Genomic DNA, 113,511 nt, shown 5'->3' with positions numbered 1-113,511 from the left:
CAACCTACTTCAACCCGACCACCGACAGGGCGGTGCTGACTTCAGAGACCATCGAGGCCGCCCTGAACGCCGGCAACAACGTCTACATCGCAACCTCCAACACGGACACCACGGGGAGCGGGCTCATCAAACTGAGCTCAGCCAACATCAACGTCGCCCCACCGGCACCCGTCTCGCTGGCCATCGTGGCGGTGGGGGTCGTGGAAGTGGACCGCTCCGTCATCGAAAGCACTGCGCAGCCGATGAACGTGTACCTGATGTCCAACAACGCGAACAGCAGTTCGATCAGCTTCGCCAATGGTTCGCGCATCGTCACCGCCGACAGCGCCTACGGGGGGCAGCGCGACGGTGTCATCGAATTGGTGGCATCGAACGTGGCCTTCGGTGCCGGTACCTCACTGACCAGCCGGGCAGCGGGCAATGCGATCACCTTGCGGGGTTTGGCCAGCCCCAATCTGAGCAGCTTCATCAACACAGCTGGCGCCGCTGCGCTGAGCGCGCCGAACGGCCGTTGGCTGCTCTACGCCACCAACCCCACAGACACGAAGGCCTTCGACGCCGGAGGCCTGAACCACGGTGCCACGGTCTACAACAGCACCTACGCCGCCACCACCGACCCCGGCCTGGCGGGCAGCCACCTGCTGCTGTTCAGCGTGGCCCCGCGCCTGTACGCCACCGGCAGCGGCACGGCGCTGGCCAAGACCTACGACGGCGGCAACCAAATCATCGTCACCGGCTCCGGCCAGATCAGGGGCGAGATCAACGGCGACCGCATCCTCGGCTTCTTCACCGATGCCAACGCCGGCAGCGGCAAGACCATCGAGCTCTTCCCCGGCAACAACACCGCGCAGGGCATCGACCTGGCCGGCAAGCCGGTCTATGGCTATGACGCGGGCGAAAACGTCAACATCACGGCGGCAGTGATCACGGCGCCGGCCTTCACGCTCAGCGGCAGCATCGACGCCCGCCCCGTCACGCTCAGCGGCCTGACCGTCACCAGCCGCCCCTACGACGGCACGACCGCTGCGGCCTTCACCGGCGCCAGCCTCAGCGGCCTGGTCGGCAGCCAGACGCTCAACGTCACCACCAGCGCCACCTACGCCAACGCCAACGCCGGCCTCGGCAAGGCCGTCACCGGCACGGCGGCGCTGGCCGATGGCGGCAACGGCGGCCTGGCGGCCAACTACCTGCTCACCAACCCGGGCATCGCCACCACCGGCGACATCACGCCGCGGCCGGTGAGCGTCGGCGGCTTCACCGCCGCCAACCGCAGCTACGACGGCAGCACCGCCGCCACGCTCAGCGGCGGCAGCCTCACCGGCCTGGTCGGCAGCGAGCAGCTGACGATCAACGCCAGCGGCGTCTTTGCCGACCGCAACGCCGGCAGCGCCAAGACCGTCACCATCACCACCACGCTGGCCGACGGGCCCACGCCCGTGGGCGCGGCCGCTCCTGCGGGGCTGGCCGCCAACTACCAGCTCAGCAACCCGTCCACCACCACCACGGCCACCATCACCCCGCGCGACCTGGCGGTGAGCGGCGCCACCGCCGCCAGCAAGACCTACGACGGCAGCAGCGCCGCCACGATCAGCGCCTGGCAGCTCGCCAACGTCATCGGCAGCGACCAGGTGCAGGTGGGCAGCGGCAGCGGCCTGTTCGACAGCCCGGGCGCCGGCAGCGCCCGCGGCGTCACCGCCACGGCCACGGCGCTGGTGGGGAACGACGCCGCCAACTACCGCCTGGCCAGCGCCAGCGTGCGCACCCAGGCCAACATCGACCCCGCCGCGCTGTTCTACACGGCCACCCCGGCGGTGCGCCGCATCGGCGAGCCGCTGAACAACCTGGCCGGCTCGGTGACCGGCTTCGTCGCCGGCGAATCGCTGGCCAGCGCCACCACCGGCACGCTGCGGTTCACCACGCCCGCCACCCCCACCTCACCGGCCGGCCACTACGCCATCAACGGCTCGGGCCTGAGTGCCGCCAACTACCGCTTCGTGCAGTCCAGCGGCAACGCCACCGCGCTCGCGCTGGTCACCCCGCAGCCGGCCGACCAGCCCGCGCTGATCCCTGCCACGATCCTCCCGCCGGCGCGCCCGTCCAGCCCCACCGACGGCCGCACGCTCGATGCCAGCGGCGCGCTGCGCTACGACGCCGACGGGCGCATCCGCTTCGGCCCCGTGGATGTGCAGAACCTGCCCGGCGACCGGCTGAGCGCCATCCTGGAGACGCGGCTGCGCTTCAAGCAGTCCGTGCTGGCCGCCGCACGCGGCCAGCTCGAGAACGACCCCACCCTGGCCGACGCCCCCGCCTGCCTGACGCTGGAGCAGGTGGACAGCGGCACCTGCCTGGTGACCGAGGAGCTCAAGGCCCGCGCCCGCGACCGCCAGCAACTCGCCACCGCGCCCGGCGGCCTCGTGCAGCCACCCGCGCCGGTGCAGGCACCGGCCCCGGCGACAGGGCCGTCTCCAGCGCCGTCTCCAACGCCGTCTCCAGCCCCGTCCCCAGCCCCGGCTGCAGCACCTGTCACCCCCGCACCCGGCAGCGCCACCGCCGCCCTGCCTCGCCCGCCGACCACCGGCCGGCCGGTGCTGCGCAACGCGGCGCTGCCGCAGATCCAGCGCAAGATCGCCGTGGTGATCGGCATCGACCAGTACGCCGACACCCGCATCCCCAGCCTGGATGGCGCCCGCCACGACGCCGACGCTGTGGCCAACCTCTTCAGCAGCCGGTTGGGCTACGAGACCGTGCTGATCCCCGACGCCAGCCGCGAGGCGATCCTGCGCGGCCTCAACCGCGTCGCCCTGCAGGCCGGCCCCAGCGACTCGGTGATCGTCTACTACGCCGGCCACGGCGAGCTGATCGAGAAGACCCGCCTGGGCTACTGGCTGCCCGCGAACGCCCGCGTGGACCAGCCGCAGACCTGGATCTCCAACAACGACATCGGCCGGCTGATGGCGCGCATCTCCGCCTCGCAGGTGGCGCTGATCTCCGACAGCTGCTTCTCCGGCAGCCTGGTCGGCAGCGAGGCGCTGCGCACCGCGGCGGATGCCGATGCCGCCGCGCTGCTGCAGCGCCGCAGCGCCGTGGTGATGTCCTCCGGCGGCAACGAGCCGGTGGCCGACTCGGGCAAGGACGGCCACTCGCCCTTCACCTGGAACCTGCTGCGCCACCTCGAACAAGTATCGACCTGGCGCCCCGGCGGCAACGTCTTCGAGCAGGTCCGCCAGGCCGTGATGCGCGAGGTACCTCAGCGCCCGCGCTACGGCCCGGCGCTGACCGGCCGGCACGAGGCGGGCGGCGACTACCTCTTCGAGACGAGGCTCTATGAGTGAGCAGGCCCTGGCCGAGGCGGTCCGCCTGCTGCGCAGCGAGCAGTTGCCGGCCGCAGAGGCCGCACTCACGGCGCTGCTCGCGGCCGAGCCCGCGCAGCCCGACGCGCTGCACTACCTCGGCGTCCTGCGCCACATCCAGGGCCGCAGCCTGGAAGGCATCCGGCTGATCCGGCAGGCGCTGGAGCAGGCGCCGGGGGCAGCAGGCATCTGGAACAACCTGGGCAACATCCTGCTGGAGTGCGGCGAGCTGGAGGAGGCTGCGCAGGCCTACCAGCGCAGCCTGGCACAGGACGCCGCCCAGCCGCAGGCCCACAACAACCTGGCCACGCTGCACCGCCGGCAGGGCCGCTGGGCCGAGGCGGAGGGGGCCTGCCTGCAGGCGCTGCAGGCCGATCCGGGCCTGCCGGACGCCTGGTACAACCTCTCGCTCATCCTGCTCGGGCAGGGCCGTGTGCGGGAAGGGCTGGAGGCCAACAGCCGCGCCATCCTGCTCTGGCCGCGGCAACTGCTGGCACGCGAGCAGGTGCTGCGTGCCCTGATCGTGCTCGGCCAGCTCGACGAGGCCGCCCGGCTGTACCGCGACTGGCTGGCCGAGGAGCCCGACAACCCCGTGGTGCAGCACCAGTACGCGGCCTGCCTGCAGGGCCTGGCGGCCCAGGGCGTTCCGCAACCCCAGGGCGATGCGAGCGGGCCGCCCGCGCCCAGCCGGGCCAGCGATGCCTACGTCGAGACGCTGTTCGACCACTTCGCCGCCAGCTTCGACGCCAAGCTGGGCCAGCTCCACTACCGCGCGCCGGAGCGGGTCGCCACGGCGGTGCGCGAGGCGCTTGGCGAGCCACCGGGCCAGGCCGCCGCCAAACTCAACGTGGCCGACCTGGGCTGCGGCACGGGCCTGTGCGGCCCGCTGATCCGCCCCTGGGCGGCCCGGCTGGCCGGCTGCGACCTCTCGGTGGGCATGCTGCGCCAGGCCAAGGCACGCGGCGTCTACGACCTGCTGCACAAGGCCGAGCTGGTGTACTACCTGGACACGCAGCCCGGCCAGTTCGACCTGCTGGTCTGTGCCGACACGCTCTGCTACTTCGGCGACCTCCAGCCCGTGCTGGCCGCCGCCCGGCGCGCGCTGCGGCCCGGCGGGTACTTCGTCTTCACCGTCGAGCGGCTGGGCTTCGACAACGCCACCGGCTGGCAGCTGCAGCCCAACGGGCGCTACGCCCACACCCTGGCCTACCTGGAGACCGGCGCGGCCCAGGCCGGCCTGAGGCTTCACGCAGCCCGGGCCGACACCCTGCGGCAGGAGGCGGGGCAGCCCGTGTCCGGCTGGGTCGTCACCCTCGCGCAGCCCGGAAAGTGACTTTCGTCGCTGCCCAGCGCGGCGGTGCCTGCCTATCGTCCACCTGAACGCTGTCAACGCCGCCCGCCCGCCTCATGCCCCCGCCCATCACGCTGAGCTCCCCGTTGCCCGACGACGTGCTGCGCTTCGAGTCGATGAGCGTCACGGCCGGGCTGAGCATGCTGGGCGAGATGCAATTGGGCCTGCTCAGCCCCAAGGCCGACCTCAAGCCCGAGGCCCTGCTGGGCAAGCCGGTGCTGGTGAAGGTGGCGCTGCCCGAAGGCGGCACGCGCCCGTTCCATGGCTACGTCACCCGCTTCGGACTGGGCTCCAGCCGCGGCCGGTATCACGGCTGGCAGGCCACGGTGCGCCCGTGGTTGTGGTTCCTCACCCGCACGTCGGACTGCCGCATCTTCCAGGAACAGACGGTGCCGGACATCGTCAAGAAGGTGTTCCAGGACCACGCCATCGCCGACTTCGAGTTCAAGCTCTTTCGCAGCTACAAGCCCTGGGTGTACTGCGTGCAGTACCGCGAGAGCGACTTCAACTTCGTCGCCCGGCTGCTGGAGCATGAGGGCATCTACTGGTACTTCGAGCACAGCGACGGCGCACACAAGCTCATCCTGGTGGATTCGGCCAGCGCCCACGACCCGGTGCCCGCGCCCGAGGCCCTGCCCTACTACGAGAACGGCGGCCAGCGCGCCAGCGGCCTGCCGATCATCAGCCAGTGGACCTTCAGCCGCGAGGTCCGCACCGGCAAGGTGGTGCTGACCAGCTACGACTTCGAGCGCCCCTCCACCAGCCTGCAGGTGGAAAACGCCAAGGCCCGCGGCCACGAACTGGCCGACTACGAGCTGTTCGACTTCCAGGGCGACTACGTCCAGAGCGCCGACGGCAGCCAGTGGGCCGAGGACCGTGTCGACGAGATGCAGGCGCGGTTCCAGCTGCTGCACGGCAGCAGTGACGCCCACAACCTGGCGGTGGGCCACACCGTCTCGATGCTCAACCACCCCCGCGACGACCAGAACGCCAAGTACCTCATCACCGGCCTGAGCGTGCACGCGCAGGTGGAAGGCGACCAGTCCGGATCCAGCGCGGGCGGCTTCCATTGCGACTTCTCCGCCATCCCGGCCGAGCAGCAGTTCCGCCCCAGCCGCCGCACCCCCAAGCCCTTCGTGCAGGGCCCGCAGACCGCCCTGGTGGTCGGCCCCGGCGGCGAGGAGATCTTCACCGACAAATACGGCCGCGTGAAGGTGCAGTTCCACTGGGACCGCTACGGCAAGAAGGACGAGAAGAGCTCCTGCTGGGTACGCGTCTCGCACCCCTGGGCAGGTAAGAACTACGGCGCCATCCACATCCCCCGCATCGGCCAGGAGGTGGTGGTCGACTTCCTCGAAGGCGACCCCGACCAGCCGCTCATCACCGGCCGCATCTACAACGCCGAGCAGATGCCGCCCTGGGACCTGCCCGCCAACGCCACGCAGAGCGGCATCCTCACGCGCAGCAGCAAGGGCGGCGCCTACGACAAGGCCAACGCCATCCGCTTCGAGGACAAGTCCGGCGCGGAGCAACTCTGGATCCACGCCGAGAAGAACCAGGACATCGAGGTCGAGAACGACGAAACCCACTGGGTCGGCCACGACCGCAGCAAGACCATCGACCACGACGAGACGACGCAGGTCAAGCACGACCGCACCGAGACGGTGGGCAACAACGAGACGATCACGATTGGCGTGGATCGCACCGAGTCGGTCGGTAGCAACGAGACCATCACCATCGGGGTGAACCGGACCGAGTCGGTGGGCGCCAACGAAACGATCAGCATCGGCGCCAACCGCAGCATCACGGTCGGCGCCAGCGAGACCGCCACCGTGGCGCTGCAACGCACCCACGCCGTGGGCGTCAACGAGTCGATCGCCATCGGCGCGGCGCAGGAAATCGCCATCGGCGCCGCGCAGGTGGTGGCGGTGGGCGCAGCGCAGACCATCACCGTGGGCGCCAACCAGTCCACCAGCGTCGGTGCGAACCAGAGCAACGACATCGGCGCCAATCAGAGCACCAACGTCGGCTCCAACCGCAGCATCCAGGTCGGCGGCGACCAGTCCACCAGCGTGGGCAAGGGCCGCAGCGCCTCGGTCACCAACGACGACGCCCTCAAGGTCGGCAAGAACCTCGTCATCGACGCCGGCGACTCCGTCACCATCAAGACCGGCAGCGCCAGCATCACGATGAAGAAGGACGGCACGATCACCATCAAGGGCAAGGACATCACGCTCGACGGCTCGGGAAAGATCAACGTGAAGGCGAGCGGGGATGTGGTGATCAAGGGCAGCAAGGTCGGGGTGAATTGAGGGCCGTGAGATGAAGCCGAACGAGGTTCCCGTCGAACTCCTGACGACAGATCCGTCGCCGGCAGCCAGCGCCTTCGAGCGGCTGCAGCAGCAGCCCACCACGCTCCAAGCCAAGGCCATGCTCGCACCCGCGATCGGCCGACTCCATGGCTTTGACCTCCTGGATCAGCCAGTCGTGGCAGCCCTCCCTGCCACGCCAGGCGGCTTGCTGCCAGCGCGCACCACGGTCCCCCTTCGTCGCACGATGCTCGGCCGTGAGGTGCTGGTCATCTTCGAGAACGCAGACGCGGGCAAGCCGGTGATCGTGGGAGTGATCGAGCCCAACGCGCTTCTCGATGAGCCCGCCGCCAAACCGATGCCAGCCTCGGTCCAGGCCGATGGTGAACGCCAGGTGATCGAGGCCGAGCGCGAAATCGTCCTGAAGTGCGGTGACGCCAGCATCACGCTCACCTGTGCAGGCAAGGTCATCATCCGCGGCAACTACATCTTGAGCCGGTCCACCGGCTACAACAAGATCAAGGGCGCGGCGATCGACATCAACTGACGAACCTGGCCCGGCCATGTGGATGCTCGACAACCGCACCCCCTTCGCCGCCGAACGCGGCTGGGTGCGTGACCGCGACGGCGCCGAAATCTGGCTGGTGGCGGTGAAGGCGACCTTCGACATCCTGGCGGATGGCTCGACCCAGGTCTCCAAGGTGCAGCCGCCCGTCCTGCGCCTGCCCGAGCACCACGGCGAACCCGGTCAGAGCAGCATCCGATATGACGCCGACCTCGTCCTGACCAAGAAGACCACCGACGTGATCGTCGTCGGCCATGCCTGTGCACCGCCCGGTCGCGCGGTGACCCAGACCGATGTCGGCTTCAAGGTGGGCCCGGTGCAGAAGGTGCTGCGTGTCTTCGGCAACCGGCGTTGGGGTCCCTTCGGCGCCACGGAACCCGAGCCCTTCGAGCGCATGCCGCTGGTCTACGAGCGCGCCTTCGGGGGCGTCGACACCAAGTCGAAGACGCCCGAGAAGGACTGGGAATGGCGCAATCCGGTCGGGACCGGCTACGCCATCGCCAGTGCCCATGCCGATGACGCGCCATTGCCGAATGTCGAGCACCCCAAGGAGCTGATCGGCTCGTGGCGTGATCAGCCCGAACCGGCCGGCTTCGGCGTCATCGCCAGCCACTGGCAGCCGCGTGTCGGCCTGGCCGGCACCTACGACGACCACTGGATGAAGACCCGCCAGCCTCTGCTGGCCGAGGATCTGGACGACCGCTACTTCCAGAGCGCCCCGGCCGATCAGCAGGCCCCCCAGTGGCTGCGCGGCGGCGAGCCGGTGGTGCTGCTGCGCTTGACACCCGGCCAGGACCTGCGATTCACGCTGCCCAAGCTGTACCTGGGCTTCGAGACCCGCTTCTATGACGGCAGCCGGGAGGTCCATCAACGCAAGAACCTGCACACGGTGATCCTGGAACCGGATTTCCCACGCGTGTCGCTGGTCTGGCACAGCGCGCTGCCGTGCCACTTCAAGGTACAGAAGCTCGAACGCACCGTGATCTCACTGAAGACCGACCTGAGCACCGGTGCGCCCGTGGTCGAAGACGACGAGTTCGAGCTCGCCTAGGCGGCCGATGGACGAAGCGGTCTACATCGTTGGCATCGGCGCCTGCACCCCGGTGGGCCGAACCGCTTGGTCCAGCGCCGCAGCCGTGCGAGCCGGCATCGGCGGCTTCACGCAGCACCCGTACATGATCGACACCGCGGGGGAGCCGATGCGCGCAGCGATCGCGCCCTGGATCGACATTGGCGTGACGGGTGCCGACCGTTTCGAAGCCCTGCTCTTCCCGGCCATCGACGAGGCGTTGGAGACGCTGGGCGAGCGGTCAACGGATCCCCGGCGCTGGGCGCTGGCGCTCGGTCTGCCAAGCGCCCGACCGGGACTGGCAGAGACGCTGACGAGCGATCTGCTCGCCCGAATCCGTGAGCGCTACGGCCGCGCGCTGCAGGGTGTCGCTGCGTTCGAGAACGGCCACGCCGCAGGCCTGCTGGGCCTGCGGGCCGCCACGGCCAAGCTGCGCAGCGGCGGCCTGGACGGTTGCATCGTCGCCGGTGTCGACAGCTGGATCGAGCCCGAAACGCTGGAATGGCTGGAGCAGTGCGACCAGTTGCACGGCGCCGGACCGCTGAACAATGCCTGGGGTTTCATCCCCGGTGAAGGGGCGGGCGCCCTGTTGCTGGTGAGCGAGGGCATGGCCTCCTCGCTCGACCTGCCACCGCTGGCCCGCGTGCTCGCAGTGGGTGCGTCGCATGAGCCCAAGCGCATCAAGACCGAAACGGTGTGCATCGGTGAAGGACTGACGGCGGCATTTCGAGAGGCACTCGCGGCGCTGCCACCTGGAGCCCAGGTCAGCGACATCTATTGCGACATGAACGGTGAGCCGTACCGTGCCGACGAATTCGGGTTCACGGCACTGCGGACCAAGGAGCACTTCGAGTCCGCGTCGGACTTCATCGCACCGGCAGACACTTGGGGCGACGTGTCCGCAGCCAGCGGCCCCCTTCACCTTGTGCTTGCCTGCGCGGCGGCACAGAAGCACTATGCGCGTGGCCCCTACGCATTCGCATGGGCCAGCGCCGAGATGGGCGAGCGCGCGGCAGCCGTGTTGGCCTGCGCCACGCCTGCGGCCAGGAGAGCCTGACCATGCCGGTCACCGTTAAGGTCAACGGAGTCGCAAACTCGCTGGTCCACAAGGGCAGCAACGGCATCTCTATCGCGACCATCCCCGACGTCTGCAAGACCCCCTCGCCGGGCGGGCCGGTGCCGATTCCCTATCCCAACATCAGCCAATCGGCCACCCTGGACAAGGGCACCACGACGGTCAAGGCCGACGGCGGCATGATGATCGCCACCAAGGGCAGCGAGTTCAGCCTGAGCAACGGCGACAACGCGGGCGTGGCAGGTGGCGTCAAGTCATCGACCTTCATGAAGGAGAGTACGTGGATCCTGTATTCCTTCGACGTGAAGATGGATGGAAGCAATGCTTGCCGGTTGACGGACAAGAAGTTTCAGAATCATGAGAATGCGGCAGATTTGTCGGGGAACATACAGAGCCCGATAGCGCCGATGCCTCCAGGGTGCGATGTAGCGACGAGTGCTGCAACTGCGGCGAACGAAAGACTCCCAGAGCATGTAAAGGAAGATAGCTACGTTGTGGCGGGCGCGAAGTACCACGCTGCCCCAAACGAAATGATCGCTCCGATTGCGATTGGAGTCAGCGGAGGTGCTTTACGTCCTTCTCAGATTGTGATTGGCGGGAAATACAGCGGCTTTTCAAGGGGAATCAAACGGGGCCAGCCTTCGAATGTAAAGTGCCCAGATCATCCCAATGGATTCGGGTATTCGAAACAAGGTAGACCGAAGGAGGGGCACGCCGAGTCGAGGATTATCGAAGATATTTTCAAGCAGACCGCTCCGGGAGCCCCGACAGGAACCTTGTATCTGAAAGTAGTAGGGGAACCAATATGTCCCGACTGCCGTGCACTGATAGATTGCGCGAAGGCAGCCGGTCTGAATGTGGTTGAATGCCCTTAACGGAGCACCGATAATGAGCTACGAATTTCCGCCGTATGTACACAGATTTGGGCGTGTACGGCCTTTGTCCAGCGACCGCTGGGACGACTGGGATCCGTACGCCAAGATCGCTCTGCCCGATCCGGAACTGAAGGCCAAGTTGACGCGCACTTCGAACTGCGCCATCACGGCATTTTCCCTAGGTTGTGCTGAGTGGGTGGTGGGCGCGTTGCCTCCCGGGGATCATCTGGCAGAAAGCGTTGAGTACCTCGAAGCGTTTTGGGTATACGTCTTCGGATTTCGAGACGCAGTGCCTACCGAGACGGAAGACAACGAATGGAAAGGTCCGATCCGAGGTCCGGTCAACCTGTGTTTGATGACGGTCCTCAACACCATCATCTTGGCCGAGTTTGGTTCTCCAGCACAGAACGGAGCGTTCGCTGCCAGCATCGCTATGCATGTACTCGGAAATACCACAACCTTCCTGACATGGCGGAACGTGGTTGTTGAGCGCCTGCTGCTGCACTGCGAGCGTGACGCGGACAACGAAGATGGTGGTCCAATACCGCGAGAGTTGCTCGATCCGTCACGTCCGTACGATCCAGGCGAAGCGTCATCGCTGGTTCAGTCAGCCATTGATAACGTCGACTTTCGCCGAAATCGATGGCTAAGGACACTGGCAATCTGAAAAGTCGGTCATCTTCACACCTCCTGATAACTAGTCGGCCCTGCGAAATTCATTTCCCGCCGACTGCGAGCGGTGCCGGCACGAGCGCGGCGCACAAGGCGATCGACGCCAGGCAGCGGCCAATGCGGGTCTCCAGGGCATCCAGTCCAGCCCGACGACCAATTGGTGTAGTCACCAGGTACGTATTCACCCCCTCCCCAGAACGTCCAGGGAAGAACGGGGTCAGGGAAGAACGGGGTCAGGTCTTGCTTTTTTGCTAAGACCCAGAACACACATCACCCTGCCGCCCCACATGACCTTCGTCCCTATCCCCCACCCCCGCGCGTCCCCACCATCGCGCCCCGGAGGTCCATCCCATGGCACTGCTGGCACCGACGCGGGACTTGCTGGTCTACCTGCGCACGCACCCTGACCTGCGCGCTCGCATCCGCGCGCGGCCGGGGGCGACGCTCCTGTACGCCGGGGCCTTCTTCCGGCCGATCTGGAAGGAGATCCTCATGCACAAGCAGAGCGATCCCCAACTGGCATCCAAGCAGATCCTGCCGGAGGTGCTGGCCACACTGACAGGGCCGGGCATGCCGCATCCGAACCTGCTGGCCTGGGTGCAGGCCATCGATGCGCTGCAACCCTGGGCGGAGAACGGCTTCATCGCCTGGCGGGCGCTGTCGGGGATCTTTGTGGCTAATGCGGTGGGTGCCGTGTCGTTCTCGATCGGCGCGCCCGTCTCGAAGGCCAACAAGGTGTTCGCGGCCACCGAGGTCGGCGTGCTGACGCGCAACCCGAACGTGGACGGCACGACACGGGACCTGGTGGCCTACTTTCAGCGCTGCCTGCAGTCGCGGCAGGCGGACCTCAACGTCGGTTTCCTGGCGAAGGAGCAAGCATGATCGAGCAGTACTTCAGGCCCGGCGTCCGCTTCCTGTGGACCAAGCCGAACGATGCGGTCGGGCCCACGGATGGATCGATCGTGCCCAGTGTCATGCTGGCCAACCCGATGTCCTACGACGGGCTGGACGGGCACGCGGCGGTGGTCGACCCGGCCCTCCTGGCCGCCCATGCGGCGGCGGTGCTCGGCCTGGCGATGGGGGCGCCGGTGCCCCATGTGTGGCTCGACTACGCGCCCGGGCGCACGGCCCAGCGGCCGGTGGGCGGCGGCGACATCCTGACCGGCTACATGAGCGGCTGCCTGATCGTGCGCGGCACGTTCGGTGGGGTGCCAAGCGCCCTGCATGTGGGCACCATCGACGGCCAGCCAGCCATCAATCAGGTCGTCAAGCGACAACTGGCCCAGCAACTGCCGGCGGATGCCACCGCGTTCAACCCGGCCGGGGCCTGGACGCCCGGTGAGATCGGCACGCTGCAGAACCGCCTCGGCGGCGCACCCGTGGCCGCAGCGAACGTGCTGGCACTGGTGACGGCGGCGGGGGTGTTCCACTCGATCCTGATGTTCAACGTCGCGGTCAACCAGGCCTGGAATAACCCGGCGGGCCGCCGGTACTGGTGTGTCGGCGGCCGCAAGCAGGTGGCGGCGATGAGCCGTGTCCAGCTGATGGCGAAGCTGCTGTCCTGACGAGGCGCCGCAGCACCGGAGGGGCCGACCATGACCTTCGGCCCTGTCCGACCGGCCCGGGCCGGTGGACAGTGAGGGCCGGTCCATCGGCATCCACCACCATGAGCGCTGCCCCCATCCCTTCATCCTCCCCCGTCATCGCCTGCGCCCGGCGGCATCTGCAGACTGCCGCGGCATCGGTGCTGCTCGGGTTTGCCGCACTGCTCGTCGGCTGCGCCTCGTCCAGCAGCCAGGGCAGCGGCGTGTTCGGCTCGAACCGGCCGGCCACCGCCTCGGGGCAAAACGCTGCCGCGCGGGCAGAAAGCTCCACTTACCGCCCCGCCGAGTACGTCAATGCGGCCAGGAAGGGGCCGCGCGTGATCGTGCTGCCGGGCGAGATCAAGAGTGCGCACACCAGCTTCCGCATCTCGCCCAACAACATCGCCGACTTCGGCGAATTGGAACTGGGCCGGGCCAACTTCACCGTGTTGGAGCGGGCGGCATTGGGTTCGATGGTGCGGGAGATGCAGACCGCCTATGCGCTGGGCAACGAGGCGCAGGCGCGCCGGCTGTTTGACCGGGGGCAACTGCAGTCGACGCGGTGGATCGTCAAGTTCGATGTGCTGAAGGCCGAGCCGGTGACCGAATCCAGTTCGGGCTTCGACGGCAGCACCGTTGGCAAGGTCATCGACATCGTGGCCGGTGGCAGCAAGGCTGGGCAGCTCGGCGGTGTGGCCGCCGATTCGACCCGTACGGCCGAGCAGGCCAAGGCCTGGCTGATCGGCATGCGCTACAAGATCCTCGATGCGGCCACCACGGAGCAGGTGGCGACCGGCTACTTCGAGGAGCGCATGAGCACGAGCCGGCAGTCGTCGAGTTTCCTGGGCATCAAGAGCGGTTCGGCCGATCTGGTGACCCTGGACACGATGGTGCAGTACCTGGTGCAGAAGTGCGTCACCGAGGTGGACGCCAGGCACAAGTAGCCGGGTTCAGCCCATGCACGCCGGTATCCGGACCTGCAGATGACATTCGGCTTCGATTCGCGGGTCGCGACAGGGGTTGCCGTCCAGCGTGCGTTGTTGCTCGCCCGCCGGCTGCTGCTGCCCTGGCTGTTCGGCCTGATGCTCGCAGGCCTGGCAGGGCAGGCGAGCGCTGCCGGGACGCAGGCACCGGCGCGCGTGGCACTGGTGATCGGCAATGCGGCGTACCGCAACGCCCCGCTCAGCAATCCAGGCAACGATGCCAAGGCCATGGCGCAGCAGCTGGAGCAGTTGGGCTTCCACGTGATCCGGGTCCAGGACGGCACGCAGCAGCAGATGTTCCAGGCCGTCCGTTCCTTCGGTGATGCCCTGCGCGGCGGTGTCGGGCTGTTCTACTTCGCCGGGCATGGCGTGCAGGTCAAGGGGCGCAATTTCCTGATCCCGGTCGATGCGCAGATCGAGCGCGAGGACGAGGTGCCCTACAAGGCGCTGGACGTGGGCCTGGTGCTGGAGAAGATGGAGGCGGCGCGCAACCCGCTGAACATCGTGATCCTGGATGCCTGCCGCAACAACCCCTTCGCCCGCGGCCTGCGCTCGGCCAGCAGCGGGGGTGGCCTGGCGCAGATGGACGCGCCGTCGGGCTCGCTGGTGGCCTTCGCGACCGCACCGGGTGCCACCGCGGAAGACGGCCGGGGCGCCAACGGCCTGTACACCAGCCACCTGCTGCGGCAGATGGCGGTACTGGGGCTGCCTATCGAGGAGGTGTTCAAGCGCACCCGCGTGGCGGTGAAGCAGGAATCTGGCGGGCGGCAGATCCCCTGGGAGAGCACCTCGCTGGAAGGGGCCTTCTTCTTCGCGGGCGCCGCCGGTGGCGCGGCGCCGACCGGTGCGGCCGGGCAGCGCGGGCTCAGTGAGAAGGAACTGTGGGACGTCATCGCCGGCGCGGGGACGGCGTCGGGCTATCGGGCCTACCTGGAGAAGTACCCGCAGGGCGCCTATGCCGATCAGGCCCAAGCCCGGCTGGCGGCTGCCACCGCCACGTCATCGACCCGCACGCCGGAGGCCGATCGGCCCGGCAGCAGGCCACCCCCACCTGGCACGCCGGCAGCACCGGGCGCAGGCTTCTCCTTCTCGGCCGCCGAGGCGCAGCTGGACCGCCAGAGCAGCGCCGGCCGCGTCAGCGCGGCGCGCCGGGCCCTGGCGGACATGCCCTGCCCACCTGAGCGGCGCCGCGCGCGGGTGCAGCTGCAGGTCGGCGAATCGGCCCGGGGAGCGATTCTGGGCCCAGCGCTCGCCGCGTTCCTGCGCGAGGCCGGGGTGCGGGTGGTGAGTCAGGGCACGTCGGAGTACAGAGTGCGCGGCAGCGCCAGCACGCAGGTCGGCCTGGACTGGTCCTCGGGTCTGAAGGAAGTGTCGGTCACTTCGGTGCTGGAGCTGGCTGGCCCGCGGGGTCCCGTGCTGCCCAGCCGGGTGGTGAGGAACGAAACCTATGCCGGCCGCGATGTGTCCGGCGCAGTGGGTGAACTGGTGCAGCGGCAGGCGGGTGAATGGGCCGTGCAGCTCTTCGAGGCCATCTGCACCCATTGAGTCGATGAAAGCGCTCAACCCAACCTGAGTTCGACAGACGTCCAATGAATGCAAACAACGACATCAACGTCGATCGAATGCGCTGCGCCACCGCAGACCCCAACCACGCGTACGGCTCGCTGGCCTCGTGTCTCATGGGGTCCGCCAGGAAGGCATTGCGCAACGCAGCCACCCTGCTGGCGGCATTCGCGGCCTGTTGGCTGGGCACGCTGGGGTTGACGGCCTGCGCCCAGCAATCCCATGGCACGCAGTTCAACGCTGATGGAGTCGCGCTGTCGCGTTGGTTTGCGAGCCACGAGGTGTGGCAGTTCTTTCGGCCTACAGGCAACTGGAGAGCGGTCCGCGGCGAACGGGCCGAACCACCCGGCGAAGAGCGATTCGTCTTTCAACTCGACAGCCCCGACCCCAAGTACCACTACCTTGTCGTCGTCGAGGCGGTCCCAGCCGGGCGATTCATTGATGCGCCAACATACGAACGGCAAAAACTTTCGGACTTGGCAGCCGACCCTGGCGCCGTAGCCGACTATCCGACGATTTGCCTGCGTGCCAAGCGCAGGACGTTTGGATTCGGCCCCGGCGGGGCGCTCTATGGAATGGACATGACCCTACCGAACGGGAAAAGCGATATCAGGATCACCGTCAGCAATCGAATGTCCGCATCCATCGAGCCACCTTCGTTTGACATGGACGGATTTGCGATGTGGATCTGCACCCATTCCGGGGCAGACTGAGCTGGTTTTTAGTTTGTAATGCCCACCGAGCCGGAGAATGTCCATGACCGACCATCTTGCAGGCCTTGCACCGGCTCGCGTCGCGAGCTGGTATCGAAGGCTAGCCGACCGAATTGCGCGAGAAACCGTGAATGGTCAAGAGCCTCTGGCATCGGTATTTCTAAGGCACTGGCTCGACAATCGTGATCCGCAATCGACCTATCGATTTTCTCCGCCACGCCATCTTCAGACCAGTCGATATGTACTTGAAGTCCTCAGATACCAACGTGCCGTATTCCTAACCAGTCAGCGAGCCAGAACACCCCGCGGCGAGCGGTGGGCAGGCGTCATACCACGACTGCAGGGTCTGAGCGGGTTTCAGCATTGGGATGGGAGTAGGCCGATCGTCATGGACTACGAGAGTCTCGTCGAGATTGGCAATGGCATCATGGATCTCGTTCGCATCCAGACACAGGGCACCGCCGAGGAACGCGACCTGCTGACCGCGCTGAGGGGGTTCCAGATGCACAGCCAAGTGACGGTGTCGTGTCAATCCATGGCGGCCAGTCGACGCAGGATTCTGTTTGCTTCTTGGCAGTCCCAGGCCATCGATCGGTACGACTGGGACTACAGTGAACATCTGACCGTCCCGAATCCTGATTTCCAGAGCAGCTCACCCGATGCGGTGTGCCCTCAGGATCGCACACTCACGGTGTACCACTCCAACGCCAGAAGGATTGAACTGGCGCAATTGGCTGCACCTTTCAACGTTGCCAGCGATTTCTGGGCTGTGACCGATCCGCAAGTGGCTGGCCCAGCTGAGGTGGATTTAAGCCGGTCGCTGTGAACGGATTCCATCGGAAGAAAGGTGATCCCCCCACGGCCGTCCGGATGGGCCTGCAGGACCATTGGCCTGGTTCAAATGGATGGTGATTGAGTCAGACTCCTCGTGCCTGCATACGACCGCCGAGGCCGGACGCTCAGAGCGTCAACCCTGGCGCACACAGCGCGATGCCCGGATAACCATGCCAGCCTTCAGCCGCCCCCCCATCCCGGCCATCGTCTCCCAGCACGTCGAGGAGGCCGCCCACCTGCGCCATGTGCGCTCGGTGCTGGTGCGTGCGCCGCATGTGAAGCTGCACCAGCTGGGCCGGCTCGATGAGCGCATTGCGGCGCACCTGGACGGGATCGCGGTCGCGGGGGACTTCGGCCTGCAGCTGTGCCGGCAGGCGCTGGAGTCACCGACTGCCGGGCCGGTGTTCGCGCTGGCGGTGCAGGCGCTGGAGTCGCGTGACGAGGCCGGGCTGCAGCGGCTGTTTGCCCTGGCTGCGGCCGAGCCGGCGGCCGAGCGCGGGCTGCTGAGTGCCTTCGGCTGGGTGCCGGCCGATGCGCTGCGGGGCACGATCCGAGACCTGCTGGCCAGTGGCGACGCGCTGCGGCAGGCCACCGGGTTGGCGGCCTGTGCGATGCACCGGGTCGACCCCGGGGCTGCGCTGGTGGCGGCGCTGGGCGCCAAGGATGAGCGGCTGCGCTTGCGAGCCCTGCGCGTGGCAGGCGAGGTGGGCCGGCAGGACGTGCTGCCGCAGGTGGAGGCGGCGCTGCAACTTGCGCTGCAGACCGGCTCGGCTGCAACATCCGCCAGCGACCCGGCCAGCGCGGCGGCGCTGTTCTGGTCGGCCCGCTCGGCGCTGCTGCTGGGCCAGCACGGTGTGGCGCTGGATGCCCTGGCCAACGTGGCCGAGGGCGTCGGCCCGCACAGTGACGCTGCGGCCACGTGGGCGCTGAAGGCGCTGGACCTGGAGCGCGCCCGCGCCCACCTGCGCTACTGGGCGGCGCGCTCACGTGAAACGACGCCCGCGGCGGCCATGGCACGGCGGCGGCTGATTCAGCGCTGCGGCGTCGTGGGCGATCCGCATGTCATCCCCTGGCTGATCCAGCAGATGGCCGACCTGAGCGTGAGCCGGCTGGCGGGCGAGGCGTTCACGGCGATCACCGGGGCCGATCTGGCCGGGCTGGACCTGGAGCGCAAGCCGCCGGAGGACGCGGGCGACGGCCGCTATGGCGGCCCGACCGAGGACCCGGCCGATGACCACGTGGCGCTGGATGAGGATGAAAGCCTGCCCTGGCCCGATGCCGCGCGGGTGCAGGGCTGGTGGGAACAGCACCAGGGCAATTTCCCGGCCGGGCAGCGCTTCTTCCTGGGGCAGCCACCCTCGCCCACACATGCACTGACCGTCCTGCGCGAGGGCATGCAGCGCCAGCGCACGGACGCGGCGCAGTGGCGTGCCCTGCTGGCACCGGGTGAGCAGGCGCTATTCCCGACCGCGGCGCCCACGCGGCGCCAGCAGCGCTGGCTGCAGGCAACGGCCCATTGAAGGGGTGACCATGGATGCAGGACGATGGATCGCGGCGGCCCTGTGCTCGCTGCTCTCGCTGCTGGGCAGCGCACCGGTGGCGGCGGGCGTGCCGGCGGCGGGCGACGTGGTGGAGGGCGCCATCGAGCTGGGCCTGCTGAAGAAGATCCCGTTGCCGCAGGGCCGCTGGCGGGTGGTGGAACGCCATGACGAGGAGACCCGCCTCACCGGGTCATGGAAGCCGAGCCAGACGATGCATCACCTCGTGCTGGTGAACACGCAGCAGCCATCGGACATCAGCGCACTGCTGCTGGAGTTCTCTGCCTTCGCCCAGGTCAACTGGAGCGGCCAGCCCTGCGACTCGGCCGCACAACGGTCCAACGTGCTGGTGGTGAACGCTTTCGAGACGGGTACCAACAGCGTGGTGGTGCGCTGCAACCAGCTGCACACCTTCCCGAACCTGCGCTCCACCGTGCATCGGGCCACGGGCAGCAAGAATGCGTGGGTGGCACAGCACCTGGGGCCCCTTGCCGGCCAGGCCGGCCTCTTCGCGGTGAACGGGCTGGTGCAGCAGGGCTACCTGTCCCGGCTCAATGGCGACCGCATCGGGTATGTCGCCTACCTGGACCCGACCCAGCAGGGGCTGGACGACGGCGCCGAGGCGATGCCGCAGTTCAAGCGCGCCGTCGGCGATCGCCAGGGAACGGCGGGCCGCTACCTGGCTGCACTGACGACCTGGGCCGAGGCTTACACCGCACAGCTGGAGCGCTACTTCCTGTCGGGTTCTGGTTTCGGCAAGCCCGAGGCGATGGCGCTGCTGCTGCCACGCTCCGAGGGGCGAACCGCCACCGCAGCCCCCACCAACGTGCCTGCGACGAGGCCAACCTCTGCACCTACGCCCGCGCCATCATCTTCAACGTGGCCTTCCCCACCCTCTTCGCCGCCACCGTCGACAACGCCGTCCCCCGCCCCCACGGCACCCACTGGCCCCACCGCTGCTGCGTCGACGGCCCGCCCTGCGCCCAAGGCCACGGCCACCGTCCCTGCTACGGCTGGGCTCAAGGCCCACGCGCTGGTGATCGGCAACTCGGCCTACCCGAGCGCTCCGCTGACGAACCCGCGCAATGACGCGGCGGCAATCAGCCAGCGGCTGCGGGCCTACGGGCTGCAGGTACAGCTGCTGCAGGACGCCTCACGGCGGCAGCTGGTGGCCGCGCTGGCGGCGTTCGCCACGCAGGCCCAGGATGCGGACGTGGTGGTGCTCTTCTACGCTGGCCACGGCATGCAGGTGAATGGCGTGAACTACCTGATCCCCATCGACCTGGACCTGGCCAGCGGCCGGTCGATCAACGTCGCGCTGGAGGCGGTATCGCTCAACACCCTGCTGGAGGACCACCTGCCGGGGCGCACCAAGATCGTCTTCCTCGATGCCTGCCGGGACAACCCGCTGGCACGTTCACTCGCGGGCAGCCGCGGCAGTTCGCGCGGGCTGGCGGCAGTGAACGCGGCCACCGGCACGCTGATCTCCTTCGCCACCCGCGACGGCAGCACCGCCGCCGATGGCGCCGGGCGCAACAGCCCCTACACCACCGCGCTGCTGGAGCACCTGGACGAGGCCGAGGACATCGCCCTGGTGCTGCGCCGGGTGCGCCAGAAGGTCATGGCCAGCACACGCGGCGTGCAGGAACCCTGGGAGTACGGCTCGCTGATCGGCGACAAGCTGGTGCTGTCGCAGCTGGCCCGGCGGCCATGAAAAAGGCCACCCGAAGGTGGCCTCGCACGACAGCGGAAGACCGGTCTGCCGAGGTCAGCCGCGGGCTGCCGCCAGTGCCGCGTTGAAGGTGGCGCTCGGGCGCATCACGGCCTTCACCTTGTCGCTGTCGGCCATGTAGTAGCCACCGATGTCCACCGCGTGGCCCTGCACCGCGGCGAGTTCCGCGATGATCGTGGCCTCGTTCTCGGCCAGGGTCTTCGCCAGGGGGGCGAAGTGGGCCGCCAGTGCGGCATCTTCAGTCTGAGCCGCCAGCTCCTGGGCCCAGTACATCGACAGATAGAACTGGCTGCCGCGGTTGTCCAGCTGGCCGGTCTTGGGCGACGGGCCCTTGTTGTTGTCCAGCAGCTTGCCGGTGGCCGCGTCCAGGGTCTTGGCGAGGATCTTGGCCTTGGCGTTGCTGGTCTTGATGCCCAGGTCTTCCAGCGACACGGCCAGCGCCAGGAACTCACCCAGGCTGTCCCAGCGCAGGTGGTTTTCTTCCACCAGCTGCTGCACGTGCTTGGGAGCCGAGCCGCCCGCGCCCGTCTCGTACATGCCACCACCGGCCATCAGCGGCACGATGGACAGCATCTTGGCGCTGGTGCCCAGCTCCATGATCGGGAACAGGTCGGTCAGGTAATCGCGCAGGATGTTGCCGGTGGCGCTGATGGTGTCCTGGCCGCGGATGACGCGCTCCAGCGTGTAGCGCATGGCGCGCACCTGGCTCATGATCTGGATGTCCAGCCCGGCGGTGTTGTGCTCGTGCAGGTACATCTTGACCTTGGTGATCAGCTGCGCCTCGTGCGGACGGTAGGAGTCCAGCCAGAACACCACCGGCATGCCGGAGTTGCGGGCGCGCGTGACGGCCAGCTTCACCCAGTCGCGGATCGCGGCGTCCTTGCACTGGCACATGCGCCAGATGTCGCCGGCTTCCACGTCCTGGCTCAGCAGCACCTCGCCGGTGTTGTTGTCGGTGATGTTGGCCACGCCGTCTTCGGTGATTTCGAAGGTCTTGTCGTGCGAGCCGTACTCTTCGGCCTGCTGCGCCATCAGGCCCACGTTCGGCACCGTGCCCATGGTCTTCGGGTCGAAGGCGCCATGCCACTTGCAGAAGTTGATCATCTCCTGGTAGATGCGGGCGAAGGTCGACTCCGGCATCACGGCCTTGACGTCCTTCAAGCGGCCGTCGGCGCCCCACATCTTGCCGCCGTTGCGGATCATCGCCGGCATGGAGGCGTCGACGATCACGTCGTTGGGCGAGTGGAAGTTGGTGATGCCCTTGGCCGAGTCCACCATCGCCAGTTCCGGGCGATGCTCGTGGCAGGCGTGCAGGTCACGCTTGATCTCGTCCTGCTTGCTCTGCGGCAGCGAGGCGATCTTGTTGTACAGATCGACCATGCCGTTGTTGACGTTGACGCCCAGCTCCTCGAACAGCTTGGCGTGCTTCTCGAACGCCTCCTTGTAGAAGATCTTGACGCAGTGGCCGAACACGATGGGGTGCGACACCTTCATCATGGTCGCCTTGACGTGCAGCGAGAACATCACGCCGGTCTTGCGGGCGTCCTCGATCTCGCGCTCGTAGAAGGCCAGCAACGCCTTCTTGCTCATGAACATGCTGTCGATGACCTCGCGGTCCAGCAGCTTGGTACTGGGCTTGAGGACGATGGTCTGGCCGCTCTTGGTGATGAGCTCCATGCGCACGTCGCGGGCGCGGTCCAGCGTCATGGACTTTTCGCCGTGGTAGAAGTCGCCGGCATGCATGTGCGAGACGTGCGAGCGCGAGGCCTGGCTCCACTCGGCCATGCTATGCGGGTTCTTGCGGGCGTATTCCTTGACGGCGCGGGGCGCGCGGCGGTCGGAGTTGCCCTCGCGCAGCACCGGGTTCACCGCCGAGCCGATGCACTTGCCGTAGCGGGCCCGGATGGCCTTCTCTTCATCGGTCTTGGGCGCTTCCGGATAGTCGGGAATCGCATAGCCCTTGCCCTGCAGCTCCTTGATCGCGGCCTTGAGCTGGGCCACCGAGGCGCTGATGTTGGGCAGCTTGATGATGTTGGCTTCCGGGCGCAGCGTCAGCTTGCCCAGTGCGGCCAGGTTGTCCGGCACGCGCTGTTCCTCGGTCAGGAAGTCCGGGAACTCGCCCAGGATGCGCCCGGCCACCGAGATGTCGCTGGTCTGGACGCTCACACCGGCCGGCGCGGTGAAGGCGCGGATGACGGGCAGGAAGGCGCAGGTCGCCAGCAGGGGCGCCTCATCGGTCAGCGTGTAGATGATGGTGGACTGCTGCTCGCTCATCAGGAATCTCCTCGGATCGGTATGTGGAAGCCACTTGCCGTGTGACAGTGCACGGCAACATCGAAAGATGCTCGATTCTGCTTTCGGCGGTCTGACCCGGGCACGGTTTTTTGAATCGCCATCCCATGATGCAAAATTTTCTGCGTGGCTGACACAAAAAAAAGGCCACCCTGCGGGGTGGCCTGTGCTGCATCTGTTTCGCGACGGGGCCTGATCAGCCCGGGGAGACCAGGTCCTTGATCTGCGACAGCGCGGCCGGGTCTTCCATCGTCGTCAGGTCGCCGGCGTCGCGGCCTTCGCAGACCGCCTGGATGGCGCGGCGCAGCACCTTGCCCGAGCGGGTCTTGGGCAGCACGTTGACGAACTTGACCATCGCCGGGCGCGCCACGGCGCCAAGCTGGCCGTCCACCACCTTCATGATCTCGGCTTCCAGCGCCTTGGCCTGCTCCGGCGAAGCGGCCTTGCTGACATCCTTCAGCACCGCGAAGGCCACCGCGACCTGGCCCTTGAGCTGGTCGGCCACGCCCACCACCGCCACTTCGGCGACGTTCGGGTGGCTGGAGATGCTCTCCTCGATCTCGCGGGTGCCCAGGCGGTGGCCGGCCACGTTGATCACGTCATCGGTGCGGCCCAGGATGTAGAAGTAGCCGTCCGCGTCCTTCACGCCCCAGTCGAAGGTGGAGTACATCACCTTGTTGTGGATGCTTGACCAGTAGGTGCTGACGTAGCGCTTGTCATCGCCCCAGACAGTCTGCAGGCAGCCCGGGGGCAGCGGGCCGTTGACGGCGATCACGCCCTTCTTGTTGGCCTCGGTGATTTCCTCGCCGGTGGTCTCGTCGATCAGCTTGACGTCGTAGCCGTAGACCGCCTTGCCCGGCGAGCCGAACTTGGTCGGTGCCGGCTCCACGCCGTTGCAGATGGCCATGATCGGCCAGCCGGTCTCGGTCTGCCAGTAGTTGTCGATGATGGGCTTGTTCAGCTCGCCACCGATCCAGGTGGCAGTCGGCTCGTCCAGCGGCTCGCCGGCCAGGAACAGCGCCTTCAGGCTGGAGAGGTCGTACTTCTTCAGGTAGGCCGGATCCTGCTTCTTCAGCACGCGCGCGGCGGTCGGCGCCGAGAACATCACCGTGACCTTGTACTTCTCGACCAGGCTCCACCAGATGCCGGCGTCCGGGCGGATCGGCAGGCCCTCGTACATGATCGTGGCCATGCCGTTGATCAGCGGGCCGTAGATGATGTAGCTGTGGCCTACCACCCAGCCGATGTCGGAGGTGCTGAAGTAGGTCTCGCCCGGGTTGCCCAGGTAGATGTGCTTCATCGACGCGGCCAGCGCGACGGTGTAGCCGGCGGTGTCGCGCTGCACGCCCTTGGGCTTGCCGGTGGTGCCCGAGGTGTAGAGGATGTAGCTGGGGTGGGTGGAATCAACCCACTCGCAGGGCACCACGGTGTCCATGTGCTGGGCGCGCAGCTCGGCGTAGTCGACGTCGCGGCCGTCGACCTTGGCGAACTCGGCCAGGCCGCGGTTGACCATCAGCACCTTGGCGGGCTTGTGGACCGAGAGGTTGATCGCCTCGTCCAGCAGGTGCTTGTACGGCACCGACTTGCCGCCGCGCATGCCGGCATCGGCACTGACGATGAGGGTCGGCTGGGCGTCGTCGATGCGGTTGGCCAGCGAGTGGCTGGCGAAGCCGCCGAACACCACCGAGTGGATCGCGCCGATGCGCACGCAGGCCAGCATCGCGAACGCCGCCTCGGCAATCATCGGCATGTAGATCAGGACGCGGTCGCCCTTCTTGACGCCCAGCGACTGGTAGATCGCCGCCATGCGCTGCACCTCGGCGTGCAGCTCGCGGAAGCTGTAGGCCTTCTCGGTGTTGGTCTCGGTGGAGACGAAGATCAGCGCGTTCTGGTCGGCCCGGTCCTTCAGGTGGCGGTCGACCGCGTTGTGGCAGAGGTTGGTCTCACCGCCCGCGAACCACTTGGCAAACGGCGGGTTGGAGTAGTCGCAGACCTGGTCGTAGGGCTTGTGCCAGTCGATCAACTGGGCCTGTTCGCCCCAGAAGCCGTCACGGTCTTCGATAGAGCGGCGATGGAATTCGGCGTAGGTCGTCACAGGCGGTCTCCTAGGGGACGGGATGGCTTGTTCGTGAATTCATAATTCAAAATCATGCGGCTGACGAGCGCCTGTCAGTCGCATGTTTTCGGCATGCGCCAAGTCAGGCTGGGGCCTGCCGAAGACAACCCCAGCCGGAGCGTCAGCCCAGCGCGGCAATCACTTCCGGCGGCGCCTGCACCAGCTCGATCAACACGCCTTCACCGCCGATGGGGAACTCGTCGTTCGACTTCGGGTGGATGAAGGTGATGTCGTAGCCCGCCGCACCCTTGCGGATGCCACCCGGAGCGAAGCGCACGCCGTTGGCGCTCATCCACTCCACCGCGCGGGGCAGGTCGTCGACCCACAGGCCGACGTGGTTGAGCGGCGTGGCGTGCACCGCCGGCTTCTTCTCGATGTCCAGCGGCTGCATCAGGTCGACCTCCACCGCGGTGGGGCCGGAGCCCAGCGCGCAGATGTCCTCGTCGACGTTCTCGCGCTCGCTGACGAAGGTGCTCTTGATCGACAGGCCGAAGATGTCAACCCAGAGCTTCTGCAGCCGGGTCTTGTCCGGCCCGCCGATGGCGATCTGCTGGATGCCGAGGATCTTGAAGGGTTTGGTCATTTCTGGGCTCCCGCCGGGCCGCCCCAAGGGAGCCCTGCGCCCCCATGGGGGGTAGTGAACAAGGTGAACGTGGGGGCTGTCACCCAGCCTCACTCGAACGCCAGGATGGCCTGATCGACGGCGAGGCTCTCGCCCTTGCCGGCGCGGACTTCCTTGACCACGCAGTCCTGCGTGGCGACGAGGATGTTCTCCATCTTCATCGCCTCGATGACGGCGAGCTTCTCGCCGGCCAGCACCTTCTGCCCCACTGTCACCGCCACGTCGACCAGCAGGCCCGGCATGGGCGACAGCAGGAACTTGGACAGGTCAGGCGGTGCCTTGTAGGGCATCAGCTTGAACAGCTCGGCCGCACGCGGCAGCAGCACCAGGGCCTCGATGGCGGTGCCGTTGTGCGCCACCCGCAACGCCAGCGGGCGCTTGGACGAGCCGTGCTCGACCTGGGCGCTGAACGGCCGGCCGTTGACGCTGCCGGTCATCAGCACCGCGCCCAGCTTGGTGAAGCTCTGGATCGCGAAGGTCTTGCCGCCCAGGCTCACGTCCATCGTCCCGGTCTTGGGGTCGAAGTCGCCCAGCGTCACGTCGTGGTAGACGTGCTCGCCCTCGGCGCCCAGCTGCACCACCACCATCTGATTCTTGTGCGCCACCCCGTGGCCCGGCAGCTGGCCGCTGATGCCGGCGGCGCGCTCACGGGCCTTGCGGCGCACGAAGGCGGCCAGCGCCACCAGGAACAGCGGGTCGTCGTGCGGCACGTCCTCGGCCCTGAAGCCACGGCTGTAGTGCTCGGCGATGAAGCCGGTGTTGAACTGGCCGGTGACGAACTTCGGGTGCGCCAGCAGGGCGGCCTGGAAGGGGATGTTGCTGCTGATGCCGCGGATCACGAAGCCGTTGAGCGCCTCGCGCATCTTGGCGATGGCCTCGTTGCGGTCCCGCCCGTGCACGATGAGCTTGGCGATCATCGAGTCGTAGAACATCGGGATCTCACCGCCCTCGTAGACGCCGGTGTCCACGCGCACGCCACCGAAGTGGCTGCCGGCGTAAGCATTACCTTGCAACGTCTCGCTGCCCTGCTCCAGGTCGGCGGCCGGTGGCGCGTAGCGCACCAGGCGGCCTGTGGACGGCAGGAAGTTGCGGAAGGGGTCTTCCGCGTTGATGCGGCACTCGATCGCCCAGCCTTCCTTCTTGACGTCGGCCTGGGTGAAGCTGAGCTTCTCGCCGGCGGCGACGCGGATCATCTGCTCGACCAGGTCCAGCCCGGTGATGCACTCGGTCACCGGGTGCTCCACCTGCAGGCGGGTGTTCATCTCCAGGAAGTAGAAATCCTGGTCCTTGCCGACCACGAACTCCACCGTGCCGGCGCTCTGGTACTTCACCGCCTTGGCCAGGGCCACGGCCTGTTCGCCCATCGCTTTGCGCGTGGCGTCGCTGATGAAGGGGCTCGGCGCCTCCTCGATGACCTTCTGGTGGCGGCGCTGGATCGAGCATTCACGCTCATTGAGGTACAGCACATTGCCGTGGCTGTCGCCGAGCACCTGGATCTCGATGTGGCGCGGCTCCAGCACGTACTTCTCGATGAAGACGCGGTCATCGCCGAAGCTGTTGCGCGCCTCGTTGCGGCACGACGAGAAGCCCTCGAAGGCCTCCTTGTCGTTGAAGGCCACGCGCAGGCCCTTGCCGCCGCCGCCGGCCGAGGCCTTGATCATCACCGGGTAGCCGATGCCCTTGGCGATCTCCACGGCCTGCTCGGGCGTGTCGATGGCGTCGTTATAGCCCGGGATGGTGTTGACCTTGGCCTCGTTGGCCAGCTTCTTGGAGGCGATCTTGTCGCCCATCGCCGCGATGGAGTAGTGCTTCGGGCCGATGAAGGCGATGCCCTCTTCCTCGCAGCGGCGCGCGAAGGCCTCGTTTTCCGACAGGAAGCCGTAGCCCGGGTGCACGGCCTGCGCACCGGTGGCCTTGCAGGCGGCGATGATCTTGTCGGCCACGAGGTAGGACTCGCGCGAGGGCGCCGGGCCCAGCAGCACGGCCTCGTCGGCCAGCTCGACGTGGCGGGCGTCCTTGTCGGCTTCGGAATACACCGCGACGGTGGCGATGCCCATCTTCTTCGCGGTCTTGATGACGCGGCAGGCAATCTCGCCGCGGTTCGCAATCAGGATCTTCTTGAACATGTTCGTGTGCTCCGCGGGGCTTACAGAGGGATATTGCCGTGCTTGCGCCAGGGGTTGTCCAGCTTCTTGTCACGCAGCATCACCAGCGAGCGGCAGATGCGCTTGCGCGTCTCGTGCGGCTGGATCACGTCGTCGATGAAGCCACGTGCGCCGGCCACGAAGGGGTTGGCGAAGCGGGCCTTGTATTCGGCTTCCTTGGCGGCCAGCTTGGCCGGGTCGCCCTTGTCCTCGCGGAAGATGATCTCCACCGCGCCCTTGGCACCCATCACCGCGATCTCGGCGTTCGGCCAGGCGAAGTTGACATCGCCGCGCAGGTGCTTGGACGACATCACGTCATACGCGCCGCCATAGGCCTTGCGGGTGATGACGGTGACCTTCGGCACGGTGCACTCGGCGTAGGCGTAGAGCAGCTTGGCGCCGTGCTTGATGATGCCGCCGTACTCCTGCGAGGTGCCGGGCATGAAGCCGGGCACATCCACGAAGGTGATCACCGGGATGTTGAAGGCATCGCAGAAGCGCACGAAGCGCGCGGCCTTGATGCTCGACTTGATGTCCAGGCAGCCCGCCAGCACCAGCGGGTTGTTGGCCACGATGCCGACCGTCTGGCCTTCCATGCGGGCCATGCCGATGACGATGTTGGCGGCGTAGTCGGGCTGCAGCTCGAAGAAGTCGCCGTCGTCCACCACCTTGACGATCAGTTCCTTGATGTCATAGGGCTTGTTGGCGTTGTCGGGCACCAGGGTGTCGAGCGAATGGTCCAGGCGCGCGGCCGGGTCACCACTCGGGCGCACCGGCGGCTTCTCGCGGTTGTTCAGCGGCAGGTAGTTGAAGAAGCGGCGCAGCATCAGCAGCGCCTCCACGTCGTTGTCGAAGGCCAGGTCGGCCACGCCGCTCTTGGTGGTGTGGGTGGTGGCGCCGCCCAGCTCCTCGGCCGTCACGTCCTCGTGGGTCACGGTCTTCACGACTTCCGGACCGGTGACGAACATGTACGAGCTGTCCTTCACCATGAAGATGAAGTCGGTCATCGAGGGCGAGTACACCGCGCCGCCAGCGCAGGGGCCCATGATCATGCTGATCTGCGGGATCACGCCCGAGGCCATCACGTTCTTCTGGAACACGTCGGCGTAGCCGCCCAGCGAGGCCACGCCTTCCTGGATGCGCGCGCCGCCCGAATCGTTCAGGCCGATCACCGGCGCGCCGACCTTCATCGCCTGGTCCATCACCTTGCAGATCTTCTCGGCGTGCGACTCGGAGAGGGCGCCGCCAAAGACAGTGAAGTCCTGGCTGAAGGCGAAGGCCAGCCGGCCGTTGATCATGCCGTAGCCGGTCACGACGCCGTCACCGGGGATCTTGGTGTCGGCCATGCCGAAGTCGACGCAGCGGTGCTCGACGAACATGTCCCATTCTTCGAAGGTGCCTTCGTCGAACAGCAGTTCGAGCCGCTCGCGCGCGGTCAGCTTGCCCTTCTTGTGCTGCGCGTCGATGCGCTTCTGGCCACCGCCCAGGCGGGCCTTGGCGCGCTTTTCTTCGAGCATCTGCTGGATGTCGTGCATGGAGTCCACTCCTCGGGGAAAAACTCGGGTGTCGAAAAGGATTCGTTGCTGCGTTCGTCGCGCGCTGGCCGTCTGGCGGGTTGCTCAGGCGGCCAGGTCGAGCAGCCGCCGCGCGGCCACGGAGGCCGCCAGGCTGCCGGCGCGCACCTGCTCGGTGATGTCGCCCAGCCGGGCGCGCACGTCCGGGTGGGCGCGGAAGCGCTCGCGCAGACCGGCCTCGATGCGTTCCCACATCCAGGCCAGGCTCTGCTGCTGCCGGCGTGCCGCCAGGCGGCCGTTGCCCTCCTGCAGGCGGCGGAAGGTGCTGACGGCCGCCCAGAAGTCGTCCAGCCCGCGCGACTTCAGCGCGCTGATCTGGATGACCTGGGGATGCCAGAAGGCCTGATCATGATGAGCATGGTCTGGGTTGCCGTGCATCCCGAGCAGCCGCAGGGCGGAGGTAATCTGTGCGCGCGCACGCATCGCCGCGTTCTCGTCGATGTCGGCCTTGTTGATCACCACCAGGTCGGCCAGCTCCATCACGCCCTTCTTGATGGCCTGCAGGTCGTCGCCGGCGTTGGGCAGCTGCAGCAGGCAGAACATGTCGGTCATCTGCTGCACCGCGGTCTCGCTCTGGCCCACGCCGACGGTCTCGACGATCACCACGTCGTAGCCTGCGGCCTCGGCCACGTACATCGACTCGCGCGTCTTCTCGGCCACACCGCCCAGCGTGCCCGACGAGGGGCTGGGGCGGATGTAGGCCTGCGGATGCACGGAGAGCTGCTCCATGCGGGTCTTGTCGCCGAGGATGGAGCCACCGGACACGTTGGACGACGGGTCCACCGCCAGCACCGCGACGCGGTGGCCCCGCCCGATCAGGTGCATGCCGAGCGCCTCGATGAAGGTGCTCTTGCCCACGCCGGGCACGCCGGAGATGCCCAGGCGGAAGGAGCGGCCGGCGTGCGGCAGCAGGGCGTTGAGCAGCGCATCGGCCCGGGCGCGGTGGTCGGCCCGGGTCGATTCGAGCAGCGTGATCGCCTTGGCCATCGAGCGGCGCTGCACCGCCGCGTTGCCACGGACGATGCCTTGCAGCAGACCGGCGTCTGCCGCGTCCAGGGTATTCAGACTCATGCTCTCGGCGCTCGCGACGCGTTCGGTTGCGCCGGCCTGCGGAAGTAGAGATCCCACTCGCCCTCGGCTTCGAGCACGAAGCCATGGCGCTGGTAGAAGCGGGTCGCGTCGCTGTGTTTGAGCGCGGTGACGCTCACCGCCACGCCGCGCCGGTCGGCCTCGGCCAGCACCTGGGCCATGACCCAGCTGCCGATACCCAGCCCCTGTGCGGTGGGATGGATGTAGAGGTGGTCGAGCAGCCAGTCGTGCTCGCGCGGGATCACCGCGACGAAACCCACCAGCCCGCCCTCGTAGACGATGTGGCGGGTGTGCGCCGGGTTGAAGCCTCGGCTCAGGCGCTCGCGTGCACGCTGCGGATCGAAGCGGCCGATGTACTCCAGGCTCTCGCGCATCGCCGCCATGCGCAGCGACAGCAGGGCCTCGAAGTCACCCTCGTCGGCTGGCGTCAGCACGATGCGGGGCGAGGTGTTGCCGCGTTCGAGCGAGGAGTTCACGCGCGGATCCTGCCAGCAGGTGATGTGGGCTCGATTCGGCTCAGCCCTGGGCGGGTGCCGCTGCGGTAGCCGCCTGGATCTGGTCCAGCACCACCTTGGCCGACGCCGGGATCGGCGTGCCCGGGCCGAAGATGCCCTTGACACCCGCGTCGTACAGGAAACCGTAGTCCTGCGCCGGAATCACGCCACCCGCGAAGACGATGATGTCGTCCGCGCCCTGCGCCCGCAGCGCGTTGATGATGGCCGGCACCAGCGTCTTGTGGCCGGCCGCCAGCGTGGAAATGCCCACGGCGTGCACGTCGTTCTCGATGGCTTGGCGGGCGCACTCCTCGGGCGTCTGGAACAGCGGTCCCATGTCGACGTCGAAGCCCAGGTCGGCGTAGGCCGTGGCCACCACCTTGGCGCCGCGGTCGTGGCCGTCCTGGCCGAGCTTGGCGATCATCACGCGCGGGCGACGGCCCTGCTGCTCGGCAAAGGCGGCAATCTCGCCTTTCAGTTTGTCCCAGCCTTCGGCCGAGTCATAGGCAGCTGCGTACACACCGGTCACCTTCTGGATGTCCGCACGGTGGCGGCCAAAGACCTTCTCCAGGGCATCGCTCACCTCGCCCACCGTGGCGCGCAGACGGATGGCCTGGATCGACAGGTCCAGCAGGTTACCCTGGCCGGACCGGGCCGCGGCGGTCAGCGCCTCCAGCGCGGCCTGCACCGCAGCGCTGTCTCGCCGGGCCTTGATCTGCTGCAGACGCGCGATCTGCGAGTCGCGCACCTTGACGTTGTCGACGTCCAGGATCTCGATCGGGTCTTCCTTGGCCAGCTTGTATTTGTTGACGCCGACGATGACGTCCTTGCCCGAGTCGATGCGGGCCTGCTTCTCGGCCGCGCTGGCCTCGATCTTCAGCTTGGCCCAGCCGGAGTCCACCGCCTTGGTCATGCCGCCCATGGCCTCGACTTCTTCGATGATCGACCAAGCCTTGTCGGCCATGTCCTGGGTGAGCGACTCCATCAGGTAGCTGCCGGCCCAGGGGTCCACCACGTTGGTGATGTGGGTCTCTTCCTGGATGATCAGCTGCGTGTTGCGGGCGATGCGCGAGGAGAACTCGGTGGGCAGCGCGATCGCTTCGTCCAGCGAGTTGGTGTGCAGGCTCTGCGTGCCGCCAAACACCGCGGCCATCGCCTCGATGGTGGTGCGCACCACGTTGTTGTACGGATCCTGCTCGGTCAGGCTCCAGCCCGAGGTCTGGCTGTGCGTGCGCAGCATCAGGCTCTTCGGGTTCTTGGCGTTGAAGCCCTTCATGATGCGCGCCCAGAGCAGGCGGGCCGCGCGCATCTTGGCGATCTCGAGATAGAAGTTCATCCCGACCGCCCAGAAGAAGCTCAGGCGCCCGGCGAAGTCATCCACGTCCATGCCCTTGGCGATGGCGGTCTTCACGTACTCCTTGCCGTCGGCCAGCGTGAAAGCCATCTCCAGCGCCTGGTTGGCGCCCGCTTCCTGCATGTGGTAGCCGGAGATGCTGATCGAGTTGAACTTCGGCATGTTCTTCGCCGTGTACTCGATGATGTCGCCGATGATCTTCATCGACGGCTCCGGCGGGTAGATGTACGTGTTGCGGACCATGAACTCCTTGAGGATGTCGTTCTGGATGGTCCCGGACAGCTTGTCCTGGCTCACGCCCTGCTCTTCGGCGGCCACCACGTAGCCGGCCAGCACGGGCAGCACCGCGCCGTTCATCGTCATCGACACGCTGACCTTGTCCAACGGGATGCCGTCAAAGAGGATCTTCATGTCCTCGACCGAGTCGATTGCCACGCCGGCCTTGCCGACGTCGCCAGTCACGCGCGGATGGTCACTGTCGTAGCCACGGTGCGTGGCCAGGTCGAAGGCCACCGACACGCCCTGTCCACCCGCAGCGAGCGCCTTGCGGTAAAAGGCGTTCGACTCTTCCGCGGTCGAGAAGCCGGCGTACTGGCGGATCGTCCACGGGCGCACTGCGTACATCGTGGCCTGCGGGCCGCGCAGGAAGGGCTCGAAGCCCGGCAGCGTGTTGGCGTAGGGCAGGTTGGCGGTGTCCGCCGCGGTATACAGCGGCTTGACGGTGATGCCCTCGGGCGTGACCCAGTCGAGCTTCGCCAGGTCACCCCCGGCCGACTTGGCGGCGGCCTTCGCCCATTGTTCAAGCGAGGCGGTCTGGAACTCGGGGGACGGGGCGGCGGGCTGCGACATGTTGATTTCCTGGGGAGGCACGGAGCGTGCGCCTGGCGCCGTCGTGGGGCGTTCAAGCGCACTGGACAACCGCCATGATACATGATGCATAATTATGAATTCAAGATGCCTGTGGCCGTGACGCACGTCGCGCCCCGCCCGCACCTCCTCCCACAGAAACGCCGCCGTGTTGCCGACCGCCGCTGATCGCTCTCTTTCGCCCCGCGCCCTCTACCAGGACGTGGCCGAGCGGCTGCGCGAGCGCATCTTCAACCGCCAGCTCGAACCCGGCAGCTGGATCGACGAGCAGAAACTCGCGGCCGACTTCGGCATCAGCCGCACGCCGCTGCGCGAGGCGCTGAAGGTGCTCGCCGTCGAGGGCCTGGTGACGATGAAGGTGCGCCGCGGCGCCTACGTCACCGAGATGTCGGTGCAGGACGTGCAGCAGGTCTATCACGTGATGGCGCTGCTGGAGAGCGACGCCGCCGGCGAAGTGGCCCGCCAGGCCACCCCGGCGGAGATCGCCCAGTTACGCGCCCTGCACGACCGGCTGGAGCGCGAAGTGCACCAGCGCGAGTTCTTCTTTGCCACCAACGAGGCCTTCCACATGCAGCTGCTGACCCTCGGCGGCAACCGCTGGAGCCAGCAGATCGTCGGCGACCTGCGCAAGGTCATGAAGCTCAACCGCCACCACTCGCTGTTCAAGCAGGGCCGGCTGGAGGAGTCGCTCGCCGAGCATCGCGCGCTGATGGACGCCATCGAGCAGCGCGATGCCGAAGCCGCCAGGCGCCTCATGCGCCTGCACCTCGACAACGGCCTGGAGGCTGCCTCCGCCTGAGCGGCTGCACGCCGCCGTTTTACCGACACCCCAGACCCTGATCACTCAGCCTGCGGTCAGCTTGAAGCGGCACATTGCCCGCGCCAGGCAGATCCGGCCCCGCCCGCCCATCCAGCCCCTTTTCCTTTTCCATTGAGGAGCCAACCCAGTGAAGATCCACGAGTACCAAGGCAAGGAAATCCTGCGCCAGTTCGACGTCCCGGTGCCCCGGGGCCATGCGGCATTCACCGTTGACGAGGCGGTGGAAGCGGCCCAGAAGCTGGGCGGCCCGGTGTGGGTGGTCAAGGCCCAGATCCACGCCGGTGGGCGCGGCAAGGGCGGCGGCGTCAAGGTCACCAAGACGCTCGAGGGCGTGCGCGAACTGGCCGGCCAGATCCTGGGCATGCAGCTCAAGACCCACCAGACCGGGCCTGAGGGCCAGAAGGTGCGCCGCCTGTACATCGAGGACGGCGCCGACATCGGCCGCGAGTTCTACGTCTCCCTGGTCACCGACCGCGCCTCGCAGAAGGTCGCCTTCATCGCCTCCAGCGAAGGCGGCATGGACATCGAAGAGGTCGCCCACTCGACCCCCGAGAAGATCGTCACCGAACTGATCGACCCGCTGACCGGCCTGGGCGACGAGCAGGCCGCCAAGATCGCGCGTGCCATCGGCATGGAAGGCCATACGGTCGACCAGGCGGTCACGCTGTTCAAGAACCTGTACCGCTGCTACATGGAGACGGATGCCTCGCTGGTCGAGATCAACCCGCTCAACCGCGACTCCAAGGGCAACCTGATCGCGCTGGACGCCAAGTTCAACTTCGACGCCAACGCCCTGTACCGTCACCCCGAAATCGTGGCCTACCGTGACCTGGACGAAGAAGATCCGGCCGAAGTCGAAGCCAGCAAGTTCGACCTGGCCTACATCAGCCTGGACGGCAACATCGGCTGCCTGGTCAACGGCGCCGGTCTGGCCATGGCCACGATGGACACCATCAAGCTGTTCGGCGGCGAGCCGGCCAACTTCCTGGACGTGGGCGGCGGTGCCACCACCGAGAAGGTCACCGAGGCCTTCAAGCTCATGCTGAAGAACCCGGACGTCAAGGGCATCCTGGTCAACATCTTCGGCGGCATCATGAAGTGCGACACCATCGCCGAGGGCGTGATCGCCGCCTCGCGCGCGGTGAACCTGAGCGTGCCGCTGGTGGTGCGCATGAAGGGCACCAACGAGGACCTGGGCAAGAAGATGCTGGCCGAGAGCGGTCTGCCGATCATCGCGGCCAACACCATGGCCGAAGCCGCGACGAAGATCGTCGAAGCCGTGAAATGACCCACCCCCGCAGCGCCTGACGGCGCTCCCCCTCAAGGGGGCGCCGCTGGCGGACCGGCAAAGCCGGATCCGCGGCGGCCGCTGGGTCACACCAACCATTCGGCCAACCGGCCACCTGAATCGAATCGAGGGCGCACATGTCCATTTACATCAACAAGGACAGCCGGGTCATCACCCAGGGCATCACGGGCAAGACGGGCCAGTTCCACACGCTGGGCTGCCAGGCCTATGCGAACGGGAAGAACTGCTTCGTCGCGGGCGTGAACCCGAAGAAGGCGGGCGAGAAGTTCAGCGACATCCCCATCTACGCCAGCGTCAAGGAAGCCGCGCAGCAGCAGGGCGCCAACGTGAGCGTGATCTACGTGCCGCCCGCGGGCGCGGCCGCGGCGATCTGGGAAGCCGTCGAGGCGGACCTGGACCTGGCGATCTGCATCACCGAAGGCATCCCGGTGCGGGACATGCTGGAAGTGCGCAACAAGATGAAGGCCAAGGAAGCGGCTGGCGGCAAGAAGACGCTGCTGCTGGGCCCGAACTGCCCGGGTCTGATCACGCCCGAGGAAATCAAGATCGGCATCATGCCGGGGCACATCCACCGCAAGGGCCGCATCGGCGTGGTCTCGCGCTCGGGCACGCTGACCTATGAAGCGGTGGCGCAGCTGACCGAGATCGGCCTGGGCCAGTCCAGCGCGGTCGGCATCGGCGGCGACCCGATCAACGGTCTGAAGCACATCGACGTGATGCGCGCCTTCAATGACGATCCGGACACCGATGCGGTGATCATGATCGGCGAGATCGGCGGCCCGGACGAGGCCGAAGCCGCGATGTGGTGCAAGGCGAACATGAAGAAGCCGGTGGTGGGCTTCATCGCCGGTGTGACCGCTCCGGCGGGCAAGCGCATGGGTCACGCCGGTGCGCTGATCAGCGGCGGTGCGGACACGGCCGACGCCAAGCTGGCGATCATGGAGGAGTGTGGCTTCAAGGTCACGCGCAACCCCTCCGAGATGGCTCGCATCCTCAAGAGCCTGATCTGAGGAGGGGGTGAGCGGCATCGGGCCACCGGTGCTGCCTCAGCCACAGACGCTCGCCGCTGAAGCACGGAAGGCCGCCCTCGGGCGGCCTTCTTGTTGTCAAAGCCGCATGCCTGCCGCCGATGCGCTCAGTGCGGCGCGCTCTGTGCGATTCGTTCAGTGCGACGCGCCCAGCGGGCCGACGTGCAGGCGGTAACCCTCGCCGCGGACGGTCGAGATGTGGACCGGCTCGTGGCGAAGCTTGCGCCGCAGACGGCAGACGTAGACCTGTACCGAGTTGAGGGATGCGCTCTCGCTGCGTTCGAGGAGGCGCTGCTGCAGGAACTCGGGGCTGGCCAGCCGGCCGGCGCGTCGGATCAGGGCTTCGAGCAGTTCCAGCTCCCGCATTGACAAGCGCAGCGGCTGCCCGTTCAACAGCACGGTGCGGTCGACCGGGTCGTAGGCCAGCGGGCCGCAGCAGAGGTACCGGGCCGAGGCACTGCCGGCGCGGCGCTGGCGAACCCGCAGCCGCGCCGCGAGTTCTGCGTCGTCGACGTCGTCGGACACGCAGTCGTCGGCGCCATGGTCGAGCGCCTGGATGCGCTGCGTGACCGAAGGAGCGTCCACCACGGCAAGGATGGGCAGCAGGGCGTGCCGCTCACGCCAGGCCTGCAGTCGGCTGAGCGCGTCACGCTCGGCGTTGCCCAGTGCAAGGACCAGCACGTCGACCTCGCCCACCGGCACCGCCGCCGCGGGCGGGCCCGCCCCGACCTCCCGGACGGTCGGGAAGCCCAGGCGCTCCAGGCGCTGCCTCAGCGCCCGGCTGCGCTGCGCCTCGCCTGCACACACCCACACCGGCATGGTGATCCGACCGTTCGCGCGTGGCCTCAGACGCCGGGCAGCACGTGGTCGCGGAAGCGCTCACGCAGCTTGTGCTTGAGCATCTTGCCGGTGGCGCCCAGCGGAATCTCCTCGACGAAGATCACGTCGTCGGGCGTCCACCACTTGGCGATCTTGCCCTCGTAGAAGGCCAGCAGCTCCTGCTTCGTCAGCGTGGCACCGGGCTTGAGCGACACCACCAGCAGCGGCCGCTCGTCCCACTTCGGGTGTTTGGCGGCGATGCAGGCGGCCATCGCCACCGCCGGGTGCGCCATCGCGACGTTCTCCAGGTCGATCGAGCCGATCCACTCGCCGCCGGACTTGATCACGTCCTTGCTGCGGTCGGTGATCTGCATGTAGCCATCGGCGTCGATGCGCGCCACGTCCCCAGTGGGGAACCAGCCGTCCATCAACGGACCCTTGCCCTCCTCGCGGAAGTAGCGCGACACCACCCAGTGGCCACGCACCAGCAGGTCGCCGCTGACCAGGCTGTCGGCGGGCAGCTCGCGGCCCTCGCCGTCGATCACCTTCATGTCCACGCCAAAGATCGCGCGGCCCTGCTTGGACTGCAGCGCCAGGCGCTGCTCCACCGGCCATTGCGCATGCTGGGCCTTGAAGCTGCACACCGTGCCCAGCGGGCTGAGTTCGGTCATGCCCCAGGCGTGGATGACGTGCACGCCGTGATCGAGCTCGAAGGCGCGGATCATCGCCGGCGGGCAGGCCGAGCCGCCGATGATGGTGCGGCGCATGGTGGAGAACTTCAGGCCCTTGTTGCCCACATGGCCCAGCAGCCCCTGCCAGACGGTGGGCACCCCGGCCGACAGCGTCACGCCTTCGGCCTCGAAGAGGTCGTAGAGCGAGGCGCCGTCCAGCCCCGGCCCGGGGAAGACCAGCTTGGCACCGACCATGCAGGCCACGTAGGGCAGGCCCCAGGCATTGACGTGGAACATCGGCACCACCGGCAGGATGGTGTCGGCCGCCGAGCAGTTCAGCGCGTCCGGCAGGGCCGCGGCAAAGGTGTGCAGCAGCGTGGAACGGTGGCTGTAGAGCACGCCCTTGGGGTGGCCGGTGGTGCCGGAGGTGTAGCACAGCGTCGCGGCGCTCTCCTCCGGGAAACTCGGCCAGTCGAAGTGGTCGGACTCGGCGTCCAGCAAATCCTCGTAGCAGAGCAGGCCGGGGATCTTCGAGGCGGGCAGGTGGGCCCGATCGGTCATCGCCACGAAGGCGCGCACCGTCTTCACCCGCGAGGCCACCGCCTCCACCAGCGGCAGGAAGGTCAGGTCGAAGAACAGCACCTGGTCTTCGGCATGGTCGGCGATGTAGACCACCTGGTCGGCGTGCAGGCGCGGGTTGATGGTGTGCAGCACCGCCCCCATGCCCGACACCGCGTAGTACAGCTCCATGTGGCGGTGGCCGTTCCAGGCCAGCGTGGCCACCCGGTCCGGGCTGTGCACCCCCAGCCGGCCCAGCGCCTTGGCCAGGCGGCGCGAGCGCGCCGCCAGATCGCGGTAGGTCATGCGGTGGAGGTCGCCCTCCACCCGGCGCGAGACGATCTCGCGGTCACCATGGTGGCGCTCGGCGTGCACGAGCAGCGAGGAGGTGAGCAGCGGCATGCTCATCATCTGGCCTTGCATCGGAAGGTCTCCTGAGGATGGGGGGTGAAGGGCACGGACCTCGGCCAGCGCCCAGCGCAGCAGCGCCATGGTTTGGGAACAAAGAGGGGGTTGGCGCAGGGGCGCGACGACGGCTGCGGCCTCACATCCCCGCGTAATTCGGCCCGCCGCCGCCCTCGGGGGTGACCCAGTTGATGTTCTGCGTCGGGTCCTTGATGTCGCAGGTCTTGCAGTGCACGCAGTTCTGCGCGTTGATCACGAGTTGATCGGCGCCGTCCTTGTTGACGAACTCGTACACCCCGGCCGGGCAGAAGCGCGCTTCCGGGCCGGCGTACTTGGCCAGGTTCACGCGCACCGGCACGCCCGCATCCTTCAAGGTCAGGTGCGCCGGCTGGTTCTCCTCGTGGTTCGTGTTGCTCACGAACACCGAGCTGAGGCGGTCGAAGGTGATCTTCCCGTCGGGCTTCGGATACTCGATCTTCGCGCACTGGTCGGCCGGCTTCAGGTACACGTGGTCCGGCTCGCTGCGGTGCAGCGTCCACGGCGGGCTGGCGACGCCGATCTTGGGCAGGAACCACTGCTCCACGCCCGTCATCAGCTCGCCCACCAGGCGGCCCTTCTTGAACCAGAGCTTGAAGTTGCGCGTCTGCTGCAGCTCCTCCATCAGCCAGCTGGCCTCGAAGGCGGCCGGGTAGGCGCTGAGCTCGTCCTTCTCGCGCCCGGCGGTGATGTCACTGAGGGCCTCGAACAGCGCCTCGGCGCAGAGCATGCCGCTCTTGAGCGCGGCGTGGCTGCCCTTGATGCGCGCGGCGTTCATGGTGCCCAGGTCGCAGCCCACCAGCGCGCCGCCGGGGAAAACCATCTTGGGCATCGCCTGCGGGCTGCCGTTGTTGATCGCCCGCGCGCCGTAGCTCACGCGCTTGCCGCCTTCGATGTGCGCGCGGATCGCCGGGTGGGTCTTCCAGCGCTGCATTTCCTCGAAGGGGCTCAGCCAGGGGTTGGTGTAGTCCAGCCCGATCACGAAGCCCAGCGTGACCTGGTTGCCTTCGAGGTGGTACAGGAAGCCGCCGCCGAAGGTCGCATCGTCCATCGGCCAGCCGGCGGTGTGCACCACGCGCCCGGGCTGGGCCTTCTCGGGCGGGATCTCCCAGAGTTCCTTGATGCCGATCGCAAAGCTCTGCGGATCCTTGCCGGCCGTCAGGTCGTACTTCGCCAGCAGCTGCTTGCCCAGATGGCCGCGCGCGCCCTCGGCAAAGATCGTGTATTTGCCCAGCAGCTCCATGCCGAGCTGGAAGGCATCGCCCGGCTCGCCGTCCTTGCCCACGCCCATGTTGCCGGTGGCCACGCCGCGCACGCAGCCGGCCTCGTCGTAGAGCACCTCGGCGGCGGCGAAGCCCGGGAAGATCTCCACGCCCAGCGCCTCGGCCTGCTCGGCCAGCCACTTGACCAGCGCGCCCAGGCTGATGACGTAGTTGCCCTCGTTGTGGAAGTTGCGCGGCACCAGGGCATCCGGGATGCGCTTGCAGTGCTCGTGGCCCAGCACCAGGATGTCGTCGCCGGTGACCGGCTGGTTCAGCGGCGCGCCGAGTTCTTTCCAGTTGGGGAAGAGCTCGTTCATCGCGCGCGGGTCCATCACGGCGCCCGAGAGGATGTGCGCGCCCGGCTCGGAGCCCTTCTCCAGCACCACGACGTTGACCTCGCTGCCCTTCTCGGCCGCCAGCTGCTTCAGGCGGATCGCCGTGGCCAGGCCCGCCGGGCCGGCACCAACGATCACGACGTCGTATTCCATCGACTCGCGTGGGCCGTGGGCATCAAGGATCTGTTGCGGGGTCATGGCGGTCTTCCTTGCGTTGTCCGGGCGGGCGGGCGAGCGCGTCAGGCCGGCTGCTGTGTAGCCGTGGGTGCTGCTGCCGCCGCTGCTGCTGCGGCAGCCTCGGCGGCGGCTCGCTCGCGCCGCGCGCGCGAGGTGGTCATCACCAGGGCCTCGCCTTCGATCACCACCGTCTCGCGCACGCGGCAGACGGTGGCCAGCGTGGCGCGGGCACGCGCCTCGTCCACCGCCGTCACGGTGACGGTGGCGTGCACCGTGTCGCCGGGGCGCACCGGGGCGCGGAACTTCATCTGCTGGCTGAGGTAGACCGTGCCCGGGCCGGGCAGGCGGTTGGCCACCGCCGCGGAGATCACGCTGGCGGTCAGGAAGCCATGCGCGATGCGCCCGCCGAAGGGCGTGGTGGCGGCGAACTCCTCGTTGACGTGCACCGCGTTGTTGTCGCCCGAAACACCGGCGAACAGCACGATGTCCGCCTCGGTCAGCGTCTTGGAGAAGGTGGCCTGCATGCCGGGGCGCAGGTCCTCGATGTCGTGGCCGTTCATCTCGTTCATGGCGTGGCTCCCCTTGATCAGAACTGCTCGGCCGCCAGGCCCAGCGTGGAGGCGGCGCCATGCAGCACGCTGTCGCGCAGCGCAGCGGCCTGCGGCAGCACATGCAGCGCGAAGTGCAGCGCGGTGACGCGCTTGGCGGCCAGGAAGTCGCCCTCGGCGCTGCCACTGGCCAGCTGGGTGCTGGCCGCATCCGCAGCCCGTGTCATCAGCCAGCCGCCCACCACCGTGCCGGCCAGCCAGAGGTAGGGCACCGCCGCCGCCGCGGCCTCGCGCGAGCCCAGGGCCAGCAGGCCGTTGGTGGCGGCTTCCAACGCCTCGACCCCACCACTCAGCGCCACCGACAGGCGCTGCAGCAGCGCATCGCCCTGGCCGGCCACCGCGGCGGCGTCGGCGCGCATCATCGCGATCAGCCGGCCCATGACCTGCCCGCCGTCGCGCGCCAGCTTGCGGCCGATCAGGTCGTTGGCCTGGATGCCGGTGGTGCCTTCGTAGATGGTGGTGATGCGCGCATCGCGCTGGTGCTGCGCCGCGCCGGTCTCTTCGATGAAGCCCATGCCGCCGTGCACCTGCACGCCAGTGGCGGTGACCAGCTGGGCGCCTTCGGTGCACCAGCCCTTGACGATGGGGATCAGCAGGTCCACCAACTGCTGCGCACTGCGGCGCTGCTCGGCGTCGGCGTGGCCATGGGCGCGATCCATCTGGCCGGCGGCGTAGTAGGCGATGGCGCGCTGGGCCTCGCAGCGGGCCTTCATGTCCATCAGCATGCGGCGCACGTCCGGGTGGCCGACGATGGTGGCGTTGGTCTCACCCTCGCGGCCTAGCGTCCGGCCCTGCACCCGGTCGAGCGCGTAGCTGCGCGCCTGCTGGTAGGCGCGTTCGGAGATCGCCACCCCCTCCAGGCCGACGTTCAGCCGGGCGTGGTTCATCATCGTGAACATGCAGGCCAGGCCCTGGTGCGGCTCACCGACCAGCCAGCCGATCGCGCCCGGCCCCTCGCCGAAGCTCATCACCGCGGTGGCGCTGGCACGGATGCCCATCTTGTGCTCGATGGAGGCGCAGACCAGGTCGTTGCGCTCCCCCAGGCTGCCATCGGCGTTGACCAGGAACTTCGGGCAGAGGAACAGCGAGATGCCCTTCACCCCCGGCGGCGCGTCCGGCAGGCGCGCCAGCACGAGATGGACGATGTTCTCGGCCATGTCGTGCTCACCCCAGGTGATGAAGATCTTGGTGCCGCTGATGCGGTAGTGATTCCCCTCGGGCACCGCCTTGCTGCGCAGCGCGGCCAGGTCGGAGCCGGCCTGCGGCTCGGTGAGGTTCATCGTGCCGGTCCAGCGGCCCTCCACCATCGCCGGCAGATATCGCTGCTGCAGCTCGGCGCTGCCGTGCGTGGCAATCGCCTCGATGGCGCCCAGCGTCAGCATCTGGCACAGCGAGAAGGCCATGTTCGACGACTTCCACATCTCCAGCACCGCGGTGGACAGCAGCGTGGGCATGCCCTGGCCGCCGAACTCGCGGCGCGCGGGCATGCCGTGCCAGCCGGCCTCGCAGAAGCTGGCGTAGGCGGGCTTGAAGCCGTCGGCGGTGGTGACGACGCCGGCCTCCCAGTGGTTGCCCTGGCGGTCGCCGGGGTGGTTCAGCGGCGCCAGCACCTCGGCGGCGAACTTGCCGGCCTCCTCCAGGATCGGCTCGACCAGGTCGGGCGTGACCTCCTCATGGCCGGGCTGGGCCAGCACGGCGTCCAGGCCGCCGATTTCCTTCATCGTGAACAGCATCTCGCGCAGTGGCGCAGCGTAGGTCATGGCAGGGTTTCCCGAGGAATGCGTAGGAGAGGGTGGAGTTCAGGTTGGGGGGCGGCTCAGTGGCCACCGCCGGGCGGGGTATCGCTGCGCGGGCCGCGCAGGGCCAGCAGCTCACCGACGATGCCGCGGCGGAAGGCCAGCACGCAGACCACGAAGATCGCCCCCATGATCACCGTGACCCAGGGGCCGACCTTGTCGGCCAGCTCGTTTTCGAGCGTCACGATCACCAGCGCGCCCACCCCCGGGCCGAGCAGCGTGCCCAGGCCGCCCAGCAGCGTCATCAGCACCACCTCGCCGCTCATGTGCCAGTGCACATCGGTGAGCGAGGCGAGCTGGAACACCAGCGCCTTGAGCGCCCCGGCGGTGCCGGCCAGCGCGGCCGAGAGCACGAAGGCCAGCAGCTTGTAGCGGTTGACGTCGTAGCCCAGCGAGATGGCGCGCGGCTCGTTCTCGCGGATGGCCTTGAGCACCTGGCCGTAGGGCGAATGCACCGTGCGGCGGATCAGCCAGAAGCCGGCCAGGCAGACCGCGAAGACGAAGTAGTACATCGCCTGGTTGTCGCCCAGAGGCAGCAGGCCCAGCAGGGCCCCGCGCGGGACGCCCTGCAGGCCGTCCTCGCCGCCGGTGAAGGGCATCTGCAGCGCCACGAAGAACACCAGCTGCGCCAGCGCCAGCGTGATCATGGTCAGGTAGATGCCCGAGCGGCGGATGGACAACCAGCCGAACAGCGCCCCCAGCGCCGCAGCCACCGTGGTGCCGCCCAGGATGGACAGCTCCGGGCTCAGCCCCAGGTTCTTCGCCAGCCCGGCGCAAACATAGGCCGAGGCGCCGAAGAAGGCCGCATGGCCGAAGGACAGCAGCCCGGCAAAGCCCAGCAGCAGGTTGAAGGCGCTGGCGAACAGCGCGAAGCACAGCACCTTCATCAGGAAGGTGGGGTAGATGAACCAGGGCGCAGCCAGGCCGAAGGCCAGGGCCAGCGTCCAGCCCAGCAGGTGGCGGGACTCGGTGGCGCTGCCGCGCGCCGCAGGAGAGGAGGTCAGGGTCGACATGTCGGCTCCAGGGAGAACGGCCGGGTCAGGCCTGCTTGCCGAACAGGCCGGCGGGACGCAGCAGCAGCACGACGATCATGATCACGAAGATCACCACCGCCGAGGCTTCCGGGTAGATCAGCTTGGTCAGGCCTTCGACGATGCCCAGCCCCAGCCCGGTGACGATGGAACCGGCGATCGACCCCATGCCGCCGATCACCACCACCGCGAACACGACGATGATCAGGTTGGAGCCCATCACCGGGTTCACCTGCATCACCGGCGCGGCCAGCACGCCAGCAAAGGCCGCCAGCGCCACGCCCACACCGTAGGTGGCCGTCACCAGCACCGGCACGTTGATGCCCAGGGCCTGCACCAGCTGGGGCTTCTCGGTGGCCGCGCGCAGCGTGGCGCCCAGCGGGGTGCGCTCGATCACGTACCAGGTCGCGACACACACGGTCAGCGAGGCCAGCACCACCCAGCCGCGGTACAGCGGCATGAACATGAAGCCCAGGTCCACCCCGCCCTGCAGCTGCTCGGGCGGCGCATAGGAGCTGCCCGAGACGCCGAAGAAGTACTTGAACACCCCCTCGGCGATCAGCGCCAGCCCGAAGGTCAGCAGCAGGCCGTAGAGGTGATCGAGCTTGTAGAGGTGGCGCAGCAGGCCGCGTTCGATCACCACCCCCAGCAGGCCGACCACCAGCGGCGCAGCCACCAGCGCCACCCAGTAGTTCATGCCCAGGTATTCGAGCCCGAGCAGCGCCACGAAGGCGCCGACCATGTACAGCGCCCCGTGGGCGAAGTTGATGATGTTCAGCAGGCCGAAGATCACCGCCAGGCCCAGGCTGAGCACGGCGTAGAAGGAGCCGTTGATCAGCCCGAGCAACAGCTGGCCGAACAGCGCCTGGGAGGAGAGGCCGAAGAGCGTCATGCGCGTCCCCAATAAAAGGCGTGGCTTACTTCTTGGCCACCAGCGGGCACTTGCTGGCCGCCAGCGGCTGGAAGGCCTCGGCCGCCGGGATGGTGGCGCGCACGTGGTAGTAGTCCCAGGGGGTGGTGGACTCGGCCGGCTTCTTCACCTGCAGCAGGTACATGTCGTGCACCATGCGGCCGTCGGCACGGATGCTGCCGTTCTTGGCGAAGAAGTCGTTGACCGGCGTCTTCTTCATCTGCGCCATCACCTTGGCGGTGTCATCGGTGCCAGCGGCCTTGACGGCCTTCAGGTAGTGCATCACCGAGGAGTACTGGCCAGCCTGCACCATCGTGGGCATGCGCTTGTGCGCATCGAAGAAGCGCTTGGACCAGGCCCGCGTCTCGTCGTTGAGGTTCCAGTAGAAGCCTTCGGTGAGGTACATGTTCTGCGTCACCTTCAGGCCCAGCGAGTGCACGTCGGTGATGAACATCAGCAGGCCGGCCAGCGACTGCTTGGGCGTGATGCCGAACTCGGCGGCCTGCTTGATCGAGTTGATGGTGTCGCCGCCGGCATTGGCCAGGCCGATGATCTGTGCGCCCGAGCTCTGCGCCTTGAGCAGGAAGGAGGAGAAGTCGCTGCCCGGGAAGGGGTGGCGCACGGCGCCCAGCACCTCGCCGCCGTTGGCCTTGACCACCTCGCTCGCGTCCTTCTCCAGCGAGTGGCCGAAGGCGTAGTCGGCGGTCAGGAAGAACCACTTCTTGCCACCGGTCTTCGTCACCGCCTTGGCCGTGCCGTTGGCCACCGCGTAGGTGTCGTAGGTCCAGTGGACGGTGACGTCGTTGCAGTCCTCGTTGGTGACGCGGGTGGAGGCGGCGCCGGAGATCAGCGCGATGCGGTTCTTCTCCTTGGCGATCTTCTGCACCGCCAGCGCCACCGAGGTGGTGACCAGCTCGCTGGCCACGTCCACCTTCTCGCGCTCGAACCACTCGCGCGCCTTGTTGGCGGCGATGTCGCCCTTGTTCTGGTGGTCGGCGGAGACCAGTTCCACCTTGAAGGCCGGCTTCTCCTTGGCCACGAAGTCGTCGATGGCCATCTGGGTGGCGATCACCGTGCCCTTGCCGGAGACGTCGGAGTACACGCCCGACAGGTCGGTGAGCACGCCGATGCGCACGGCATTGTCCGACACCTGCGCCACGGCGGGCGCGGATGCGGCGGTGAAGGCCGTGGCCAGGGCGGCGGCAAAGGCCGTGGGCGCGAGTGAAGTGAAACGCATGGTCTGTCTCCGTTGAGGTCTGTGGAAAAAGCGCAATGGCAGGGCGAAGTCCGCCACGCCGGGGCCTGGGCGGCCTCGTCGGGCAGGGGTTCGGGATCGGGTCGGGGGGCGGCGCGGCGGCCGCCCAGGCTCAGACGCCGAGCAGCTCGTGCAGCATCTCGGTCTTGTCGGCCAGCTCGTCCTTGTGCACCACGGCCACCACGCGGCCGTGCTCCAGCACGTAGTGGCGGTCGGCCAGGGGCGCGGCGAAGCGGAAGTTCTGCTCCACCAGCACAATGGTGTAGCCGCGCGACTTGAGCAGGCGGATCACCTGCCCGAGCTTCAGCACGATCACCGGGGCCAGGCCCTCGGTGATCTCGTCGAGCAGCAGCAGCCGCGCGCCGGTGCGCAGGATGCGCGCCATCGCCAGCATCTGCTGCTCACCGCCGGACAGCCGGGTGCCCGGGCTGTGGCGGCGCTCCCAGAGATTGGGAAAGAGCTCGTAGATCTCCTCGATCGTCATGCCGCCGGAGCGCACCACCGGCGGCAGCAGCAGGTTCTCCTCGGTGGTCAGGCCGGAGAAGATGCCGCGCTCCTCCGGGCAGAAGCCCACCGCGAGGCGCGCCACCTGGTGCGGCGCCATGCCGATCAGCTCGCGGCCGTTGAACATCACCGAGCCGCTGGCGCGGCCCACCAGCCCCATCATCGACTTCAGCGTGGTCGAGCGGCCGGCGCCGTTGCGGCCCAGCAGGGTGATCAGCTCACCTTCGGCCACGCGCAGGTCGATGCCGTGCAGCACATGCGATTCGCCGTAGAAGGCGTGCAGGTCGGTGATGCGCAGCATCTCGTTGCCGCGCGGCGGGCTCAGCGCCGGGTCGGCCCGGCGTTGGGCGGTCATGTCGACGGCGCTCATGCGGCGACTCCCACATAGGCTTCGAGCACCCGCGGGTCCTTGGAGACCTCCGCGTAGGGCCCTTCGGTGAGGATCTGGCCACGCTGCAGCACGGTGATGCGGTCGCAGAGTTTTTCCACCACCGACAGGTTGTGCTCCACCATCGCCACGGTGCGGCTGGCCGCGACCTTCTTGATCAGCTCGGCCACCCGGTCCACGTCCTCGTGGCCCATGCCCTGGGTGGGCTCGTCCAGCAGCATCAGCTGGGGGTCCAGCGCCAGCGTGGTGGCGATCTCCAGCGCGCGCTTGCGGCCGTAGGGCATCTCGACCGCCAGCGTGCGGGCGTAGCTGCCCAGGTCCACCTGATCCAGCAACGCCATCGCCTCGTCGTCGAGCTGGCGCAGGGTGCGCTCATGGCGCCAGAAGTGGAAGCTGGTGCCCAGGCGGCGCTGCAGCGCCACCCGCACGTTCTCCAGCGCGGTCATGTGGCCGAAAGTGGCTGAGATCTGGAAGGAGCGGATCACGCCGCGCCGGGCGATCTGCGCCGGCTCCTCGCGGCTGATGTCCTGGCCATCGAAGAGGATCTGCCCGCGCGTGGGCTGCAGGAACTTGGTCAGCAGGTTGAAGACGGTCGTCTTGCCGGCGCCGTTCGGGCCGATCAGCGCGTGGATGCTGCCGCGGAGGATCTTCAGGTTCACGTCCTGCACGGCCGCAAAGCCCTTGAACTCCTTGGTCAGGCCGCGGGTCTCGAGGATGAATTCAGTGCTCATCGAATCCTCCTCAGCCGATCGCCGAAGCCGACTTGAACTGCTGGCGCAGCTGGAACTTCTGGATCTTGCCGGTCGAGGTCTTGGGCAGCACGCCGAAGACGATCTGCTTGGGCACCTTGTAGCGCGCCATGTGGCCGCGGCAGAACTCGATGATCTCCTCGGGCGTGGCGCTCACGCCGTCGCGCAGCTCCACCACCGCGCAGGGCACCTCGCCCCACTTCGCATCGGGCACCGCCACCACCGCGGCCAGCGCCACCGCCGGGTGCCGGTACAGCACCTCCTCCACCTCCACGCTGGAGATGTTCTCCCCGCCGGAGATGATGATGTCCTTGCTGCGGTCCTTGATCTTGACGTAGCCGTCCGGGTGCAGCACCGCGAGATCTCCGGTGTGGAACCAGCCGCCACGGAAGGCCTCGGCGCTCGCCTCGGGGTTCTTCAGGTAGCCTTTCATGACGATGTTGCCGCGGAAGAAGATCTCGCCCATCGTCTCGCCGTCGGCCGGCACGGGCTGCAGCGTCTCGGGGTTCAGCACGGTGACGTCCTGCTGCAGCGGGTAGGCCACGCCCTGGCGGGCGTTCAGTGCGGCGCGCTGCTCGATCGGCAGAGGCGCCCATTCCTCCTGCTTGGCGCAGACGGCCGCCGGGCCGTAGACCTCGGTCAGGCCGTAGACGTGGGTGATGTCGATGCCGATGCGCTCGCAGCCTTCGATGATCGCCGCCGGCGGCGCCGCCCCGGCGATCAGGCCCTGCACGGTGTGGCTGATGCCTTCGCGCAGCGCAGCGGGGGCGTTGACGAGCATGCCGTAGACGATGGGGGCACCGCACATGTGCGTCACCTTCTGCTCGCGAATCAGCGGGAAGATCAGCTGCGGGTCGACCCGGCGCAGGCAGACGCTGACGCCCGCCTGCAGCGCCATCGTCCAGGGGAAGCACCAGCCGTTGCAGTGGAACATCGGCAGCGTCCACAGGTACACCGGGTGCAGGGGCAGCGTCCAGGTGACGACGTTGGACACGGCGTTCAGGTAGGCGCCGCGGTGGTGGGTCACCACGCCCTTGGGGTTGCCGGTGGTGCCGCTGGTGTAGTTCAGCGAGATGGCCTGCCATTCGTCCGCAGGCAGCGTCCAGGCGTAGACCGGGTCGCCTTCGGCGAGGAAGGCCTCGTAGTCCAGCTCACCCAGCGACTTACCGCCTTCGAAGTCGGCGTCGAGCACGTCGATGACCAGCGGCTTCGGGCCGGTCATCAGCGCCAGGGCGCGGGCGATCGTCGAGGAGAACTCCCGGTCGGTGAGCAGTACCTTGGCGCCGCCGTGGTCGAGCTGGAAGGCAATCGCCTCCGGGTCGAGCCGGGTGTTCAGGGTGTTGAGCACCGCGCCGGTCACCGGCACGCCGAAGTGGGCTTCGTACATCGGCGGGGTGTTGGGCAGCATGGCCGCCACCGTGTCACCCAGGCCGATGCCGCGCTTGCTGAGCGCCGACGCCAGGCGGCGGCAGCGCTCGAAGGTCTGTGCCCAGGTCTGCCGCAGCCCCCCGTGCACCAGCGCCAGGCGCTGCGGGTACACCCTCGCCGTGCGCTCCAGGAAGCTCAAAGGGCTCAGCGCCACAAAATTGGCGTCGTTCTTGTCCAGCCCGACGTTGTAGGGATGGGTCTGCATCGTCGTTGTCTCCGGTGTCGGCCGCCGCACGAGGCGCGGGGCTGCTCTGGACCGGAAGCATCGCGAGAGAACGTTGCAGCGCCCGCCATGCAATGTGACGAATGTTTGCAACTTCGGTCACACCTCAGGCAGCCTCCTAGAATTTCCTGCAGCGGTCTGTGCTTGGCACAGGCGCTACTGCCGATGCCCGACGACCGCCCGCCCCCTTCCCCGCCCTCACCCCCATTGGCCCAATCCTCGGGTCTGTCGGACCTGTCGCCCCGCCACGGCGGATTGCAGGCGGCCCTGGACCTGATCGACCAGGGCTTCACGCTGATCGACGGCGACCTGCGCATGGTGGCCTGGAACCAGACCTTCCTGCGCCTGCTGGACTTTCCGGACGAACTGGCCTGGGTGGGTGCCCCGTTCGAGGGCTTCATGCGCTACAACGCGCAGCGCGGTGAATACGGCCCGGGTGACCCGGATCTGCAGGTGCGCGAGCGCATGCTGGCGGCCAGCCGCTTCACCGCCCACACGCTGGAGCGCACCCGGCCCGACGGCACCGTGCTGCTGGTGCGCGGGGTGCCGGTGCCGGGCCACGGTTTCGTGACGCTGTACTCCGACATCACCGCACAGCGCGCCGCCGAGCGGCAGATCCAGCAGCACGCCGCCGTGCTCGAACAGCGGGTGGCCGAGCGCACTGCGGAGCTGCGCCGCAGCGAGGCGCAGATGCGCCTGATCACCGACTCCATCCCGGCGCTGGTGGCCTACTTCGACCGCCACCGCAATTACCGCTACATCAACCGCGGCTACAAGGCCTGGTTCGGCCTGGACCCGGATCACCCCGAGCGGGTCAGCGCCAAGGCCTACCTCGGCGCGGCCACCTATGCGGGCATCCGCCCCAACGTGGCGCGCGCGCTGGCGGGTGAGCCGGTGACCTACGAGTACGAGGTCGACATCGTCGGCGGCACGCGGCTGATCGCACGCACCACGCTGATTCCGGAAGTGGACGTCGACGGCCAGGTGGCCGGCTGCTTCGAACTCACCTTCGACATCACCGAGCAGAAGCGCTCCCAGGCGATGCTGGTGCAGGCACAGAAGATGGAAGCGCTGGGCCAGCTCACCGGCGGACTGGCGCACGACTTCAACAACATCCTCACCGTGGTGATCGGCAACCTGGAAGGCCTGCGCCGGGCGCGTCCGGACGACCCGGCGATGGCCGAGTCCATCGAACCGGCGCTGCTCGCCGCCCACCGCGGCGCCGACCTGATCCGCCGCCTGATGTCCTTCTCCCGCCAGCAGCCGCTGGCGGCCAAGGCCACCGACGTGGGCCGGCTGCTCGACGAGGTTGCGCGGCTGGTGCGGCGCACGCTGCCCGAGGATCGGCAGCTGGACCTTCGCCCCTGCACCGTCTCCGTCTGGGCCTGGGCCGATGCCCACCAGCTGCAGAACAGCCTGCTGAACCTGATCTTCAACGCCCGAGACGCCACCGCGGCAGGCGGGCGGATCGCGCTCGGACTGGAAGTGCACGACGTCGCGGCCACCGCCGCCACGGAACTGGGGCTGCGCCCGGGCCCGCACGTGCGCCTGGTGGTGAGCGACAACGGCTGCGGCATGGACCGCGCCACGCAGGAGCGCGTCTTCGAGCCCTTTTTCACCACCAAGCCACCGGGCCACGGCACCGGGCTGGGCCTGGCGATGGTGTACGGCTTCATCACCCAGTCCGCTGGCGCCATCCGCATCGACAGCGCGCCCGGCGCCGGCACCACCGTCTCGCTCTGGCTGCCGGCCTGCGAGGCCCCGCTGGAGGACGTCGACGTCGAATCGCCCGCCTCGCCGGCGCCGGCCGGCTCGCGGGGCCTGGCCCTGCTGGTCGAGGACGACGCAGCGGTGCGCCAGGTGGTGCGCCGGGATCTGCTCGCCCTGGGCTTCGCGGTGCTGGAGGCGGAGAACGGGCCGGAGGCGCTGGAGATCCTGGACTGCACGCCCGCGATCACGCTGGTCCTGACCGACGGGGTGATGCCCGGTGGCGTCGACGGTCGGCAGGTGGCCGCCCACGCCCGGCGCCAGCGGGTTCCGCAGGTGCTGCTGATGAGCGGCTATGCCCCCGGCGCATCGCCTGACGAGGGCCAGCCGATCCTGCCCAAGCCCTTCACCCGGGAGCAGTTGGCGGCCCGGCTCGAATCCGGGGACGGGCGATGACCCCGACCGGGCCCGTGCCCCTGGGCGGCGCCGCCGCGCTGGTCTACGTCATCGAGGACGACGCGGCGGTCGCCGGACTGGTGGCCGACACCCTGCGCGAGTTCGGCTACGCCACGGAAACCTTCCACAGCGCGACGGCCGCCCTGCGCCGCCTGCCGGTGCAGCGCCCCGACCTGTGCATCGTCGACCTCGGCCTGCCGGACATGGACGGCATCGAGCTGGTGCGGCAGATCACCGCCGCCCACACCTGCGGCGTGCTGATCCTCACCGGCCGGGGCCACACGGTGGACCGGGTCATGGGCCTGGAACTGGGCGGCGACGACTACGTCGTCAAGCCCTTCGACACGCGCGAACTGGTCGCCCGCGTGCGCAGCATCCTGCGGCGGCGCAGCGCGGCAGCCCCCGGCATGGCACCGGGCACTCGCCGGTTGGCGAGCTTCGCGGGCTGGACGCTCGACGGCGCCTCCAACACCCTGCGTTCACCCGCGGGCGAGGAGCAGGTGCTCGGCCTGGCCGAGGCCCAGGTGCTGCGCGTCTTCCTCGATCGCCCGCACCAGATCCTCACCCGCGAGCAGCTGATCGGCCAGCACGACCTCTCTCCGTTGGACCGCAGCATCGACGTGCGCATCTCCCGCCTGCGCCGCCGCCTGGAGGCCGACCCGCAGAACCCGAAGCTGATCAAGACCGTCTACGGGGCCGGCTACCTCTTCACCGCCGCAGTCACCTGGAGCTGAACGGCGCAGCGCCCGGTGGTCAGACAGCGCCCGCCGCCCGCACCACCCACAGCGACAGCCCCACCGCAACCACCAGCCAGATCAGCCCGATGCCGATCGCCCCGGCCCAGCTGCGCGGCCGGGCCTCATGGCGCTCCAGCCAGGCCTCGGCCTGCCGACGCGATTCGGTGATCACCTCGGGCGGCAGTAGCCGCAGTGCCAGCCAGATCAGCAGCGGCAGCAGGATCACGTCGTCCAGGTAGCCCAGCACCGGCACGAAGTCCGGGATCAGGTCGATCGGGCTGAGCGCGTAGGCCACCACGACCGCCGCCAGCGCCTTGGCCGTCCAGGGCGTGGCCGGGTGGGCGCGGGCAAACCACAGCGTCATCGCGTCGCGCTTGAGGCGGCGCGCCCAGTCGCGCAGCCGCTCACGGCTGCGTTCGATCCAGCCCACGCGCCGCCCCTCAGCCGATCGCCGCAGCCGACCTGAACTGCTGGCGCAGCTGGAACTTCTGGATCTTGCCGGTCGAGGTCTTGGGCAGCACGCCGAAGACGATCTGCTTGGGCACCTTGTAGCGCGCCATGTGGCCGCGGCAGAACTCGATGATCTCCTCGGGCGTGGCGCTCACGCCGTCGCGCAGCTCCACCACCGCGCAGGGCACCTCGCCCCACTTTGCATCCGGCACCGCCACCACCGCCGCCAAGGCCACGGCCGGGTGCCGGTACAGCACTTCCTCCACCTCCACGCTGGAGATGTTCTCCCCGCCCGAGATGATGATGTCCTTGCTGCGGTCCTTGATCTTGACGTAGCCGTCCGGGTGCATCACCGCCAGATCCCCGGTGTGGAACCAGCCGCCCTTGAAGGCTTCCTGCGTCGCCTCGGGGTTCTTCAGGTAGCCCTTCATCACGATGTTGCCGCGGAAGAAGATCTCGCCCATCGTCTCGCCATCGGCGGGCACCGGCTGCAGCGTCTCGGGGTTGAGCACGGTGACGTCCTGCTGCAGCGGGTAGGCCACGCCCTGGCGGGCGTTGAGCGCGGCGCGTTCTTCGATGGGCAGGCCGCTCCACTCTTCCTGCTTGGCGCAAACGGCCGCCGGGCCGTAGACCTCGGTCAGGCCGTAGACGTGGGTGATGTCGATGCCGATGCGCTCGCAGCCTTCGATGATCGCGGCCGGCGGCGCCGCCCCGGCGATCAGGCCCTGCACGGTGTGGCTGATGCCTTCTCTCAGCGCGGCCGGGGCGTTGACCAGCATGCCGTAGACGATGGGGGCACCGCACATGTGGGTGACCTGCTGCTCGCGGATGAGCGGGAAGATCAGCTGTGGGTCGACCCGGCGCAGGCAGACGCTCACCCCGGCCTGCAGCGCCATGGTCCAGGGGAAGCACCAGCCGTTGCAGTGGAACATCGGCAGGGTCCACAGGTAGACCGGGTGCTGGGGCATCGTCCAGGTCACCACGTTGGACACGGCGTTCAGGTAGGCGCCGCGGTGGTGGGTGACCACGCCCTTGGGGTTGCCGGTGGTGCCGCTGGTGTAGTTCAGCGAGATGGCCTGCCATTCGTCGGCCGGCAAGGTCCAGGCGAAGGCCGGGTCGCCTTCGGCCAGGAAGGCTTCGTAGTCGAGTTCACCCAGGCTCTTGCCGCCGTCGAACTCCGCATCCAGCACGTCGATCACCAGCGGCTTGGGGCCGGTCATCAGCGCCAGCGCGCGGGCGATGGTGGAGGAGAACTCGCGGTCGGTCAGCAGGACCTTGGCTTCGCCGTGGTCGAGCTGGAAGGCAATCGCCTCCGGGTCGAGCCGGGTGTTCAGGGTGTTGAGCACCGCGCCGGTCACCGGCACGCCGAAGTGGGCTTCGTACATCGGCGGGGTGTTGGGCAGCATGGCCGCCACCGTGTCACCCAGGCCGATGCCGCGCTTGCTGAGCGCCGACGCCAGGCGGCGGCAGCGCTCGAAGGTCTGTGCCCAGGTCTGCCGCAGCCCCCCGTGCACCAGCGCCAGGCGCTGCGGGTACACCCTCGCCGTGCGCTCCAGGAAGCTCAAAGGGCTCAGCGCCACGAAGTTGGCGGGGTTGCGGTCGAGGTTGGTGTCGTAGGGGTTCAGGCGAGAGGCGTCGGTCATGGCGAAGGGTTCTCCGGGCTGTGGCGCACGGTGCGCGTTGCCAGCAATGTAGCCCTGCGAACGCCGTGGGTCACACCCGCAGGGCCGATTTCTGCTGGCGCTTGACGCCGGCCCTCCCAGCCCGTTCAATCGGGGTCATGGCCCTGCCCACCTTCATCCAGGAGCACCGCGAAGACGTCGCGGCACTGTGCCGCCGCCATCACGCCCGGCGGCTGGATCTGTTCGGCTCGGCCACGCGCGCAGATTTCGCGCCAGAGCGAAGCGATCTCGACTTCCTGGTCGATCTGCCCAGCGACCTGCCGCCCGGCGGGTATGCCGAGGCCTTCTTCGGCCTGAAGCGCGACCTGGAAGCGCTGTTCGAGCGCCCGGTCGACCTGCTGAGCAGCCAGCAGATCGTCAACCCTTATCTGCGTCAGCGCGTCGATGCCGAACGGCTGACGGTGTATGGCGCCTGACGCGGCGGCCCTGCTGTGGGATGCGCATGCCGCCGCCCAGGCGGTGTGCGGCTTCGTGCGAGGCCGGAGCTTCAGCGACTACCTGGCCGACCCGATGCTGTCTGCCGCTGTCGAACGGAAACTGGAAATCGTCGGCGAGGCTCTCAACCAACTCCGCAAGGTGGATGCCGCCACCGCCGCGCAGATCCCCGAGTTGAATGCGGCGGTCGGCCTGCGGAACATCCTGATTCATGCCTACGGATCGGTGGACCATCGGCTCGTCTGGGATGTGGCGACGGCCCATCTGCCTGAATTGATGGCCCGAATTGAACGCCTGCTGGGGACTCCCTGAAGCCGCAGGCTTGCCTAGCCGAAATGTAGGAATAAACCGATCAGTCTGATCGTACGGGCGGCGACTCTGCTGAACGCAGATCGGTGTCGTCCCGGTTGCTCTTGCCAATATTGCACCGGTCGCACAGCGTCTGAAAGTTGTCCAGACTGTCTGTGCCACCTCGCGAACGCGGAAGTATGTGATCGACATGCAAGATCACGTCATCATGTGAGCCGCGCCCGCAGGCCACGCATTTCCAACGGTCCCGCTGGAAGACTTGCCACCGAAGAGCGGGCATCACACGAACGCGCTGCACCGCAAGTTGGGCCGCACCGTGCTGCAGTCCATGGTCAACCGATGACTGGCCGGCTACGGTGGAATCTTTGGCAGGTTCCTCTTGGAGGGAGTCGAGGAAATCGTTCGCCTTGGCGATTATTAACCTGGCAATTAAATACAAATGTTAGTATAATGTTTTAGGACTTACGCAGGGTCACTTCAGCTAGCGCAATGATTCGCCATTTCGACTCAATATGTCAGATGGGTGCCATGCGAATGGTTGGTGACCGAAGTTCCTTCTTGAGGAATTCCGAGAGGATTCCCTTCTTCAGGCTGTAGATGTTTGTCTTCAGCGCTTTGGCCGTCTCGCAGAGGTGGACCCAGGCCAATATCGCGCAGGCGATGTGATTCTTCTGTGACCGGGCCATTCTGCACTGACATTTTTCGATGCCAAGAACCTGCTTGATCTCCCTGTGGTACTGCTCAATCTTCCAGCGCACGGCACACATCTCATGCGTATCGTCCGTCGAATCTTGAGATAGGTCGTTTGTCACAACCCAGTCCGTGCGATTGGTATCAACCACAACCCGGAACAGTTTCAGCTTGATGTCACTGGGAAACTTGAACAGTTTGACGTGTTTGCCATGCACATGTTCTTGGGCACTCCACTGCAGCGTACTGACCGCCTTGTAGGGCTGCTGGCCTTGGCTGTCGTCAACCTTGCGATTGCTCTTGAGCGGGCAGTAGAAGTGCTTGCCCGCCCGGTGGATGTGCTTCATCAGATCCATGGTGGCGTACCAGGAGTCCATCAGCACGGTGCGAAAGGGCAGCTTCTTGTGCGCCATGGCATTGTCGAACATCTCCTGGACATGATCCAGCTTGGACTTGCCGTCTTCGTCAGGCGCATAGATGCGCCAGTCGATGATCCAGTAGTGGCCGGTCTTGATGTTCACGTACAGGCAGTTGACCACCCCAATGCCCTTGATCAGGCCGTGGGCGTTGCCGCTGTACTGTTTGCGCACCAGCTCGATTTTGTGCGAGTGGTTCTTGTCCAGAACGCTGTCATCGAAAACCAGGCAGGCATCGTCGTCAAATTCGATGTTTCGTCGGGCCAGATTCCAGACATCGGCCGGGCTGATATTGGCAGCCTGCAAGTAGCGATTTATGGCGTCATGAGAAAACCTCTGATGGTGATCCGCAAAATAGGTCTGCGTGTAGTTGATTTGTGTGGATATCAGAAATTGGCAGTAGTCTCGGCTCGTGGGTTTCATGGTGAATATATTATCACAAATACCACGAAATCGGCGCCGATATATTAAATAATCTAGTTTGATTTAAACGTTTGCGTAAGTCCTATGTTTGCATGAATAAGCCTACTGACGCCCGTTCACTTTCAGAAGAATCCCTGGAGTTGTTGCGCCGGCAGGCGCACCGGCTGCGTCAGGACGGGCGGGCATGGTCCGAGATTGCTCAGATCGTTGGAGTCCACCAAAGCACGCTCATGAGTTGGGCACGGCGTTTCAATGTGGGCGGTGAAAAGGCGCCAACGAATGTGAGTTCGGCGCGGCGCGGGCGCCGTGTGGGTGAAAAGCGCACGATCAGCCTGCTCGATGAGATGGCCCTGCGCGATCAGATCGTCGGGGGCAATCCAGATCAGATGTCGTTGCCGTTCGCGTTGTGGACGCGCAAGGCGGTGCAGGAGGCCATCAAGCTCAAGTTGGGCATCGACATGCCCATTCGCACCGTGGGCGAGTATCTGCGGCGTTGGGGTTTCACGCCTCAGAGGCCCGCCAAACGGGCCGTCGAGCAGCGCAGCGAGCTGGTGCAGCAATGGATGCAGGTGGACTACCCCGCGCTGGTGCGTCGGGCCAAGGCTGAAGCAGGCGAGATCTACTGGGGCGATGAGACGGCCATCCGCCAGGACACCGCCTGGGTGCGCGGCTACGCCCCGGCCGGGCAGACCCCGGTGCTGCGGCATGCCGCGCGCTGGACCAGCATCACCATGATCTCGGCGCTGACCAACCAGGGACTGCTGAAGTTCGCCTTCCACGACGGCGCGATCAACCAGGATCGATTCATCGAGTTCCTCGCTGCGCTCGTGGCCGACAGTGCCGGCAAGAAGGTCTTCCTGATCGTGGACAACCTTCGGGTTCACCGGGCCAAGGCCGTCACGCAATGGCTCGAAGGCAAGGATAGGCAAATCGAGGTTCATTACTTGCCGCCGTACTCGCCCGAAGCCAATCCCGACGAGATCCTCAACCGCGACTTGAAGACCGAGTTGCGCATGCGCCCGGCGGCCAAGGACTCCGATGAACTCAAACGTATCGCTGAGGAATTCATGAAGACACTCGCTGAACTACCCGGAAAGATCAAACGCTACTTCAGGAGCAAGACGGTTTCATATGCGAGCGTCGCCATGAACTGGTCTTATATTTAATTGCCGGGTTAATAAATCGAGAAATCGAACAGGCTCGCCCTTCGATATCTGGATGTACGAGTCGTAGACGGGAAAGAAGAAGGAAAGCGCCCAGATCAACTGGTTGATGTCTTCCTCGGACACAGGGTAGCTCTGCACACTGACCGAGAAGAATCTGTTGGCGAAATACTTTTCGGCCTTCATGTCGAGATAGTGCTCACGAAAGGGAGAAATCGCCCTCGCCCCCTTGCCGACAGGAAGCTCCGGAAACAACCCCGAGAAGTAGCAAATTCGGTGCGTCAGGCCCTCGAACTCCAGATGAAAGTCGAGGTATTTCTCGTAAGACGCGTCGGTCAGTCCTTTGAGCCAGTGGTTGTCAAACAGCAGCGATAGCCCCTCGACGGTGAGCTCCATGCCGAACCTGAATGGAAGGATCTGAACCGGCTTGCCGTCCTTCCTGGCGACACCGAACCACTTCTCCTTCACTCTGCGCCCACCGATGCCGACAAACGCCGAGTCGTACAAGTGGGTCAGGTCAGCCTCGCGGCGTGTTCTGAAGTGAGGCCAGTAGGTCACGATGGAGTCTTCAAGAACGTCAACGCCGTAGATGTTCCTGATTCCAGCGATGGCCTCGTTCATCACCAAGTGCAGGCGCGGCAGTATCGAATGCCGCAGCGCATCGGCGCGCAGTCGAGCGTCCTCGACTTGAAACAGATTCTTGTCGCTTTCGTCGAAACCGATGTCGTGGCGCTCCACGTGTCCCTCCCCTGGTTCAATCAGCACAGGCGCGGCCGACAAGATCTTGCCCGCCATGCCTGCCCCGCCTCTCGTTCTCGCATTTTCGCCGCCAAGCCCGTATCAACGGTGGGTCTTTCCCCACCAGGATCTGGAACGCTGCCCGCGTAGCATCGTGACGCATCGCACGACCACCTCACCGGAGACCGCATGTCCGACACCCACACCATCCGCCTGCACCGCGTGCTGCGCGCCCCGCCCGAGCGCGTGTTCCGCGCCTTCACCCAGGCCGATGCCTTTGCGCGCTGGCTGCCGCCGTTCGGGTTCACGGCGCAGGTGTTCGAGCTGGATGTGCGCGTGGGCGGGCGCTGGCGCATGGCGTTCACCAACTTTTCGTCCGGGGGCAGCCACAGCTTTGGTGGCACCTACCGGGTGGTGGAGCCGGGCAGCAAGCTCAGCTACACGAGCGCCTTCGACGACCCGAACCTGCCCGGGGAGATGGTGACCACGGTGACGCTGGAGGCGGTGTCCTGCGGCACGTCGGCGACGTTCGAGCAGTCGGGCATCCCGGCGATGATTCCGCCGGAGATGTGTTACCTGGGCTGGCAGGAGTCGCTGCTGCAGCTGGCTCAGTTGGTGGAGCCGGACATTCCGGGCTGAACGGCAGGCGCTGACGCCGCGCCCGCAGGCGGCGCGATCTCCCAGGTCTCGCCGTGCGCGAGCAGGCGGAAGTCGGACTCGGCGACGCCCTGGCTGCGGCGGGCGGCGTCGAGCGCGGCAATCGGCGCATCCAGTGGCTCGTCGGCCATCACGAAGCTGCCCCAGTGGATGCCCAGCGCGCGGCGGGCACCGAGGTCACGGAAGAGTTGCACCGCCTCGGCCGGGTCGACGTGCTGCGCGCGCATGAACCAGCGCGGCTCGTAGGCGCCCACCGGGATCAGCGCCAGGTCGAGCGCCGGGAAGCGCTGGCCGATCTGGCGGAAGTCGCGGCCGTCGCCGTAGCCGGTGTCGCCCGCGAAGTAGACGCTCTGGCCGCCGGCCTGCAGCACCCAGCCGCCCCAATGGCTGGCGTTGCGATCGAACAGGCCGCGTGCGCTCCAGTGCACCGCCGGCACGCCGGTGACCTGCACGCCGGGCGCCGCCTCGCGCACCGGGCGCGTCTCCCACCAAGCCTGGCTGCGCACGTTGGCAATGCCCCGATCGCGGAACCAGGCGTCCAGCCCCCGCGGCACGATGAACAGCGGCGCGCCGCCGGCCTGGCGCTGCAGGCCGAGCACGCTGGCCTCGTCGAGGTGGTCGTAGTGGTTGTGCGAGATCAGCACCACGTCGATGTGCGGCAGCGCCGCCAGCGCGAAGGGCAGCGGGGTGCGGCGCTCCGGCCCGACCCAGCTGAAGGGGCTGGCGCGGGGCGAGAACATCGGGTCGGTCAGCACGTTCAGCCCGCCGATGCGCAGCAGCACCGTCGCGTGGCCCACCCAGGTGGCGGAGAGCTCGCCCGGGCGCGCCGGCGCGGTGGCACGCGGCTCCTGGCGCACGGGCAGCGCCACCGGGCGGTCGGCGGCGCTGCGGTCGCGCGTCCACTGCCAGCGCAGCAGGTCGGCCAGCGGCTTTTCAGACGGCCGGCCGTCGCTGTTGGTGTAGCGCGGCGAATCGGCGCAGCCGCTGACCGCCAGCGCCAGTGACAGCGCCAGGAAGAGGCTGGCAATGGCGCCCGCCCTGTGTGTCAAACCCCAGCTCATGCCCGCCCCCACGCCAGCCAGCCCCAGACCACCACGAGCGTGGCCAGCGTCACCGGCACGCCGATGCGCGCATGGTCGCGCCAGTCGATGGCGATGCCGTTCTTCTCCGCCCCGTCCACCACGATCAGGTTGGCGATCGAGCCGACCAGCAGCAGGTTGCCGGCGAAGGTGCTGGCCAGCGCCAGCAGCACGCCGGCCTGATCCACCGCCGGCGTGCCGGGCCCGCCGGAAGAACCCAGGTGCGGCAGCAGCAGCATCACCGCCGGCACGTTGGACACCAGGTTGGACAGCGTCACGCCCACCACCAGCAGCGGGCCCGGCTCGGCCAGGTGCACCCCCTGCCCGGCCAGCCAGGCGACGGCCTGGGCCGCCACGCCGGTGGTCTCGACCGCGTGGTTGACCACGAACAGGCCGATGAAGAGCAGCAGCAGCTGCCAGTCGACGAAGCCCATCACGTGCGCCGAGTGCAGCCGGCGACTGAGCAGCAGCACGCCGGCGCCGACCAGCGCGGCCACGTCGCGCGGCCAGTCGGTGAAGAGGAAGACGGCCATCAGCGCGGCGGCCACCGTCAGGCCCTTGGCGGTCTGGAAGGCGTCGAAGTCGTGCTCGTCGTCGGCCACTTCCGTGCGCGGCGCGGGGTCCGGCGCCCGCGAGCCCGGGCCGTAGGCCAGCCAGAGCCAGAGCAGCGCCAGGCTGATCGCCACCGGCGGCAGCGCGCTGCGCAGGTAGGCGCCGAAGTCGAGCTTCAGCAGCGAGCCGATCAGCATGTTCTGCGGGTTGCCGATCAGCGTGGCCGCCGAGCCGATGTTGGCCGCGCAGGCCAGCCCGACCAGGAAGGGCAGCGGCGCCAGCCCGCGCCGCAGGCACAGGTGCGCCACCACCGGCGTCATCGCCAGGCAGATGATGTCGTTGGAGAAGATGGCCGACAGCACCCCCGCGGTGGCGATCAGCGCCGCCAGCAGGCCGCGGCGCGACAGCGGCAGCTCACCCACGCGCCGCGTCACCTCGGTGTAGAAGCCGCCCAGGCGCATCTGCGCCGAGACGACCATGAAGGCGAACAGCAGCACGATGGTGGGCAGGTCCACCGCGCGCGCGGCCTCCTCCACCGGGTGGCCGGCGAGCGCGATCATGGTGATGGCACCCAGCACCGCCACCCCCGTGCGGTCGAGCCGGAAGTGCGGCAGCCCGCCCAGGAACATGCCGAGGTAGACGGTGCCGAAGACGGCGAGGATGGCCCAGTCCTGCGGGTCATGGCCGAGGAGCTGGAGCTGGACGAGGTCGGGCGGAATCATCGCCGTGGATGTTAGGGGCTGGGCCGGCCAGGGGCCCGGGCAAGGATCGGGGCGGGGTTCCAGCCGGCCGCCTTGATCCAGATCGCGCCGCGGGACGATTTTCGGGGTCAACACCTATGGATGGAATTGGTTACATCGCATACCCTATTGGGTATCAGATCGACTCGCCGATCCAGTCCACCCCGTTCTTCGCTCACTCCTCCTGGGGAGCCGCCCATGTCCCGCATCGTCATCCTGGGGGCCGGCATTTCCGGCCACACCGTCGCCCGCTACCTCAACCAGTGGGTCGGCAAGCAGCATGAGATCGTCGTGGTGTCGCCCAATGCGCGCTGGAACTGGATCCCGTCGAACATCTGGGTCGGCGTCGGCCAGATGACCGAGGAGCAGGTCACCTTCGACCTCGCCGAGGTCTACAAGAAGACCAGCGTCGACTTCCGCCAGGCCAAGGGCGTGTCGATCCACCCGGAAGGGGACACCAGCGATGCGCGCCCCTTCGTCACGGTGGAATACACCCTGCCCGCCAAGGCTGGCCAGCAGGAGCGCATCGCCTACGACTACCTGGTCAATGCCACCGGGCCGAAACTGAACTTCGGCGCCACCGAGGGGCTGGGGCCTGACCACGGCCACACCGTGTCGGTGTGTACCGCCTCGCACGCGCTGGAGGCCAACCACCAGCTGCAGCAGCAGGTCGAGGCAATGAAGCGCGGCGAGCAGCGCACCTTCGTGATCGGTACCGGTCACGGCACCTGCACCTGCCAGGGCGCCGCCTTCGAATACATCTACAACGTCGACCACGTGCTGCGCGAGGCCGGCGTGCGCGACCAGGCCCGCATCGTCTGGATCAGCAACGAGTACGAGCTGGGCGACTTCGGCATGGGCGGCGTGCACATCGAGCGCGGCGGCTACATCACCAACGGCAAGACCTTTGCCGAGTCGCTGATGGTCGAGCGCGACATCGAGTGGATCGTGCGCGCCCACGTCAAGAAGGTCGAGGCCGGCAAGATCCACTACGAGACGCTGGACGGCAGCTTCCACGAGCTGCCCTTCGACTTCTCGATGCTCATCCCGCCGTTCGCCGGCGTCGGCCTGAAGGCCTACGACCGGGGCGGCGAGGACATCACCGCCAAGGTCTTCGCGCCCAGCGGCTTCATGAAGGTGGATGCGGACTACACCCCGCGCCCCTACGCCCAGTGGAGCGCCGACGACTGGCCCCGGACCTACCAGTCACCGGTGTATCGCAACCTCTTCGCGGTCGGCATCGCCTTTGCGCCGCCGCACCTCATCAGCAAGCCGATGCAGAGCACCAACGGCACACCAATCAACCCGGCCCCGCCGCGCACCGGCATGCCCTCGGCCGCGATGGCGATCGCCGTGGCCAAGAGCCTGCGCGACATGCTCGCCGGTGCCGAGAAGCCCACCCACCAGGCCTCGATGGCCCGCATGGGCGCGGCCTGCGTGGCCTCCACTGGCTCGCACCTGCTGCGCGGCACGGCGGCGACGATGACCGTGTTCCCGGTGGTGCCGGACTACCGCACCTACCCCGAGTACGGCCGCGACCTGCACCTGACCTTCGGCGAGATCGGCCTGGCCGGGCACTGGATGAAGTCGCTGCTGCACTACACCTTCATCTACCAGGCCAAGATGAAGCCGGGCTGGCAGTTGCTGCCCGATTGATGGCGTCGGACGAACCAATCGGATCGCCGCAAACCACCCATCCTCCGGAGCAACCCCATGTCCACCACCGCACAACCCGCGAACAAAGAGCCCTACCAGCAGGCCTACTACCCGCCCAAGCCCACGGGCCTGACCCGCTACCTGCGCACCAGCCTGCTCTGGCAGATCCCGCGCTTCTTCATCATCAACCTGAAGATGATCAAGCTGATGGCGAAGTCGCACACGGATTCGCAGCGTTGAGGGTGTCGCCGCTGGCTGTAGCCGCCGACTGCCCCTCTCAAATCGACCGGAACATCGGGCTGCGCACGGACGGCGCGTCCGCCGCCGAGAGGAACTTCTCGAGCAAGAGTGGAAGGTTTCGCCGAGGTATTTCTCCTCCCGGTAGCAGATTTCCGTCGGATCGCCCGGCTCGGTGAAGAGCACCGGCCACTGGCAGACCTGGCACAGCTGAGGCAGCGTGCCCTTGGCAAGGGGCTTGCCCTCGGCGGCCGTGCGCGCCCACTGCACGTAGGCCATGTCCCGAGTGATTCAACGGGCCACGCCGCGTCTTCGCCTGCGCCAGTGGCAGGCGCGCGACAAGCCGGCGTTTGCCCGGCGGAACGCCGACCCCGACGTGATGCGGTACTTTCCAGGCCTCCAGACGCGGGAGCAGAGCGACCGCAGCATCGCCGCCTGGGCCGCCGAACTGGAGGAGTGCGGCTGGAGCGACTGGGCGGTCGAGCAGGTGTGCGATGGCGGCTTCGTCGGCTTTGTCGGGCTCACCATACCCAGGCGTGCACTGCCGTTCATGCCCTGTGTGGAATGCCCTGTGTGGAAATCGGGTACCGGCTGGCCAGGCAGCACTGGGGCAAGGGCCCGGCCACGGAGGCTTGACGCGAGGTGCTTCGGTTCGGGTTCGAGCAGCAGGGTCTGCCGGAGGTGGTCTCCTCCACGGCCAAGCTGAACCTGCCGTCGCAGGCGGTCATGCAGCGCCTTGGCATGCGCGCCACGCATGAGGACTTTGACCACCCGGCGCTTCCCGAGGGGAGCCCGCTGAGATCGCATTGCCTGTACCGGTTGATTCGTGCGCATTGGGCCGCAGGTGGCGCGGAGATCGCCCCGGGAGAGGACGCACTGAGTCGATGACGGGCATGGCATGCCTCACGTCGCCGCCCGATGGGGCCCGCGTCACGCCAGCTCCTGAAGGAATCCACACCAGATCGCCTGCACAAGGGCGACCTGTTTGGCCGCCGTCATTGAGCGTACGCAATGACGATTGCCCGCCGCGGACGCAGATTCAGCAGCGCGAGCAAGACGCCGCGAAAGGAGTTGGCTATGTACGCGAGGATGGTGGCGATGCCGGGTCGGCCCGACAAGATGGACGAGGCCCAGAAAATCTTCAATGAGTCCGTGATTCCCGTCGCGAGGCAGCAGAAGGGATTCAGGGGCGCGTTCTTCCTGACCGACCCCGAGACGGGCAAGGGCGTGTCGCTGACGCTCTGGGACACCCCGGAGGACATGAAGGCCGGCGAGAGCAGCGGCTACCTGCAGGAGCAGATCGCGAAGTTCGGCCCACTGATGGCCGGACCGCCCACGCGCGAGGTCTTCCTGGTGGCGGCCCAGGCGTAGGCCGCCGGGGCGGGCGGTCCGCCCTTCACGTCGATCAGCGCGCCCAGCATCTCGTCCCCCGTCTGAAACACGCGCAGGTTGGCGAGGAAGGCGTTCTTGGCCTGGAGCTGGCTGACCATGTCGTCCTCCAGCGAGGGGCTCGACGTGGCAGCGGGTGTCGCCGGGCTGGCCGCATCGGCGGGACGTTGGGCGGCTTGGCGGGCGATGCGCCAGGCGGAGGTGTCCAGCGCATTCATTGCGGCGTTCATGCCGCCCAGGCTGACGGACGAGGTGGACATGGCGTGGGTTTCAGGGTCAGGGCCTACGTGCGTTCGGGCGGGCGGGCGGACGGCATGCCGTGCCTGGGGTTCGGCAGGCGGGCGGAGAACTTGAGCCCGCCGGGGTCTGGCCTGGCAGCGCGAGAAAAATCACCGCCGCGGTGCGAGACTGCGCGTTCCCCAACCCGACGCCCGGAGGCTCCCCATGCCCAGCCCCAAGAACACCATCTGTCTCTGGTACGACGGCACCGCCCTGGAGGCCGCGCAGTTCTACGCCGCCACCTTCCCCGACAGCGCCGTGGGCGCCGTGCTGCGTGCGCCTGGCGACTACCCCGCCGGGCAGGAGGGCAACATACTGACCGTCGAGTTCACCGTCATGGGCATCCCCTGCCTGGGGCTGAACGGCGGCCCGGCCTTCCCGCAGACCGAGGCGTTTTCCTTCCAGGTCGCCACCGACGACCAAGCCGAAACCGACCGGCTGTGGAACGCCATCATCGACCACGGCGGCCGGCCCAGCGCCTGCGGCTGGTGCAAGGACAAGTGGGGGCTGAACTGGCAGATCACCCCGCGCGTGCTGATGGAGGCGATCAGCGACCCGGACCGCGTGGCCGCCAAGCGGGCCTTCGATGCCATGATGGAAATGACGAAGATCGACATCGCCGCGATCGAGAAGGCTTGGCGGGGGTGAGATGAAGGACCCAACCGAACTCACCGCAAAGAGGCAGGGCGGTTGTGGGCATGGCGTCTTGAATGGCTGGAGTCGGCCATGAGCCCGCCTCCAGGCAAGTCACCTGACCTTGACCAGTCCACTTGGCAAGCCCCGCCGTTGCTGCCAGAGTGTCCTGATGGAATTGAATGCCCTGGGCCTGGATCGCTGGTTGGCGAATGCAGCCGGTGAGGCCGCTGAATCTTGTGGGCCGGGCCTGTCCATCGCCCGCGTCACCGCGGTGGACCGCGGGCGGTACCTGATCCGGGGTGAAGGTGGTGAGGTGCCGGCCGAGTTGACCGGCAAGTTCCTCCACCTGGCCGAATCCGCGGCCGAGTTGCCCTGTGTCGGCGACTGGGTGTGCGTGCATTGGCGCGATGCCGGCACGCAGGCCAGCATCCATCACCTGCTGCCCCGCCGGTCCTTCCTGCGGCGCAAGGCTGCGGGCCGGGACGTCGAGTTCCAGATGATCGCCGCCAACATCGACGTGGCGTTCATCGTGCAGGGCTGCCACTTCGATTTCAACGTCCGGCGGCTGGAGCGCTACCTGGTGATGGCACGGGATGGCCACATCGAGCCGGTGCTGCTGCTGACGAAGACGGACCTGGTCACCCCGGAGGCGCTGGATCAGCTGATCGGCCAGATCCGTGCCCTGGGGGTGGACGCCAGGATCGTCTGCATCAGCAACGTGACGGGCTCGGGCGTCGACCAGGTGCGCGAACTCATCGTGCCCGGCCGCACGTATTGCCTGCTCGGCTCGTCGGGCGTGGGCAAGACCACACTCATCAACCGCCTGCTGGGCGGGGATTCGTTGGAAACCCGCGAGGTCAGCCACACAGGCGAGGGGCGGCACACCACCACGCGGCGGCAGTTGATCGTGCTTGAACAGGGGGGGCTGTTGATCGACATGCCGGGCATGCGAGAGCTGGGGATGCTGGGCGCCCACGAGGGCATCGAGGCGGCCTTTGCCGACATAGCTTCATTGGCGCGCAGCTGCCGCTACCCGGATTGCCGCCACGGCAGCGAACCCGGCTGCGAGGTCCGTGCCGCCATCGAGCGCCGCGAGCTGAGCGAGGAGCACCTGCAGAACTACCTGAAGCTGCAGAAGGAATCCGACTTCAACGACCTGTCCCACCTGGACCGGCGCCGAAAGGACCGGGCGTTCGGCCGGTTCGTCCACAGCTACAAGAAACAGAGGGACGGGTAGGGCCAGGTTCGGGCCTGCCCGGCAGCAGCTTGGCCACCGCTCGCCAGTTGATCGGGCTGCCGCGCCGTTCGACTTCGTGAGTATGGCCAACGAAGGGCTCCCCCTTGTGGGGTGAGCAGTGCCGATGCGGTGCATCATTGAAGGCATGAAGGCTTGCCCCCAGGCCCTCCTGAGCTGTATTTGCGAAACCGCGATCGCGTGAAGACCTCCTTCGCTTCCTTGCCCACCCAGGCCGCCGTGACGGAAGAACCCTGGCCTCCAACCCCGCCGGTCCTGGGTGCGCACGAGCCGGTGGCCGCCGGCCGCGTGCCCTGGCCGCTCCTGGTCGGGTTCACGCTGGTGTTCCTGCTGTTCTGGCTGGCGCCCCCGCTGGAGGGGCTGAAGCAGAGCGCGCGCTTCTTCCCGGTCGCCCTCCACACGGTGATGGAGACGATGGCGATCGTGGTCGCCCTGCTGGTCTTTGCGGTGTGCTGGCACGCCCACGACACGCCGCGCGCCAGCGGGCTGACGGTGCTCGGCGCGGGTTTCCTGGCCGTGGGGCTGCTCGACCTGGCGCACATGCTGTCCTACAAGGGCATGCCGGACTTCGTGACGCCCGCGTCACCGGAGAAGGCGATCGACTTCTGGCTGATGGCCCGCTATGCCTCGGCGCTGACGCTGCTGGCGGTGGCACTGCGGCCCTGGCGGCAGCGGCTGGAGTCGATACCGCGCGGGGGGCTGCTGGCGCTGGTGCTGGGGGGCGTGGCGCTGGCCTGCCTGCTGCGGCTGCTGCACCCGGAGCTGTTCCCGCGCACCTTCATCGACGGGCAGGGGCTCACCGCGTTCAAGATCGCCAGCGAGTACGGCATCGTCGCACTGCTGCTGGTGCCGGCCGCGGTGTTCCTGCGCGACTGGCGCCGGGGCGCGGACTACGACGCCGGCTCGTTGTTCACCGCGGTGGTGATCACCATCCTTTGTGAGCTGTGCTTCACGCTGTACTCGAACGTCAACAGCCTGTTCAGCCTGCTGGGGCACACCTACAAGGTCATCGCCTATGCCTACCTGTACCGTGCGCTGGTGGTCGCTGGCGTGCAGGCGCCGTACGAGCAGCTGAACCGGGAGATCGGCATCCGGCGCGAGGCCGAGGAGCGCAGCGAGTTCCTGGCGTACCACGACGCACTGACGCGCCTGCCCAACCGCCGGCTCGCGGCCGACCGATTCCGGGGGGCTGCCGCACAGGGGCAACGCTCGGGCAGCCGCGTGGCGCTGCTGTTCATCGACCTCGACAACTTCAAGGCCATCAACGACTCGCTCGGGCACCTGTACGGCGACGTACTGCTGACGGCCACGGCCAGGCGGTTGGTCGAGTCGGTGCGCGGCATCGACACCGTCAGCCGCCAGGGGGGCGACGAGTTCCTGATCCTGCTCACCGACGTGGGCGACGCCGAGAGCCTGACGCCCCTGATCGAGCGGCTGCTGGAGCGCATCCAGGAGCCCTGCCGCCACGAGGGGCACGAGCTCATCAGCTGCGCGTCGATCGGCGTGGCGCTCTACCCCGACGACGGCGAGGACTTCGACACCCTGCTGAAGAAGGCCGACATGGCGATGTACCGCGCCAAGGGGGCCGGGCGGAACACCTTCCGCTTCTTCGACACGCACATGGACGCCGAGGTCGAGGAGCGCCTGCGCCTGCGCAACGGCCTGCACCGCGCGCTGGACGCCGGCACGCTGCTGCTGCACTACCAGCCCGTCGTGAACCTGGCCACCGGGGCGATGGAAGGTGTCGAGGCGCTGATCCGCTGGCGCGGCGAGGACGGGCAGTTCATCCCGCCAGCACGCTTCATCCCGGTGGCCGAGGAAAGCGGGCTGATCGTCTCCATCGGCGACTGGGTGCTGGGCGAGGCCTGCCGGCAGGCGGCCCGCTGGCATGCCGACGGGCACACGGGCATGAAGGTGGCCGTGAACCTGTCGGCCCTGCAGTTCCGCCGGGGCGACGTGGAGCGCAGCGTGGTGGAGGCGCTGCGCAAGTCGGGCCTGCCCGGCCATGCGTTGACGCTGGAGCTGACCGAATCGATCCTCATCAGCGACACCGAGCAGGTGCTCAGCGTGATCCGCAACCTCAAGCGGCTGGGCGTGCGGCTGGCGATCGACGACTTCGGCACGGGCTACTCCAGCCTGTCGTACCTGAAGCGGCTCGCCGTGGACACGCTGAAGATCGACCGCAGCTTCGTCGGCGACCTCGCCCGCGACCCGGACGACGCCGCCATCGTCGCCGCGGTGGTGACGATGGCGCACAGCCTGGGCCTGCTCACGGTGGCCGAGGGCGTCGAGGACGAAGAAACCCGCCGGCAGCTGCACGCCCTGGGCTGCGACCATGCGCAGGGCTACCACTTTGCCCGCCCGCTGCCAGCGGCCGAAATCACCCGGCTGCTTAGTGAAGCGGGATTGCCGCACGAGCCTGCCTTGGCAGGCTGAAGCCCAGCACCTCCGCCGGCACCACCGCCGCCCCCTCAGGGCTTGGCCAGCCCCAGCTGCTGCATGAAGTCCTGGTTGTCCCAGAACAGCCACTCGTGGTCGATGCGGCCCTTCGTCCAGTGGCCGATGGTGGCCATGCCGATCGCAAAACGCTTGCCCGTGGGCGGGATGCTGGAGCCATCGGGCAGCGGCATCGGGCGGGTGAAGGTCCCGGTCATCACGCCGGTCACCGACGTCCAGGCGCCCGAGCCGAAGCGGATCGGGTGGGTCTTGATCGCGATGTCCGGGGCGAAGACGAACATCGCCTTCAGGTCGTCGATGTGCCGGGCGATGCCGCGCGTCTCGTGCCCGTCCGGCCAGGTGACGACGATGTCCTCGGCGTGGCTCTCGTGCAGGCGGTCCCACTTCTGGTTGCTGAAGACGTCGAAGTCCAGCGTGTCGAAGGTCTTCAGGTGCTTCTCGACCTTCGGCGCCTGGCGCTCGGGCTTGGGCGCCGGGGTGGCCGGCTTCTCGGCCGTCGAGACGGGCGAAGCGGTGGTTTGGGCGAAGACGCTGCCGGCGGCGGCGAGCAGGGCCGCAGTAGCGACGGCCGTGCGCAGGGAGGAGACGGTGAAGTTCATGGTGATCGTGTCGGTGATGGGGTGCGGGTTCAGCCCTTGCGCAGCCAGGTCGGCGCGATGGCTGTGCCCAGCCCAGCGCCGTAGCCCAGGTAGATGTTCAGACCGGCCAGCGGCTCCAGGTAGCGCGCGTTCTTCAGGCCGCCCGCGTCCACCACGTGAAAGCCCAGGCCCTGCGCGATCGTGCGGGCCGCCTGCTTGGCGCGCTCGCTGTCGCTGGCCAGGAAGACCGGCACGCGCTGGCCGCCGCCAAAGTCCGGCCCCTCGGCCAGCACCTGGGCGAACACCGTGTTGAAGCCCTTGACCAGCTCGATGCCCGGCAGCGCCTGGGCGATCTGCTCGGCCGCCGAGGTGCTGTGCCCCAGCGTCAGGCCCATGTAGTCGGCCGTCAGCGGGTTGGTGATGTCGATCACCACCTTGCCCTGCAGGTCACCCAGGCCACGCAGCGCGGCCACGGCGTCGGCGTAGCCGGTGGCCAGCACGATCACCTCGGCGTCGCGGGCGGCCTCGGCCGGCGGCAGCGCCTGGGCGCCGACGTGGCGCTCGGCCACCTGCGCCGCCTTGGCGGCATCGCGGGCCGTGACCGTGACCCGGTGGCCAGCGCGCGTCAGTTGTTGAACGAAGGCTGCGCCCATGTTGCCGGCGCCGAGGACTGTGATGTTCATGAGGGTTCTCCGTGGGGTGGCAGCACTGCGCTGCCATGGAGAGCACTGTATTTGTCCCGACTCCGCAGATAAACTGGCCACCAATCAACTGTTTATCCCGATTTCAGGGATAACCACAGCCAATCAGACGTTCAAAGCCTCCTCAAAGGACCCAGAGAACCGCCATGGACAAGTTCGAGGAAATGCGCGCCTTCGCGGCGGTGGTGGAGGCCGGCAGCTTCGTCGGCGCGGCGGATGCGCTGCAGGTCTCCAAGACCGCCGTCTCCCGCCTGGTCGGCGACCTGGAGCAGCGCCTGGGCGCGCGCCTGATGCAGCGCACCACGCGGCGCCTGTCGCTCACCGAGGCCGGCGAGCGCTTCCACGCGCGCTGCCGCGAGCTGCTCGACGGCATCGCCCAGGCCGAGGCCGAGCTGACCGAGCGCACCGGCCGCGCCATCGGCCCGCTGCGGCTGAACGTGCCGGTCAGCTTCGGCCTGCTGCACCTGGCGCCGCTGTGGCCCGGCTTCATGGCGCGGCACCCGCAGGTGCTGCTGGAGGTCACCCTGTCCGACCGCCTGGTCGACCTGGTCGACGAGGGCATCGACCTCGCCGTGCGCATCGCCCGCCTGCCCAGCTCCTCCCTGGTCAGCCGCCAGCTCACCACCACCCGCATGCTGCTCTGCGCCTCGCCCGAGTACCTGCGCCGCGAGGGCGAACCGGCCCACCCCGCCGACCTCGCCCAGCACAGCGTGATGGCCTACACCCTGCTCTCCACCGGCGAACAGTGGAGCTTCACCGGCCCCGAGGGCGACGAGGTCAGCGTGCGCATCGCCCCGCGCATGCGCAGCAACAGCGGCGACACCTGCGTCGCCGCCGCCCTCGCCCACCAGGGCATCGTCCTGCAGCCCTCCTTCATGGTCGGCACCCACCTGCAAACCGGCGCCCTGCGCGAGGTGCTGCCGCAGTACCGCTCGATGGAATTCGGCGTCTACGCCGTCTACCCCAGCCGCAAGCACCTCACGCCGAAGGTGCGGCTGCTGGTGGACTACTTGGTGGAGGCGTTGGGGGGCGGGGTGGGTTGAGACGCAGGGGCTTCGTGATCGAAATGGTGGCGCGCTACGCGATCGGCGATCCGCTCGGCAGTCCGCACTCGGCCACAAGCTGCCGGTCATCCCCCGCTCCAAGTTATTGCCCCTGCGCCCGCTTGAAAGGCAGGATTGCCGCGACGAGTTGGGACCGCTGGTCGGCGCGAGCCGGCCATGAACGGTAGGCCGGTACAGCACACCTAAACGGTCTCTCGTCGAGAGACTCCAAGAAGTAGTCCCTTCGCAACTAAGCCGGAAAAGCGGCCATGATTTGCTCCCATACCGCGCGAATGTCAGCCCAGTAGGCTGGCACGATAGAAGTGCGTTCTTCGAGGCAGCGGTTGGCCTTTGCTCTCCATCTTTCGATCACTCCCGGCTTGTCTACAACCTCCCCTTGATACGCGCGCATGGCTTGCGAGTAGCCAGCCCACTGGACCGGACACAGGTTGCCACCGACCGTGAGGACGTCGCGGCCAAGATAGAGCTCGATGCTGGCGGCTTTGCTGTTAACGTCCAAAGACACGTCGCCTGACGGACCGAGAGTGGGGTACTCGCGCAGCCAGTCTCTGGGTGGGTAATGAACAATGGCGATGTTCTCGGGAAGCAGCACGTCTCTCAACGCCCGACGCGCTTCGTGCGCAGCCGTGTCGTTATCCAGAACCGCGATTACTCTGTTGGCGACGCCCGCTGCCGCAAAGGCCTTCACCACTGAGATGAGCTGCGTTGCGCCGCCGGCTGCCTTGCTGCCATGGAAGTCGAAGAATGTGTAGTAGCCGACCAAATGTGGGAAGAGGACGGCAAGCGAAATCTTAAGAATCTCTGCATCGCTTGAGCCTTCGGTGAGTACGATTCGGGGGGCGTTCTCAGGGTAACGCTCGACCAGCAGTCGCACAGCGTCGTCCCGAATAGGGTCCTCTGCGCGAACCCATCCTGCGGACACCAACCCGGATACGTCTTGCCGCAGGATCGCGTCGGGCGCGGAAACGGAGAGTGCCATCCGGAGAAAGCTCCTGATGTCCCGGCACATGAAACCGAAGTTGTGCCAGTCATCGTGCTGATCCGAGAGGATGTACGACGTTGTCGCATGTAGTGTTGCACGCTGCTCGCTCGTGAGGTCATACCACTGAAGCTTGCGCTCCAAGACGCTCTTGAAGGCTGCAGCGTATTCGTCGAAGGTCAGGCGCTCGTACTTCTCAATCTCCTTAGCGTAGAAGTTGTCTGACCCATCGCTCGCGAGGCCATCCTCCGCTACAGCATCGCGAAGACCTTGGATCGCCTCATTTCGAATCTCGTCGTACTCTCGCCTGCAGCGCTCCAGAGTAAATCCCATTACATCCAAGCGTTGGATGGCCTTCTCGCCCGTTGTGACGTACTCGACTGCCCGCTCGATGTCGTCGTCGCCTGATGGGCCGTCCACTACCTCGCAGTCACTTGTGCGGCGCCACAGACTGCGGCGGTCGGACTCGACGAAGACCGTCATGATCTCCGGAATCACCGCGCTCTTGGAGATAGCAAGATCGAAGTCGTTTACGTAGAGGGAGGTGTAGGTGCCCATACGCCATTCTCGGCGGTCTCCAATAGCCGCCGAAAGGCATACAACGGCCGCGCCGGCCTGGATACACCTGCAGGGAGGAGTGACAGCTTTGCATCGACGCGAAGGACAGCTTAGGGTCGATTGCAGCCCTTCAACAGTCCGATTTGCCCTACCCCAACCCCTTCAACCGATAAATCAACTGCGCCCGACTCAACCCCAGCAGCCGCGCCGCAGCGGACTGGTTGCCTCCCGTCGCAGCCATCGCGCTGCGCACCAGTTCGGTTTCGAGCTGGTCGAGTGACAGCTGGGCCTCCGTGGAGTGGGTGGCCTGGCCGCAAAGCAAGGCCTGGACGCGCTGGGCAAGTTGCTGGGCGGGGCTGAGAGGATCGGTCGCCGCGTCGGCCTGCTCCGCGTCGGCCTCCACCTTCACCGGGTCGTTGGCGGCGCCGACGCCGCGGTGGCGCAGGCTGCCGTCGCGTTGCAGGGCGAGCCATTGGGCGGAGAGGGCCTCGTCGCCGAGGAAGAGGTGCATGAGGTCGATGGCGCCGCCGTCACTGGCGAGCACCACGCCGCGTTCGACCAGGTTCTCCAGCTCGCGGATGTTGCCGGGCCAGGCGTAGGCGAGCATCGCGTCGATGGCGCGGCCGGTGAAGCCGGTAACCTGGCGGCCGTCGCGGCGGTTGAACTTGTGCAGGAAGTGGTTCATGAACACCGGAATGTCCTCGCGGCGTTCACGCAGCGGTGGCACTCGCAGCGGCAGCACGTTCAGGCGGTAGTACAGGTCCTCGCGGAAGCGCCCGGCCTCGACCTCGCGCTTCAGGTCCAGGTTGGTGGCGGCCACCACGCGCACGTCGACCTTGACGGTCTGGGTGCCGCCCACGCGCTCGATCTCGCGCTCCTGCAGGGCGCGCAGCAGCTTGCCCTGGGCGGTCCAGCCGAGGATGCCGATTTCGTCGAGGAAGAGCGTGCCGCCGTGCGCGCGCTCGAAGCGGCCGGGCCGGGTGGCGAGCGCGCCGGTGTAGCCGCCCTTGTCAACGCCGAAGAGTTCGCTCTCGATCAGGTCCTCGGGGATGGCGGCGCAGTTGATCGCCACGAAGGGCCCTGTGTTCGCCCCGTTCCCGCGCGGGCTGATGCGGTGCAGCGCCTGCGCCAGCACCTCCTTGCCCACGCCGCTTTCGCCCAGGAAGAGCACGGTGGCCTGGGTGTTCGCGGCGCGGCGCACCATGTGGCAGACGGCGTTGAAGCCGGCCGAGACGCCGACCACCTCCAGGTCGTTGAGCAGGGCATCGGGCCCCGCCGCCTGGGCCGGCAGGGGCGCGGCCACGCCCAGGCTGAGGTCGTCGGCGCGCAGGCTGGCGAGGTCCGACTCGGCGCCCTCGGCTCCCTCGGCGCGGGCCTGCGCCCAGGCCTCGGCCGGGCGGCCAACGATGACGCAGTGCGGCGCGCCCTGGGCGCGGCACTGGATCTCGCGGAACACCACCGGGCGGCCCATGAAGCGGCTGACGAAGCCGCTGGCGTAGCCGGTCTGCTGCCAGCACACCGCATGGCTGCCGATGCCGTAGATCTGCACGTGCGCCTCGGCCTCGGCGCTCCCGTGCCAGTTGAACTCGCCGAGGAAGTGGCCGGCCTCTTCGTCCAGCTCCAGGTTGACCTTCTCGACGCGGGCCACGCCTTCGAGCATGTGCAGCTGCGGGCCGATGTAGACGGCGTCGATCGGGCGGTCGAAGCGGCGGAACTTCTGCGCCAGGTCGGCGTCGTTGGCGCCGCAGTTGTAGCCCATGCGGGTGATGAGGCCGCGCGCCTTGTCCAGCCCCAGGCCCTCGATCAGCTCCTGGCGCAGCACGCCCATGGCGCTGTTGTGCAGCAGCAGCATGCGCTGGTCGTTGAGCCAGATGCGGCCCTCGCGGGCGTCGAAGTGCAGCCGCGAGACCAGCTCATCGGTGGGCTCCAGGGCCTCGCAATCACAGCCGATGGGGTGGAGTCGGTGGGGATTGGGGGGCATGGCGAGGCTCCGGTGGGAATACATGGCGGAGAGCAAATCCCCCCTGACCCCCCTTTTTCAAAGGGGGGAACCAAACACACCCTGCCGCATGCCTCCCCCCTTTGGAAAAGGGGGGCTGGGGGGGATTTACGCCTACCCTCAGGCCGCAGCCCGGCGCGTCGCCAGCTCCGCCGCGCGGGCGACGCTGGCGGGCACGCCGCCGATGGCCCAGCGGTCGGCGTTCACGTGGTCGATCTGCACGCGCACGCGCTGGGGGTCGCCGCCCAGGTTGCGGGCCACGACGGCACTCATCTCGGCCATGACGCGGTGCAGCATCTCCACCGGTCGGCCCTCCATCAGCGCCATGCGGATCAGCGGGATCTCGGCCTGGGCGCGTGGTGTGTGCTGCAGCACCTCGTCGGCGGGTTCACCGGCGATGGCGTAGAGCTCCGGGTCGACCTCGGTGATCCAGACCTGCAGGCGGTCGGGCGGCGCCTCGATGACGCGGGCGAAGGTGGCCGACGCCTCGCGCAGCAGTTGCTTGAGCACCGGGCGCGGGTGGCCGGCGAGCACGTGGATGTTGGCGACGGGCATGGAGCCTCCGGGGTATTGACAGCGGTTGACAGCGATTCGGGGAATTCAGGGGAGACCTTTGCGGCGGCCGGCATCGAGCATCAGCGTCGAGCCGGTCATCACGTCGGCCTCTGGGTCCAGCAGCAGCGCCACCGCCCAGGCCACCTGCTCGGGTGTGGTGAGCTGGCCGAGCGAGGAGTCGGCGCGCATCGCGTCCAGCACCGCCTCGGGCGTGGTGGCCTGCAGGCGGGCGCGGTCGGCGGCGACGCGGTGCAGCCGCTCGGTGTCGGCCGGGCCGGGCGCCAGGGTGTGGGCGGTGATGCCGCGCGGGCCGTAGGCCAGGCTGAGCTGGCGCATCACATTGAACAGCGCCGCGTTGGCCACGCCGGCCGCGGCGGCGTAGGCGGTGGGCTCCAGGCCGTAGTGGCCGGCAATGGCCACCAGGCGCGAGTGCGGCACGAGCCGGCCGTCCACCGCGCGCACCAGCCTCAGCATGCCGCCAACCTTGATGTTGACGGCGTCGACCATCGAGCCCGTGGGCGCGCTCAGGATGCCGCCCGCCACCGCGACGCCGGGGCCGTGCACCAGCATGCGCACGGGGGCACCGTCGATCGCCGCCTGGGCGTCGACCGCGGCGCGGATGGTCTCGATCGACGCGTCGTCGGCGATGTCGGCCACGCAGGCGACCAGCGACGGGCCGAAGCGCTCGGCCAGGCCGGTGAGGCTGGCGGCGCTGCGGGCGACCGCCAGCACCGTCAGGCCGCGGGCGATCAGCCGCGCGACGATGGGCTGGCCGAAGGCGCCGGTGGCACCGACGACCACGGCAAGTTCGCGCTCGCTCATCGCTGCTTCCTCCTCAGCCTGAGCCTCATGCGCCGGAGCGCACCACGTCCTTGAGCAGGCCGCGCTCCTTGGCCATGGTCATCGCGGTGTCCTCGATCATGTCCTCCTGGCCGGCGATCATCTTCTTGCGGCCCAGCTCGACCAGGATGTCGCGCGCCGGCACGCCAAAGCGGGCGGCCGCCTTCTTGGCGTGCAGCAGGAAGGTGGAGTACACGCCCGCGAAGCCGAGGGTCAGCGAGTCGCGGTCGATGCGCACGATGCGCTCGGCCATCAGCGGCAGGATCACGTCCTCGGCCACATCCATCAGCTTGAACAGGTCCACGCCGGTGTGAATGCCCATGCGCTCGCACACGGCCAGCAGCACCTCCAGCGGCGTGTTGCCGGCGCCGGCGCCCAGGCCGCCCACCGAGCCGTCGATGCGGCTGGCGCCCGCGGCGATGGCGGCGATCGAGTTGCTGATGCCCAGGCCCAGGTTGTGGTGGCCGTGGAAGCCGATCTCGGTCTCGGGCTTGAGCACCTCGCGAAGGCGGCTGACCGCGGCCGTCACGTGCTCGGGCAGCATGTAGCCGGCCGAGTCGGTGATGTAGATGGTCTGTGCGCCGTAGCCCTCCATCAGCTTGCCCTGCTGCGCCAACCCCTCGGGCGAGTTCAGGTGGGCCATCATCAGGAAGCCGGTGGTGTCCATGCCCAGCTTGCGGGCGTAGGCGATGTGCTGGGGCGAGGTGTCCGCCTCGGTGCAGTGGGTGGCCACGTGCACGCTGCGCGCGCCGCAGTCGTAGGCCGATTGCAGCTCGCGCATCGTGCCCAGGCCCGGGATCAGCAGCACCGAGACCTTGGTCTGCTTGACCACCGAGGTCACGGCCTGCAGGTACTCCTCGTTCTTGGCCAGCGCAAAGCCGTGCTGCAGCGAGTTGCCGCCCAGGCCGGCGCCGTGGCTGACCTGGATCATCGGCACGCCGGCCGCGTCCAGCGCGGTGGCGACCTGCACCATCTGCTCGACAGAGATCTGCTCGCGCTTGGCGTGCATGCCGTCGCGCAGGCACATGTCGTGCAGCAGGACCTTGCGGCCCTTGAGGCTGCTGCTGAGGGCGTCGTAGGCGTTCGTCGTCGTCATGTTCGGTTCTCCCCTCAAGCTGCAGCGGCAGCCACCACGGGCTTGAGCGTGATCGTGCCGGCCAGGATTTCCTCGGCGAACATCTCCGCGGTGCGGCAGGCCGCGGCGGTCATGATGTCCAGGTTGCCGGCGTAGGTGGGCAGGTAGTCGCCCAGGCCCTTCACTTCCATGAAGACCGCGACGCGCTTGCCGTCGAAGAGCGGGCCGTTGACCAGGCGGTAGCCGGGCACGTACTTCTGCACCTCTTCGATCATCGCCAGCACCGAGTCGATGATCTTGGCCTGGTCGGGCTCAGTCTCGGTGAGGCAGTTGATCGTGTTGCGCATGATCATCGGCGGTTCGGCCGGGTTGATGATCGCCAGCGCCTTGCCCTTCTTGGCCCCGCCGACGCGCTCGATGGCGTTGGAGGTGGTGTAAGTGAACTCGTCCAGGTTGGCGCGGGTGCCCGGGCCAATGGACTTGGACGCCAGGCTGGCCACGATCTCGCCGTACTCGACCGGCTGCACGCGGCTGATGGCGTTCACGATGGGGATCGTGGCCTGGCCGGCGCAGGAGATCATGTTGACGTTCATCTCGGCCTTGTCCGCGTGTTCCTTCAGGTTCACCGGCGGCACGCACAGCGGGCCGATGGCCGCAGGCGTCAGGTCGATCATCAGCACGCCCAGCGCGTTGAGCTTGCGCGAGTTCTCGGCGTGCACGTAGGCGGAAGTCGCATCAAACGCGATCTGGATGTTGTCTTCCAGCACGTGCGGCAGCAGGCCGTCCACGCCCTCGGCGGTGGTCTTCAGGCCCATGCTGCGGGCGCGCTCCAGGCCCTCGGAGTTCGGGTCGATGCCGACCATCCACACCGGCTCCAGCACGGGGCTGCGCTGGATCTTGTAGATCAGGTCGGTGCCGATGTTGCCGGAGCCGATCAGGGCACAGCGGATCTTTTGGGTCATGTCGAATCCTTGATGAATGCGTCAGGCAAAGCGCACAGCGACGCTGCCGAGTTCCTGGAAGCGGGCGCAGACGACGTCGCCCGGCTTCACCGCGATGGCCTCGGTGATGCCGCCGCTCATCACGAAGCTGCCGGCGGGCAGCGTCTCGCCCAGCTCGTGCAGCACCTTGACCAGCAGGGCCACCGCGTCGGCCGGGTGGCCCATCACCGCGGTGGAAGCGCCCATGGCCACCGGCTCGCCGTTCTTTTCCAGCACGACGCCGAGGCAGTCGAGCTCCAAACCATCGGCACGCAGCGCCCGCCCGCCGGTCACGTAGCGCGCCGAGGAGCCGTTGTCCGCCACCACGCTGGGCAAGTCGAACTTGAAGCCGGAGAAGCGCGAGTCGATGACCTCGATGGCCGGCACGACGAAGTCGGTGGCCGCCAGCACCTGCGCGCGCGTCACGTCCGGCCCGGCCAGATCGGCCTTGGTCACGAAGGCCACCTCGCACTCGACGCGCGGGTGCACCAGGTCGTCGGTGCGCACCGTGCTGCCCTCGGCGCGGGCGAAGTCGGCGAGCAGGAAGCCGATCGAGGGCACGGTTACCCCCATCTGCACCATCTTGGCCTTGGAGGTCAGCCCGGCCTTCCAGCCGGCCTGGCGGCGCCCCGCGGCCCTCCAGCGGCGCAGCAGCTCCAGCTGCACCGCGTAGCCGTCGCCCAGCGTCATGCCGGGGAAGTCGTCGGTCAGCTTCGGAATGGCGCGCGCGCCGGTCTGGGCCGCCTCGATGCGGTCGGTGAGTTGCTGCACCGCAGCGGCGTCCAGCGTGCGGCGCATGTCGGTGGCGGCAGAGAGCGAAGTTTGTTCAGGAGCGTTCACAGCGCCGCCTTTCCGTGAAACCGGGCCCGGCAGGTGCCCAGGCCGCCGATGCGGCAGACCAGCTCGTCGCCGCCCGTGACCGGCACCAGCGGCGACTGCGAGCCGGAGAGGATCACCTCGCCGGCGCGGAATGGCAGGCCCAGCCGCCCCAGCGTGTTGGCCAGCCAGACGACGGCGTTGACCGGCGAGCCCTGCACCGCCGCGCCCACGCTGGTGGCGTGCAGCTCGCCGTTGCGGTGCAGCGCCATGCCGGCCAGCGCCAGGTCGAGCTTCTTCGGGTCGCCCTTGGCGTTGCCGAGCACGAAGACGCCGCAGCTGGCGTTGTCCGCCACGGTGTCCTGGATCTTGATCTTCCAGTCGCGAATGCGGCTGTCGACGATCTCGAAGCAGGGCGCCACGTAGGCGGTAGCGCGGATCACGTCGGTGGCGGTGATGCCGGGGCCGATCAGGTCGCGCTCCAGCACGAAGGCCAGTTCCGCCTCGGCCTTGGGCTGGATCAGCCCGCTCAGGTCGATGCCGTCGGACTCGCTGCAGACCATGCCGGAGGTGAGCTGGCCGAAGTCCGGCTCGTACACGCCGAGGAAGTCCTGCACCGGCTTGCTGGTCACGCCGATCTTCTTGCCGACGATGGTCTCGCCGGCCGCCACGCGCCGCGCCACGAAGCGCGACTGGATGGCGTAGCTGTCCTCGATGCGGATGGCGGGGAAGCGCTCCAGCAGCGGCGCCAGGACCCGGCGCTCGCGCCAGGCGTCGTAGAGCTCGTCGCCGCAGGTTTGGATCAGTTCAGGCGTCATGGGCTGGGCCTTTGGGGAGGTCAGAGCTTCACACACACGTTGCGCGTTTCCGTGTAGAACTCCAGCGAGTGCACGCCGCCTTCGCGGCCGATGCCGCTGTGCTTGCTGCCGCCAAAGGGCGTGCGCAGGTCGCGCAGGAACCAGCTGTTGATCCAGGTGATGCCCACGTCGATGCGCTCGGCCATGCGGTGCGCGCGGGCCAGGTTCTGCGTCCAGATCGTGGTGGACAGGCCGTAGTCGGTGTCGTTGGCCAGGCCGACCACCTCGTCCTCGCTGTCGAAGGGGCGCAGGTGGCAGCAGGGGCCGAAGACCTCCTCGCGCACCGTGCGGGCGTCATCGGCCAGCCCAGTCCAGATGGTGGGCTGCACCCAGCAGCCCTCGGCCAACTCGGCGGGCATCTGCGGCACGCCACCGCCGGTGACGACGCTGGCGCCCTCCTCCACCGCCAGGCGGTAGTAGCCCAGCACCTTCTGCTGGTGCTCGCGGGAAATCAGCGGGCCGTAGGTGCTGGCGTGGTCCTCCGGGCGGCCGTACTTGACCGCCTCGGCCTTGGCCTTGAGCGCATCGCGGAAGCGCTCGAAGATCGGCCGCTCCACGTACACGCGCTCGGTGCCCAGGCAGACTTGGCCGGTGTTGAGGAAGGCGGAGCGGAAGATGCCGTCCACCGCGGCGTCGAAGTCCGCATCGGCGAACACGATGCCGGCGTTCTTGCCACCCAGCTCGAAGGAGACGTCGCGCACGCCCTCGGCGGCGGCCCGCATGATCGCGGTGCCGGTGCGCGTCTCGCCGGTGAAGGTGATGGCGTCCACGCCCGGGTGGCTGGTGACGAACTCGCCGGTGGAGCCCGGGCCGAAGCCGTTCACCACGTTGTAGACGCCCTTGGGGATGCCCACGGCGTTCATCACCTCGCCCAGCAGCGCGGCGGTCAGCGGCGTTTCCTCGCTGGGCTTGACGACCACCGCGTTGCCGCAGGCCAGTGCGGGGCCCAGCTTCCAGGTCATCAGCAGGAAGGGCGCGTTCCAGGGGCAGACCACGCCGATCACGCCCTTGGGCTTGCGGATCGCGTAGTTCAGCGCACCGCGCCCGTCCGGCGTGTCGGTGCGGAAGCTCTCGGTGGCCACGTTCTTCACCACGTCGGCGAAGACCTTGAAGTTGGCCGCACCGCGCGGGATGAACACATGGGTCATCACGTGGCTCGGCTGGCCAGTATCGGCCATCTCGGCCGCGACGAAGTCGTCGAAGCGGCGGGTGATCTCGTCGGCCATGGCGTGCAGCAGCGCGCAGCGCTTCTCGACGGGCATGCGGCCCCACTCGCCGGCCATGGCACGGCGGGCGGCCTGCACCGCAGCATTCACCTGGGCCGCGTCCGCCTCGGCAATGCGGGCGATCACGCGGCCGTCCACCGGCGAGCGCTTGTCGAACAGGCGGGCGCCGTCAGCGGGAACAAAGGCGCCGTCGATGAAGGAGGTGATGGTGCGGGTCATGGCAGCGTTCTGCCCGACGCGACGCTTGGCGTTGCTTCGGGCAGCGGAAAGCATTCGAAAAAGGAGGACGCGGGCGGCACCGTCGGCCGGTCAGCGGTGGTCGCCGGGCCACCCGCGTCACAAACTTGAGACGGGTCTCAAGAAGGAGCCTTGCGCAGGCCCGTCGGCAGCGAAGGGCGACGGGCCTGCACCGAACGTGACAGTGATCAGGTCACGACGGTCAGGAAGGTCTCGTGCAGCTTGCGGTGCGCCACGTCCAGGCCGCCGCCCTCGCCCAGGCCTTCCCAGGTCCAGGCGATCGGGGGCAGGTCGGGGTAGGTGGTGTTGCCGCCGGAGTAGGTCTCGAAGCGGTTGCCCGACGGGTCCCAGGCGTAGATCGTGCCGCCGCGGGTGATGCCGTGGCGGGTCGGGCCGATGTCGACCTTGATGTCGTTGGCCGCCATGATGTCGGCGGCACGGAAGACGCGCTCGACCGACTCCATGTAGAACGACACGTGGTGCAGCTTGCCCGGCTCGGGGTGCACGACGAAGGCGATGTCATGCGCCTTGTTCGAGCAGCACAGCCACAGCGCGCCCTTGATGTCGGTGTCGGGCAGCGTCACGTACTCGGCCAGGTGGAAGCCCAGCACATTGGTGAACAGGTCCAGCACCTTGTCGACGTTCGGGCCGTAGAGCAGCGCGTGGTCGAAGCGCATCGGCGCGATGCCCTTGTCCATCTTGGGCGAGTAGTGCGACGGGTCCTTCTCGCCGCGGTCGCAGCCGGTGAAGGTCTTCTTCGCGTACAGCTCGATCTGGTGGCCGCTGGGGATCTCGAAGCGCACGCGCTCACCGGTTTCCAGCAGGTCGCCGGCGGGGATGCGCTCGGTCTTCAGGCCCCAGGCCTGCACGTCGGCTTCCAGCTTGGACAGCGTGGCCTCGTCGGCCACCTTGAAGCCGAAGAAGTCCATGCCGGCGCGGTCGGCCTGGCGCAGCACGACGCTGTGGTGGTCGCGCTCGTCCCAGCCGCGCAGGTAGACGCGGCCCGATGCATCGCGGCCGGTTTCCTCCAGGCCCAGCACGTCGCGGTAGTGCTTCACGCCTTCGTCGAGGTCCAGCACGCGGATCTGGATGTGCCCGGGGCGCAGTACGCCTGTCAATGCCATGTTGTCTGTCTCCTGTCGTCGAAAACCGTGAGGTGGCGGATGCATCGACGACGCTGCAACCTGCCCCGTGATCTGCTGCCACTGTAGGAGGCCACCCCCTGGGGCGTCCAATACCATCGAACTCTTGCAGGAATACCTTTCAGGCATGCCGCATGGCAGCATTGATTTACATCAGGTATGACACCATTCGCCGCCGCACAATCCGCCCCAGGCCTTGACAGCACACCGGGGCGGCCGTGGAACTGAGACACCTGCGCTACTTCGTCTGCGTCGCCGATGAGCAGAACATCGGCCGCGCGGCGCTGCGCCTGCACATCTCCCAGCCGCCGCTGACGCGGCAGATCCAGCAGCTCGAAGAGCAGCTGGGCGCGCAGCTGTTCCGGCGCACCAGCCGGGGCGTGGAGCTGACCCACGCCGGGCGGGTGCTCTACGACGATGCGCGCAACATCCTCGCGCTGTCGGACCGCGCCGCCGAGCGCGCCAGCAAGGCCGCGCAGGGCCTGCTCGGGCGGGTGGACGTGGCGATCTTCGGCTCGGGCATCTTCGGCGCCATCCCGCAACTGCTGCGGCGCTTCCGCGAGGCCTACCCGGAGGTGAACATCGTGCTGCACACGATGAACAAGGAGGAGCAGCTCGACGCCCTGCGCCACCAGCGCGTCACCCTGGCCTTCAACCGCCTGATGCGCCCGGTGGACGGCCTGGTCTGCGAGACGCTGCTGACCGAGCCGCTGTACGTGGCCATTCCCTCGGGCGACCGGCTGGCCGCCCGCACCGCGGTGGCCTTCAGCGAGCTGGAGGGCCAGCCGCTGGTGCTGTTTCCCACCGGCTCGCGGCCCAGCTTCATCGACCGCGTGCACGAGATGTGCCGCGCCAGCGGCTTCACACCGCAGGTGGCCCAGGAGGTCGGCGATGTGGTGCATGCCATTGCCCTGGTGGCCACCGGCTTCGGCATCTGCCTGGTGCCTCACTCCGCCACCGCGATGGCCGTGCCGGGCGTGACCTACCGCCCGCTGCACCACCCCACGCAGTCACGCGTGGATCTGTGCTGCATCTACCGCGCCGACGACGACTCGCAGATCCTGGGCGCCCTGCTGGGCTCGATGCGCCAGAGCGTCACCCGGCTGGATCTGCCCTGAGTGGCCCTTCGGATGCCGTGGTCCCGAGCGGACAATGGATCGCATGAACATCCCCACCGATCACGCCCCAGACCCTGTCAACCCCAACACCGACCTTTCCCTCGGCGACGACCCCTGGCTGCGCCTATGTCGCGAGCTGGTGAAGTGTGACCCGCCGTACCCGACCGAAACCGTGCGTTGGGCGCAGACGCAGCGCGAGGCTCTGACGCCGCATTTCCTGGCGCTGCTGGAACGGGTGGCCCGCGATCCGGCAGCCGCGTCCGAGGACGACGCGAACCTGTTCACCTGGGCCTACGTGTACCTGGCCGTCTGGCGCGACTGCCGGGCCTGGGAGCCGATGCTGGCCCTGCTGAGACAGCCGACGGCGCTGCTCGACGAGCTGCTCGGCGACATGATCCACGAATGCTACGGCCGGGCCCTGGCGAGTGTCTGCCCGGGAGATGTGGCGCCGCTGCGGGAGCTGGCGCAGGACGGGTCGGTGTCGGTGTGGACTCGCATCGCCGTTCTGGACGCCTGGCGCCTGCGGGTGCAGCTCGCTGATGCAGCGCAGGCCGAACTGGAGGACGACCTGCTGTTGCTGGGCGAGCAGTGCGCTGCCGAGCTGCGAAACGTCACCGAAGACGATCTCGAAGAGATCGACACCAGCGCGGAGTACCTTCTGTCCGACGTGATCGCGACCGCTGGCAAGCTGCAATCGCAGCGCCTGCAACCGACCGTCCACGGCTGGTTCGACGAGGAGCTGGTGGACCCCATGACGATTGGCCGCGAGGACTACGACGCGGACATGCGCGACGGCGGGATGGCACCTGAGGGAAGCCCGGCGAATCGCCACAACGCATTCGTCGACGACCCGGTGGAGGAAACCCGGTGGTGGGGTTGCTGGTCGGAACCCTCCAGCGCCGCTCCATCGTCGCCCATGCCCTGGCCTGTGGCCCTTTCCCAGGTCGAGGACCCTGCACCGACGACCTACGTCCGCGCGGAAGAGAAGGTGGGCCGCAATGACCCCTGCCCCTGCGGCAGTGGAAAGAAGTACAAGAAATGCCACGGCGCCGGCTGAGGGCCTGCACCGCGTCGAGCGTCACCAGGTCGACGCCCGGCGCAGGGCAGCAGCTCAGGGCCGCTGCAGGTGGTACTCCACTTTCCCGCCCGGCCCATCGCTGATCCAGCCCTGGGCACGCAAGCTGCGCAGCAACTCGGCGACGCCGGCTTCCGTCAAGTCAGCCCGCAGGTGGGACTCCAGATGACGCAGCAGCGTCGCGGCCTTGGCGGGGCGCTTGTCGGGGGCAACCTTGCTCAATCCTGCGATGACCTTGGCCACGTCCGCGGGCGCCGGTGCCTGGCGCAGTGTTTTCAGGGCAGGTGCCGGGTCCACGATCGGGACCACGGAAGGAACGGGGGGCGGGGCCGCCGGACTCAGTTCCAACGGACCCAACGAACCCAGCGGCTCCGTCTGCGCGGCCGCAACGGACACGCCCGCCGCCGTCTTGGCCGCTGACTTGGCGGGCGCTGACTCGCTGGCTGTTTTCCCGGCAGCCCCCTTCTTCGCCGGTGCCTTCTTGGCAGCTGGCTTCTCCGCGGGCGCGTCCTTCGCCGACGCCTTCTTGGCAACGGCTTTCGTGGCAGCTGCTTTTTTGGCGGCTGCTTTCTTGGCAGCGGCTTTCTTGGCCGGCACCTTCTTCGCAGGCGCCTTCGTTGCGGGCGCTTTTCTTGCCGGGAATGCCAAGGCGGCTGCCAACGCCGAGCCGGCCGCCTCGGGAGTAGAGGCTTCGCGCGGTGGCGTACCGCCGGACGCCGATGGCTCCGCAATGGACGTCTTGGCGCCGATGGCGGCATCCCCGCCGCCAATGCCTGTAGCGGCCTTGGTTGCGGGAGCGGCCGTCGCATCGAGCATCGACGGGACCAGCATCACCCTGCAGCCGAGCTTGATGCCGTGTTCGACCATCTGCGCAAAGCCCTTGCGATCACGCGAGACGATCACGAACTCGGCCTGCGGGTGCTGGACCGATAGCCTGCCCAGGTGAAAGGCCAGGTGGAAGTCCAGCGCATCCTTGCCCGATTTCTCGCACTGGATCAGCTCCACCGCGGGGCCGATTGGCAGCAGCGCCGCCGCCAGCCGGATCGGCAGCGAGTTCTGCCCAGGTCCGTGGAAGATCTTCAGCCGATCCCGCATGGCATCGACGCGCTGCAACTCCTCGGCGATGGGCTGGACATTTTCGTAGTCCACCAGGATGACCCGCTCAACCATCTCGCTCAACTCCCGGCTCGTTGTGGGACACACCGAGGCGAGTGGCACGTCGGCCGGATCCGGCGGAGCCCGGTCCGAGCTGCTGGAACCGTGTTCTGACGTGAGCCTCGGTGCTTGAGCGCCGATGGTAAGGGGGTAGAGGGGAAAGGGGAGGCAAAGGCGTGCAGTCCGTCTGCAGCACCGAAGTCACGGCGCTGGCGCCGCCCTTCAACCCCGGCCTGACTTCCGGGCACGAGCGTGTCGGGCCGCCACATCGCCAACGGCCAAGCTGGAAAGCCAGCTTCCAGCTGCCCGACCAAACCGATCAGCGTTCCGCCACGCCCCGCGATGAGAACGTTACCGACATCGTCACACCCGTTAGAAAGTCGTGACGGATCAACGACTTGGACGCGACGCCTAGGAGTTACCCCAGTGGTGGCAGGTCAGGCACGCGAATTGATCCATATCCATCCACACGTGATGCGTGGAGCGACCTCCCCCACCGCTCTGCAACCGATCCCACGGACCCGAGGAGACCGAACGATGGAAACGTTTTACGAGGTGATGCGCCGCCAGGGCATCTCGCGCCGCAGCCTTCTGAAGTACAGCTCGCTGACCGCCACGTCGCTCGGCCTGGGCCCGGCCTTCGTGCCGCAGATCGTGCACGCGATGGAGACCAAGCCGCGCACGCCGGTGCTGTGGCTGCACGGGCTGGAGTGCACCTGCTGCTCGGAATCCTTCATCCGCTCGGCACACCCGCTGGCCAAGGACGTGGTGCTGTCGATGATCAGCCTGGACTACGACGACACGCTGATGGCCGCCGCCGGCCACCAGGCCGAGGCGATCCTGGACGAGATCATCACGAAGTACAAGGGCAACTACATCCTGGCCGTGGAGGGCAATCCGCCGCTCAACGAGGACGGGATGTTCTGCATCCAGTCGGGCAAGCCCTTCATCGAAAAGCTCAAGCGCGTGGCCAAGGACTGCAAGGCCATCATCGCCTGGGGCTCCTGCGCCAGCTGGGGCTGCGTGCAGGCTGCCAAGCCGAACCCGACGCGCGCCACGCCGATCGACAAGGTGATCACCGACAAGCCGATCATCAAGGTGCCGGGCTGCCCGCCCATCGCCGAGGTGATGACCGGCGTGATCACCTACATGCTGACCTTCGACAAGATCCCCGAGCTGGACCGCCAGGGCCGGCCGAAGATGTTCTACAGCCAGCGCATCCACGACAAGTGCTACCGCCGGCCGCACTTCGACGCCGGCCAGTTCGTCGAGGCCTTCGACGACGAGTACGCTAAGCGCGGCTACTGCCTCTACAAGGTCGGCTGCAAGGGCCCGACCACCTACAACGCCTGCTCCACGGTGATGTGGAACGAGGGCACGAGCTTCCCGATCAAGGCCGGCCACGGCTGCATCGGCTGCTCGGAAGACGGCTTCTGGGACAAGGGTTCGTTCTACAACCGCCTGACCGACATCCACCAGTTCGGCATCGAGGCCAATGCCGACAAGGTCGGCGGCACGGCCGCAGCGATCGTTGGCGCCGGTGTGGCCGCCCACGCGGCGGTCTCGGCCATCAAGCGTGCGGCCACCAAGCCGCAGGCGACGCAGACCACGTCGGGTCAGTGACCCGCCCGGCACGAACAGAACACCGAGAACACTGAGGAACATCCATGGGCGCGATTGAAACGCAAGGCTTCAAGCTCGACGACAGCGGGCGCCGCATCGTCGTCGACCCGGTCACCCGCATCGAAGGCCACATGCGCTGCGAGGTGAACGTCGACAAGGACAACGTCATCCGCAACGCCGTCTCCACCGGCACGATGTGGCGCGGCCTCGAAGTGATCCTGAAGGGCCGCGATCCGCGCGACGCCTGGGCGTTCGTGGAACGCATCTGCGGCGTGTGCACCGGCACGCACGCGCTGACCAGCGTGCGCGCGGTCGAGGACGCACTGGGCATCAAGATCCCGAAGAACGCCCACCTGCTGCGCGAGCTGTTCAACAAGACGCTGCAGGTGCACGACCACGCGGTGCACTTCTACCACCTGCACGCGCTGGACTGGGTGGACGTGGTCAGCGCGCTCAAGGCCGACCCGAAGAAGACCAGCGAGCTGCAGCAGCTGGTGTCGCCGAGCCACCCGATGTCGTCGCCGGGCTACTTCCGCGACGTGCAGAACCGGCTGAAGAAGTTCGTCGAGTCCGGCCAGCTCGGGCCCTTCATGAACGGCTACTGGGGCAACAAGGCCTATGTGCTGCCCGCCGAAGCCAACCTGATGGCCGTCACCCACTACCTGGAGGCGCTGGACCTGCAAAAGGAGTGGGTGAAGGTGCACACCATCATCGGTGGCAAGAACCCGCACCCGAACTTCCTGGTCGGCGGCATGCCCTGCGCCATCAACATCGACGGCAACGGTGCTGCCGGTGCGCCGATCAACATGGAGCGGCTGAACTTCATCAAGGCGCGCATCGACGAGATGGTGGAGTTCGTCAAGAACGTCTACTTGCCCGACGTGCTGGCCATCGGCACGCTCTACAAGCACGCCGGCTGGCTGCACGGCGGCGGCCTGTCGGCCACCAATGTGCTGGACTACGGCGAGTTCCCGAAGGTCAACTACGACAAGTCGACCGACCAGCTGCCCGGCGGCGCGATCATCAACGGCAACTGGGACGAGATCCTGCCGGTCGACCCGCGCGACCCGGAGCAGGTGCAGGAGTTCGTCACCCACAGCTGGTACAAGTACGCCGACGCCATTGGGGGCGACAACAAGGGCCTGCACCCCTGGGACGGCGTCACCGAACCGAACTACAAGCCCGAGGGCCCGAAGTTCAAGGGCAGCCGCACCGCCATCGAGCAGGTCGACGAGAGCGCCAAGTACAGCTGGATCAAGGCCCCGCGCTGGCGCGGCCACGCGATGGAGGTCGGCCCGCTGCCGCGCTACATCCTGGCCTACGCCCACGCCAAGAAGGGCAACAAGTACGCCCAGCGCCCGAAGGAGCAGCTGGAGTTCGCCGCCCAGATGATCAACAGCGCCATCCCGAAGGCACTGGGCCTGCCGGAAACGCAGTTCACGCTCAAGCAGATGCTGCCCAGCACCATCGGCCGCACGCTGGCGCGCTGCCTGGAAGCGCAGTACTGTGCCGAGATGATGGTGGACGACCACGCCGAGTTGATCGCCAACATCAAGGCCGGCGACACCGCCACCGCCAACGTCGACAAGTGGGACCCGGCCTCCTGGCCGAAGGAAGCCAAGGGCGTGGGCTGCACCGCCGCGCCGCGCGGCGGCCTGGCGCACTGGATCCGGATCAAGGAAGGGCGCATCGAGAACTACCAGTGCGTGGTGCCCACCACGTGGAACGGCAGCCCGCGTGACCACAAGGGCCAGATCGGCGCCTTCGAGGCCTCGCTGATGAACACGCCAATGGCCAACCCGGAGCAGCCACTGGAGATCCTGCGCACGCTGCACAGCTTCGACCCCTGCCTGGCCTGCTCCACCCACGTGATGAGCCCGGACGGACAGGAACTCACCACCGTCAAGGTGCGTTGAACCAGGAGCGGCCATGAGCACCTCCACCACACAGAAGCTTGCCGATGCCACCGGCATCGACACCGCGGCGGTCGAGCACGGCGCCACCACCAAGTCGGTCTACGTCTACGAGGCGCCGGTGCGGGCCTGGCACTGGGTGAACGCCCTGGCCATCACGGTGCTGGCCGTCACCGGCTACTTCATCGGCGCGCCGCTGCCGACGATGCCCGGCGAGGCCAGCGAGCACTACCTGATGGGCTACATCCGCTTCGCCCACTTCAGTGCGGCCTATGTGTTCGCGGTGGGCCTGCTGGGGCGCATCTACTGGGCCATCGTGGGCAACCACCACGCGCATGAGCTGTTCGTGCTGCCCATCTTCACGCCGGCCTACTGGCGCGAGGTGATCACGATGCTGAAGTGGTACGCCTTCCTGATCCCGCAGCCCAGCCAGTACGTGGGCCACAACCCGATGGCGCGCCTGGCGATGTTCTTCGGCTTCTTCCTGTTCTCGGTCTTCATGGTCTGCACCGGCTTCGCGATGTACGGCGAAGGCGCGCAGATGGGATCGTGGCAGGAGGTGATGTTCGGCTGGGTGATCACCCTGTTCGACCACAACAGCCAGAACCTGCACACCTGGCACCGCATGGGCATGTGGGGCATGGTGATCTTCGTGACGCTGCACGTCTACGCCGCGATCCGCGAGGACATCATGGGCCGCCAGAGCATGGTGTCCACCATGATCTCCGGCTACCGCACCTTCAAGAGGTGACATGAATCCCCCCCGAAGCGCCTTCGGCGCGTCCCCCGTTCCTGGAGGGAACCCTCCGGGTTCTGGGGGGCACCGCCAGCGGACCGGCGGAGCCGGTTCCGCGGCGGTTGCTTGGGTGGAGGGGCTTCATGTGCCGCGTGGCGTGCCGCTGCGCCGGCCGATCCACCCGGGCCGCCTGCTGGACCACCTGGTGCTCACGCCACTGGCGATCAACCAGAGCGCCGCCGCCCGCCTGCTGGGCATCTCGCGCCGGCGCGTCAACGAGCTGGTGCAGGGCCAGCGCGCGATGTCGCCGGACACCGCGATCCGCTGCGCACTGGCCTTCGGGGTGGACGCCGGCTTCTGGCTTGAGCAGCAGTCCCGCTGGGACAGCTGGCACCACTGGCAGGCCCTGCGCCGTTCAGCCACCCATCGGCCCCTATCCTCCCGGTGTCGGCGCGCGAACTGCGCGTCTGACACCCTCCTTTTCCGCCCCGGCGGTTCCTCCTGATCCACGCCATGACTGCCTCCACGCCCGAAAGCACCTGTCACCCTACCCGTGACACCCTGCTGGAAGATCCGGAAGACGCCATCGTCGTGCTCGGCATCGGCAACGTGCTCTGGGCCGACGAGGGCTTCGGCGTGCGCTGCGTCGAGGCCCTGCAGCAGCGCTGGGACCTGGCGCCCAACGTGCAGCTGATCGACGGCGGCACCCAGGGCCTGTACCTCATCCACCACGTGCAGGCCGCGCAGCGGCTCATCATCTTCGACGCGGTGGACTACGGCCTGCCGCCCGGCACGCTCAAGATCGTCGAGAACGAGGAAGTGCCCAAGTTCCTCGGCGCCAAGAAGATGAGCCTGCACCAGACCGGCTTCCAGGAGGTGCTGATGCTGGCCCAGCTCACCGGCCACTACCCCGAGCAGGTGCTGCTGATCGGCTGCCAGCCCGAGGAGCTGGAGGACTACGGCGGCAGCCTGCGCGAGAGCGTCAAGCTGGCGATGGAAGACGCCCTGGCGCTGGGCGTGGACCGGCTGCGCGCCTGGGGCGCCGAGCCCCGCACCCGCCAAGCCCCGCCCGACCACTCGGAGGCCGTGACCCTGCCGACCCTGGGCCTGGCGGCCTACGAATCCGGCCGCCCGGACGCCGGGCTGGCCTGCCGCGTCGGCGACGAACGCTTCCTGATGACCCTGCCGGGCAACCACCCGGACGGCACGCCGGCCGCGGCCGCGTCGACCACCTGAGGGGAGCCAGTCCATGTGCATCGGCATCCCCATGCAGGTCATCGAGACCCGGCCCGGCCACGCGCTGGTGCAAGGGCGTGGAGAAGTCCGCCTCGTCAACACCGCGCTGGTCGACGAGCCGGCCGCCGGTGACTGGCTGCTGGTCTTCCTCGACGGCGCCCGCGAGGCGATCACGCCCGAGCGCGCCGCTGAAGTCGATGCCACCCTCGACCTGCTCGACGCCGTGATGGCCGGCAACACCGCCACCGCTGCCGACACCGAGGCGGCCTTTGACCTGCCTTCGATGATGAGCGCCGACCAACTCGCTGCGCTCACCGGCGCCGCGCCGCGCAGCTGACGCCCTCAGCGCCACTCCACCCTGCCCGAGACACCCCATGAGCTACGACACCGCCCACCCCCTGCAGCAGCGCCTGGTCCAGCAGTTCGGCGCCCGCTGGATCACGCCCGAGACGCTCGACGCCTTCCTCGCCGAGGCGGGTGACCGCGTGCTCTTCCTCAGCGGCGACCCGGTGCGCTTCCCCGAGGCGCTGGACGTGGCCGTCGTGCTACCCGAGTTGCAGGCCGCCCACCCGGGCCGCTTCGCCGTCGGCGTGGTCGACCGTGAGCACGAGACCGAGATCGCCCGCCGCTTCGGCAGCAACCGCTGGCCCGCGCTGGTCTTCCTGCGCGACGGTGCCTACGTTACCGTCCTGCCCGGCATGCACGACTGGACCGAGTACGTGGCCAAGGTCGGCGAGGCGCTGGAGGCCCCGATCAGCCGGGCCCCCACCGTCGGCATCCCGGTCGTCTCGGCGAATGCCGATGCCGGCGCTGCCTGCCACTGAGTCCTGAGTTCCGCAGACCGAATCCCTTCCGGAGCCCCGCATGAGCCTCCCGTACGATCCGAAGTCCTTCCCCATCCCGGTGGTCGCCCTCGGCGCCGGCAGCCAGTCCGAAGACGAAGGCCTGGACTACCTCAGCCTGCCGCAGGGCATGGCCACCTTCCAGCCGCCCCCGCTGCCCGAGCCCGAGGCCTTCGCCGGCCACGGCCCGGCGCTGCGCGCCCTGCACGAGGTGCACGCGCGCCTGCAGGCGCTGCTGGCCGGGCAGGCGGTCGAGCCCGTGCGCCTGGAAGTCCTGGGCGCCGACGACCTGGCGCTGATCCACCAGGTGCTGGGCGAGGGCGAAGTCAGCGCCCAGGTGCTGGCCGAGCCGGGGGCCCCCGGCCAGGCCCACGCCCTGCCGCGGGTGCAGATCCAGGAGTCGGTGTTCGCCGGCGTCTGGCGCGTGATCGAGCGCAGCGACGACGGCCTGGTGCGTGACCACATCGAGGTCGGCCCGGTGCCGGCCATCCTGCGCCAGGCCGCCCGCGACGACGCCCGCGCACCGCTGGCGCCGCTGCAGCCGCTGCCGCCGGGCGTGCTCAACGCCCCGGCCATCCTGGCCGAGCTGGCCGAGCACCGCCTGCACTGGCGCGCCGGCCAGAGCGCCGAGGTGGTCAACCTCTCGCTGCTGCCGGTCACGCCGGAGGACATCGCCTACATCGACCACATCATCGGCACCGGCCGCGTCGTCATCCTCTCGCGCGGCTACGGCAACTGCCGCATCACCAACGCGGCGGTGGACCACACCTGGCGGGTCGTCTACTACAACTCGCAGGACGCGGTGATCCTCAACGCCGTCGAGGTGGTGGACCTGCCCGAGGTGGCCTGCGCCGCCACCGAGGACCTGGCCGATTCGGCCGAGCGCCTGACCGAGGTGCTGCAGTGGGTGGAACAGGCATGAGTGGTTTTGAAGGCAGCTATCTCGGCGACGCGGCCAAGCTGGCGCCCGACACCCAGCTGGAGTGCAAGATCTGCTGGTACGTCTACGACCCGGCCGAGGGCGACCCGGTCTGGCAGATCGACCCCGGCACGCCGTTCTCCGCCCTGCCGGCGCACTGGCGCTGCCCGCGCTGCGACGGCGCCGCCGACCAGTTCATGGTTGTGACATGACCCCCCCCCGTTGCGGCTTCGCCGCTCCCCCCCAGGGGGGCGCCGCCAGCGGACCAGCAAAGCCGGATCCGCGGCGGCTGCTGGATGCGGTCGAGCAACGCATTGACAACCTGGAGCGCACCTTCCGGCACATCGCCGCCACCCGCATGGCGGGGGTGCCGGTGCTGCACGCGGCGCTGCAGGTGCGGGCGGTGGGCTTCGCCCCGCTGCCGGATGCGCCCGGCTGGCTCTGCGGCGTGCTCGTGACGCCCTGGTTCATGAACCTGCTGCGCCTGCCGGTGCAGCCGCTGGCCGATCTCGCCGGCGCCGCCGCGGCCGGCTGCCTGCAGGTGGGGCGCGACGCGCTGCGCGCGGTCGGTGGCAGCGAGCCGCTCTACTTCGTCGGCGCGCAGGAGGACCGGCTGGGCCACTACGAGCAGTGTTCGCTGTACTCGCCGATGTTCCACTTCGCCGACCAGGCGGCCGCGGTCGCCACGGCGGCCGAGGTCATGAAGCTGCTGCGCACGCCGGCAACGGCATCGGTCACGGCGTCCCCGGCCACTGCTCCCGCGGCTTCGAGCGTTCCGGCCGGTCCCGTGGCCGCGCCGGCCGCCGCACCCACCCCGGTGGAGCGCCCGGCCCGGCGCGGCTTCCTGTTCGGCGGCACCCGTGCGGCCGATCAACGACCCTGATGGCGTCCTGCGCCCACAATCGCCGTCCATGAGTTCGCCCACCGCCCCCGCCACCGGACCGACTGCGCAGCCAGGCGCGGGCGCGGCTGCCGGCATGGGTGCGGGTGCGGGTGCGGGTGCGCGCGCCCCCGCCAACCTGGCCGGCGAGGTGCGCCTGCGTGCCGGAGCAGGCCTGCCGGCCATCGACAGCAGCCGGCCCGAGGTCGTACCCCGCCTGGCCCCAGGCAAGCCGGCCGACCAGCTCCCCGACCTGCTCGCCGCCGTGCACAGCCTGTGCGCCCAGGCGCACCGGCTCACCGCCCGCCGCGCGGTGCTGGCCGCCCGGGGCGACACCGACCCCGGCCGCACCGCGGGCGAGGCCCAGGCGCTGCGCCTGGCCACCGCGCGCGACCAGATCCTGCGCATCGTGCACGACTGGCCGCGCCAGCTGCCCGGCGCCACGCCGCCGGGGCTGAGCCACGCCGCCCGCGATGCCGCCAGCGCCCTGCTGCTGCGCGCCTGCCCGCTGTGGCGCAGCGACTGGCCGGCCGAGGAGCGCCTGGCCGCCCTGCCCGACTGGCTCGCGCACGCCCTGCTGGCCATGCCTGTGGCCGACTGGCTGGCCGCACACACCGGCGACCCCCAGGGCTGGGCCGCCCGCTGGGCGCTGGGGCAGGCCAGCCTGGCGAAGCCGCCCCTGATCGCGCGCCTGCTGGCCAGCCAGCTCACCGGCCCGGCCCGTGCCGACCGCCTGATGGCGAGTGCACCGGCCGCCACGCTGCTCGCCGGCGACGAGGCCGCGCTGCAGGCCCGGCTGCGTGGGATCGCGGCGGCCCTCGCCCGCGAACCCGGCTTCTGGATCGCCCCGCAGCTGGCTGACAGCCTGCCCGACACCGGCCCCTGGAACCGCCGCCACGGCCCGGCCGCGGCTGTGCACAGCGCCTGGGACCGCCTCGTCGCCCGCGTCGTCGACCTGCTGCAGCTCGCCAGCCCGGAAGGCGAACACTGGCTCACCCGCGGCGCGCTGACCTTGAGCCCGGGCGAGGGGATCGCCTGGACCGAGATGGCCCGCGGCCTGCTGGTCCACTGGGTGCGGCTCGACCCCACCGGCCAGACCGTCGAGGCCTGCCGCGTGCTGGCGCCCACCGAATGGAACTTCCACCCCCGCGGCGTGCTGGCGCAGGCGCTGGCCGGGCTGTCGGGGCGGCCCGCCGACGAACGCCCCGTCGCTGCCCAGCGGCTGGCGGTGGCCTTCGACCCCTGCGTGGCCTTCTCCATCGACGCAGCCGATGCCCCCACCGAACGTGCGACCGCCGAAGGATCCCCCGATGCATGAACTGAGTCTGGCCGGCGGCATCGTGCGCGTGGTCGAGGACGCCGCCGCGCGCGAGCACTTCCAGCGCGTCTCGCAGCTGCGCGTGGAGGCCGGCGCGCTCTCCGGCGTGGACGTGCACGCGCTGCGCTTCGCACTGGAGGCCTGCGCCCACGGCACCGTGCTGCAGGGCGCCGAGATCCTGATCGACGAACCGCCCGGCGCCGCCTGGTGCCTGGCCTGCGGCACGACGGTCGAGATCCAGAGCCGCGCCGACCCCTGCCCGCTGTGCGGCGGCCACCAGATCCAGCCCACCGGCGGCACCGAGCTGCGCGTGGTCGACCTGATCGTGCACGACGACGCATCCACCCAGCCCCCCGCTGCGGCGAGCCAACCCACCTGATTTCTGCCGAAGGAGTTCCCCATGTGTGTCGTTTGCGGATGTGCCACCGGCACCCCGGGCGCCCAGCCCGCCACCGCCCACTCGCATGAGCATGAACATGACCATGCTCATGAGCATCGCCACGAGGACGGCGTGGTGCACAGCCACGCCCATCACCACCCGGCGCACGACACGCGCCACGGGCATCCCGACCATGACCACGCGCATGACCATGCCGACGAACATACGCACGGCCATTCGCACGGCCATTCGCACGATCACGGCCATGACCACGCTGAGGTGATCCGCCCGGACGGCGCGCCGCAGGTGGACGCCGCCACCGGCGACCTGCACTACGGCGCCGGCAGCGCCCGCGTCTCGGTGCCCGGCATGAGCCAGGCCCGCGCGATCAAGATCGAGCTGGACGTGCTCGGCGCCAACAACCGCATCGCCGAGCAGAACCGTGCCCACTTCGCCGCGCACGACGTGGTGGCCTACAACCTCGTCTCCAGCCCGGGCTCGGGCAAGACCACGCTGCTGTGCGCCACCATCGAGGCGCTCAAGGCCCGCGCACCTCAGCTGCCGGTGGCGGTGATCGAGGGCGACCAGCAGACCAGCAACGACGCCGACCGCATCCGCGCCACCGGCGCTCCGGCGATCCAGGTCAACACCGGCAAGGGCTGCCACCTGGACGCGCCGATGGTGGCCGACGCCTTCGGCCGCCTGTCGCTGCACGGCCATGTGCACGAGCACTCGCACGCCGCCGGGCAGGCCCACGGCCACGCGCATGCGCACACCCACTCGGATGGCTCGGTGCACGTGCATGAGCATTCGCACACCGGCGAGCACGCCCACAGCCACACCGCGGACCACGGCCCGGGCGCGCTGCTCTTCATCGAGAACGTCGGCAACCTGGTCTGCCCCGCGATGTGGGACCTGGGCGAGCGCGCCAAGGTGGCTATCCTCTCGGTGACCGAGGGCGAGGACAAGCCGATCAAGTACCCGGACATGTTCGCCGCCGCCAAGCTGATGCTGCTCAACAAGGTGGACCTGCTGCCGCACCTGGACTTCGATGTGGCGAAGTGCATCGAGTACGCCCAGCGCGTCAACCCGGGCATCGAGGTGCTGCTGGTCTCGGCCAGGAGCGGCCAGGGCATGGACGCCTGGCTGGACTGGCTGCTGCAAGGCGACCAGCCCACCGAATCCCAAGAATCGCCCGAAGCCGCCGAGCTGGCACGGCTGCGCGCGCGCGTCGCCGAGCTGGAAGCGCAGCTTGCCGCCAAGGGCTGAACGCGAGCGGGCCTGCGACGATGAATGCCCTGCTGCAGCCCGATGCCACTGAGGCGGATGCCGCGTCGGTCGCCGAGCTGCGCCTACACCTGCACCTGCGCGGCGCGGTGCAGGGCGTGGGCTTCCGGCCCTGGTGCGCGCAGCAGGCGCTGGCGCTGGGCCTGAACGGCTGGGTGCGCAACGACGCCGCCGGGCTGCAGTGCGAGGTCCAGGGCCCCGCCGCCGCGCTGCGGGTCTTCACGCAACGGCTGCGCCAGTCGCCGCCGCCGCTGGCGCGCATCGACGCGCTGCAGCAGACGCCTCAGACTGTGCGCAGCGACGAAGCGGGCTTCCGCATCCTCGCCAGCGACGCCGGCGCGGCGCTGGCCACCGGCCTGCCGGCCGACGCCGCGCCCTGCGCCGACTGCCTGGACGAGCTCTTCGACCCCGCCGACCGCCGCCACCGCTACGCCTTCATCAACTGCACCCACTGCGGCCCGCGCTTCACGATCACCCAGCGGCTGCCCTACGACCGGCCGAACACCAGCCTGGCCGGCTTCCCGCTCTGCCCCGCCTGCGCGCGCGAGTACCGCGACCCCAGCGACCGCCGCTTCCACGCCCAGCCCGTGGCCTGCCCGGCCTGCGGCCCGCAGCTGGCGCTGTGGCAGCCGGACGGCACGCCGATCGCTGGCGTCGACCCGCTGGCCGAGGCCGCGCGGCGGCTGGCCGCCGGGCAGATCCTGGCCGTCAAGGGCGTGGGCGGCTACCACCTGGTCTGCGACGCCCGGTAAGCTGCGCCGCTGCAGCGCCTGCGCGCCGCCAAGCAGCGCGCCAGCAAGCCCTTCGCACTGCTCGTGCCCAACGTCGCCAGCGCGCGGCAGTGGGCAGAAGTGGATAACGATGCCGCCCGGCTGCTCGCCAGCCCGGCGGCGCCCATCCTGCTGCTGCCCACGCGAACCGGCGTGGCCGAGCGCCACCCGCTGATCGCCCCCGGCCTGAATGACTGGGGCCTGATGCTGCCGGCTGCGCCGCTGCACGCGCTGCTGATCCACGAACTGCTCGGCCGGCCCGCGGGCCGCGCCTGGCGCGAGGCGGCCCAGCCCACGCTGCTGGTGATGACCAGCGCCAACCCCGGCGGCGAGCCGCTGGTGGTGGACGAGGCCGAGGCGGTCGAACGCCTGGGCGGCCTGTGCGATGCCCTGCTGGTGCACAACCGCCCCATCCTCGGCCGGGTGGATGACAGCGTACGCCGGCCGATGCGTGGCGCCGATGGCGCCGTCTCCTCCGCCTTTTTCGCCCCGTTCGTGCGCCGCGCCCGCGGGTACGTACCCGACCCGATCGAGCTGCCCGGCGTGCCCGCCGACGCGCCGCCGGTGCTGGCCACCGGCGCGTGGATGAAAAACACCGTCTGCCTGACGCGCGGCAACCAGGCCTTTCTCTCCCCGCACATCGGAGATCTCGGCAGCGCCGCCTGCCGGCACGCGCTGGTGGAGGCAATAGAGCGGCTGCGCGACTTCCTCGGCGTGCGACCGCAGCTCATCGCGCACGACCTCCACCCCGACTTCTTCAGCACGCAGCACGCCCAGGCCCTGGCCGCCGAATGGGGCGTGCCGACGCTCGCGGTGCAGCACCACCACGCCCATGCCGCCGCGGTGCGGGCCGAACACGGCGCCACCGCACCGACGCTGGCCCTGCTGCTGGACGGCGTGGGCCTGGGCGACGACGGCACGCCCTGGGGCGGCGAGTTGCTGCGAGTCTCCAGCGGTGGGTTTGAGCGCCTCGGCCACCTGCCGACACTCGCGCTGGCCGGCGGGGACCGCGCCGCGGCCGAGCCCTGGCGCCTCGGTGCCGCCGTGCTGCACGCACTGGGCCGCGGCGAGGAGATTGCCGCCCGCTTTGCCGACCAGGCTGGCGCCGGCCAGATCGCCCGGCTGCTGGCGCGCAATCTGAACTGCCCACCCACACCGAGTGCCGGCCGCCTCTTCGACGCCGCCGCCGCCCTGCTCGGCCTCTGCCCGGTGCAGCGCCACGAGGGCGAGGCTGCGATGCGGCTGGAGGCGCTGGCCGCAGACCACCCCGCCACACCCTGGCCCGACGCCTGGCGGATCGACGCCGAAGGCCGGCTGACCTGGCCGGGCCTGTGGACTCATCTCGCCGATGCGACGGAAGCTCCGACGGCCTCCGCCACGATTGCCGCCACCTTCCACGCCACGCTGGTCGCCGCGCTCGCCGACTGGGTGGCCCACCACGCCCGCGCCACCGGCCTGCACGGGGTGGCGCTTGGCGGCGGCTGCCTCATCAATCGCCGCCTGCGCAACGGCCTGGTCGCCGCGCTGGCCGAGCGCGGCCTGACCCCACTGGAAGCCCGCCAGGCGCCACCCGGCGACGGCGGCCTCGCGCTGGGCCAGGCCGCCATCGCCCTCGACCACCTGCTGGGCGCCGCTCCGGCAGCCCACCTTCCCTGACTTCCTTCCCGAGAACAAGACCCATGTGCCTCGCCCTGCCCGCCTGCGTGATCGAACGACTCGATGGTGAAGAGCTGCTGATCGACCTCGGTGGCGTGCGCAAGCGCGTCAGTGGCGCCCTGACCCCGGAGGCGCAGGTCGGTGACTACGTCATCGTCCACGTCGGCCACGCCATCGGCGTGATCGACCCCGAGGAGGCCGCGCAGACGCTGGCGCTGTTTGCCGAGCTCTCCGCCGTCGAGCAGGCTGCCGCCGTGGAGCAGTCGCAGTGAAGTACGTCACCGAATTCCGCGACGGCGACCTCGCCCGGCGCATCGCCGAGAGCCTCGCCGCCGAGGCCCGGCCCGACCGCCAGTACAGCTTCATGGAGTTCTGCGGCGGCCACACCCACGCCATCTCCCGCTACGGCGTCACGGAGCTGCTGCCGCCCAACGTGCGCATGATCCACGGCCCCGGCTGCCCGGTCTGCGTGCTGCCGATCGGCCGGGTGGACCTGGCGATCAAGCTGGCGATGGAAAGGGGCGTGATCCTCTGCACCTACGGGGACGTGATGCGCGTGCCGGCCTCGGAAAGCCTCAGTTTGATGAAGGCCAAGGCCCGCGGCGCGGACATCCGCATGGTCTATTCCGCCGCCGACGCGCTGGGGCTGGCGCGCAAGCACCCGGACCGCGAGGTGGTCTTCCTGGCCATCGGCTTCGAGACCACCACGCCGCCCACCGCGCTGGTGATCCGCCAGGCCGCCAAGGAGCAGATCACCAACTTCAGCGTGCTCTGCTGCCACGTGCTGACGCCGAGCGCGATCACGCACATCCTGGAGAGCCCCGAGGTGCGCCAGTACGGCACGGTGCCTATCGACGGCTTCATCGGCCCGGCCCACGTCAGCATCATCATCGGCTCGGACCCCTACGTGCACTTCGCCGAGGAGTACCGCAAGCCGGTGGTGATCGCCGGCTTCGAGCCGCTGGACGTGATGCAGGCCATCCGCATGCTGGTGCGCCAGGTCAACGAGGGCCGCGCCGAAGTGGAAAACGAATTCACCCGCGCGGTGACGCCCGAGGGCAACCTGGCCGCGCAGGCCGTCGTCAGCGAGGTCTTCGAGCTGCGCAGCAGCTTCGAGTGGCGCGGCCTGGGCGAGGTGCCCTACAGCGCGCTGAAGATCCGCCCCGCCTTCGCCGCCTGGGACGCCGAGCGCAAGTTCGAGCTCAGCTACACCCCCGTGCCCGACCACAAACAGTGCGAGTGCGGCGCCATCCTGCGCGGCGTCAAGCGCCCCACCGACTGCAAGCTCTTCGGCACGGTCTGCACGCCCGAGAACCCGATGGGCTCGTGCATGGTCTCCAGCGAAGGCGCCTGCGCCGCGCACTACAGCTATGGGCGCTTCCGGGACATTCCGGTGGTGGCCGCCCCGCCTGCGAGCACGAGGGCCGGGCGTCAGCAGCGGTCAGCAGAAGACGAGGCGGACATCGCAGCGGCGCATGCACGCAAAGGTGAGCCCACCTTGACCCTGGAAGCGTTCGGGAAGCAGCTGCGGACAGATGGAACGCTCTGAGGATCGCAGCGAGGCTCCAGCTCGTTGGGCAAGGCTTCCAGCCCTGACCCGCTGAGTCCTGCATCCATCCAATGTCAATAGTGATACCGCAACTGCGCAATCAGCAAAGCGTCGCCCTCGACCCGGTAGACCATGCGGTGCTCTTCGGTGATGCGGCGTGACCAGAAGCCGGCCAGCGCGTGCTTCAGCGGCTCGGGTTTGCCGACGCCCTCAAAGGGCTCGCGCTGGGTTTCGCGGATCAGCTTGTTGATGCGCTCCACCATCTTGCGGTCCTGCTTCTGCCAATAGAGGTAGTCCTCCCATGCGGCGTCCGCAAAGACCAGCTTCATTCCACCAGCTCCCGCTCCTGGCCCTGGCCGGCCGAGAGCTGTTGCACGGCCGAGAGCAGCCGCCGGGCGTTGGCGGGGCTGCGCAGCAGGTAGGCCGTCTCCTCCAGCGCCTGGTAGTCCTCCAGCGACAGCATCACCACCGAGGGCTGGCCGTTGCGGGTGACGATCAGCGGCTCATGGTCGTTGCACACGCGGTCCATGGTGCTGGCCAGGTTGGCGCGCGCGGCCGAGTAGGAAATGGCATCCAAGGCGAGTTCTCCACCGCTTCAATAGCGTACGCAAAATTGTACAATAACAACCTCTGAGACCCCACCCATGAGCACCCCCAAGAAAGACTACATCCGCCCCCTCGACCTCAAGCACGGTCGCATCGACATGAACCACGGCGCCGGGGGCCGGGCCAGCCTGCAGCTGATCGAGGAGGTGTTCGCGCGCGCCTTCGACAACGAGTTCCTGCGCCAGGGCAACGACGGCGCGGCGCTGCCGGCGCTGCCGCCCGGCCACCGGCCGGTGATGGCCTGCGACGGCCACGTGATCTCGCCGCTGTTCTTCCCGGGCGGTGACATCGGCGCGCTCTCGGTGCACGGCACGGTCAACGACGTGGCGATGATGGGCGCGACGCCGCTGTACCTGGCGGCCAGCTTCATCATCGAGGAGGGCTTTGCGCTGGCCGACCTCAAGCGCATCGTCGACTCGATGGCCACCGCCGCCCGCGAGGCCGGCGTGCCGGTGGTGACCGGCGACACCAAGGTGGTCGAGCAGGGCAAGGGCGACGGCGTGTTCATCAGCACCACCGGCGTGGGCGCGCTGCCCGAGGGCCGGCAGATCGGCGGTGCGCGCGCCCGCGTGGGCGACGTGATCCTGGTCTCCGGCACGATCGGCGACCACGGCGTGGCGGTGCTGTCGCAGCGCGAATCGCTGGAGTTCGAGACCGCCATCGTCTCCGACACCGCCGCGCTGCACGGCCTGGTCGCCGCGATGCTGGCCGCCGTGCCGGAAGGCGCCGTCCGCACCCTGCGAGACCCCACCCGCGGCGGCCTGGCCACCACGCTCAACGAAATCGCCCGCCAGTCCCGCGTGGGCATGATGCTGCAGGAGGCGGCGATCCCCATCGCGCCGCAAGTGGACGCCGCCTGCGAGCTGCTGGGGCTGGATGCGCTGTACATCGCCAACGAGGGCAAGCTGATCGCCATCGTCGCGCCCGAGGCGGCCGACGCCCTGCTGGCCGCGATGCGCGCCCACCCGCTGGGCGCTCAGGCTGCGCGCATCGGCGTGGTCACGGAGGACGCGCACCACTTCGTGCAGATGACCACCGCCTTCGGCGGCCAGCGCGTGGTGGACTGGCTGAGCGGGGAGCCGCTGCCGAGGATCTGCTGAACACGAGGCCGATTTGTCCTGCCCACGATGGATGTGTAGACTGGAACCGAAGGAGTCACACATGGCCACCAACCTCGCCCTCGATCCCGAACTGCTGGAGCGGGCCTTTCAGGTCAGCGGCGAACCGACCAAGAAGGCCGCCGTCACCCGCGCCCTGCAGGAGTTCATTGCCCGGCGTGAGCAGCGGCGGGTGGCGGAGCTGTTCGGTCAGCTGGAGTGGGACAGCAGCTTCGACCCCAAGGCCGAGCGCAGCCGGGCTGAGTCGTGAGCCTGCTGGTCGACACCAGCGTCTGGTCGCTTGCCCTGCGGCGCCAGGCCACCCAGCCCCAACCGCCCGAGGTGCTGGCGCTGCGCGAGGCGATCCTCGGTGCGGATCAGGTGTTCGTCACTGGCTTGGTGCTGCAGGAGCTGCTGCAGGGCTTCGCCGGCCCGAAGGACAGCGCGCGAATCATCGAGCACTTCGCGGCGCTGGGCTGCGTGCAGCCGGATCGGCAGGACCACATCGAAGCGGCTGAGCTACGCAACACCTGCCGCCGAGGCGGCGTGCAGATCGGCACCATCGACGCCCTGCTGATCCAGCTCTGCCGCCGCCATGACCTGACCCTGCTGTCCACCGACCAGGACTTCCGCTTTGCCGCCCGGCACGTCGAATTCAGGCTCTGGGCGGTGAGCTGACTCCAGCCAAACTGCCATGCGCATCCTCCTGCTCTGTCACAGCTTCAACAGCCTCAGCCAGCGCCTGTTCACCGCCCTGCGCGACGACGGGCACACGCTGTCGGTGGAGCTGGACATTGCCGACAACGTCACCGACGAGGCCATCGACCTGTTCCGGCCGGACGTGCTGATCGCGCCCTTCCTGAAGCGCCGCATCGCCGAGGCCACCTGGCGGCGGCTGCCCTGCCTGATCGTCCACCCCGGCCCGCCGGGCGACCGCGGGCCCAGTGCGCTGGACTGGGCGGTGATGCGCGAGCGCGCGCACTGGGGCGTGACGGTGCTGCAGGCGACCGACGAGTTCGACGCCGGGCCGGTGCTGGCGCACGCGAGCTTTGCGATGCGCCCCGGCACCAAGGCCAGCCTGTACCGACGCGAGGTGACCCGCGCGGCGGTGGGCGCGGTGCGCGAGGCGCTGCAGAGGTTGGCGCTGCCGCTCGTCGAAGCGCCCGCGGGCGACGACGGCTGGCAGCCACTGATGCGCCAGGCCGACCGCGCCATCGACTGGCGGCGCGACGACAGCGAGACGATCGGGCGCCACCTGCGCGCGGCGGATGGCTTCCCGGGCGTCGCCTCGACGCTGTTCGGCCAGCCGGCACACCTCTTCGACGCCCACCCGGCCAACGCCGCCACGCGGGCACGCGCCGCCGGGCTCGGCCAGCCGGGCGACGCCATCGCCCGCCGCGGGCCGGGCGTGCTGGTGCGCACGGTGGACGGCGCGATCTGGATCGGCCATGTGCGCCGCGCACCCACCGGGCCGGACGGCCTGACACTCAAGCTGGCCACCACCCGGGCCTTTGCCGCCGAATGCGCCGCGCTGCCAGAATGGCCCGCGCCGCTGGAGCGCCCGGCAGAGGGACCCGAAGCCGACTGGGACGAGCTGCGCTACGAAGAATTCGGCCCGGCCGAGGCGCGCGTCGGCTGGCTGGAGTTCGCCTTCCACAACGGTGCAATGAGCACCCGCCAGTGCGAGCGCCTGCGCGACACCCTGCGCGCGCTGCGCCAGCGGCCGATCAAAGTGCTGCTGCTGACGGGCGGGCCGGACTTCTTCTCCAACGGCATCCACCTGCACGACATCGAGGCCGCCGCGCCGGAGATGGGCCTCACGCCTGGCAACAGCGCCGACGACAGCGCTGCGGATGCCTCCTGGCGCAACATCAACGCGATGGACGACGCCGCGCTGGAGCTGCTGACGCTGACCGACCGGCTCACCGTCGCCGTGCTGCGAGGCAACGCCGGCGCGGGCGGCTGCTTCCTGGCGCTGGCGGCCGACCAGGTCTGGGCCCATGCCGGCGTGGTGCAGAACCCGCACTACAAGAACATGGGCAACCTCTACGGCTCGGAGTACTGGACCTACACCCTGCCCCGCCGCGTCGGTGCCGCGCAGGCCAAGGCCATCACCCAGGGCCGCCTGCCGATCGGCGCGGCCGAGGCGCTGCGCATCGGCCTGCTCGACGCGGTGCTGGGCGAGGACGCTGCCGAGCTGGAAGTGCTGGCCCGCCAGCAGGCGCTGGCCCTGGCCGCCTCACCAGACTTGGCCGAGCGCATCGCCGCCAAGGCCGCCCGCCGCGCCGCCGACGAGGCCGCCAAGCCGCTGCAGCGCCACCGCGAGGAGGAGCTGCAGCGCATGCACCGCAACTTCTACGGCTTCGACCCCAGCTACCACGTGGCGCGGCACTACTTCGTGCACCGCAAGCCGCATGCGTGGACGCCGCGGCACCTGGCGGTGCACCGCTAGTCCAGCGGCTTGTGCGGCTTGGCACAGCTCCTGCCAAGGCTCCAGACGGGTCTGCGCCCAGCGGCTGAGCGGGCCGAGGTAGGGCAGCACCCGCTCCACCTGGGTCAGGTAGGTCTGCCAGGGGCCGTCGGCCTGGTGGCGCACGTACGACAGGGCCGGCTCGCCCTGGCCCGCCGCGGCACGGGTGGGGTCTGCGATCACCGGGCTCATCGCCGAACCTCCCCGGCGGCTGCGGGGGGTACCCCCCAGCCCCCGCCGCCTGGAGTGCGGATGATGAACACGTCGCCGGGCTGCATCTGCACCTCGCCGATGTGGCCCAACCGATCCAACCAGCCATCGGCGCGTTGCACCCAGTTCTCGCCCACCGCACCGGGCTGGCCGCCTGCAGCACCGAAGGCACCGTGCTGACGGCCGTTGCTGAGGATGGAGGCGGTCATCGGCGCCAGGAATCGCACGCGGCGCTCACCGCCGTCCCCGCCGCGCCACTGCCCGGCGCCGCCGGAGCCGGCGCGCACGGTGTAGGCCTCCAGCCGCACGGGGAAGCGCGTCTCCAGCACCTCCGGGTCGGTCATGCGGGAGTTGGTCATGTGGGTCTGCACCACCGCCGTGCCGTCGAAGCCCGGGCCCGCTCCGGAGCCGCCGGCGATCGTCTCGTAGTACTGGTGCGCATCGTCGCCGAAGGTGAAGTTGTTCATCGTGCAGGGGCTGGCGGCCAGCACGCCCAGCGCACCGTACAGGGCGTTGGTGATGCACTGAGAGGTCTCGACATTGCCGGCCACCACCGCCGCCGGGTGGTTCGGGTTGAGCATGCTGCCCACAGGCACGATCAGCTCCAGCGGCTTGAGGCAGCCGGCGTTGAGCGGGATGGCGTCGTCCACCAGGGTGCGGAAGACGTAGAGCACCGCGGCGGTGGTGATGGCGCGCGGGGCGTTGAAGTTGCCCGGCAGCTGGGCGCTGGTGCCGGTGAAGTCGATCTGTGCCGCCCGGCGCGCGGCGTCCACCCGCACCGCCACGCGGATCTGGGCGCCGTTGTCCAGGGGGAGGGTGAATTCGCCGTCTCCGGCCGACGCCGGGCCACCCCAAGTCGGCCGGTCCCCCTCGGGGGGCGGCGCCGTGGGGGGCAGTGCGCTGGCGCCCACGGGGCCTGGGGGCCGTTGTGACAGTGCGGTGATGACACGGCGCACGCTCTCCTCCGCGTTGTCCTGCACATGGCCCATGTAGGCGGCCACGGTGTCGCGGCCGAACTGGGCCACCATGGCGCGCAGCTCCTGCACGCCCTTCTCGTTGGCGGCGATCTGGGCGCGCAGGTCGGCCAGGTTCTGGTCGGGGTTGCGTGAGGGCCAGGGGCCGCTGGCCAGCAGGGCACGCATCTCGGCCTCGCGCATCACCGGGTGGCCGTCCGGACCGGTGGCCACCAGGTGGAAGTTGTCGATCAGCACGCCCTCCTCGCTGATGGAGGTCGAGAACGGCGGCATGGACCCCGGCGTGCTGCCACCCACGTCCCCGTGGTGGCCGCGGCTGGCCACGTAGAAGGCCGGGCGGGCCTCACCGTTCAGGAACACCGGCGTCACCACGGTGATGTCCGGCAGGTGGGTTCCCCCGTGGTACGGGTCGTTGAGCACGAAGACATCGCCGGGGACCATCGCCGGGTTGCGCTCGATCACCGAGCGGATGGATTCGCTCATCGAGCCCAGGTGCACCGGCACGTGCGGCGCGTTGGCGATCAGCTGGCCCTGGCCGTCGAACAGCGCGCAGGAGAAGTCCAGCCGCTCCTTGATGTTGACCGAGTAGGCGGTGTTCTGCAGCCGCAGCCCCATCTGCTCGGCGATGTTCATGAACAGGTTGTTGAACACCTCCAGCATCACCGGGTCGGCCTGGGTGCCCACCGCATGCTGCTGGGCGCGCGGGCGGATGCGCTGCAACAGCAGGTCGCCGCGCCCGGTGAGCTCGGCCTGCCAGCCGTCGTCCACCACGGTGGTGGCGTTCTTCTCGGCGATGACGGCCGGCCCGGTGATGCGGGCGCCCGGCTCCAGCCCCTCGCGGCGGAACAGCCCGGCCTCGCGCCAGCCGGCCGGGCGTTCGTCGGCCAGGCAGTACATCGGCACCCGCTCCAGCGGAGCGGGTTCGTGCGGCGTCACGTCGGCGGTGGGCAGGCCCGTCGCCTCCACCGCCTCGCCCGGAGCCAGACATTCCACGTTCACCGCTTCCAGCGTCAGGCCACGGCCGGGCATCAGAAAGGCAAAGCGCTGGCGGTAGCCGGCTTCGAAGGCGGTGGTGATCGCCTCCAGCGCGGCGGCGGCATCGCCCTCCAGCGCCAGCGGGCAGGGCAAGGCGGTGTCGGTGCCCTCGTAGCGCACCTGCACCTGGGCCACCGTGCGCAGGACGGCGGCGGACAACCCCTGGGCCAGCAGCTCATCGCGGGCCTGGGTGGCCAGCTGCTGCGCCAGCGCCCGGGCACGGGCGAGTCCGCCGGCGTCCAGCGGAGCCTCCAGCGAGGCCTCGCGCAGTGCGGTCTGGTCGGCCAGGCCCATGCCGTAGGCACTCAGCACGCCGGCCAGCGGATGCGCCAGGATGCGGCTCATGCCCAGCGCGTCGGCCACCAGGCAGGCCGCCTGTCCACCGGCGCCGCCAAAACATTGCAGGGTGTAGCCCGTGACGTCATAACCCCGCGCCACCGAGATGCGCTTGCAGGCATTGGCCATGTTGGCCACCGCAATCTGCAGCGCACCGGCGGCCACCTCCTCGGCCGTCACCGGCCTGCCGGCGGCCGTACTCATGGCCTGGGCCACCTCGGTGAAGCGCTGCACCACCACCTCCCGGTCCAGCGGCTGGTCGGCGTGGGGGCCGAACACCTTGGGAAACCAGGCCGGCTGGATGCGGCCGAGCATCACGTTGGCGTCGGTGGTGGCCAGCGGGCCGCCGCGGCGGTAGCTGGCCGGCCCGGGGTTGGCACCGGCGGACTCCGGGCCCACGCGCAGCCGCGACCCGTCGAAGCGGATGACCGAGCCACCGCCGGCGGCCACGGTGTGGATGCTCATCATCGGGGCGCGCAGGCGCACGCCGGCCACCTCGGTGTCAAAGGCGCGCTCGAACTCGCCGGCGTAGTGGCTCACGTCGGTGGAGGTGCCACCCATGTCGAAGCCGATGACCTTCTCCTGCTTGGCAACCAAAGCAGTCCGCACCATGCCGACGATGCCGCCGGCCGGGCCGGAGAGGATGGCGTCCTTGCCCTGGAAGCGCTGCGCCTCGGTCAGCCCGCCGGAGCTCTGCATGAAGAACAGGCGCACGCCCGGCATCTGGCTGGCCACCTGGTCCACGTAGCGGCGCAGGATCGGGCTGAGGTAGGCGTCCACCACGGTGGTGTCGCCGCGCGGCACCAGCTTCATCAGCGGGCTCACCTGGTGCGAGACCGAGATCTGCGTGAAGCCCACCTCGGCCGCCAGGCGCTGGGCGGCCTGCTCATGGGCCGGCGCCTTCCAGCCGTGCAGGAAGACGATGGCACAGGCGCGCAGCCCGGCGTCGAAGGCGGCCTGCAGGTCGGCACGCAGGGCGGCCTCGTCCAGCGGTGTGACCACCTCACCCTGGGCGCTGACGCGCTCGTCGGCCTCCACCACACGCTCGTACAGGCGCTCGGGCAGGTGGATGGCGCGGTCGAACAGCCGGGGCCGCGCCTGGGTGGCGATGCGCAGTGCGTCGCGCAAGCCCCGGGTGGTGACCAGCAGCGTGCGGTCGCCCTTGCGCTCCAGCAGCGCGTTGGTGGCCACCGTGGTGCCCATCTTCACGCACTCCACCTGCTCGGGCGTGATCGGCTCGCCGGGCGGCAGACCCAGCAGGCGGCGGATGCCCTCCACCGCGGCGTCGCGGTACTGCTCCGGGTTCTCGGACAGCAGCTTGAGGGTGTGCAGGGTGCCGTCGGGTGCGCGGCCGACCAGGTCGGTGAAGGTGCCGCCGCGGTCGATCCAGAACTGCCAGCGGGCCGGCTTCACGGGGGTCGAGGGGACAGAAGACATGACGGTGGTTCCGAAAAAGGGTGGGCTGCAGTTCGCCGCACCGACGGGCCACAGCAGGCCCCGGCGTCGCAGCGATGCCAGCGTTGAGGTGTGAAATCGGGAGGGCACGGGGCCCAGGCGGGGGCCGGGGCGGCGGCTACTGCATCTGCGAGGGCAGCCAGGTGACGATGCCGGGCACGAAGTACACCAGCAGGACGAAGCCGCACATCAGCCAGAACATCGGCATCGAGACGCGCGCCAGCCAGGTGATGTCGCGCTTCGTCAGCCCCTGCAGCACGAAGAGGTTGAAGCCCACCGGCGGGGTGATCTGCGCCATCTCCACCACCAGCACGATGAAGATGCCAAACCAGATCAGGTCGAAGCCGGCCTTCTGCACCGTGGGCAGCAGCACCGCCATGGTGAGCACCACCATCGAGATGCCGTCCAGGAAGCAGCCCAGCACGATGAAGAACAGCACCAGGCTGAGCATCAGCACGAAGGGCGACAGGCCCAGCCCGCCGATGAACTCGGCCAGGTGGCGCGGCAGGCCGATGAAGCCCATGGCCAGCGTCAGGAAGGAGGCGCCCGCAAGGATCAGGCCGATCATGCAGTACACCCGCACGGAGGCGGCCAGCCCGTCGACGAAGCGCTGCCAGCTCATCGAACCCTCCACCACCGCCAGCCCCAGGGAGCCGGCCACGCCCAGCGCGGCGGCCTCGGTGGCGGTGGCCAGGCCGGAGTAGATCGAGCCCAGCACCAGCGCGATCAGCAGCACCACCGGGATCAGGTGACGGCCTTCGTAGACTTTGGCCAGCAAGCCCATGGAGGCGTCGGCGGCGGGCACCTGCTCCGGGTGCCGCAGGGCCCACACCACGATGTAGCCCATGAACACCAGCGCCAGCAGGATGCCCGGCAGCACGCCAGCCATGAACAGCTTGGCGATGCTGACGTTGGCGGCCACACCGTAGACGATCATGATGATCGACGGAGGGATCAGCAGCCCGAGCGTGCCGGCGCCCGACAGCGTGCCGATGGCCATGGGGTCGGGGTAGCCGCGCTTCTTCAGCTCCGGCAGGGTGATCTTGCCGATGGTGGCGCAGGTGGCCGCCGACGAACCCGACACCGCCGCGAAGATGGCGCAGCCGATCACGTTGATGTGCAGCAGCCGGCCCGGCAGGCGGTTCAGCCAGGGCGCCAGGCCGCGGAACATGCCCTCCGACAGCCGGGTGCGGAAGAGGATCTCCCCCATCCACAGGAACAGCGGCAGGGCGGTGAGCGTCCAGCTGGAGGTGGAGCCCCAGATGGTCAGCACCATCGCATCGCCCACCGGGCGGCTGCTGAAGGTCTGCATCGCAAACACCGCCACCCCCAGCAGGGCCAGGCCGATCCACAGGCCCGAGCCCAGCACCACCAGCATCAGCACGATCAGCAACAGGGCGATCAAGGCATCCATGGGTTGCTCCTCATTCGACGCGGGCGGCTTCGCCGTCCGCCGGGGTGGCAAAGAAGGGCAGACCCAGGCGGTGGCTCACCAGCGCATCCAGGCAGGCCACGGCCAGGCCGAAGGCGCCCAGCGCCATGGCCATCTGCGGCAGCCACAGCGGAGTGGCGTCCATCGCCGGGGAGATGTCGTGGGTGGAGTGGGAGATCCACACCAGCCGCAGCGAGAACCAGGCCAGGTGGCCGGCCAGCACGCTGGCCGCCAGCAGGCTCCAGACCTGCAGCGCATTGCGCCACCGGGGTGGCGCCTTCTCCAGCAGCAGCGTCACGCGGATGTGCTCGCTGCGCTGGAAGGTGGTCGGCAGCGCCAGGAACAGGGCCGCGGCGATCGCGTAGCCGGCGTAGGCATCCAGGCCCTGGATGTCCCAGCCGGCCTCCCGGGCGACCACGCCCAGGCCGACGGTGATGAATGCGGCCACCATCGCCAGCATGGCCAGCAGGCCCAGCAGGCGGTAGAACGCCATGAGCAGCGTCTTCATGCGCTTGTCTCCTCATTGATCGTTGCAGTGGGCCGGCGCGCCGCCAGGGCAGGCTGGCCGGAAGAGGTCAGGGCTTGTTGAAGGCGTCGACGATGGCCTGGCCGTCCGCACCGGCGGTCTTGAGCCACTCGGCCACCATCTTGTCGCCCACCGCCTTCAGGTCCTTTTTCAGCGCGGGGCTGGGGTCGGCCACCTTCATGCCCTTGGCGGCCAGCTCCTTCTGGTACTCGGCGTCCTTGGCCTCGCTGACCTTCCAGCCGCGCTCCTGGGCGGCGGCGGCGGCCTTGAGCAGCACCTCCTGGGTGGGCTTGTCCAGCGCGTCGAAGGCCTTGGTGGACACCACCACGGCGTTCTTGGGCAGCCAGGCGTTGACCCGGTAGAAGTGCTTCACGCTCTCGTAGAGCTTGTTCTCCACCCCGCTGGCACTGCTGGTCAGGAAGTTGTCCACCGTGCCGGTGGCCAGCGCCTGGCCCAGCTCGGCCAGCTGGATGGTGGTGGGCTGAGCGCCCATCAGCTGCGCGATGCGCGAGGAGGCCGGGTTGTAGGCGCGCATCTTGGTGCCCTTGAGGTGGGCAGCCGACTCGATGGGCTTGACGCTGTACAGGCTCTGGCCCGGCCAGGGCACGGTGTAGAGCAGCTTCATGCCCTGGGAGGCCAGCAGCTTCTCCAGGTAGGGCCGTTCGATGCCGGCGAGCTTGCGCGCCTCGGCGTAGCTGTCGACCAGGAAGGGCAGCGCGTCGGTGCCGAACAGCGGGTTCTCATTGGACGCCCCGGAGAGGATGAACTCGCCTGCGGGCACCTGACCGGTCTGCACCGCCCGCTTGATCTCGTTGGCCTTGTACAGCGAGGCGTTGGGGTGCAGGGTGATCTTGAGCTTGCCGCCGCTGGCCTTGTCCACCTCGGCCGCGAAGGCCGCCAGGTTCTCGGTCTGGAAGCTGGCCACCGGGTAGGCGGTGGGCAGGTCCCAGGCGGTGGCGGCCTGCGCCACGGGGGTGGCCAGCCCCAGCACGGCGGCGGTGGTGGCGGTGGCGGTCAGGGCCAGCAGGTGGCGGCGGGTGGTGGCGGCTTGCATGGTCATCTCCTCGGCAGGTCGGTTGTGTCTGGGGGGGTGGGCGGGGGCGGGGAAGGGAAGGGTCAGCGGCAAAGGGTGAACCCGGCCGGGGCTCAGCCCAGGCCGAGATGGCGGTTCAGCCGGTCGGTCACCAGCATGTGGCCGGGCGCGTGGGTGATGCAGAAGGCCGGGCGGGCGGTGGCGATGGCCGACTGCGGCGTCACCCCGCAGGCCCAGAACACCGGCAGCTCGTCGGGCAGCACCTCCACCGCGTCGCCGTAGTCGGGGCGGGCCAGGTTGCCGATGCCGATGAGCGCCGGGTCGCCGAGGTGGATCGGCGCGCCGTGCACCTCCGGCACCCGGGCGGTGATCTGCACCGCGCGGATCGCGTCGGCCGCCTTCATCGGGCGCATCGACACCACCATCGGCCCGTGGAAGGGCCCGGCCGACCGGGTGGCGATGTTGGTGCGGTACATGGCCACATTGCGCCCCTGCTGCACATGGCGCAGCGCGATGCCGGCGGCCAGCAGGCCATGCTCGAAGCTGAAGGAGCAGCCCAGCGCAAAGGTCACCAGGTCATCGCGCCAAAACTCACGCAGGTCGGTGGGTTCGGCCACCAGCTCGCCGTGCTGCCACACGCGGTAGCGCGGCACGTCGCTGCGGATGTCCAGGTCCTCGCCCAATTCGTCGAGCAGATACTGGCCAGGCTCGGACACCGCCAGCAGTGGGCAGGGCTTGGGGTTGCGCTGGCAGAAACGCAGGAAGTCCCCCGCCAGCGACGCCGGCAGGATCGCCAGGTTGGCCTGCACCTGCTCGCGGGCCAGGCCGCTGGTGTGGCCGCTCAGCCGGCCGCTGCGGGCGGCCTGCCGCACCTCGCGGCCGGTGCTTTGCGCCGTCAAGCCGTTGGAGGCGGTGGGGCTGTGGCTGTCACAAGGGTTCATGCCTGTCTCCTGGGGTGGCCCTGCATCCGGGTCGGTCGATGCCGCTGGACGCGGAGGCTGATGCTGGGGTGAGGGAGCGAATGCGGCGGATTGTGAAAGCCCCCTTCGCAACGA

The 113,511-nt window shown here is 68.5% G+C and carries 101 protein-coding genes and 3 pseudogenes (1 of these 104 cut by a window edge); 57 read left to right on the top strand and 47 right to left on the bottom strand.

Annotated elements, in window-relative coordinates; translation table 11 throughout:
• The 16 genes from NGK70_RS09205 to NGK70_RS09130 all read left to right on the top strand — a co-directional run.
• Positions 1-3,332, top strand: partial view of a YDG domain-containing protein gene (locus tag NGK70_RS09205; RefSeq protein WP_251972944.1) — the 3' portion only. 1,525 nt of this gene lie to the left of the window's left edge; 3,332 of the gene's 4,857 nt are visible here — the last part of the coding sequence; its start codon lies off the left edge, out of view; it ends in the stop codon at positions 3,330-3,332.
• A complete protein-coding gene (locus NGK70_RS09200; RefSeq protein WP_251972943.1) occupies positions 3,325-4,683 on the top strand; it encodes a tetratricopeptide repeat protein in 1,359 nt (452 codons plus the stop codon). Before NGK70_RS09205 ends, NGK70_RS09200 begins: the two co-directional genes overlap by 8 nt.
• Before the next feature lie 74 nt (positions 4,684-4,757).
• Entirely contained in the window at positions 4,758-7,013 is a 2,256-nt protein-coding gene (locus NGK70_RS09195; RefSeq protein WP_251972942.1) for a type VI secretion system Vgr family protein, read from the top strand.
• A gap of 10 nt (positions 7,014-7,023) precedes the next feature.
• Complete coding sequence (locus tag NGK70_RS09190; protein ID WP_251972941.1) at positions 7,024-7,557, top strand: DUF6484 domain-containing protein; 534 nt, start codon at positions 7,024-7,026, stop codon at positions 7,555-7,557.
• 16 nt (positions 7,558-7,573) lie between these two features.
• A complete protein-coding gene (locus tag NGK70_RS09185; protein ID WP_251972940.1) occupies positions 7,574-8,626 on the top strand; it encodes a DUF2169 family type VI secretion system accessory protein in 1,053 nt (350 codons plus the stop codon).
• Positions 8,627-8,750: 124 nt separating this feature from the next.
• Positions 8,751-9,701, top strand: a complete 951-nt coding sequence (locus tag NGK70_RS09180; RefSeq protein ID WP_251972939.1) for a beta-ketoacyl synthase N-terminal-like domain-containing protein — start codon at positions 8,751-8,753, stop codon at positions 9,699-9,701.
• Between the two features lie 2 nt (positions 9,702-9,703).
• Positions 9,704-10,594, top strand: a complete 891-nt coding sequence (locus NGK70_RS09175) for a DUF4150 domain-containing protein (protein WP_251972938.1) — start codon at positions 9,704-9,706, stop codon at positions 10,592-10,594.
• Positions 10,595-10,607: 13 nt separating this feature from the next.
• A complete protein-coding gene (locus NGK70_RS09170) occupies positions 10,608-11,261 on the top strand; it encodes a hypothetical protein (protein ID WP_251972937.1) in 654 nt (217 codons plus the stop codon).
• Positions 11,262-11,617: 356 nt separating this feature from the next.
• Complete coding sequence (locus NGK70_RS09165) at positions 11,618-12,148, top strand: hypothetical protein (protein WP_251972936.1); 531 nt, start codon at positions 11,618-11,620, stop codon at positions 12,146-12,148.
• The gene (locus NGK70_RS09160; RefSeq protein ID WP_251972935.1) at positions 12,145-12,831 is read left to right on the top strand and encodes a hypothetical protein; all 687 of its coding nucleotides are present in this window, start codon (positions 12,145-12,147) and stop codon (positions 12,829-12,831) included. Before NGK70_RS09165 ends, NGK70_RS09160 begins: the two co-directional genes overlap by 4 nt.
• A gap of 101 nt (positions 12,832-12,932) precedes the next feature.
• Positions 12,933-13,793, top strand: a complete 861-nt coding sequence (locus NGK70_RS09155; protein ID WP_251972934.1) for a hypothetical protein — start codon at positions 12,933-12,935, stop codon at positions 13,791-13,793.
• Between the two features lie 39 nt (positions 13,794-13,832).
• Positions 13,833-15,377 (top strand): caspase family protein, encoded by a 1,545-nt coding sequence (locus tag NGK70_RS09150; RefSeq protein ID WP_251972933.1) that lies wholly within the window; start codon positions 13,833-13,835, stop codon positions 15,375-15,377.
• 44 nt (positions 15,378-15,421) lie between these two features.
• Positions 15,422-16,108, top strand: coding sequence for a hypothetical protein (locus tag NGK70_RS09145; protein ID WP_251972932.1), 687 nt, complete (start codon positions 15,422-15,424; stop codon positions 16,106-16,108).
• Positions 16,109-16,496: 388 nt separating this feature from the next.
• On the top strand, positions 16,497-16,934 hold the full coding sequence (locus NGK70_RS09140) for a hypothetical protein (RefSeq protein ID WP_251972931.1): 438 nt from the start codon (positions 16,497-16,499) through the stop codon (positions 16,932-16,934).
• 178 nt (positions 16,935-17,112) lie between these two features.
• Complete coding sequence (locus NGK70_RS09135; RefSeq protein WP_251972930.1) at positions 17,113-18,462, top strand: TIGR02270 family protein; 1,350 nt, start codon at positions 17,113-17,115, stop codon at positions 18,460-18,462.
• A 10-nt stretch (positions 18,463-18,472) separates the two neighbouring features.
• A complete protein-coding gene (locus NGK70_RS09130) occupies positions 18,473-20,194 on the top strand; it encodes a caspase family protein (RefSeq protein ID WP_251972929.1) in 1,722 nt (573 codons plus the stop codon).
• Positions 20,195-20,248: 54 nt separating this feature from the next.
• On the opposite strand, the gene NGK70_RS09125 is transcribed toward NGK70_RS09130, so the two are convergent.
• From NGK70_RS09125 to scpA, 8 genes are all read right to left on the bottom strand, one after another.
• Entirely contained in the window at positions 20,249-22,486 is a 2,238-nt protein-coding gene (locus tag NGK70_RS09125) for an NADP-dependent isocitrate dehydrogenase (RefSeq protein WP_251972928.1), read from the bottom strand.
• Between the two features lie 214 nt (positions 22,487-22,700).
• The gene (locus tag NGK70_RS09120) at positions 22,701-24,599 is read right to left on the bottom strand and encodes a propionate--CoA ligase (protein WP_251972927.1); all 1,899 of its coding nucleotides are present in this window, start codon (positions 24,597-24,599) and stop codon (positions 22,701-22,703) included.
• Between the two features lie 142 nt (positions 24,600-24,741).
• Positions 24,742-25,203, bottom strand: coding sequence for a VOC family protein (locus NGK70_RS09115; RefSeq protein ID WP_251972926.1), 462 nt, complete (start codon positions 25,201-25,203; stop codon positions 24,742-24,744).
• Between the two features lie 89 nt (positions 25,204-25,292).
• The gene (locus NGK70_RS09110; RefSeq protein ID WP_251972925.1) at positions 25,293-27,368 is read right to left on the bottom strand and encodes an acetyl-CoA carboxylase biotin carboxylase subunit; all 2,076 of its coding nucleotides are present in this window, start codon (positions 27,366-27,368) and stop codon (positions 25,293-25,295) included.
• A 20-nt stretch (positions 27,369-27,388) separates the two neighbouring features.
• Positions 27,389-28,921 (bottom strand): acyl-CoA carboxylase subunit beta, encoded by a 1,533-nt coding sequence (locus tag NGK70_RS09105; RefSeq protein ID WP_251972924.1) that lies wholly within the window; start codon positions 28,919-28,921, stop codon positions 27,389-27,391.
• A gap of 84 nt (positions 28,922-29,005) precedes the next feature.
• Positions 29,006-30,031, bottom strand: coding sequence for a methylmalonyl Co-A mutase-associated GTPase MeaB (meaB, locus tag NGK70_RS09100; protein ID WP_251972923.1), 1,026 nt, complete (start codon positions 30,029-30,031; stop codon positions 29,006-29,008).
• Positions 30,028-30,525, bottom strand: a complete 498-nt coding sequence (locus NGK70_RS09095) for a GNAT family N-acetyltransferase (RefSeq protein ID WP_251972922.1) — start codon at positions 30,523-30,525, stop codon at positions 30,028-30,030. Before NGK70_RS09095 ends, meaB begins: the two co-directional genes overlap by 4 nt.
• A gap of 40 nt (positions 30,526-30,565) precedes the next feature.
• Positions 30,566-32,746: a methylmalonyl-CoA mutase gene (scpA, locus tag NGK70_RS09090; protein ID WP_251972921.1), complete on the bottom strand. Its 2,181-nt coding sequence runs from the start codon at positions 32,744-32,746 to the stop codon at positions 30,566-30,568.
• A gap of 166 nt (positions 32,747-32,912) precedes the next feature.
• Here scpA and NGK70_RS09085 point away from each other — a divergent pair, with 166 nt between their 5' ends.
• From NGK70_RS09085 to sucD, 3 genes are all read left to right on the top strand, one after another.
• Positions 32,913-33,563, top strand: a complete 651-nt coding sequence (locus NGK70_RS09085; protein ID WP_251972920.1) for a GntR family transcriptional regulator — start codon at positions 32,913-32,915, stop codon at positions 33,561-33,563.
• 148 nt (positions 33,564-33,711) lie between these two features.
• Positions 33,712-34,872: an ADP-forming succinate--CoA ligase subunit beta gene (sucC, locus tag NGK70_RS09080; protein WP_251972340.1), complete on the top strand. Its 1,161-nt coding sequence runs from the start codon at positions 33,712-33,714 to the stop codon at positions 34,870-34,872.
• A 137-nt stretch (positions 34,873-35,009) separates the two neighbouring features.
• The gene (sucD, locus tag NGK70_RS09075; protein WP_251972919.1) at positions 35,010-35,903 is read left to right on the top strand and encodes a succinate--CoA ligase subunit alpha; all 894 of its coding nucleotides are present in this window, start codon (positions 35,010-35,012) and stop codon (positions 35,901-35,903) included.
• Positions 35,904-36,056: 153 nt separating this feature from the next.
• On the opposite strand, the gene NGK70_RS09070 is transcribed toward sucD, so the two are convergent.
• The 11 genes from NGK70_RS09070 to NGK70_RS09020 all read right to left on the bottom strand — a co-directional run bounded on the left by NGK70_RS09070 (position 36,057) and on the right by NGK70_RS09020 (position 49,058).
• Entirely contained in the window at positions 36,057-36,740 is a 684-nt protein-coding gene (locus tag NGK70_RS09070; protein ID WP_251972918.1) for a response regulator transcription factor, read from the bottom strand.
• A 26-nt stretch (positions 36,741-36,766) separates the two neighbouring features.
• Complete coding sequence (locus tag NGK70_RS09065; protein ID WP_251972917.1) at positions 36,767-38,392, bottom strand: 3-(methylthio)propionyl-CoA ligase; 1,626 nt, start codon at positions 38,390-38,392, stop codon at positions 36,767-36,769.
• A gap of 121 nt (positions 38,393-38,513) precedes the next feature.
• Positions 38,514-40,205 carry an electron transfer flavoprotein-ubiquinone oxidoreductase gene (locus NGK70_RS09060; protein ID WP_251972916.1) on the bottom strand — a complete coding sequence of 564 codons (1,692 nt, stop codon included), beginning with the start codon at positions 40,203-40,205 and terminating at the stop codon, positions 38,514-38,516.
• Positions 40,206-40,246: 41 nt separating this feature from the next.
• Positions 40,247-40,753 (bottom strand): MaoC family dehydratase, encoded by a 507-nt coding sequence (locus NGK70_RS09055; protein WP_251972915.1) that lies wholly within the window; start codon positions 40,751-40,753, stop codon positions 40,247-40,249.
• Between the two features lie 17 nt (positions 40,754-40,770).
• Positions 40,771-42,552, bottom strand: coding sequence for an acyl-CoA dehydrogenase (locus NGK70_RS09050; RefSeq protein ID WP_251972914.1), 1,782 nt, complete (start codon positions 42,550-42,552; stop codon positions 40,771-40,773).
• A 56-nt stretch (positions 42,553-42,608) separates the two neighbouring features.
• Positions 42,609-43,601: a branched-chain amino acid ABC transporter permease gene (locus NGK70_RS09045; RefSeq protein WP_251972913.1), complete on the bottom strand. Its 993-nt coding sequence runs from the start codon at positions 43,599-43,601 to the stop codon at positions 42,609-42,611.
• Between the two features lie 25 nt (positions 43,602-43,626).
• A complete protein-coding gene (locus NGK70_RS09040; protein WP_251972912.1) occupies positions 43,627-44,511 on the bottom strand; it encodes a branched-chain amino acid ABC transporter permease in 885 nt (294 codons plus the stop codon).
• 25 nt (positions 44,512-44,536) lie between these two features.
• Positions 44,537-45,766: an ABC transporter substrate-binding protein gene (locus NGK70_RS09035; RefSeq protein WP_251972911.1), complete on the bottom strand. Its 1,230-nt coding sequence runs from the start codon at positions 45,764-45,766 to the stop codon at positions 44,537-44,539.
• Between the two features lie 130 nt (positions 45,767-45,896).
• Positions 45,897-46,643: an ABC transporter ATP-binding protein gene (locus NGK70_RS09030; protein WP_251973725.1), complete on the bottom strand. Its 747-nt coding sequence runs from the start codon at positions 46,641-46,643 to the stop codon at positions 45,897-45,899.
• A gap of 11 nt (positions 46,644-46,654) precedes the next feature.
• Positions 46,655-47,407, bottom strand: a complete 753-nt coding sequence (locus NGK70_RS09025; RefSeq protein ID WP_251972910.1) for an ABC transporter ATP-binding protein — start codon at positions 47,405-47,407, stop codon at positions 46,655-46,657.
• A gap of 10 nt (positions 47,408-47,417) precedes the next feature.
• Entirely contained in the window at positions 47,418-49,058 is a 1,641-nt protein-coding gene (locus tag NGK70_RS09020) for an acyl-CoA synthetase (protein WP_251972909.1), read from the bottom strand.
• Between the two features lie 183 nt (positions 49,059-49,241).
• Between NGK70_RS09020 and NGK70_RS09015 the strand changes: the two genes are divergently transcribed.
• Together NGK70_RS09015 and NGK70_RS09010 are read left to right on the top strand one after the other, a co-directional pair.
• Positions 49,242-51,239 carry a PAS-domain containing protein gene (locus NGK70_RS09015; protein WP_251972908.1) on the top strand — a complete coding sequence of 666 codons (1,998 nt, stop codon included), beginning with the start codon at positions 49,242-49,244 and terminating at the stop codon, positions 51,237-51,239.
• Positions 51,236-51,973: a response regulator transcription factor gene (locus NGK70_RS09010; protein ID WP_251972907.1), complete on the top strand. Its 738-nt coding sequence runs from the start codon at positions 51,236-51,238 to the stop codon at positions 51,971-51,973. Before NGK70_RS09015 ends, NGK70_RS09010 begins: the two co-directional genes overlap by 4 nt.
• Before the next feature lie 19 nt (positions 51,974-51,992).
• Here the strand turns inward: NGK70_RS09010 and NGK70_RS09005 are convergent, their stop codons facing one another.
• Together NGK70_RS09005 and NGK70_RS09000 are read right to left on the bottom strand one after the other, a co-directional pair.
• Complete coding sequence (locus NGK70_RS09005; protein WP_251973724.1) at positions 51,993-52,340, bottom strand: YkvA family protein; 348 nt, start codon at positions 52,338-52,340, stop codon at positions 51,993-51,995.
• A gap of 76 nt (positions 52,341-52,416) precedes the next feature.
• Positions 52,417-54,069 (bottom strand): acyl-CoA synthetase, encoded by a 1,653-nt coding sequence (locus NGK70_RS09000; RefSeq protein ID WP_251972906.1) that lies wholly within the window; start codon positions 54,067-54,069, stop codon positions 52,417-52,419.
• A gap of 137 nt (positions 54,070-54,206) precedes the next feature.
• On the opposite strand from NGK70_RS09000, the gene NGK70_RS08995 reads away from it, so the two are divergent.
• Positions 54,207-54,524, top strand: a complete 318-nt coding sequence (locus NGK70_RS08995) for a nucleotidyltransferase family protein (protein ID WP_251972905.1) — start codon at positions 54,207-54,209, stop codon at positions 54,522-54,524.
• Positions 54,514-54,855, top strand: a complete 342-nt coding sequence (locus NGK70_RS08990) for a HepT-like ribonuclease domain-containing protein (RefSeq protein WP_251972904.1) — start codon at positions 54,514-54,516, stop codon at positions 54,853-54,855. The genes NGK70_RS08995 and NGK70_RS08990 overlap by 11 nt, the downstream gene beginning before the upstream one ends.
• 40 nt (positions 54,856-54,895) lie before the next feature.
• On the opposite strand, the gene NGK70_RS26560 is transcribed toward NGK70_RS08990, so the two are convergent.
• Together NGK70_RS26560 and NGK70_RS08985 are read right to left on the bottom strand one after the other, a co-directional pair.
• Positions 54,896-55,132 (bottom strand): HNH endonuclease, encoded by a 237-nt coding sequence (locus NGK70_RS26560; RefSeq protein ID WP_346433177.1) that lies wholly within the window; start codon positions 55,130-55,132, stop codon positions 54,896-54,898.
• Between the two features lie 235 nt (positions 55,133-55,367).
• Positions 55,368-56,381, bottom strand: a complete 1,014-nt coding sequence (locus tag NGK70_RS08985) for an IS701 family transposase (protein WP_251969112.1) — start codon at positions 56,379-56,381, stop codon at positions 55,368-55,370.
• 92 nt (positions 56,382-56,473) lie between these two features.
• Between NGK70_RS08985 and NGK70_RS08980 the strand changes: the two genes are divergently transcribed.
• Entirely contained in the window at positions 56,474-57,547 is a 1,074-nt protein-coding gene (locus NGK70_RS08980) for an IS630 family transposase (protein ID WP_251971221.1), read from the top strand.
• Here the strand turns inward: NGK70_RS08980 and NGK70_RS08975 are convergent.
• Positions 57,509-58,339 carry a hypothetical protein gene (locus tag NGK70_RS08975; RefSeq protein ID WP_251972903.1) on the bottom strand — a complete coding sequence of 277 codons (831 nt, stop codon included), beginning with the start codon at positions 58,337-58,339 and terminating at the stop codon, positions 57,509-57,511. The genes NGK70_RS08980 and NGK70_RS08975 overlap by 39 nt on opposite strands.
• A 132-nt stretch (positions 58,340-58,471) precedes the next feature.
• On the opposite strand from NGK70_RS08975, the gene NGK70_RS08970 reads away from it, so the two are divergent.
• Positions 58,472-58,921: an SRPBCC family protein gene (locus NGK70_RS08970; protein ID WP_251972902.1), complete on the top strand. Its 450-nt coding sequence runs from the start codon at positions 58,472-58,474 to the stop codon at positions 58,919-58,921.
• On the opposite strand, the gene NGK70_RS08965 is transcribed toward NGK70_RS08970, so the two are convergent.
• Together NGK70_RS08965 and NGK70_RS08960 are read right to left on the bottom strand one after the other, a co-directional pair.
• A complete protein-coding gene (locus NGK70_RS08965) occupies positions 58,891-59,988 on the bottom strand; it encodes an MBL fold metallo-hydrolase (protein WP_251972901.1) in 1,098 nt (365 codons plus the stop codon). The two genes, NGK70_RS08970 and NGK70_RS08965, sit on opposite strands and share 31 nt — an antisense overlap.
• 8 nt (positions 59,989-59,996) lie before the next feature.
• The gene (locus NGK70_RS08960; RefSeq protein WP_251972900.1) at positions 59,997-61,292 is read right to left on the bottom strand and encodes an ArsB/NhaD family transporter; all 1,296 of its coding nucleotides are present in this window, start codon (positions 61,290-61,292) and stop codon (positions 59,997-59,999) included.
• 216 nt (positions 61,293-61,508) lie between these two features.
• Between NGK70_RS08960 and NGK70_RS08955 the strand changes: the two genes are divergently transcribed.
• The 4 genes and pseudogenes from NGK70_RS08955 (at position 61,509) to NGK70_RS08940 (ending at position 64,574) form a co-directional block, all read left to right on the top strand.
• Positions 61,509-62,966, top strand: a complete 1,458-nt coding sequence (locus NGK70_RS08955; protein WP_251972899.1) for an NAD(P)/FAD-dependent oxidoreductase — start codon at positions 61,509-61,511, stop codon at positions 62,964-62,966.
• A gap of 57 nt (positions 62,967-63,023) precedes the next feature.
• On the top strand, positions 63,024-63,206 hold the full coding sequence (locus NGK70_RS08950) for a hypothetical protein (RefSeq protein ID WP_251972898.1): 183 nt from the start codon (positions 63,024-63,026) through the stop codon (positions 63,204-63,206).
• 274 nt (positions 63,207-63,480) lie between these two features.
• Positions 63,481-64,091, top strand: a pseudogene (locus tag NGK70_RS08945) (GNAT family N-acetyltransferase).
• A gap of 189 nt (positions 64,092-64,280) precedes the next feature.
• A complete protein-coding gene (locus NGK70_RS08940) occupies positions 64,281-64,574 on the top strand; it encodes an antibiotic biosynthesis monooxygenase family protein (protein ID WP_251972897.1) in 294 nt (97 codons plus the stop codon).
• Here NGK70_RS08940 and NGK70_RS08935 read toward each other — a convergent pair.
• A complete protein-coding gene (locus NGK70_RS08935) occupies positions 64,487-64,852 on the bottom strand; it encodes a hypothetical protein (RefSeq protein ID WP_251972896.1) in 366 nt (121 codons plus the stop codon). The two genes, NGK70_RS08940 and NGK70_RS08935, sit on opposite strands and share 88 nt — an antisense overlap.
• Before the next feature lie 184 nt (positions 64,853-65,036).
• Here NGK70_RS08935 and NGK70_RS08930 point away from each other — a divergent pair, with 184 nt between their 5' ends.
• The 3 genes from NGK70_RS08930 to NGK70_RS08920 all read left to right on the top strand — a co-directional run bounded on the left by NGK70_RS08930 (position 65,037) and on the right by NGK70_RS08920 (position 69,198).
• Positions 65,037-65,519 carry a VOC family protein gene (locus tag NGK70_RS08930; protein WP_251972895.1) on the top strand — a complete coding sequence of 161 codons (483 nt, stop codon included), beginning with the start codon at positions 65,037-65,039 and terminating at the stop codon, positions 65,517-65,519.
• Between the two features lie 157 nt (positions 65,520-65,676).
• Positions 65,677-66,744: a ribosome small subunit-dependent GTPase A gene (gene rsgA / locus NGK70_RS08925; protein WP_251972894.1), complete on the top strand. Its 1,068-nt coding sequence runs from the start codon at positions 65,677-65,679 to the stop codon at positions 66,742-66,744.
• Between the two features lie 198 nt (positions 66,745-66,942).
• Positions 66,943-69,198 (top strand): putative bifunctional diguanylate cyclase/phosphodiesterase, encoded by a 2,256-nt coding sequence (locus NGK70_RS08920; RefSeq protein WP_251972893.1) that lies wholly within the window; start codon positions 66,943-66,945, stop codon positions 69,196-69,198.
• Positions 69,199-69,233: 35 nt separating this feature from the next.
• Here the strand turns inward: NGK70_RS08920 and NGK70_RS08915 are convergent, their stop codons facing one another.
• On the bottom strand, positions 69,234-69,818 hold the full coding sequence (locus tag NGK70_RS08915) for an ester cyclase (RefSeq protein WP_251972892.1): 585 nt from the start codon (positions 69,816-69,818) through the stop codon (positions 69,234-69,236).
• Between the two features lie 29 nt (positions 69,819-69,847).
• Positions 69,848-70,480, bottom strand: coding sequence for an NADPH-dependent F420 reductase (locus NGK70_RS08910; protein WP_251972891.1), 633 nt, complete (start codon positions 70,478-70,480; stop codon positions 69,848-69,850).
• 164 nt (positions 70,481-70,644) lie between these two features.
• Here NGK70_RS08910 and NGK70_RS08905 point away from each other — a divergent pair, with 164 nt between their 5' ends.
• The gene (locus NGK70_RS08905) at positions 70,645-71,541 is read left to right on the top strand and encodes a LysR family transcriptional regulator (RefSeq protein ID WP_251972890.1); all 897 of its coding nucleotides are present in this window, start codon (positions 70,645-70,647) and stop codon (positions 71,539-71,541) included.
• A gap of 250 nt (positions 71,542-71,791) precedes the next feature.
• Here NGK70_RS08905 and NGK70_RS08900 read toward each other — a convergent pair whose 3' ends face one another.
• From NGK70_RS08900 to NGK70_RS08855, 10 genes are all read right to left on the bottom strand, one after another.
• Entirely contained in the window at positions 71,792-73,099 is a 1,308-nt protein-coding gene (locus tag NGK70_RS08900; RefSeq protein ID WP_251972889.1) for a HEPN/Toprim-associated domain-containing protein, read from the bottom strand.
• A gap of 148 nt (positions 73,100-73,247) precedes the next feature.
• Positions 73,248-75,080: a sigma-54-dependent Fis family transcriptional regulator gene (locus tag NGK70_RS08895; protein WP_251972888.1), complete on the bottom strand. Its 1,833-nt coding sequence runs from the start codon at positions 75,078-75,080 to the stop codon at positions 73,248-73,250.
• A gap of 138 nt (positions 75,081-75,218) precedes the next feature.
• Complete coding sequence (locus NGK70_RS08890; protein ID WP_251972887.1) at positions 75,219-75,653, bottom strand: tautomerase family protein; 435 nt, start codon at positions 75,651-75,653, stop codon at positions 75,219-75,221.
• Between the two features lie 45 nt (positions 75,654-75,698).
• A complete protein-coding gene (locus NGK70_RS08885) occupies positions 75,699-76,475 on the bottom strand; it encodes an SDR family NAD(P)-dependent oxidoreductase (protein WP_251972886.1) in 777 nt (258 codons plus the stop codon).
• Positions 76,476-76,500: 25 nt separating this feature from the next.
• Complete coding sequence (gene dmpG, locus NGK70_RS08880; RefSeq protein ID WP_251972885.1) at positions 76,501-77,589, bottom strand: 4-hydroxy-2-oxovalerate aldolase; 1,089 nt, start codon at positions 77,587-77,589, stop codon at positions 76,501-76,503.
• Positions 77,590-77,603: 14 nt separating this feature from the next.
• Positions 77,604-78,530, bottom strand: a complete 927-nt coding sequence (locus NGK70_RS08875) for an acetaldehyde dehydrogenase (acetylating) (RefSeq protein ID WP_251972884.1) — start codon at positions 78,528-78,530, stop codon at positions 77,604-77,606.
• A 21-nt stretch (positions 78,531-78,551) separates the two neighbouring features.
• Positions 78,552-79,346 (bottom strand): 2-oxo-3-hexenedioate decarboxylase, encoded by a 795-nt coding sequence (gene dmpH, locus NGK70_RS08870; RefSeq protein ID WP_251973723.1) that lies wholly within the window; start codon positions 79,344-79,346, stop codon positions 78,552-78,554.
• A 38-nt stretch (positions 79,347-79,384) separates the two neighbouring features.
• Positions 79,385-80,182: a 2-oxopent-4-enoate hydratase gene (dmpE, locus tag NGK70_RS08865; protein WP_251972883.1), complete on the bottom strand. Its 798-nt coding sequence runs from the start codon at positions 80,180-80,182 to the stop codon at positions 79,385-79,387.
• Between the two features lie 20 nt (positions 80,183-80,202).
• Positions 80,203-81,666 carry a 2-hydroxymuconic semialdehyde dehydrogenase gene (locus tag NGK70_RS08860; protein WP_251972882.1) on the bottom strand — a complete coding sequence of 488 codons (1,464 nt, stop codon included), beginning with the start codon at positions 81,664-81,666 and terminating at the stop codon, positions 80,203-80,205.
• Positions 81,667-81,872: 206 nt separating this feature from the next.
• Complete coding sequence (locus tag NGK70_RS08855) at positions 81,873-82,808, bottom strand: catechol 2,3-dioxygenase (RefSeq protein ID WP_251972881.1); 936 nt, start codon at positions 82,806-82,808, stop codon at positions 81,873-81,875.
• Between the two features lie 236 nt (positions 82,809-83,044).
• On the opposite strand from NGK70_RS08855, the gene NGK70_RS08850 reads away from it, so the two are divergent.
• The 3 genes and pseudogenes from NGK70_RS08850 to NGK70_RS26615 form a co-directional block, all read left to right on the top strand.
• Positions 83,045-83,944 carry a LysR family transcriptional regulator gene (locus NGK70_RS08850; protein WP_251972880.1) on the top strand — a complete coding sequence of 300 codons (900 nt, stop codon included), beginning with the start codon at positions 83,045-83,047 and terminating at the stop codon, positions 83,942-83,944.
• A gap of 34 nt (positions 83,945-83,978) precedes the next feature.
• Positions 83,979-84,815, top strand: a pseudogene (locus NGK70_RS08845) (DUF1186 domain-containing protein); the annotation flags it as partial.
• Positions 84,816-84,926: 111 nt separating this feature from the next.
• Positions 84,927-85,001, top strand: a pseudogene (locus NGK70_RS26615) (SEC-C metal-binding domain-containing protein); the annotation flags it as partial.
• Positions 85,002-85,055: 54 nt separating this feature from the next.
• Here the strand turns inward: NGK70_RS26615 and NGK70_RS08835 are convergent.
• Positions 85,056-86,189: a PIN domain-containing protein gene (locus tag NGK70_RS08835; RefSeq protein WP_251973722.1), complete on the bottom strand. Its 1,134-nt coding sequence runs from the start codon at positions 86,187-86,189 to the stop codon at positions 85,056-85,058.
• A 522-nt stretch (positions 86,190-86,711) separates the two neighbouring features.
• Between NGK70_RS08835 and NGK70_RS08830 the strand changes: the two genes are divergently transcribed.
• The 17 genes from NGK70_RS08830 (at position 86,712) to hypD (ending at position 101,282) form a co-directional block, all read left to right on the top strand.
• On the top strand, positions 86,712-87,797 hold the full coding sequence (locus NGK70_RS08830) for a hydrogenase small subunit (RefSeq protein ID WP_251972879.1): 1,086 nt from the start codon (positions 86,712-86,714) through the stop codon (positions 87,795-87,797).
• A gap of 44 nt (positions 87,798-87,841) precedes the next feature.
• Positions 87,842-89,713 (top strand): nickel-dependent hydrogenase large subunit, encoded by a 1,872-nt coding sequence (locus NGK70_RS08825; protein WP_251972878.1) that lies wholly within the window; start codon positions 87,842-87,844, stop codon positions 89,711-89,713.
• Positions 89,714-89,726: 13 nt separating this feature from the next.
• A complete protein-coding gene (gene cybH, locus NGK70_RS08820; RefSeq protein ID WP_251972877.1) occupies positions 89,727-90,461 on the top strand; it encodes a Ni/Fe-hydrogenase, b-type cytochrome subunit in 735 nt (244 codons plus the stop codon).
• A gap of 115 nt (positions 90,462-90,576) precedes the next feature.
• Positions 90,577-90,951, top strand: coding sequence for a HigA family addiction module antitoxin (locus tag NGK70_RS08815; RefSeq protein WP_251972876.1), 375 nt, complete (start codon positions 90,577-90,579; stop codon positions 90,949-90,951).
• Between the two features lie 8 nt (positions 90,952-90,959).
• Positions 90,960-91,682 (top strand): HyaD/HybD family hydrogenase maturation endopeptidase, encoded by a 723-nt coding sequence (locus tag NGK70_RS08810; RefSeq protein WP_251972875.1) that lies wholly within the window; start codon positions 90,960-90,962, stop codon positions 91,680-91,682.
• A gap of 13 nt (positions 91,683-91,695) precedes the next feature.
• Complete coding sequence (locus NGK70_RS08805; protein WP_251972874.1) at positions 91,696-92,019, top strand: HypC/HybG/HupF family hydrogenase formation chaperone; 324 nt, start codon at positions 91,696-91,698, stop codon at positions 92,017-92,019.
• Between the two features lie 37 nt (positions 92,020-92,056).
• Positions 92,057-92,506 (top strand): thioredoxin domain-containing protein, encoded by a 450-nt coding sequence (locus NGK70_RS08800; RefSeq protein WP_251972873.1) that lies wholly within the window; start codon positions 92,057-92,059, stop codon positions 92,504-92,506.
• A 40-nt stretch (positions 92,507-92,546) separates the two neighbouring features.
• The gene (locus NGK70_RS08795) at positions 92,547-93,446 is read left to right on the top strand and encodes a hydrogenase expression/formation protein (protein ID WP_251972872.1); all 900 of its coding nucleotides are present in this window, start codon (positions 92,547-92,549) and stop codon (positions 93,444-93,446) included.
• A complete protein-coding gene (locus NGK70_RS08790; protein WP_251972871.1) occupies positions 93,443-93,655 on the top strand; it encodes a rubredoxin in 213 nt (70 codons plus the stop codon). Before NGK70_RS08795 ends, NGK70_RS08790 begins: the two co-directional genes overlap by 4 nt.
• Positions 93,652-94,326 (top strand): [NiFe]-hydrogenase assembly chaperone HybE, encoded by a 675-nt coding sequence (gene hybE, locus NGK70_RS08785; protein WP_251972870.1) that lies wholly within the window; start codon positions 93,652-93,654, stop codon positions 94,324-94,326. Before NGK70_RS08790 ends, hybE begins: the two co-directional genes overlap by 4 nt.
• 28 nt (positions 94,327-94,354) lie before the next feature.
• The gene (locus tag NGK70_RS08780; RefSeq protein ID WP_251972869.1) at positions 94,355-95,641 is read left to right on the top strand and encodes a nickel-dependent hydrogenase large subunit; all 1,287 of its coding nucleotides are present in this window, start codon (positions 94,355-94,357) and stop codon (positions 95,639-95,641) included.
• Entirely contained in the window at positions 95,634-96,020 is a 387-nt protein-coding gene (gene hypA / locus NGK70_RS08775; RefSeq protein WP_251972868.1) for a hydrogenase maturation nickel metallochaperone HypA, read from the top strand. The genes NGK70_RS08780 and hypA overlap by 8 nt, the downstream gene beginning before the upstream one ends.
• A 135-nt stretch (positions 96,021-96,155) precedes the next feature.
• The gene (hypB, locus tag NGK70_RS08770) at positions 96,156-97,289 is read left to right on the top strand and encodes a hydrogenase nickel incorporation protein HypB (RefSeq protein ID WP_487391328.1); all 1,134 of its coding nucleotides are present in this window, start codon (positions 96,156-96,158) and stop codon (positions 97,287-97,289) included.
• 20 nt (positions 97,290-97,309) lie between these two features.
• The gene (locus NGK70_RS08765) at positions 97,310-98,059 is read left to right on the top strand and encodes an acylphosphatase (protein WP_251972867.1); all 750 of its coding nucleotides are present in this window, start codon (positions 97,310-97,312) and stop codon (positions 98,057-98,059) included.
• A 9-nt stretch (positions 98,060-98,068) separates the two neighbouring features.
• A complete protein-coding gene (locus NGK70_RS08760) occupies positions 98,069-99,733 on the top strand; it encodes a Kae1-like domain-containing protein (RefSeq protein ID WP_310742607.1) in 1,665 nt (554 codons plus the stop codon).
• Positions 99,734-99,756: 23 nt separating this feature from the next.
• A complete protein-coding gene (locus NGK70_RS08755; RefSeq protein ID WP_251972865.1) occupies positions 99,757-100,005 on the top strand; it encodes a HypC/HybG/HupF family hydrogenase formation chaperone in 249 nt (82 codons plus the stop codon).
• Complete coding sequence (gene hypD, locus NGK70_RS08750) at positions 100,002-101,282, top strand: hydrogenase formation protein HypD (protein WP_251972864.1); 1,281 nt, start codon at positions 100,002-100,004, stop codon at positions 101,280-101,282. The genes NGK70_RS08755 and hypD overlap by 4 nt, the downstream gene beginning before the upstream one ends.
• 74 nt (positions 101,283-101,356) lie before the next feature.
• Here the strand turns inward: hypD and NGK70_RS08745 are convergent, their stop codons facing one another.
• Together NGK70_RS08745 and NGK70_RS08740 are read right to left on the bottom strand one after the other, a co-directional pair.
• On the bottom strand, positions 101,357-101,611 hold the full coding sequence (locus NGK70_RS08745; protein ID WP_251972863.1) for a Txe/YoeB family addiction module toxin: 255 nt from the start codon (positions 101,609-101,611) through the stop codon (positions 101,357-101,359).
• On the bottom strand, positions 101,608-101,859 hold the full coding sequence (locus tag NGK70_RS08740; protein ID WP_251972862.1) for a type II toxin-antitoxin system Phd/YefM family antitoxin: 252 nt from the start codon (positions 101,857-101,859) through the stop codon (positions 101,608-101,610). The genes NGK70_RS08745 and NGK70_RS08740 overlap by 4 nt, the downstream gene beginning before the upstream one ends.
• 67 nt (positions 101,860-101,926) lie before the next feature.
• On the opposite strand from NGK70_RS08740, the gene hypE reads away from it, so the two are divergent.
• From hypE to NGK70_RS08720, 4 genes are all read left to right on the top strand, one after another.
• A complete protein-coding gene (gene hypE, locus NGK70_RS08735) occupies positions 101,927-102,988 on the top strand; it encodes a hydrogenase expression/formation protein HypE (protein WP_251972861.1) in 1,062 nt (353 codons plus the stop codon).
• Between the two features lie 61 nt (positions 102,989-103,049).
• Entirely contained in the window at positions 103,050-103,256 is a 207-nt protein-coding gene (locus tag NGK70_RS08730; protein ID WP_251972860.1) for a type II toxin-antitoxin system VapB family antitoxin, read from the top strand.
• On the top strand, positions 103,253-103,663 hold the full coding sequence (gene vapC / locus NGK70_RS08725) for a type II toxin-antitoxin system VapC family toxin (protein WP_251972859.1): 411 nt from the start codon (positions 103,253-103,255) through the stop codon (positions 103,661-103,663). Before NGK70_RS08730 ends, vapC begins: the two co-directional genes overlap by 4 nt.
• A 16-nt stretch (positions 103,664-103,679) precedes the next feature.
• Positions 103,680-105,437, top strand: coding sequence for an enoyl-CoA hydratase-related protein (locus NGK70_RS08720; protein ID WP_251972858.1), 1,758 nt, complete (start codon positions 103,680-103,682; stop codon positions 105,435-105,437).
• A gap of 206 nt (positions 105,438-105,643) precedes the next feature.
• Here the strand turns inward: NGK70_RS08720 and NGK70_RS08710 are convergent, their stop codons facing one another.
• From NGK70_RS08710 to NGK70_RS08690, 5 genes are all read right to left on the bottom strand, one after another.
• Entirely contained in the window at positions 105,644-109,447 is a 3,804-nt protein-coding gene (locus NGK70_RS08710) for a hydantoinase B/oxoprolinase family protein (RefSeq protein WP_251972857.1), read from the bottom strand.
• Between the two features lie 136 nt (positions 109,448-109,583).
• Entirely contained in the window at positions 109,584-110,879 is a 1,296-nt protein-coding gene (locus tag NGK70_RS08705) for a TRAP transporter large permease (protein WP_251972856.1), read from the bottom strand.
• A 10-nt stretch (positions 110,880-110,889) separates the two neighbouring features.
• Positions 110,890-111,405, bottom strand: a complete 516-nt coding sequence (locus tag NGK70_RS08700; RefSeq protein ID WP_251972855.1) for a TRAP transporter small permease — start codon at positions 111,403-111,405, stop codon at positions 110,890-110,892.
• Positions 111,406-111,472: 67 nt separating this feature from the next.
• Positions 111,473-112,477: a TRAP transporter substrate-binding protein gene (locus tag NGK70_RS08695; protein ID WP_251972854.1), complete on the bottom strand. Its 1,005-nt coding sequence runs from the start codon at positions 112,475-112,477 to the stop codon at positions 111,473-111,475.
• A 92-nt stretch (positions 112,478-112,569) separates the two neighbouring features.
• Positions 112,570-113,397 (bottom strand): putative hydro-lyase, encoded by an 828-nt coding sequence (locus tag NGK70_RS08690; RefSeq protein WP_251972853.1) that lies wholly within the window; start codon positions 113,395-113,397, stop codon positions 112,570-112,572.
• Positions 113,398-113,511: the final 114 nt, after the last annotated feature.

Source organism: Sphaerotilus microaerophilus (assembly GCF_023734135.1).
GTDB classification, from domain to species: Bacteria; Pseudomonadota; Gammaproteobacteria; order Burkholderiales; family Burkholderiaceae_C; genus Sphaerotilus; species Sphaerotilus microaerophilus.
This window is presented reverse-complemented; position numbering and strand designations above follow the sequence as displayed.

What these genes read in the sequence shown, in the direction of transcription:
- NGK70_RS08995 (WP_251972905.1), top strand. Translation starts at nt 54,207, where the DNA reads ATGGCCCTGCCCACCTTCATCCAGGAGCACCGCGAAGACGTCGCGGCA.
- NGK70_RS09125 (WP_251972928.1), bottom strand. Translation starts at nt 22,486, where the DNA reads ATGAGCGAGCAGCAGTCCACCATCATCTACACGCTGACCGATGAGGCG.
- meaB (WP_251972923.1), bottom strand. Translation starts at nt 30,031, where the DNA reads ATGAGTCTGAATACCCTGGACGCGGCAGACGCCGGTCTGCTGCAAGGC.
- NGK70_RS09130 (WP_251972929.1), top strand. Translation starts at nt 18,473, where the DNA reads ATGGATGCAGGACGATGGATCGCGGCGGCCCTGTGCTCGCTGCTCTCG.
- NGK70_RS09200 (WP_251972943.1), top strand. Translation starts at nt 3,325, where the DNA reads ATGAGTGAGCAGGCCCTGGCCGAGGCGGTCCGCCTGCTGCGCAGCGAG.
- NGK70_RS08935 (WP_251972896.1), bottom strand. Translation starts at nt 64,852, where the DNA reads ATGTCCACCTCGTCCGTCAGCCTGGGCGGCATGAACGCCGCAATGAAT.
- NGK70_RS08800 (WP_251972873.1), top strand. Translation starts at nt 92,057, where the DNA reads ATGAGCTACGACACCGCCCACCCCCTGCAGCAGCGCCTGGTCCAGCAG.
- NGK70_RS09110 (WP_251972925.1), bottom strand. Translation starts at nt 27,368, where the DNA reads ATGTTCAAGAAGATCCTGATTGCGAACCGCGGCGAGATTGCCTGCCGC.
- NGK70_RS08790 (WP_251972871.1), top strand. Translation starts at nt 93,443, where the DNA reads ATGAGTGGTTTTGAAGGCAGCTATCTCGGCGACGCGGCCAAGCTGGCG.
- NGK70_RS08755 (WP_251972865.1), top strand. Translation starts at nt 99,757, where the DNA reads ATGTGCCTCGCCCTGCCCGCCTGCGTGATCGAACGACTCGATGGTGAA.
- NGK70_RS08855 (WP_251972881.1), bottom strand. Translation starts at nt 82,808, where the DNA reads ATGGCATTGACAGGCGTACTGCGCCCCGGGCACATCCAGATCCGCGTG.
- NGK70_RS08900 (WP_251972889.1), bottom strand. Translation starts at nt 73,099, where the DNA reads ATGGGCACCTACACCTCCCTCTACGTAAACGACTTCGATCTTGCTATC.
- NGK70_RS08970 (WP_251972902.1), top strand. Translation starts at nt 58,472, where the DNA reads ATGTCCGACACCCACACCATCCGCCTGCACCGCGTGCTGCGCGCCCCG.
- NGK70_RS08990 (WP_251972904.1), top strand. Translation starts at nt 54,514, where the DNA reads ATGGCGCCTGACGCGGCGGCCCTGCTGTGGGATGCGCATGCCGCCGCC.
- NGK70_RS08695 (WP_251972854.1), bottom strand. Translation starts at nt 112,477, where the DNA reads ATGCAAGCCGCCACCACCCGCCGCCACCTGCTGGCCCTGACCGCCACC.
- NGK70_RS08980 (WP_251971221.1), top strand. Translation starts at nt 56,474, where the DNA reads ATGAATAAGCCTACTGACGCCCGTTCACTTTCAGAAGAATCCCTGGAG.
- NGK70_RS08985 (WP_251969112.1), bottom strand. Translation starts at nt 56,381, where the DNA reads ATGAAACCCACGAGCCGAGACTACTGCCAATTTCTGATATCCACACAA.
- NGK70_RS09145 (WP_251972932.1), top strand. Translation starts at nt 15,422, where the DNA reads ATGAATGCAAACAACGACATCAACGTCGATCGAATGCGCTGCGCCACC.
- NGK70_RS09000 (WP_251972906.1), bottom strand. Translation starts at nt 54,069, where the DNA reads ATGACCGACGCCTCTCGCCTGAACCCCTACGACACCAACCTCGACCGC.
- NGK70_RS08940 (WP_251972897.1), top strand. Translation starts at nt 64,281, where the DNA reads ATGTACGCGAGGATGGTGGCGATGCCGGGTCGGCCCGACAAGATGGAC.
- NGK70_RS09040 (WP_251972912.1), bottom strand. Translation starts at nt 44,511, where the DNA reads ATGACGCTCTTCGGCCTCTCCTCCCAGGCGCTGTTCGGCCAGCTGTTG.
- scpA (WP_251972921.1), bottom strand. Translation starts at nt 32,746, where the DNA reads ATGTCGCAGCCCGCCGCCCCGTCCCCCGAGTTCCAGACCGCCTCGCTT.
- NGK70_RS08765 (WP_251972867.1), top strand. Translation starts at nt 97,310, where the DNA reads ATGAATGCCCTGCTGCAGCCCGATGCCACTGAGGCGGATGCCGCGTCG.
- cybH (WP_251972877.1), top strand. Translation starts at nt 89,727, where the DNA reads ATGAGCACCTCCACCACACAGAAGCTTGCCGATGCCACCGGCATCGAC.
- NGK70_RS09170 (WP_251972937.1), top strand. Translation starts at nt 10,608, where the DNA reads ATGAGCTACGAATTTCCGCCGTATGTACACAGATTTGGGCGTGTACGG.
- NGK70_RS09050 (WP_251972914.1), bottom strand. Translation starts at nt 42,552, where the DNA reads ATGACCTACGCTGCGCCACTGCGCGAGATGCTGTTCACGATGAAGGAA.
- NGK70_RS09135 (WP_251972930.1), top strand. Translation starts at nt 17,113, where the DNA reads ATGCCAGCCTTCAGCCGCCCCCCCATCCCGGCCATCGTCTCCCAGCAC.
- NGK70_RS08720 (WP_251972858.1), top strand. Translation starts at nt 103,680, where the DNA reads ATGCGCATCCTCCTGCTCTGTCACAGCTTCAACAGCCTCAGCCAGCGC.
- NGK70_RS08860 (WP_251972882.1), bottom strand. Translation starts at nt 81,666, where the DNA reads ATGACCCGCACCATCACCTCCTTCATCGACGGCGCCTTTGTTCCCGCT.
- NGK70_RS09060 (WP_251972916.1), bottom strand. Translation starts at nt 40,205, where the DNA reads ATGACCCCGCAACAGATCCTTGATGCCCACGGCCCACGCGAGTCGATG.
- NGK70_RS09070 (WP_251972918.1), bottom strand. Translation starts at nt 36,740, where the DNA reads ATGCCGGTGTGGGTGTGTGCAGGCGAGGCGCAGCGCAGCCGGGCGCTG.
- NGK70_RS08890 (WP_251972887.1), bottom strand. Translation starts at nt 75,653, where the DNA reads ATGCCCGTCGCCAACATCCACGTGCTCGCCGGCCACCCGCGCCCGGTG.
- NGK70_RS09055 (WP_251972915.1), bottom strand. Translation starts at nt 40,753, where the DNA reads ATGAACGAGATGAACGGCCACGACATCGAGGACCTGCGCCCCGGCATG.
- NGK70_RS08930 (WP_251972895.1), top strand. Translation starts at nt 65,037, where the DNA reads ATGCCCAGCCCCAAGAACACCATCTGTCTCTGGTACGACGGCACCGCC.
- dmpH (WP_251973723.1), bottom strand. Translation starts at nt 79,346, where the DNA reads ATGCGCCGCACGCTGGACGCCGCTGCGGTGCAGCAACTCACCGACCGC.
- NGK70_RS08975 (WP_251972903.1), bottom strand. Translation starts at nt 58,339, where the DNA reads ATGGCGGGCAAGATCTTGTCGGCCGCGCCTGTGCTGATTGAACCAGGG.
- NGK70_RS09175 (WP_251972938.1), top strand. Translation starts at nt 9,704, where the DNA reads ATGCCGGTCACCGTTAAGGTCAACGGAGTCGCAAACTCGCTGGTCCAC.
- NGK70_RS09150 (WP_251972933.1), top strand. Translation starts at nt 13,833, where the DNA reads ATGACATTCGGCTTCGATTCGCGGGTCGCGACAGGGGTTGCCGTCCAG.
- dmpG (WP_251972885.1), bottom strand. Translation starts at nt 77,589, where the DNA reads ATGACGACGACGAACGCCTACGACGCCCTCAGCAGCAGCCTCAAGGGC.
- NGK70_RS09105 (WP_251972924.1), bottom strand. Translation starts at nt 28,921, where the DNA reads ATGCACGACATCCAGCAGATGCTCGAAGAAAAGCGCGCCAAGGCCCGC.
- NGK70_RS09010 (WP_251972907.1), top strand. Translation starts at nt 51,236, where the DNA reads ATGACCCCGACCGGGCCCGTGCCCCTGGGCGGCGCCGCCGCGCTGGTC.
- rsgA (WP_251972894.1), top strand. Translation starts at nt 65,677, where the DNA reads ATGGAATTGAATGCCCTGGGCCTGGATCGCTGGTTGGCGAATGCAGCC.
- NGK70_RS26560 (WP_346433177.1), bottom strand. Translation starts at nt 55,132, where the DNA reads ATGCCCGCTCTTCGGTGGCAAGTCTTCCAGCGGGACCGTTGGAAATGC.
- NGK70_RS09140 (WP_251972931.1), top strand. Translation starts at nt 16,497, where the DNA reads ATGGACTACGAGAGTCTCGTCGAGATTGGCAATGGCATCATGGATCTC.
- NGK70_RS08700 (WP_251972855.1), bottom strand. Translation starts at nt 111,405, where the DNA reads ATGAAGACGCTGCTCATGGCGTTCTACCGCCTGCTGGGCCTGCTGGCC.
- NGK70_RS08705 (WP_251972856.1), bottom strand. Translation starts at nt 110,879, where the DNA reads ATGGATGCCTTGATCGCCCTGTTGCTGATCGTGCTGATGCTGGTGGTG.
- NGK70_RS08830 (WP_251972879.1), top strand. Translation starts at nt 86,712, where the DNA reads ATGGAAACGTTTTACGAGGTGATGCGCCGCCAGGGCATCTCGCGCCGC.
- NGK70_RS09185 (WP_251972940.1), top strand. Translation starts at nt 7,574, where the DNA reads ATGTGGATGCTCGACAACCGCACCCCCTTCGCCGCCGAACGCGGCTGG.
- NGK70_RS08730 (WP_251972860.1), top strand. Translation starts at nt 103,050, where the DNA reads ATGGCCACCAACCTCGCCCTCGATCCCGAACTGCTGGAGCGGGCCTTT.
- NGK70_RS08950 (WP_251972898.1), top strand. Translation starts at nt 63,024, where the DNA reads ATGTCCACCACCGCACAACCCGCGAACAAAGAGCCCTACCAGCAGGCC.
- NGK70_RS09180 (WP_251972939.1), top strand. Translation starts at nt 8,751, where the DNA reads ATGATCGACACCGCGGGGGAGCCGATGCGCGCAGCGATCGCGCCCTGG.
- hybE (WP_251972870.1), top strand. Translation starts at nt 93,652, where the DNA reads ATGACCCCCCCCCGTTGCGGCTTCGCCGCTCCCCCCCAGGGGGGCGCC.
- NGK70_RS09005 (WP_251973724.1), bottom strand. Translation starts at nt 52,340, where the DNA reads ATGACGCTGTGGTTTGCCCGCGCCCACCCGGCCACGCCCTGGACGGCC.
- NGK70_RS08955 (WP_251972899.1), top strand. Translation starts at nt 61,509, where the DNA reads ATGTCCCGCATCGTCATCCTGGGGGCCGGCATTTCCGGCCACACCGTC.
- NGK70_RS08915 (WP_251972892.1), bottom strand. Translation starts at nt 69,818, where the DNA reads ATGAACTTCACCGTCTCCTCCCTGCGCACGGCCGTCGCTACTGCGGCC.
- NGK70_RS09045 (WP_251972913.1), bottom strand. Translation starts at nt 43,601, where the DNA reads ATGTCGACCCTGACCTCCTCTCCTGCGGCGCGCGGCAGCGCCACCGAG.
- NGK70_RS09160 (WP_251972935.1), top strand. Translation starts at nt 12,145, where the DNA reads ATGATCGAGCAGTACTTCAGGCCCGGCGTCCGCTTCCTGTGGACCAAG.
- hypE (WP_251972861.1), top strand. Translation starts at nt 101,927, where the DNA reads ATGAGCACCCCCAAGAAAGACTACATCCGCCCCCTCGACCTCAAGCAC.
- NGK70_RS08690 (WP_251972853.1), bottom strand. Translation starts at nt 113,397, where the DNA reads ATGAACCCTTGTGACAGCCACAGCCCCACCGCCTCCAACGGCTTGACG.
- NGK70_RS09030 (WP_251973725.1), bottom strand. Translation starts at nt 46,643, where the DNA reads ATGACCGCCCAACGCCGGGCCGACCCGGCGCTGAGCCCGCCGCGCGGC.
- NGK70_RS08835 (WP_251973722.1), bottom strand. Translation starts at nt 86,189, where the DNA reads ATGGTTGAGCGGGTCATCCTGGTGGACTACGAAAATGTCCAGCCCATC.
- NGK70_RS09115 (WP_251972926.1), bottom strand. Translation starts at nt 25,203, where the DNA reads ATGACCAAACCCTTCAAGATCCTCGGCATCCAGCAGATCGCCATCGGC.
- NGK70_RS09165 (WP_251972936.1), top strand. Translation starts at nt 11,618, where the DNA reads ATGGCACTGCTGGCACCGACGCGGGACTTGCTGGTCTACCTGCGCACG.
- NGK70_RS08710 (WP_251972857.1), bottom strand. Translation starts at nt 109,447, where the DNA reads ATGTCTTCTGTCCCCTCGACCCCCGTGAAGCCGGCCCGCTGGCAGTTC.
- NGK70_RS08810 (WP_251972875.1), top strand. Translation starts at nt 90,960, where the DNA reads ATGACTGCCTCCACGCCCGAAAGCACCTGTCACCCTACCCGTGACACC.
- NGK70_RS08795 (WP_251972872.1), top strand. Translation starts at nt 92,547, where the DNA reads ATGAGCCTCCCGTACGATCCGAAGTCCTTCCCCATCCCGGTGGTCGCC.
- NGK70_RS08960 (WP_251972900.1), bottom strand. Translation starts at nt 61,292, where the DNA reads ATGATTCCGCCCGACCTCGTCCAGCTCCAGCTCCTCGGCCATGACCCG.
- NGK70_RS08745 (WP_251972863.1), bottom strand. Translation starts at nt 101,611, where the DNA reads ATGAAGCTGGTCTTTGCGGACGCCGCATGGGAGGACTACCTCTATTGG.
- NGK70_RS08905 (WP_251972890.1), top strand. Translation starts at nt 70,645, where the DNA reads ATGGACAAGTTCGAGGAAATGCGCGCCTTCGCGGCGGTGGTGGAGGCC.
- NGK70_RS08875 (WP_251972884.1), bottom strand. Translation starts at nt 78,530, where the DNA reads ATGACCCAAAAGATCCGCTGTGCCCTGATCGGCTCCGGCAACATCGGC.
- NGK70_RS09025 (WP_251972910.1), bottom strand. Translation starts at nt 47,407, where the DNA reads ATGAGCACTGAATTCATCCTCGAGACCCGCGGCCTGACCAAGGAGTTC.
- hypA (WP_251972868.1), top strand. Translation starts at nt 95,634, where the DNA reads ATGCATGAACTGAGTCTGGCCGGCGGCATCGTGCGCGTGGTCGAGGAC.
- NGK70_RS08825 (WP_251972878.1), top strand. Translation starts at nt 87,842, where the DNA reads ATGGGCGCGATTGAAACGCAAGGCTTCAAGCTCGACGACAGCGGGCGC.
- sucD (WP_251972919.1), top strand. Translation starts at nt 35,010, where the DNA reads ATGTCCATTTACATCAACAAGGACAGCCGGGTCATCACCCAGGGCATC.
- NGK70_RS09190 (WP_251972941.1), top strand. Translation starts at nt 7,024, where the DNA reads ATGAAGCCGAACGAGGTTCCCGTCGAACTCCTGACGACAGATCCGTCG.
- dmpE (WP_251972883.1), bottom strand. Translation starts at nt 80,182, where the DNA reads ATGACGCCTGAACTGATCCAAACCTGCGGCGACGAGCTCTACGACGCC.
- NGK70_RS09155 (WP_251972934.1), top strand. Translation starts at nt 12,933, where the DNA reads ATGAGCGCTGCCCCCATCCCTTCATCCTCCCCCGTCATCGCCTGCGCC.
- NGK70_RS08910 (WP_251972891.1), bottom strand. Translation starts at nt 70,480, where the DNA reads ATGAACATCACAGTCCTCGGCGCCGGCAACATGGGCGCAGCCTTCGTT.
- NGK70_RS08885 (WP_251972886.1), bottom strand. Translation starts at nt 76,475, where the DNA reads ATGAGCGAGCGCGAACTTGCCGTGGTCGTCGGTGCCACCGGCGCCTTC.
- NGK70_RS09065 (WP_251972917.1), bottom strand. Translation starts at nt 38,392, where the DNA reads ATGCAAGGCCAGATGATGAGCATGCCGCTGCTCACCTCCTCGCTGCTC.
- NGK70_RS09195 (WP_251972942.1), top strand. Translation starts at nt 4,758, where the DNA reads ATGCCCCCGCCCATCACGCTGAGCTCCCCGTTGCCCGACGACGTGCTG.
- NGK70_RS08805 (WP_251972874.1), top strand. Translation starts at nt 91,696, where the DNA reads ATGTGCATCGGCATCCCCATGCAGGTCATCGAGACCCGGCCCGGCCAC.
- NGK70_RS09020 (WP_251972909.1), bottom strand. Translation starts at nt 49,058, where the DNA reads ATGCAGACCCATCCCTACAACGTCGGGCTGGACAAGAACGACGCCAAT.
- NGK70_RS08895 (WP_251972888.1), bottom strand. Translation starts at nt 75,080, where the DNA reads ATGCCCCCCAATCCCCACCGACTCCACCCCATCGGCTGTGATTGCGAG.
- NGK70_RS08780 (WP_251972869.1), top strand. Translation starts at nt 94,355, where the DNA reads ATGAGTTCGCCCACCGCCCCCGCCACCGGACCGACTGCGCAGCCAGGC.
- NGK70_RS09035 (WP_251972911.1), bottom strand. Translation starts at nt 45,766, where the DNA reads ATGCGTTTCACTTCACTCGCGCCCACGGCCTTTGCCGCCGCCCTGGCC.
- NGK70_RS09015 (WP_251972908.1), top strand. Translation starts at nt 49,242, where the DNA reads ATGCCCGACGACCGCCCGCCCCCTTCCCCGCCCTCACCCCCATTGGCC.